At 58.2% G+C, this 115,343-nt stretch carries 95 protein-coding genes, 1 tRNA gene, 6 pseudogenes, 1 riboswitch and 1 other annotated feature (2 of these 104 only partly in view); of the genes and pseudogenes, 49 read left to right on the top strand and 53 right to left on the bottom strand.

Translation table 11 applies throughout. The annotated features are described in order from the left end of the window. The 5 genes from PATSB16_RS02095 to PATSB16_RS02115 all read left to right on the top strand — a co-directional run. Positions 1 to 154: the 3' portion of a hypothetical protein gene (locus tag PATSB16_RS02095; protein WP_047212413.1), read on the top strand. The gene continues 44 nt to the left of window position 1, outside the view; 154 of the gene's 198 nt are visible here — the last part of the coding sequence; the start codon falls outside the window, past its left edge; its stop codon occupies positions 152 to 154. A gap of 152 nt (positions 155 to 306) precedes the next feature. Continuing rightward, positions 307 to 846 carry an iron transporter gene (locus tag PATSB16_RS02100; protein WP_047212414.1) on the top strand — a complete coding sequence of 180 codons (540 nt, stop codon included), beginning with the start codon at positions 307 to 309 and terminating at the stop codon, positions 844 to 846. A gap of 69 nt (positions 847 to 915) precedes the next feature. Further along, the gene (locus PATSB16_RS02105) at positions 916 to 1,266 is read left to right on the top strand and encodes a cupredoxin domain-containing protein (RefSeq protein WP_047212415.1); all 351 of its coding nucleotides are present in this window, start codon (positions 916 to 918) and stop codon (positions 1,264 to 1,266) included. A 36-nt stretch (positions 1,267 to 1,302) separates the two neighbouring features. Continuing rightward, on the top strand, positions 1,303 to 2,139 hold the full coding sequence (locus tag PATSB16_RS02110; RefSeq protein WP_047212416.1) for an FTR1 family iron permease: 837 nt from the start codon (positions 1,303 to 1,305) through the stop codon (positions 2,137 to 2,139). After that, positions 2,136 to 3,530, top strand: a complete 1,395-nt coding sequence (locus PATSB16_RS02115; RefSeq protein ID WP_047212417.1) for a 4Fe-4S binding protein — start codon at positions 2,136 to 2,138, stop codon at positions 3,528 to 3,530. The genes PATSB16_RS02110 and PATSB16_RS02115 overlap by 4 nt, the downstream gene beginning before the upstream one ends. A gap of 311 nt (positions 3,531 to 3,841) precedes the next feature. Here PATSB16_RS02115 and hemP read toward each other — a convergent pair whose 3' ends face one another. From hemP to PATSB16_RS02170, 11 genes are all read right to left on the bottom strand, one after another. Beyond that, positions 3,842 to 4,087, bottom strand: coding sequence for a hemin uptake protein HemP (gene hemP, locus PATSB16_RS02120; protein WP_047216193.1), 246 nt, complete (start codon positions 4,085 to 4,087; stop codon positions 3,842 to 3,844). A 118-nt stretch (positions 4,088 to 4,205) separates the two neighbouring features. Then, positions 4,206 to 4,676, bottom strand: a complete 471-nt coding sequence (locus PATSB16_RS02125) for an SRPBCC family protein (protein WP_047212418.1) — start codon at positions 4,674 to 4,676, stop codon at positions 4,206 to 4,208. A gap of 27 nt (positions 4,677 to 4,703) precedes the next feature. Next, positions 4,704 to 5,108 (bottom strand): OsmC family protein, encoded by a 405-nt coding sequence (locus PATSB16_RS02130; RefSeq protein ID WP_047212419.1) that lies wholly within the window; start codon positions 5,106 to 5,108, stop codon positions 4,704 to 4,706. A 171-nt stretch (positions 5,109 to 5,279) separates the two neighbouring features. Continuing rightward, positions 5,280 to 6,158, bottom strand: a complete 879-nt coding sequence (locus PATSB16_RS02135) for a pirin family protein (protein ID WP_047212420.1) — start codon at positions 6,156 to 6,158, stop codon at positions 5,280 to 5,282. 234 nt (positions 6,159 to 6,392) lie between these two features. Beyond that, entirely contained in the window at positions 6,393 to 6,812 is a 420-nt protein-coding gene (locus PATSB16_RS02140) for an ExbD/TolR family protein (protein WP_047212421.1), read from the bottom strand. A gap of 27 nt (positions 6,813 to 6,839) precedes the next feature. Next, entirely contained in the window at positions 6,840 to 7,580 is a 741-nt protein-coding gene (locus PATSB16_RS02145) for a MotA/TolQ/ExbB proton channel family protein (RefSeq protein ID WP_047212422.1), read from the bottom strand. A 31-nt stretch (positions 7,581 to 7,611) separates the two neighbouring features. Continuing rightward, positions 7,612 to 8,355, bottom strand: coding sequence for an energy transducer TonB (locus tag PATSB16_RS02150; RefSeq protein WP_083566643.1), 744 nt, complete (start codon positions 8,353 to 8,355; stop codon positions 7,612 to 7,614). Positions 8,356 to 8,736: 381 nt separating this feature from the next. Beyond that, the gene (locus PATSB16_RS02155) at positions 8,737 to 8,982 is read right to left on the bottom strand and encodes a (2Fe-2S)-binding protein (protein WP_047212424.1); all 246 of its coding nucleotides are present in this window, start codon (positions 8,980 to 8,982) and stop codon (positions 8,737 to 8,739) included. A gap of 96 nt (positions 8,983 to 9,078) precedes the next feature. Beyond that, complete coding sequence (murI, locus tag PATSB16_RS02160) at positions 9,079 to 9,894, bottom strand: glutamate racemase (protein WP_047212425.1); 816 nt, start codon at positions 9,892 to 9,894, stop codon at positions 9,079 to 9,081. 91 nt (positions 9,895 to 9,985) lie between these two features. After that, complete coding sequence (gene bfr / locus PATSB16_RS02165; protein ID WP_047212426.1) at positions 9,986 to 10,465, bottom strand: bacterioferritin; 480 nt, start codon at positions 10,463 to 10,465, stop codon at positions 9,986 to 9,988. Between the two features lie 199 nt (positions 10,466 to 10,664). Then, on the bottom strand, positions 10,665 to 12,185 hold the full coding sequence (locus PATSB16_RS02170) for a fumarate hydratase (protein ID WP_047212427.1): 1,521 nt from the start codon (positions 12,183 to 12,185) through the stop codon (positions 10,665 to 10,667). 370 nt (positions 12,186 to 12,555) lie between these two features. Between PATSB16_RS02170 and acs the strand changes: the two genes are divergently transcribed. From acs to PATSB16_RS02190, 4 genes are all read left to right on the top strand, one after another. Further along, positions 12,556 to 14,538, top strand: coding sequence for an acetate--CoA ligase (gene acs, locus PATSB16_RS02175; protein ID WP_047212428.1), 1,983 nt, complete (start codon positions 12,556 to 12,558; stop codon positions 14,536 to 14,538). A 70-nt stretch (positions 14,539 to 14,608) separates the two neighbouring features. Continuing rightward, on the top strand, positions 14,609 to 14,965 hold the full coding sequence (locus PATSB16_RS02180; RefSeq protein ID WP_047212429.1) for a DUF4212 domain-containing protein: 357 nt from the start codon (positions 14,609 to 14,611) through the stop codon (positions 14,963 to 14,965). Further along, positions 14,962 to 16,980, top strand: coding sequence for a sodium:solute symporter family protein (locus PATSB16_RS02185; protein ID WP_047212430.1), 2,019 nt, complete (start codon positions 14,962 to 14,964; stop codon positions 16,978 to 16,980). The genes PATSB16_RS02180 and PATSB16_RS02185 overlap by 4 nt, the downstream gene beginning before the upstream one ends. A gap of 58 nt (positions 16,981 to 17,038) precedes the next feature. Then, positions 17,039 to 17,129, top strand: a tRNA-Ser gene (locus PATSB16_RS02190). 74 nt (positions 17,130 to 17,203) lie between these two features. On the opposite strand, the gene PATSB16_RS02195 is transcribed toward PATSB16_RS02190, so the two are convergent. The 6 genes from PATSB16_RS02195 to PATSB16_RS20745 all read right to left on the bottom strand — a co-directional run bounded on the left by PATSB16_RS02195 (position 17,204) and on the right by PATSB16_RS20745 (position 22,764). Beyond that, entirely contained in the window at positions 17,204 to 18,256 is a 1,053-nt protein-coding gene (locus PATSB16_RS02195; protein ID WP_083566644.1) for a tyrosine-type recombinase/integrase, read from the bottom strand. Next, positions 18,256 to 18,591, bottom strand: coding sequence for a DUF4224 domain-containing protein (locus PATSB16_RS21255; protein ID WP_335645846.1), 336 nt, complete (start codon positions 18,589 to 18,591; stop codon positions 18,256 to 18,258). The genes PATSB16_RS02195 and PATSB16_RS21255 overlap by 1 nt, the downstream gene beginning before the upstream one ends. Before the next feature lie 952 nt (positions 18,592 to 19,543). Continuing rightward, a complete protein-coding gene (locus PATSB16_RS20740; protein WP_156884552.1) occupies positions 19,544 to 19,744 on the bottom strand; it encodes a hypothetical protein in 201 nt (66 codons plus the stop codon). Between the two features lie 1,069 nt (positions 19,745 to 20,813). Next, positions 20,814 to 21,386: a hypothetical protein gene (locus tag PATSB16_RS02205; protein WP_047212431.1), complete on the bottom strand. Its 573-nt coding sequence runs from the start codon at positions 21,384 to 21,386 to the stop codon at positions 20,814 to 20,816. Further along, positions 21,379 to 22,152, bottom strand: coding sequence for a hypothetical protein (locus tag PATSB16_RS02210; protein WP_156884554.1), 774 nt, complete (start codon positions 22,150 to 22,152; stop codon positions 21,379 to 21,381). Before PATSB16_RS02210 ends, PATSB16_RS02205 begins: the two co-directional genes overlap by 8 nt. Positions 22,153 to 22,155: 3 nt before the next feature. Next, the gene (locus PATSB16_RS20745) at positions 22,156 to 22,764 is read right to left on the bottom strand and encodes a hypothetical protein (RefSeq protein ID WP_156884556.1); all 609 of its coding nucleotides are present in this window, start codon (positions 22,762 to 22,764) and stop codon (positions 22,156 to 22,158) included. Positions 22,765 to 24,271: 1,507 nt separating this feature from the next. On the opposite strand from PATSB16_RS20745, the gene PATSB16_RS02215 reads away from it, so the two are divergent. From PATSB16_RS02215 to istB, 4 genes are all read left to right on the top strand, one after another. Next, positions 24,272 to 25,783, top strand: coding sequence for a tyrosine-type recombinase/integrase (locus PATSB16_RS02215; RefSeq protein ID WP_052892541.1), 1,512 nt, complete (start codon positions 24,272 to 24,274; stop codon positions 25,781 to 25,783). A 356-nt stretch (positions 25,784 to 26,139) separates the two neighbouring features. Next, on the top strand, positions 26,140 to 26,850 hold the full coding sequence (locus tag PATSB16_RS02225) for an NYN domain-containing protein (RefSeq protein WP_047212434.1): 711 nt from the start codon (positions 26,140 to 26,142) through the stop codon (positions 26,848 to 26,850). Positions 26,851 to 27,783: 933 nt separating this feature from the next. Beyond that, positions 27,784 to 28,812, top strand: coding sequence for an IS21 family transposase (gene istA, locus PATSB16_RS02230; protein WP_047216197.1), 1,029 nt, complete (start codon positions 27,784 to 27,786; stop codon positions 28,810 to 28,812). Continuing rightward, positions 28,809 to 29,609, top strand: a complete 801-nt coding sequence (gene istB, locus PATSB16_RS02235) for an IS21-like element helper ATPase IstB (RefSeq protein ID WP_047212435.1) — start codon at positions 28,809 to 28,811, stop codon at positions 29,607 to 29,609. The genes istA and istB overlap by 4 nt, the downstream gene beginning before the upstream one ends. Positions 29,610 to 29,617: 8 nt before the next feature. Here istB and PATSB16_RS20750 read toward each other — a convergent pair whose 3' ends face one another. The 6 genes and pseudogenes from PATSB16_RS20750 to PATSB16_RS02265 all read right to left on the bottom strand — a co-directional run bounded on the left by PATSB16_RS20750 (position 29,618) and on the right by PATSB16_RS02265 (position 36,359). After that, positions 29,618 to 30,133: a hypothetical protein gene (locus tag PATSB16_RS20750; RefSeq protein ID WP_156884558.1), complete on the bottom strand. Its 516-nt coding sequence runs from the start codon at positions 30,131 to 30,133 to the stop codon at positions 29,618 to 29,620. Positions 30,134 to 30,443: 310 nt separating this feature from the next. Further along, positions 30,444 to 31,451 (bottom strand): coiled-coil domain-containing protein, encoded by a 1,008-nt coding sequence (locus tag PATSB16_RS02245; RefSeq protein ID WP_047212437.1) that lies wholly within the window; start codon positions 31,449 to 31,451, stop codon positions 30,444 to 30,446. A gap of 22 nt (positions 31,452 to 31,473) precedes the next feature. Next, a complete protein-coding gene (locus PATSB16_RS02250; RefSeq protein WP_047212438.1) occupies positions 31,474 to 33,141 on the bottom strand; it encodes a hypothetical protein in 1,668 nt (555 codons plus the stop codon). Between the two features lie 15 nt (positions 33,142 to 33,156). After that, a complete protein-coding gene (locus tag PATSB16_RS02255; protein ID WP_047212439.1) occupies positions 33,157 to 33,666 on the bottom strand; it encodes an SMI1/KNR4 family protein in 510 nt (169 codons plus the stop codon). A gap of 419 nt (positions 33,667 to 34,085) precedes the next feature. Then, positions 34,086 to 35,223 (bottom strand): annotated as a pseudogene (locus PATSB16_RS02260) (IS3 family transposase). Beyond that, positions 34,830 to 34,945: a sequence feature (AL1L pseudoknot), on the bottom strand. (Overlaps the previous pseudogene by 116 nt.) A gap of 83 nt (positions 35,224 to 35,306) precedes the next feature. Further along, positions 35,307 to 36,359 (bottom strand): helix-turn-helix transcriptional regulator, encoded by a 1,053-nt coding sequence (locus PATSB16_RS02265; RefSeq protein WP_047212440.1) that lies wholly within the window; start codon positions 36,357 to 36,359, stop codon positions 35,307 to 35,309. On the opposite strand from PATSB16_RS02265, the gene PATSB16_RS02270 reads away from it, so the two are divergent. The 13 genes from PATSB16_RS02270 to PATSB16_RS02330 all read left to right on the top strand — a co-directional run bounded on the left by PATSB16_RS02270 (position 36,358) and on the right by PATSB16_RS02330 (position 49,211). Continuing rightward, positions 36,358 to 37,008, top strand: coding sequence for a glycine zipper 2TM domain-containing protein (locus PATSB16_RS02270; RefSeq protein ID WP_206093662.1), 651 nt, complete (start codon positions 36,358 to 36,360; stop codon positions 37,006 to 37,008). The genes PATSB16_RS02265 and PATSB16_RS02270 overlap by 2 nt on opposite strands. Before the next feature lie 14 nt (positions 37,009 to 37,022). Beyond that, on the top strand, positions 37,023 to 37,565 hold the full coding sequence (locus PATSB16_RS02275) for a DUF5384 family protein (protein ID WP_206093663.1): 543 nt from the start codon (positions 37,023 to 37,025) through the stop codon (positions 37,563 to 37,565). Positions 37,566 to 37,889: 324 nt separating this feature from the next. Beyond that, entirely contained in the window at positions 37,890 to 38,153 is a 264-nt protein-coding gene (locus PATSB16_RS02285; protein WP_156884560.1) for a hypothetical protein, read from the top strand. A 115-nt stretch (positions 38,154 to 38,268) separates the two neighbouring features. Next, complete coding sequence (locus PATSB16_RS20755) at positions 38,269 to 38,904, top strand: hypothetical protein (RefSeq protein ID WP_156884562.1); 636 nt, start codon at positions 38,269 to 38,271, stop codon at positions 38,902 to 38,904. Positions 38,905 to 38,961: 57 nt separating this feature from the next. Further along, on the top strand, positions 38,962 to 39,384 hold the full coding sequence (locus tag PATSB16_RS02290; protein WP_047212443.1) for a hypothetical protein: 423 nt from the start codon (positions 38,962 to 38,964) through the stop codon (positions 39,382 to 39,384). Between the two features lie 100 nt (positions 39,385 to 39,484). Continuing rightward, the gene (locus PATSB16_RS02295; protein ID WP_047212444.1) at positions 39,485 to 40,306 is read left to right on the top strand and encodes an SIR2 family NAD-dependent protein deacylase; all 822 of its coding nucleotides are present in this window, start codon (positions 39,485 to 39,487) and stop codon (positions 40,304 to 40,306) included. 167 nt (positions 40,307 to 40,473) lie between these two features. Next, the gene (gene tnpA, locus PATSB16_RS02300; RefSeq protein WP_047212445.1) at positions 40,474 to 40,818 is read left to right on the top strand and encodes an IS66-like element accessory protein TnpA; all 345 of its coding nucleotides are present in this window, start codon (positions 40,474 to 40,476) and stop codon (positions 40,816 to 40,818) included. After that, positions 40,785 to 41,150, top strand: a complete 366-nt coding sequence (gene tnpB / locus PATSB16_RS02305; RefSeq protein ID WP_156884564.1) for an IS66 family insertion sequence element accessory protein TnpB — start codon at positions 40,785 to 40,787, stop codon at positions 41,148 to 41,150. Before tnpA ends, tnpB begins: the two co-directional genes overlap by 34 nt. 68 nt (positions 41,151 to 41,218) lie before the next feature. Beyond that, positions 41,219 to 42,727, top strand: a complete 1,509-nt coding sequence (gene tnpC, locus PATSB16_RS02310) for an IS66 family transposase (protein WP_047212447.1) — start codon at positions 41,219 to 41,221, stop codon at positions 42,725 to 42,727. A gap of 141 nt (positions 42,728 to 42,868) precedes the next feature. Continuing rightward, positions 42,869 to 44,500: an ATP-binding domain-containing protein gene (locus tag PATSB16_RS02315; protein WP_047212448.1), complete on the top strand. Its 1,632-nt coding sequence runs from the start codon at positions 42,869 to 42,871 to the stop codon at positions 44,498 to 44,500. A gap of 108 nt (positions 44,501 to 44,608) precedes the next feature. Next, on the top strand, positions 44,609 to 46,705 hold the full coding sequence (locus PATSB16_RS02320; RefSeq protein ID WP_047212449.1) for an AAA family ATPase: 2,097 nt from the start codon (positions 44,609 to 44,611) through the stop codon (positions 46,703 to 46,705). Positions 46,706 to 46,743: 38 nt separating this feature from the next. Continuing rightward, entirely contained in the window at positions 46,744 to 48,255 is a 1,512-nt protein-coding gene (locus tag PATSB16_RS02325) for a DUF2779 domain-containing protein (RefSeq protein WP_047212450.1), read from the top strand. Next, a complete protein-coding gene (locus PATSB16_RS02330) occupies positions 48,252 to 49,211 on the top strand; it encodes a helix-turn-helix transcriptional regulator (RefSeq protein WP_047212451.1) in 960 nt (319 codons plus the stop codon). The genes PATSB16_RS02325 and PATSB16_RS02330 overlap by 4 nt, the downstream gene beginning before the upstream one ends. Positions 49,212 to 49,458: 247 nt before the next feature. Here PATSB16_RS02330 and PATSB16_RS02335 read toward each other — a convergent pair whose 3' ends face one another. Next, complete coding sequence (locus PATSB16_RS02335; RefSeq protein ID WP_047212452.1) at positions 49,459 to 49,716, bottom strand: helix-turn-helix domain-containing protein; 258 nt, start codon at positions 49,714 to 49,716, stop codon at positions 49,459 to 49,461. Between the two features lie 65 nt (positions 49,717 to 49,781). Between PATSB16_RS02335 and PATSB16_RS02340 the strand changes: the two genes are divergently transcribed. From PATSB16_RS02340 to galU, 5 genes are all read left to right on the top strand, one after another. Next, positions 49,782 to 50,126 carry a hypothetical protein gene (locus PATSB16_RS02340; RefSeq protein WP_047212453.1) on the top strand — a complete coding sequence of 115 codons (345 nt, stop codon included), beginning with the start codon at positions 49,782 to 49,784 and terminating at the stop codon, positions 50,124 to 50,126. 127 nt (positions 50,127 to 50,253) lie between these two features. Next, complete coding sequence (locus PATSB16_RS02345) at positions 50,254 to 51,294, top strand: KpsE/RkpR family capsule polysaccharide export protein (protein WP_047212454.1); 1,041 nt, start codon at positions 50,254 to 50,256, stop codon at positions 51,292 to 51,294. 32 nt (positions 51,295 to 51,326) lie between these two features. After that, positions 51,327 to 52,421 carry a polysaccharide biosynthesis/export family protein gene (locus tag PATSB16_RS02350; RefSeq protein ID WP_237170281.1) on the top strand — a complete coding sequence of 365 codons (1,095 nt, stop codon included), beginning with the start codon at positions 51,327 to 51,329 and terminating at the stop codon, positions 52,419 to 52,421. Between the two features lies 1 nt (position 52,422). After that, the gene (gene mdoH / locus PATSB16_RS02355; RefSeq protein WP_047212456.1) at positions 52,423 to 54,744 is read left to right on the top strand and encodes a glucans biosynthesis glucosyltransferase MdoH; all 2,322 of its coding nucleotides are present in this window, start codon (positions 52,423 to 52,425) and stop codon (positions 54,742 to 54,744) included. Positions 54,745 to 54,985: 241 nt separating this feature from the next. Then, the gene (gene galU, locus PATSB16_RS02360; RefSeq protein ID WP_047212457.1) at positions 54,986 to 55,867 is read left to right on the top strand and encodes a UTP--glucose-1-phosphate uridylyltransferase GalU; all 882 of its coding nucleotides are present in this window, start codon (positions 54,986 to 54,988) and stop codon (positions 55,865 to 55,867) included. Positions 55,868 to 56,051: 184 nt separating this feature from the next. Here the strand turns inward: galU and PATSB16_RS02365 are convergent, their stop codons facing one another. The 6 genes from PATSB16_RS02365 to PATSB16_RS02390 all read right to left on the bottom strand — a co-directional run bounded on the left by PATSB16_RS02365 (position 56,052) and on the right by PATSB16_RS02390 (position 63,209). Beyond that, a complete protein-coding gene (locus PATSB16_RS02365; protein ID WP_047212458.1) occupies positions 56,052 to 56,474 on the bottom strand; it encodes a hypothetical protein in 423 nt (140 codons plus the stop codon). A gap of 8 nt (positions 56,475 to 56,482) precedes the next feature. Further along, positions 56,483 to 57,487: an ADP-ribosylglycohydrolase family protein gene (locus tag PATSB16_RS02370; protein ID WP_083566646.1), complete on the bottom strand. Its 1,005-nt coding sequence runs from the start codon at positions 57,485 to 57,487 to the stop codon at positions 56,483 to 56,485. A 97-nt stretch (positions 57,488 to 57,584) separates the two neighbouring features. Beyond that, positions 57,585 to 58,727, bottom strand: coding sequence for a methionine adenosyltransferase (gene metK, locus PATSB16_RS02375; RefSeq protein ID WP_047216200.1), 1,143 nt, complete (start codon positions 58,725 to 58,727; stop codon positions 57,585 to 57,587). A gap of 124 nt (positions 58,728 to 58,851) precedes the next feature. After that, on the bottom strand, positions 58,852 to 59,199 hold the full coding sequence (locus PATSB16_RS02380; RefSeq protein WP_206093664.1) for a DUF3293 domain-containing protein: 348 nt from the start codon (positions 59,197 to 59,199) through the stop codon (positions 58,852 to 58,854). Between the two features lie 110 nt (positions 59,200 to 59,309). Continuing rightward, a riboswitch (SAM-I-IV-variant riboswitch) is annotated at positions 59,310 to 59,415 on the bottom strand. A gap of 51 nt (positions 59,416 to 59,466) precedes the next feature. Continuing rightward, entirely contained in the window at positions 59,467 to 62,097 is a 2,631-nt protein-coding gene (locus tag PATSB16_RS02385; protein WP_047212460.1) for an AAA family ATPase, read from the bottom strand. After that, entirely contained in the window at positions 62,094 to 63,209 is a 1,116-nt protein-coding gene (locus PATSB16_RS02390) for a metallophosphoesterase family protein (RefSeq protein ID WP_047212461.1), read from the bottom strand. The genes PATSB16_RS02385 and PATSB16_RS02390 overlap by 4 nt, the downstream gene beginning before the upstream one ends. A 323-nt stretch (positions 63,210 to 63,532) precedes the next feature. Here PATSB16_RS02390 and PATSB16_RS02395 point away from each other — a divergent pair, with 323 nt between their 5' ends. From PATSB16_RS02395 to PATSB16_RS02410, 4 genes and pseudogenes are all read left to right on the top strand, one after another. Beyond that, positions 63,533 to 63,847, top strand: a complete 315-nt coding sequence (locus tag PATSB16_RS02395; RefSeq protein ID WP_237170282.1) for a hypothetical protein — start codon at positions 63,533 to 63,535, stop codon at positions 63,845 to 63,847. A 226-nt stretch (positions 63,848 to 64,073) separates the two neighbouring features. Then, positions 64,074 to 65,051: a hypothetical protein gene (locus PATSB16_RS02400; RefSeq protein WP_156884568.1), complete on the top strand. Its 978-nt coding sequence runs from the start codon at positions 64,074 to 64,076 to the stop codon at positions 65,049 to 65,051. 111 nt (positions 65,052 to 65,162) lie between these two features. Beyond that, positions 65,163 to 65,399: a hypothetical protein gene (locus PATSB16_RS02405; protein WP_047212463.1), complete on the top strand. Its 237-nt coding sequence runs from the start codon at positions 65,163 to 65,165 to the stop codon at positions 65,397 to 65,399. 199 nt (positions 65,400 to 65,598) lie between these two features. Further along, positions 65,599 to 66,211, top strand: a pseudogene (locus PATSB16_RS02410) (transposase); the annotation flags it as partial. 234 nt (positions 66,212 to 66,445) lie between these two features. On the opposite strand, the gene PATSB16_RS20760 reads toward PATSB16_RS02410, so the two are convergent. Beyond that, positions 66,446 to 66,979: a hypothetical protein gene (locus PATSB16_RS20760; protein WP_156884570.1), complete on the bottom strand. Its 534-nt coding sequence runs from the start codon at positions 66,977 to 66,979 to the stop codon at positions 66,446 to 66,448. A 648-nt stretch (positions 66,980 to 67,627) separates the two neighbouring features. On the opposite strand from PATSB16_RS20760, the gene PATSB16_RS02415 reads away from it, so the two are divergent. Next, the gene (locus tag PATSB16_RS02415; RefSeq protein ID WP_047212464.1) at positions 67,628 to 69,826 is read left to right on the top strand and encodes a Z1 domain-containing protein; all 2,199 of its coding nucleotides are present in this window, start codon (positions 67,628 to 67,630) and stop codon (positions 69,824 to 69,826) included. Between the two features lie 90 nt (positions 69,827 to 69,916). On the opposite strand, the pseudogene PATSB16_RS02420 reads toward PATSB16_RS02415, so the two are convergent. From PATSB16_RS02420 to PATSB16_RS02460, 9 genes and pseudogenes are all read right to left on the bottom strand, one after another. Further along, positions 69,917 to 70,947: pseudogene (locus tag PATSB16_RS02420) on the bottom strand (IS256 family transposase); the annotation flags it as partial. Positions 70,948 to 71,139: 192 nt separating this feature from the next. Continuing rightward, positions 71,140 to 74,148 (bottom strand): RNA-directed DNA polymerase, encoded by a 3,009-nt coding sequence (locus PATSB16_RS02425; RefSeq protein ID WP_047212465.1) that lies wholly within the window; start codon positions 74,146 to 74,148, stop codon positions 71,140 to 71,142. A 162-nt stretch (positions 74,149 to 74,310) separates the two neighbouring features. Next, positions 74,311 to 77,373, bottom strand: a complete 3,063-nt coding sequence (locus tag PATSB16_RS02430) for a type III restriction-modification system endonuclease (RefSeq protein WP_047212466.1) — start codon at positions 77,371 to 77,373, stop codon at positions 74,311 to 74,313. Positions 77,374 to 77,383: 10 nt separating this feature from the next. After that, entirely contained in the window at positions 77,384 to 79,264 is a 1,881-nt protein-coding gene (locus PATSB16_RS02435; protein ID WP_047216201.1) for a site-specific DNA-methyltransferase, read from the bottom strand. Between the two features lie 37 nt (positions 79,265 to 79,301). Then, the gene (locus PATSB16_RS02440) at positions 79,302 to 79,976 is read right to left on the bottom strand and encodes a DUF4391 domain-containing protein (protein ID WP_047212467.1); all 675 of its coding nucleotides are present in this window, start codon (positions 79,974 to 79,976) and stop codon (positions 79,302 to 79,304) included. Continuing rightward, positions 79,973 to 83,248, bottom strand: a complete 3,276-nt coding sequence (locus tag PATSB16_RS02445; RefSeq protein ID WP_047212468.1) for a helicase-related protein — start codon at positions 83,246 to 83,248, stop codon at positions 79,973 to 79,975. Before PATSB16_RS02445 ends, PATSB16_RS02440 begins: the two co-directional genes overlap by 4 nt. A 30-nt stretch (positions 83,249 to 83,278) precedes the next feature. Next, the gene (locus PATSB16_RS02450) at positions 83,279 to 83,890 is read right to left on the bottom strand and encodes a recombinase family protein (RefSeq protein WP_047212469.1); all 612 of its coding nucleotides are present in this window, start codon (positions 83,888 to 83,890) and stop codon (positions 83,279 to 83,281) included. 452 nt (positions 83,891 to 84,342) lie between these two features. Next, positions 84,343 to 86,484 (bottom strand): AAA family ATPase, encoded by a 2,142-nt coding sequence (locus PATSB16_RS02455; protein WP_052892543.1) that lies wholly within the window; start codon positions 86,482 to 86,484, stop codon positions 84,343 to 84,345. Positions 86,485 to 86,620: 136 nt separating this feature from the next. Further along, on the bottom strand, positions 86,621 to 86,905 hold the full coding sequence (locus PATSB16_RS02460; protein ID WP_047212470.1) for a hypothetical protein: 285 nt from the start codon (positions 86,903 to 86,905) through the stop codon (positions 86,621 to 86,623). Between the two features lie 785 nt (positions 86,906 to 87,690). On the opposite strand from PATSB16_RS02460, the gene PATSB16_RS21070 reads away from it, so the two are divergent. Then, on the top strand, positions 87,691 to 88,107 hold the full coding sequence (locus tag PATSB16_RS21070; protein WP_047212471.1) for a hypothetical protein: 417 nt from the start codon (positions 87,691 to 87,693) through the stop codon (positions 88,105 to 88,107). Between the two features lie 229 nt (positions 88,108 to 88,336). Continuing rightward, entirely contained in the window at positions 88,337 to 89,167 is an 831-nt protein-coding gene (locus tag PATSB16_RS02470; protein WP_047212472.1) for an SIR2 family NAD-dependent protein deacylase, read from the top strand. A 288-nt stretch (positions 89,168 to 89,455) separates the two neighbouring features. On the opposite strand, the gene PATSB16_RS02475 is transcribed toward PATSB16_RS02470, so the two are convergent. The 6 genes and pseudogenes from PATSB16_RS02475 to PATSB16_RS02500 form a co-directional block, all read right to left on the bottom strand. Beyond that, positions 89,456 to 92,875 carry a helicase-related protein gene (locus PATSB16_RS02475; RefSeq protein WP_047212473.1) on the bottom strand — a complete coding sequence of 1,140 codons (3,420 nt, stop codon included), beginning with the start codon at positions 92,873 to 92,875 and terminating at the stop codon, positions 89,456 to 89,458. Further along, positions 92,872 to 94,749 carry a phospholipase D family protein gene (locus PATSB16_RS02480; protein WP_047212474.1) on the bottom strand — a complete coding sequence of 626 codons (1,878 nt, stop codon included), beginning with the start codon at positions 94,747 to 94,749 and terminating at the stop codon, positions 92,872 to 92,874. Before PATSB16_RS02480 ends, PATSB16_RS02475 begins: the two co-directional genes overlap by 4 nt. Next, a complete protein-coding gene (locus tag PATSB16_RS02485) occupies positions 94,743 to 96,008 on the bottom strand; it encodes a DUF6361 family protein (RefSeq protein ID WP_047212475.1) in 1,266 nt (421 codons plus the stop codon). Before PATSB16_RS02485 ends, PATSB16_RS02480 begins: the two co-directional genes overlap by 7 nt. Before the next feature lie 545 nt (positions 96,009 to 96,553). Further along, positions 96,554 to 97,024 (bottom strand): annotated as a pseudogene (locus tag PATSB16_RS02490) (IS256 family transposase); the annotation flags it as partial. A 181-nt stretch (positions 97,025 to 97,205) separates the two neighbouring features. Beyond that, complete coding sequence (locus tag PATSB16_RS02495; protein WP_047212476.1) at positions 97,206 to 97,592, bottom strand: hypothetical protein; 387 nt, start codon at positions 97,590 to 97,592, stop codon at positions 97,206 to 97,208. A gap of 272 nt (positions 97,593 to 97,864) precedes the next feature. Further along, positions 97,865 to 98,116: a hypothetical protein gene (locus PATSB16_RS02500; protein ID WP_047212477.1), complete on the bottom strand. Its 252-nt coding sequence runs from the start codon at positions 98,114 to 98,116 to the stop codon at positions 97,865 to 97,867. 185 nt (positions 98,117 to 98,301) lie between these two features. On the opposite strand from PATSB16_RS02500, the pseudogene PATSB16_RS20765 reads away from it, so the two are divergent. Further along, a pseudogene (locus tag PATSB16_RS20765) lies at positions 98,302 to 98,391 on the top strand (transposase); the annotation flags it as partial. Positions 98,392 to 98,710: 319 nt separating this feature from the next. Here the strand turns inward: PATSB16_RS20765 and PATSB16_RS02505 are convergent. From PATSB16_RS02505 to PATSB16_RS02525, 5 genes and pseudogenes are all read right to left on the bottom strand, one after another. Then, positions 98,711 to 99,420: pseudogene (locus PATSB16_RS02505) on the bottom strand (transposase); the annotation flags it as partial. Between the two features lie 37 nt (positions 99,421 to 99,457). Then, positions 99,458 to 100,219 (bottom strand): MBL fold metallo-hydrolase, encoded by a 762-nt coding sequence (locus tag PATSB16_RS02510; protein WP_047212479.1) that lies wholly within the window; start codon positions 100,217 to 100,219, stop codon positions 99,458 to 99,460. A 66-nt stretch (positions 100,220 to 100,285) separates the two neighbouring features. Then, complete coding sequence (locus tag PATSB16_RS02515; protein ID WP_047212480.1) at positions 100,286 to 101,098, bottom strand: alpha/beta fold hydrolase; 813 nt, start codon at positions 101,096 to 101,098, stop codon at positions 100,286 to 100,288. Positions 101,099 to 101,150: 52 nt separating this feature from the next. After that, entirely contained in the window at positions 101,151 to 101,828 is a 678-nt protein-coding gene (locus PATSB16_RS02520) for an alpha/beta fold hydrolase (protein ID WP_047212481.1), read from the bottom strand. Positions 101,829 to 101,871: 43 nt separating this feature from the next. Beyond that, positions 101,872 to 102,531 carry an HD domain-containing protein gene (locus PATSB16_RS02525; RefSeq protein ID WP_047212482.1) on the bottom strand — a complete coding sequence of 220 codons (660 nt, stop codon included), beginning with the start codon at positions 102,529 to 102,531 and terminating at the stop codon, positions 101,872 to 101,874. A 268-nt stretch (positions 102,532 to 102,799) separates the two neighbouring features. On the opposite strand from PATSB16_RS02525, the gene PATSB16_RS02530 reads away from it, so the two are divergent. Next, positions 102,800 to 103,765, top strand: coding sequence for a GlxA family transcriptional regulator (locus PATSB16_RS02530; RefSeq protein WP_047212483.1), 966 nt, complete (start codon positions 102,800 to 102,802; stop codon positions 103,763 to 103,765). 797 nt (positions 103,766 to 104,562) lie between these two features. Here the strand turns inward: PATSB16_RS02530 and PATSB16_RS02540 are convergent. Beyond that, entirely contained in the window at positions 104,563 to 105,495 is a 933-nt protein-coding gene (locus tag PATSB16_RS02540; RefSeq protein WP_072628594.1) for a LysR family transcriptional regulator, read from the bottom strand. 111 nt (positions 105,496 to 105,606) lie between these two features. Between PATSB16_RS02540 and PATSB16_RS02545 the strand changes: the two genes are divergently transcribed. From PATSB16_RS02545 to PATSB16_RS02570, 6 genes are all read left to right on the top strand, one after another. Next, positions 105,607 to 106,716, top strand: coding sequence for a 4-oxalomesaconate tautomerase (locus tag PATSB16_RS02545; protein ID WP_047212484.1), 1,110 nt, complete (start codon positions 105,607 to 105,609; stop codon positions 106,714 to 106,716). Beyond that, positions 106,713 to 107,750: an amidohydrolase family protein gene (locus PATSB16_RS02550; protein ID WP_047212485.1), complete on the top strand. Its 1,038-nt coding sequence runs from the start codon at positions 106,713 to 106,715 to the stop codon at positions 107,748 to 107,750. The genes PATSB16_RS02545 and PATSB16_RS02550 overlap by 4 nt, the downstream gene beginning before the upstream one ends. Next, positions 107,747 to 108,451: a 4-carboxy-4-hydroxy-2-oxoadipate aldolase/oxaloacetate decarboxylase gene (gene ligK, locus PATSB16_RS02555; RefSeq protein WP_047212486.1), complete on the top strand. Its 705-nt coding sequence runs from the start codon at positions 107,747 to 107,749 to the stop codon at positions 108,449 to 108,451. The genes PATSB16_RS02550 and ligK overlap by 4 nt, the downstream gene beginning before the upstream one ends. Before the next feature lie 70 nt (positions 108,452 to 108,521). Then, the gene (locus PATSB16_RS02560) at positions 108,522 to 109,430 is read left to right on the top strand and encodes an amidohydrolase family protein (RefSeq protein ID WP_047212487.1); all 909 of its coding nucleotides are present in this window, start codon (positions 108,522 to 108,524) and stop codon (positions 109,428 to 109,430) included. Beyond that, positions 109,430 to 109,837: a protocatechuate 3,4-dioxygenase gene (locus tag PATSB16_RS02565; protein WP_047212488.1), complete on the top strand. Its 408-nt coding sequence runs from the start codon at positions 109,430 to 109,432 to the stop codon at positions 109,835 to 109,837. The genes PATSB16_RS02560 and PATSB16_RS02565 overlap by 1 nt, the downstream gene beginning before the upstream one ends. After that, complete coding sequence (locus tag PATSB16_RS02570) at positions 109,830 to 110,672, top strand: class III extradiol dioxygenase subunit beta (protein WP_047212489.1); 843 nt, start codon at positions 109,830 to 109,832, stop codon at positions 110,670 to 110,672. The genes PATSB16_RS02565 and PATSB16_RS02570 overlap by 8 nt, the downstream gene beginning before the upstream one ends. A gap of 342 nt (positions 110,673 to 111,014) precedes the next feature. Here the strand turns inward: PATSB16_RS02570 and PATSB16_RS02575 are convergent, their stop codons facing one another. Continuing rightward, a complete protein-coding gene (locus PATSB16_RS02575; RefSeq protein ID WP_047212490.1) occupies positions 111,015 to 112,010 on the bottom strand; it encodes a LysR family transcriptional regulator in 996 nt (331 codons plus the stop codon). 198 nt (positions 112,011 to 112,208) lie between these two features. On the opposite strand from PATSB16_RS02575, the gene PATSB16_RS02580 reads away from it, so the two are divergent. The 3 genes from PATSB16_RS02580 to PATSB16_RS02590 all read left to right on the top strand — a co-directional run. Then, positions 112,209 to 113,528 carry a Rieske 2Fe-2S domain-containing protein gene (locus PATSB16_RS02580; protein ID WP_047212491.1) on the top strand — a complete coding sequence of 440 codons (1,320 nt, stop codon included), beginning with the start codon at positions 112,209 to 112,211 and terminating at the stop codon, positions 113,526 to 113,528. A gap of 63 nt (positions 113,529 to 113,591) precedes the next feature. Continuing rightward, complete coding sequence (locus PATSB16_RS02585; protein WP_047212492.1) at positions 113,592 to 114,557, top strand: PDR/VanB family oxidoreductase; 966 nt, start codon at positions 113,592 to 113,594, stop codon at positions 114,555 to 114,557. A 105-nt stretch (positions 114,558 to 114,662) separates the two neighbouring features. Continuing rightward, on the top strand, positions 114,663 to 115,343 hold the 5' portion of the coding sequence (locus PATSB16_RS02590; RefSeq protein WP_237170283.1) for an OmpP1/FadL family transporter. The gene runs 462 nt beyond the window's last position; the window shows 681 of its 1,143 coding nt (coding positions 1-681); it begins with the start codon at positions 114,663 to 114,665; the stop codon falls past the right edge of the window.

The following is a 115,343-nucleotide window of genomic DNA, read 5'->3' on the forward strand; positions in this document are numbered from 1 at the left end:
CTTTGTCGTGGTGTTCATTCTGCTGCTGATCGGCAGTCTGCTGTTCCTGGCGTTGCGCAGCAAGCGCGAGTACGACGCGCAAAGTGCCGGCTACGCGACAAGCGCCGCCGGTACCGGCCAGACTGCGCCTGGGACCGCCAGTCAGGCACAGTAATTTCGCCTGAGACCGTCGTACGGTGTGACGCGGGCGGCGGTCGATGTGCCAATCAGGACTCATCAGAGCAAGAGGTTTGTCTTCCATTTACCTTGGTGCTACACTTCCGAATTGAGAATAGTTACTATTAACATTTTCTTTTGGGAGTGCGTATGCGAATTGCTTCATGGGTTGTCTCCGCTTGCCTGATTGGCGCCATGGCCACGGTTCAGGCCGCCGAATATCCGATCGGCAAACCTCAGATTGCCGGAGGCATGGAAGTCGCGGCGGTTTATCTGCAGCCGGTAACGATGGATCCTCCGGGCATGATGCGCAAGGCGGAGGACTCGGACATCCACCTCGAAGCCGATATCCACGCGGTCAAGAACAATCCGAACGGTTTTGCCGAGGGCGACTGGATGCCGTACCTGGTGGTCAAGTTCGAATTGACCAAGCAGGGCAGCAAGCAGGTGCTCAAGGGTGACTTGATGCCGATGGTCGCGAGCGATGGGCCGCACTACGGCGACAACGTCAAGCTCATGGGCCCGGGCAAGTACAACCTCAAACTCACGGTGCTGCCGCCGTCGGCCAATGAGCATGCGCATTTCGGCCGCCACGTCGATAAGGAAACCGGTGTCGGTCCGTGGTTCAAGCCTTTCACCACCTCGTACGACTTTGTGTTCGCGGGCATAGGCAAAAAGGGCGGTTATTGACAGTTCGGCGCCGGGCGCGCCGCAGCCAACCGCGGCGCGCCCGGCGCCGCTTGCATGGGAGTGAGTTAAATGATTAAGCGTGTGGGCCGTCTGGCCGTCGCGAGCGGTGCACTGGTTTGCCTGCTGGCTGGCATGGCGCCGGCGGGCGCCGCCGATTTGCCGACGTTCCGGCTGGAGATGCAGGACGGCAAGCTCAATCCAGCCAGGATCGAGGTGCCGGCCGGCAAGCGGATCAAGATCGAGGTTCACAACACCGGCAAATCGGCGGTGGAGTTCGAGAGCATCCAGTTGCGCAAGGAGAAGGTGCTGGCTCCCGGCGCGCAATCGTTTGTCGTGATTGCGCCGCTGTCGCCCGGCGAATACAAGTTTTTCGACGATTTCCACATGCAGACGGCGCAAGGTGTGATTGTCGCCAAATAAGCGCCGGTGCGGTGCGAGTATCAATGAGAGGATGCGATGGGTCAGGTCATGTTCATCGTCTGGCGCGAGAGCGTCGAAGCGTTACTGGTGGTCGGGATCCTTTATGCCTGGCTGAGGAATGGCGGCGAGTCGGCACGCAAGGGCGTGCCATATCTGTGGGCCGGCGTGGCGCTGGGGATCGCGGCGGCCATCGGGCTGGGCGCGGCGTTGCTGGGATTCACTGAAATCCTGTCGGGCGATGCCCAGGATTATTTTCAGATCGCCATGGTGCTGGTTGCCGCGGTGTTGATCGTGCAGATGGTGTTGTGGATGAAGAAGCACGGACGCACCCTCAAGCGCGATATGGAGGCCTCGCTGCAAAAGAGCTCCGAGTCGTCCAATTGGTGGGGCGTACTGGTGCTGGTGGCGCTGGCGATTGCGCGCGAAGGCAGCGAGACTGTGATCTTCCTTTATGGCTTGGGTTTCGGCCAGGGCGGCGCGATTTCCGGGGCAATGGTGGCGGCGGTGCTGATCGGCCTGGGCCTGGCTTTGCTGACCTTTTACCTGCTTCAGCTGGGCGGGCGGATTTTTTCGTGGCGGCTGTTTTTCCGCGTTACCGAGGTGATGCTGCTGTTCCTGGCAGCGGGCCTGCTGATGACCGGCATCGACCGCCTGATTTCGCTCGGATTGGTGCCCACGCTCGGTGACCAGGTATGGAACAGCGCGGCGCTGCTCGACGACGCCAGCCCGGCCGGCAACCTGATTGCCACGCTGACCGGCTATCGCGCTCATCCGGCGGTAATGAACCTGCTCGTGTACGCCGCGTATTGGGCGGTGGTCTGGCTGTTCCTGCGTCGGGCGCAGCCCCAGGCCAGGCCGGTGCGCGCCGCATGAACACGCTGTCGGCGCGGCCGAGCCGGCTGGCTCGGCTGGGGTTGTGGATGCAGCGCAATGGCGCGCTGATTCGCGGCGTGCAATGGGTAGTCGTGGCCGTGTATGCGGTATTGATCCTGGTGCCGGCCTTCACGCCGCTGCCGGGCGAGACCGCACATATCTGGTCGAATCTGACGCTGTTCGCGCAGTTCGTATTCTGGGGCATCTGGTGGCCATTCGTGCTGGTGAGCATGGTGTTGCTCGGGCGCGTGTGGTGCGGTGTGCTGTGTCCCGAGGGCGCATTGTCGGAATGGGCCAGCCGGCATGGGCGAGGCCGCTCGATTCCGCACTGGATACGCTGGGGCGGCTGGCCGTTCGTGGCGTTTGCCGGGACTACGATCTATGGTCAGATGGTCAGCGTCTACCAGTATCCCAAGGCGGTGCTGCTGGTGTTGGGCGGCTCGACCGTGGGCGCGATCGTGATCGGCTATCTGTATGGTCGCGACAAGCGTGTGTGGTGCAAGTACCTGTGCCCGGTCAATGGCGTGTTCGCCCTGTTGTCGCGGCTTGCGCCGTTTCACTTCAAGGTCGATGAAGAGGCGTGGCGCGCGTCGTACAAGACCAACGGGCACAAGACGATCCCCATCAACTGCGCGCCGCTGGTGCCGATGCGCAACATGAAGGGCGCCGCGGCGTGTCACGCATGCGGGCGGTGCGCCGGGCACCGCGGCGCGATCGCCTTGACGCTGCGCACGCCCGACGAGGAAATCGTCAAATACGGGCAAAGCCACAACAACAGCCTGTGGGACAGCGCCTTGCTCCTGTATGGCTTGCTTGGCATTGCCATCGGTGCGTTTCACTGGACCGTCAATCCGTGGTTCGTGCAAATCAAGCAGGCAATAGCAACCTGGTTGATCGATCGCAATATCATGTGGCCATTCGATGCCACCGCGCCCTGGTGGGTCTTCACGAATTACCCGACGCAAAACGACGTTTTCAGCTGGCTCGACGGCTCTCTGGTGGTCAGCTATATCGTCGCCAGCGGGCTGCTCACGGGGACCTTGCTGGCACTGTTGTTCGCATTGGCCACTCGCGCGCTGGGGCCGTGGCGCACGGTGCGTTTCAACCACCTGGTGCAGGCAATGATTCCGATCGCCGGGTGCGGGGTGTTCATCGGCCTGTCGGCGACCACGGTCAACCTGCTGCGCGGCGAGCACTTGCCGGTGTACTGGGCCAACCCCGTGCGTGCCGCGCTGTTGACGGCCACGACGCTGTGGAGCCTGTGGCTCGGCTGGCGTGTGACCGGGCAGCACGGCGCATCGATGGTCAGGCGTCTGGCCAGCATGGCGGGCGTTATCGCCGCGCTCGCGCTGGTCAATGGTCTTTGGCTGCTGATGTTCTGGATCTGGTAGCGGCGGGAACCGCGGGTGGCGGGATAGTCGAGCCGACCCGGCGCGCCTGCTCGGTGCTGGCCAGCCCCATAAAAAATGCGGCGCACCGCAGTGCGCCGCAAAGTGCCTCAGGGGTCGGGCTCGGAGAAATCACGGTGGAGCAAAAAAACGGCTTGGCTGGCGTGCAATGCGGGTAGAGAAGGGGCTGCCGTAACTACATGGGACTGCATTGCATTCGCTGGCTACTGCCAAACACCTCGCGTAGAGGTGGTCCCCACAAAACTCGGTACGATGGCTTGCCCGGCCTGAAGACGGGGCCGGACAGGCCGGATTCATTTCGTCAAAATCAGTTTGCCGTAACGCGTGGCGCGCAACTGATAGGTCTGGCCGTTATGTGTAATGCCGACGCACGACGTACCGCGCAGCAGCTGATCGCTGCTGAGCAGGCTAGGCCCATCGACAGTGACGGCGGGCTCGGCCTTCTTCGCCGGCACCGACAGCGTGCGACGCGGCGTGATAGATGGGCTCGGTGTGTTGGCTCGTCGCGGGAGATTCTGGTAGAGCGTCACTTGAGTCATGGCGATGTCCATTGAGCTAACGTTGGATCAAATATAAATGAGAATCATTTCTATTTGAAATAGAAAATATCCATCCGCTCCCTTGGCTCATAGCGAGCGCCTAACGGCGCAGCGGTGTTCAGTCGAGCCGTCCGCTTTGCGCGTATTCGCGGATTCGGCGCACCGTGTCGATGTCGGCCTCGCGATAGGCGGATTTGACGAACTCGCTATACCGCAGCGCCTCCGCGTCGCTGTTTTCGGGCAACGTGGTGGCGTAGCTAAAACGCACGAAAAGGCGCGTCTGCGAGGGTTCTTCGATGGCCATCGTCAATGTGCCGCCGGCATGCTGGTCGGTCGCGGCGGTCTCATAGCGCACTTGCTGCAACGGTTCGAACAAGACACGGTCCTTCACTACCGCCTGTCCATAATGCAGTTCGCGCTCGAGCAGGGCATCGGTGCGGTGGTGAATCACGCATTCGTCGAGCCCCAGCACGAACAGCTCGGGTTGCTCGGCGCGCAGCACCAGGCCGCGCCAGAGCTGTTCGCGGCTCAGGAGGTCGATCAATGGGTTGAGCGGGTCGTTGACTTCGATCAAATGTTCGTACTGCAAGATAATCTCCTTCGGCGCGCCGGCCGCTTATGCTGCCAGTTCGCTGGCGATGTCGATGTGTCCCGACAGAATCTTGTGGACCGGGCAGGCATTGGCGATCTGCAGCAGGCGTTCGCGCTGCTCGCCGGACAGCGGGCCATGCAGCGCGATGCGGCGCGTGATCGCGTTACCGTCGGCCGGCTTGCCGGCAGGGTTCAGCGCGAGCGTGACATCGACGCCTTGCAGCGGCCAGGCCTTGCGCCTTGCATACATCGTCAGCGTAATCGAGGTGCAGGCGCCCAGGCTCGAGAGCAGCAGGCTGGTGGGTGTAGGCGCCAGGTCGCTGCCGCCGAGTTCCGCCGGCTCGTCGGCCTGCCATTGATGGATGCCGTCGCTCAGCGCGGTGGTAAAGCCGGTCTCGCCAAGCTGCGCGGTGACGGTAAGGTCGGTCATGTCTGTCGATCTCCGGGATAGGAATGTCGGTGTTGCGGCACTGCCGCCGCGCTATATGAGCGCGGCCGACGATGCCCGCATTGTCTCGCAAAAGCGCAGTCCGGGCAGCAGCAATTTGCGCCAGGCGGCTCGGCCCGGCCGGCCGCTGCCGGGGCTGCGCCAGCGGCCATATCAGGACTGCCCGCTGGCTGGATCCGTCAGGCGCCCGGCGTGGAAATCGGCGTAGGCGCGCTGCACTTCGCTCATGGTGTTCATGACGAACGGGCCATAAGCGGCCACCGGCTCATCGATCGGCACGCCGGCATAGACGATCACGCGCATCGATTCGTCGCCGGCGCGCAGCGTCAGCGTGTCGGTCGCATCGGCGCCGACGTCGACGTCGCCGGGTTCGAACCACGCCGCGTCGGTGGCGCTGACACGGGTTGGCTCGCCACCGGCCACGCCGCTGCCTTCGAGCACGTAGGCAAAGCCGCGAAAGCGCGCCGGCAGTGTTTGCTGCCATGCCGCGCCGGGGGCGAGCCGGATGTCGAGCAAATGCAACGGCCACAGGCTACTGTGGGCCTGATCCACGGCCTGTGCGCCGGTGCCGGCCTGCCCGGCGTAGACGCGAACTTCGACGCCCGGCGCACGCCACACCGGCGTGTCGGCCAAACGCTGGTCACGGTAGCGCGCGGGCGTCATCTTGCGTACGGCGGGCAGGTTCAGCCAAAGCTGCAGCGTATGCGCGAGCGCCTCGCCATGCGGCAGTTCGCTGTGCAGTACGCCGCCGCCGGCGGTCATCCATTGCACGTCGCCGGCATGCAGCACGCCATGGCTGCCGGTGTGGTCGCGATGTTCAATCGCGCCTTCCAGTACCAGCGTGACGGTCTCGAAGCCGCGGTGGGGGTGGGTCGCGAAGCCGCCGGGCGCGCGGAACCAGTCCTCCATCAGCAGCAGGAACGGGGATTGACCGGGGAAATCGCGCGGAGCGACCACCATGCGGTTTTGCTCGACCTGATCGGTGGCACCGCCTCGCGAAGCCCGATGCACGATGTGAATCATTTTTTCCATGGTGTCGCTCCACTGCGACGGGAGAGGCCGATGAAACGTTTCATCGGCAGGCGTGCAGCAACAACGATTGTATGGGCGAGGCGGTGGCTCTTTAAGGCCGCGATCCAGGAAAGATTGTTCTGTTAATGGAACGATCCGGTCGACGCGCGGGCATTATGCGTGCCGACGGCATCATCTGTTTGGCCGGGCTGGCATGCCTGGGTGCGATGGCCGCGTATTCGGGATCGAGCCTGGTTACCTGGGTTGCGGCTGTGTCACGAAGCCGAGCTGAGTCACGCCGTTGCTTTGCGCTTCCGACATGATCTGGGCGACTTGCTCGTAGCGCACGCCGCGATCGATGAACAGATGCAGTTGCGGCACCGGCCTGGCCTGTCCGGCGGCGGCGAGTTTGCTCAGCAGCGCGGTGTGATCGACCGCCGCGTTGTTCCAGAGCACCGTGCCATCGTCCCGCACGGTCAGATCGACCTTGCTCGGCTGGGTGTCCTCCGGCTGGCTGTTGGCTTGCGGCAGGTTGACCTTGACCGCCTGGTTGATGACTGGCAGCGTCACCAGGAAAATAATCAGCAGCACCAGCATGACGTCGACCAGCGGCGTCATGTTGATCTCGCTCATCAGCTCGCTTTCATCGTCGTCGCTGTACGATCCCATCGCCATGAGGATGCTCCTTGACCGGTGGTGCGGTTACTGGCTCGCACCGGCACCCGATCGGGGCACCGCGCCGAGTGCGGCACCGCTGGTGAATTGGGGCGCATGAAGGCTCGCGCCAGTGACGAAAAACGCGTGCAGGCCATGGGCGAAGCGATTCAATTTAGCCAACACGGCCCGATTGCCGCGGGTCAGGGCGTTGTAGCCGAGCACGGCGGGAATCGCCACGAACAGGCCGAGGGCGGTCATGATCAACGCTTCGCCGACCGGGCCGGCAACATGCCCGATGGACGTCTGGCCACTGGCGCCGATGGCCAGCAGCGCGTGATAAATGCCCCACACGGTGCCGAACAGTCCGATGAACGGTGCGGTGCTGCCGATCGAGGCCAGGATCGCCAGGCCGCCCTGCATGCGGGCGACGCTCTCGTCGACGGAGTTTTTCAGGCAGCGGGTGACCCAGTCGCTGATGTCCATGCGGTCATGCAGGCGCGGCTGGGCCTCGCGATGATGCTCGGCGGCGTCCTGGCCGGCCAGGGCCAGCGACAGGAATGGATTGTCACGTGCATTGCCCAGGCATTGCAGGCCGGAGGAGAAATCGCCGGCCTGCCAGAATGCCTGCTCGGCGTGTTGCGTCAGGCGTCTCATGCGCCACAGGTATCCGGTCTTGATGACTATCACGGTCCATGACAGCACCGACATCCCCAGCAGAAGGGCGATCGTCGCGTGGGTGACGAAGTCGCCCTGCTGCCAGACGTGGCTGAAACCGTACTCTTGCATTTCGCTATCCTCGAAAACGCCGAATTTCGACTCAATTATCCAGACTATCCAGACGGAACGTGTAGGGCTTGATGGCAGCTGCCTTGACCGGCTCACCGTTGCTGCGCGGCGGTTCGCAATGCATCGCCAGCGCGGCGTCCCGGGCGGCCTGATCCAGGCGCGCCGACCCGCTCGATGCGATCACCTTCGCTTGTTCTATCGTGCCGTCCTTGTCGATGATCAGACGCAGCCGGACGGTGCCTTCCTCCCCCAGGCTGGCCGCCTGTCGCGGATAAACCGGCGGGCTGCCCGCGCAGCTGACCTTCAGCCCCTCGACCGGCGCACTCGACGCGGGCGCCTCGATTGGCGCTGCCGGGCGGCTCGGTCCGGGCACCGCGGCGCCCGGCGCCGACACGGCTCCCTCGGCTTCAGTGGCCTGGCGCGGGGCCGGCGCGGCCTGGGGCGCCGGCGACGATGGCGCGGGCTTGGTCGCCGGTTCCGCGCGTTTGGTGCGCACCGCCTTGGGCGCCGGCTTGGGCCGTGCCGATGGCTTGGCGGGCGCCGGCGCGTTGGCCGAGGGGGAGGCTGGTGCGGGTCGCGGGGCCATCGGCAACAGCGTTGCCGTGATCACTTGCGGCGTGACTGTCGCCGGCGCGGGAGGCGGCAAATGGCGCAGCAATAGCAGCGCGCTGGCGTGCAGCAAGGCGACGATCACGAAAACCCGGATGGCGCGCGGCGATACCGTCCGCGTGCGGGACGTACGCCTGCGCCGGGGCGGCAGCGGCAGACTCGACATGTCAGCGCATTTTACGACCGCGCCGGCATTCGCCACGGTGGTCGTCGCCCAGGGCAGGTAAGGGTATCAGCGGCGGAACAGGAAAAAAGAAATGCATAGCGTCGCGACAAAACCAATGAGCAATTCCATCTCGGTCTCCCACAGGGTAAGCACAGAGTTACTGGCTGGCCGTGGGCGCGCGAGAGATATCGCTATGCCGAGTCTGGCTGGCTGTCCGGTCACACAGCATCGACAGCCGAAGCTGCGATGGACGGCCGCCGAGGTGCGCTGGCGGCACGAGAATCAAGGTGGGCCGTTATGCCGAACGGCCCATGATACACGCGGATGCGCGCCGCAGTCGATTTGGCCGAATGTGAGCGGACATTGGCGGTGCGCGCCCGCTCAGGCGACCAGCGTCGCTTCGCGCGACTCGGCGCGCTGCGTCGCGACCGCCTGACTCGCGGGGCAACCCGTGCAGGCGGTGCCGCAAGGGGCGCCGTCGAGCATTTCGCGCACGTAGTCCTCACATTTGCCGCAGCATAGCGCCACGCCCAGATCGACCTGGAGTTCTTCCAGCGACGTGGCGCCGGCGTCCACACAGGCTTTGATCTGGCGGTCCGAGACGGATTTGCAAACGCAGACAATCATGACAGACACATTGAATGAAATACTAATGAGAATAATTATTATTAATTTCTTCGCGCATTGCAAGTGCGCAATGCAGTAACTACGTTAGCCTTGTGGTTATTGATTCAGCGCAGGCAAGGGGATTTCGATGGCTTCGGCCGTTGCATCGAGCTGCAGCCATTGATGCGCCACGCGTTGCAGCAACGCGGCGTCGGCCGTGGTGCACAGCCGAACGGTGCCGGTTGTGCCGGCGGGCTGGCGCAGGTCGTGCTGGTCGAGCTGGCGCAGCAATTGGCGGGCAATCGCCTCGCCGGTGTCGATCAGCGTCAGGCCGTCGCCGGCAATGCGGCGAATGGCGGGTGCCAGGAAGGGGTAGTGCGTGCTGCCCAGCACCAGCGTGTCGGCGCCGGCGGCGAGCATGGGGTCGAGATATTGGTGCAGCAGCGCCTCGACTTCGGGGGAGTCCAGGTCGCCCATTTCGATTCGCTCCACCAGGCCGTGGCCGGCGCGGCAGACAAAACGGCAGCGATCGCTGAATTCGGTGAGCAGGCGCTGGAATTTGGCGCTGCGCAAGGTCGCTGCCGTGGCCAGCACGCCGACCACGCCGCTGCGTGAGGCGAGGGCGGCGGGCTTGACGCCCGGCTCGACCCCGATGGCCGGCAGCGTGAAGCGGGTGCGGAACGCGCTGATCGCATGGGCGGTTGCGGTATTGCATGCCACCACCAGCGCCTTGGCGTGCTGATCGCACAGCCATTGGCCGATTGCCTCGCTGCGCTCGGCAATGAAGGCGTCGCTGCGCTCGCCGTATGGCGCATAGCGGGAATCGGCGCAGTAGATCAGCGATTCCTGCGGGGCCAGCGCGCGGATGGCGCGCAACACGGATAAACCGCCGAGGCCGGAATCAAAGATGCCGATGACGTCGGAGCGAGACATGGCGATGAACGCAAATGGGCAGTGGGGGGCGATAAAAAAGCCGGTCGCGGCCGGCTTGTGGATTTTACCCGAAACGGATTCGGGCTGGCGCTCAGGATTCGGGCGAGCCCATGCCCGACTGCAGATAGTTCTGCAGGCCGACCTTGTCGACCAGTTCGATTTGCGTCTCCAGCCAGTCGATGTGTTCCTCGGTGTCGTGCAGGATCTGCGCGAACAGGTCACGCGAGACGTAGTCGCGCACGGATTCGCAATGGGCGATGCCTTCCTTGCAGGTCGATTGCGAGATGCGCTCGAGCTTCAGGTCGCACGCCAGGATTTCTTCGGTGTTCTCGCCAATGAGCAGCTTGTGCAGATCCTGCAGATTGGGCAGCGCATCGAGCATCAGGATGCGTTCGATCAGCTTGTCGGCGTGCTTCATCTCGCCGATCGATTCGTCGTATTCGTGCTTGCCGAGCTTGTCGAGGCCCCAGTGTCCGTACATGCGGGCATGCAGGAAATACTGGTTGATGGCGGTCAACTCGTTCTTGAGCTGGGCGTTCAGGTACTCGATGACTTTCTTGTCGCCTTGCATATCGTGTTCCAAAGATGAGGACAAAAATGAAGATCGGCGCTAAACGATAGCGCGCTTTACCTTGAAAGCCAAGCCGGGCGGGGTGTTTTGTGAACTGTGGCGATAATGGGAATGTAAGCCATTCGCAGGTGCGGCCCAATAAAAAACCCAGGCAGTGGAGCCTGGGTTTGCCGTATGACGCCAGGGGCGAGGACGGATTTTACGCGGCAGCAACCGGAATCTTGCCGATCTTGGCCTGCCATTCGCGCGGGCCGGTCTGATGTACCGAAACGCCGCTGGCGTCCACCGCGACGGTCACCGGCATGTCCCGCACGTCGAACTCGTAGATGGCTTCCATGCCGAGGTCTTCGAAGGCCACCACGCGCGAGCCGCGGATCGCTTTCGAGACCAGGTAGGCGGCGCCGCCGACGGCCATCAGGTAGGCGGCCTTGTGCTGCTTGATCGCCTCGATCGCCACCGGGCCGCGCTCGGCCTTGCCGACCATCGCGATCAGGCCGGTCTTGGACAGCATCATGTCGGTGAATTTGTCCATGCGGGTGGAGGTGGTCGGGCCGGCCGGGCCCACGACCTCGTCGCGCACCGGGTCGACCGGGCCGACGTAATAGATCACGCGGTTGGTGAAATCGACCGGCAGCGTCTCGCCCTTGGCCATCATGTCGGCGATGCGCTTGTGCGCCGCGTCGCGGCCGGTCAGCATCTTGCCCGAGAGCAGCAGCGTCTGGCCGGGTTTCCAGCTGGCGACTTCTTCCTTGGTCAGCGTGTTCAGGTCGACGCGTTTGCTGGTTTCGGTATTCGGCGTCCAATGCACCTTCGGCCAGGCGTCGAGCGGCGGCGCTTCGAGCGTCGCGACGCCGGAGCCGTCGAGCACGAAGTGCGCGTGGCGGGTGGCCGCGCAGTTCGGGATCATCGCCACCGGCTTGGAGGCGGCGTGCGTCGGATACGCCATGATCTTCACGTCGAGCACGGTCGCCAGCCCGCCCAGCCCTTGCGCACCGATGCCCAGCGCGTTGACCTTTTCATAAAGTTCGACGCGCATTTCCTCGATCCAGTCGCGCGGGCCGCGCGCGATCACTTCCTGGATGTCGATCGGGTCCATCAACGATTCCTTGGCCAGCACCATCGCCTTTTCGGCGGTGCCGCCGATGCCGATACCCAGCATGCCCGGCGGGCACCAGCCGGCGCCCATGGTCGGCACGGTCTTGAGCACCCAGTCGACGACCGAGTCGGAGGGGTTGAGCATGATGAACTTGGATTTGTTCTCCGAGCCGCCGCCCTTGGCGGCTACCGTCACGTCGACCTTGTCGCCCGGCACGATTTCGTAGTGGATGACCGCCGGCGTGTTGTCCTTGGTGTTCTTGCGCCCACCGTCGGGCGGATTGACGATCGAGGCGCGCAACACGTTGTCCGGATTCAGGTAGGCGCGGCGCACCCCTTCGTTGATCATGTCGGTCAGCCCCATTTTGGCGTCCCAGCGCACGTCCATGCCGACCTTGACGAAAATCGTCACGATCCCGGTATCCTGGCAGATCGGGCGGTGCCCTTCGGCGCACATCCGGCTGTTGGTCAGGATCTGCGCGATTGCATCCTTGGCCGCGGGGCTTTGCTCCAGCTCGTACGCCTTGCCCAGCGCGGTGATGTAGTCGAGCGGATGGTAATAGCTGATGTACTGAAGCGCATCGGCGACGCTTTGGATCAGGTCTTCCTGCTTGATGGTGGCCATGGCGAATGATGTTCGATTGGGGGAAAACGGGCTCGCGGCAAGCGCTGCCGGCAGCGGCGGTCTGCATGCCGCGTAATCCGGGCATTTTACAACGTCTGGCGTGGGCCATCACGGTCAGGCGGGCGCCGCGCCCCATGCCAAGTCGGAAAACAACCGTGAATTGCTGGCTTCGTACCGTAAATGGAGTTGATAAAGCAGTGTAAACCAGCGGAAACTTCTTTTTGCCGCTGCCAGCAGTTCGCTTGCCGGGGGAAATCAGTTACGATTGCAACAAAATGCCGCTTGCGCGATCTTGCCGCGTTGTAAGCCCACAGTAAGGCATTCACCTTAAGGTGGCGGAAAATATTTCAGCTTTCCATAGGAGACAATCATGGCATCCATCGAATCTGTAATGCATGAGCAACGCGTGTTTGCGCCGCCGCAGGCTCTGGTCGAGCAGGCCAACATCTCGGGCATGGCGGCGTACCAGGCGCTGTGCGCCGAGGCCGAGCGCGATCATGAAGGGTTCTGGGCGCGTCTGGCGCGCGAGAACGTCGCCTGGCACAAGCCGTTCACCAAGGTGCTGGACCAATCCAACGCGCCTTTCTACACGTGGTTCGAAGACGGCCAACTGAACGTCTCCTATAACTGCCTGGACCGCAATCTGCAGAATGGCAATGCCGAGAAGACAGCGATCATCTTCGAGGCGGACGACGGCACCAGCACGCCGGTGACCTATCGCGAGCTGCACCAGCGGGTCTGCCGCTTTGCCAATGCGCTCAAGTCGCGCGGCATCAAGAAGGGCGACCGGGTGGTGATCTACATGCCGATGTCGATCGAAGGCGTGGTGGCGATGCAGGCCTGCGCGCGCATCGGCGCGACCCATTCGGTGGTGTTTGCGGGTTTTTCGGCCAAGTCGCTCAACGAGCGCATCATCGACGCGGGGGCGGTGGCGGTGATCACGGCCGACGAACAGATGCGCGGGGGCCGCGCGCTGCCGCTCAAGAACGTGGTCGACGAGGCGCTCACGCTGGGCGGGTGCGACGCGCTGCACACGGTGGTGGTCTACCGGCGCACGGGCGGGCCAGCCACGATGCAGGCCGGGCGCGACGTGTGGATGCACGAGCTGAGCGCGGGCCAATCGGAACAGTGCGAGCCGGAATGGGTGGGCGCCGAGCACCCGCTGTTCATTCTGTACACGTCGGGCTCGACCGGCAAGCCCAAGGGCGTGCAGCACAGCTCGGGCGGCTATTTGCTGTGGGCCACGCTGACCATGCAGTGGACCTTCGACATCAAGCCCAGCGACGTGTTCTGGTGCACCGCCGACATCGGCTGGGTGACCGGGCATACGTATATCGCCTACGGGCCGCTGGCGGTGGGGGCCACGCAAATCGTATTCGAAGGGGTGCCGACCTACCCGAACGCGGGGCGCTTCTGGGACATGATCGCGCGCCACAAGGTATCGATCTTCTACACGGCGCCCACGGCGATCCGCTCGCTGATCAAGGCGGCGGAGTCGGACAAGAGCATCTACCCGACGCAGTACGACCTGTCGTCGCTGCGCATTCTGGGGTCGGTGGGCGAGCCGATCAATCCGGAAGCCTGGATGTGGTACTACAAGAACGTCGGCGGCGAGCGCTGCCCGATCGTCGACACGTGGTGGCAGACGGAGACCGGCGGGCACGTGATCGCGCCGCTGCCGGGGGTCACGCCGCAGGTGCCGGGCTCGTGCACGCTGCCGTTGCCGGGGGTGGCCGCGGCGATCGTCGACGAGACGGGGCAGGACGTACCGAACGGGCAGGGCGGGATGCTGGTGATCAAGCGGCCGTGGCCGGGGCTGCTGCGCACCATCTGGGGCGACCCGGAGCGCTTCAAGAACAGTTACTTCCCGGCGGAGCTGGGGGGCAAGATCTATCTGGCCGGCGACGGCGCGATTCGTGACCGGCAGACCGGCTACTTCACGATCATGGGTCGTATCGACGACGTGCTCAACGTCTCGGGGCACCGGCTGGGCACGATGGAGATCGAGTCGGCGCTGGTGGCCAATCCGCTGGTGGCCGAGGCGGCCGTGGTGGGGCGCCCGGACGACACGACGGGCGAGGCGGTGGTCGCGTTCGTGGTGCTCAAGCGTGCGCGTCCGGGCGGCGAGGAGGCCAAGCAGATCGCCACCGATCTGCGCAACTGGGTGGCCAAGGAGATCGGGCCGATCGCCAAGCCGCGCGACATCCGCTTCGGCGAGAACCTGCCGAAGACCCGTTCGGGCAAGATCATGCGGCGCCTGCTGCGCGTGATCGCCAAGGGCGAGGAGATTACCCAGGACACTTCCACCCTGGAGAACCCGGCCATCCTCGAGCAGCTCAAGCAGTCGCAATGAGTTGGCGCGACGCCTGAGCATTCTCACGTCACGGCCCCGCTTGCGGGGCCGATTTTTATTGCCATGATGCATGAACTCGAGCGCCACACCCGCTGATCCGGTTGCCCTGGCCGAGCGTCGGGCTCGGCTGGCGGCGGCCTATTGGCGTCGCAATCTCGCGCTGATCGCGGTGCTGATGTTCGTCGGATTCGCGGCGACTTTCGTGCCGGTGTACTGGGCACCCGAATTGTCCGGCCTGCATTGCTTCGGCTGGCCGCTGCCGTTTTACATGGGCGCGCAGGGCGCGATGCTGGTCTACCTGCTGCTGATCTGTTTTTATGCGATCGGCCAGCGCCGCAACGACATGCACTTCAGGCGCGACCTGGCCGCGCTGGAGGCCCGCGCGCGCAACGGCGCGGCAATCACCGAAGGGCGTGATACGCAATGAGCCTGATGCGCCGCCTGACGCGCTACTACCTCTATTACACGGCGGGTTTCGTTGCTTTTGTGGTCATGGTGGCGCTGCTCGAGCGGACCTATGGCGCCGGCGTCTGGGTCGGCTATGTTTTCCTGTTCGTGACGATCGCTATTTACGCGGTCATCGGGTTGGTGGCACGCACCTCCGATCCGGTCGAGTATTACGTTGCAGGCCGGCGCGTGCCGCCGGTCTTCAACGGCATGGCGTGCGCCGCTGACTGGATGAGCGCGGCATCCTTCATGGGATTGGCCGGCTCGCTCTATGTCTCGGGTTTCGACGGGCTGGCCTACGTGATGGGGTGGACCGGCGGCTACTGCCTGGTCGCGTTCCTGCTGGCGCCCTATCTACGCAAGCTCGGCCGCTATACGTTGCCGGACTTTCTCGGCACGCGCTATGACAGCAACATCGTGCGGGGCGTCGGCGTTTTTTCCACCATCCTGTGCTCGTTCGTCTACCTGGTGGCGCAAATACAGGGGGTCGGACTGATTGCCGCCCGCTTTATCGGCGTCGATTTCTCGATCGGCATCTTCTTCGGGCTGGCGGGCATTCTGGTGTGCTCGTTTCTCGGCGGCATGCGTGCGGTGACGTGGACGCAGGTGGCGCAGTACATCATCATGATCGTCGCCTTTCTGGTGACCACCGCGCTCGTCGGCCACCAGACCGGCACCGGCTGGCTGCCGCAACTGAGCTACGGCAAAGTGCTCGCGCGCGTCGAGCAAATCGAGCATACGCTCGATGCACAGGCCCCGGAGCAGGCCGTGCGCGATCATTACCGGCAACTGGCCATGCAGATGCAGCAGCGGCTCGATGGCTTGCCGCACAGCTACGCGCAAGGCAAGACCGAACTGCGCCAGCAGTTGCGCGCACTGCGGCAGCGCAACGCCGCGCTGCGCGAGGTCAAGGCGGTCGAGGACAAACTGCAGGCCTACCCGCGCAGCGTGCACGAGGCGCGCGACGCCTGGACGGCCAGGCGCAACGACTATCAGGCCCGCTCTCAGGTGCCGCAATCGATGACCGTGCCGTTCGCTGCGACGGACCCGGCCGCGCGCGAGTCCAAGCGCCTGAATTTCCTGCTGTTGATGCTTTGCCTGATGGTCGGCACGGCCAGCCTGCCGCACATTCTCACGCGCTACAACACGACCACCGGAGTCCAGGCGGCGCGCAGCTCGGTTGGCTGGACCTTGTTCTTCGTCGTCTTGCTCTATGTCAGCGCTCCTGTGCTGGCCGTCTTGCTCAAATACGACGTGCTCACGCATCTGGTCGGGCAGCGCTACGACAACTTGCCGGCATGGGTGTCGCAATGGCAAAAAGTCATGCCGGCGCAGCTCGAGATCAGCGACGTCTATCGCGACGGCGTAGTCCAGTGGGGCGAAATCTGGATGCACCCCGACATGCTCGTGCTGGCCGCGCCCGAGATTGCCGGCTTGCCATACGTGATCTCGGGCCTGATCGCCGCGGGCGCGCTGGCAGCCGTGCTCTCTACCGCCGACGGGCTGCTGCTGACCATCGCCAACGCGCTCTCGCACGACGTCTACTTCCACATGCTCGATCGCCAGGCGAGCGCGCAAAAGCGCGTTACCGCTTCAAAGCTGCTCGTGCTGTGCGTGGCGCTGTTCGCCGCCTATGTGACCTCTCTGCAACTCGGCAACATCCTGTTTCTCGTCGGCGCCGCTTTTTCGCTGGCCGCCTCCAGCCTGTTTCCCGTGCTGGTGCTCGGTGTCTTCTGGCGCCGCGTCACGCGCGCCGGCGCCATCGCCGGCATGCTCGCCGGGCTCGGGGTCTGCGTGTACTACGTCGTTGCGACGTACCCATTTTTCACGCGTCTGACCGGCTTCACCGGCGTCCGCTGGTTCGGCGTCGACCCGATCAGCGCGGGCACCTTCGGCATACCGGCGGGCTTCGCCGCGGCGATTCTGGTGAGCCTGTTGAGCCCGCGCCCGGATCAACGCACCCGTCAACTGGTGAGCTACCTGCGCGAGCCATGACGGTGTCCGCATAAAATCTACCGGCCGCCAACGAGTTTGGTATAATGCGCTCCCTTCAGGAGAGATGGATGAGCGGTTTAAGTCGCACGCCTGGAAAGCGTGTATAGGTTAATAGCCTATCGGGGGTTCGAATCCCCCTCTCTCCGCCACTTGCCCCATAAGGCTTTGCGGCCGATCGATTTTAGGCGCTGTGCCATAGGGTTGCTTTTGTGCCATTGAATGGCTAGCGTAACGGCTTTACCCGCTCGGGTTTGCGCCTGTAGAATTTCTCTGTGACCTTCTCGTCCGCGTGCGCCAAAAGCGCTCTTGCGTGTTGGAGCGTTTCTGCGTCGCTAGCGCACTTTGCGCGTAAATCGTGCTCGGTGAAGTGCTCCTTGACCTGTGTCTCCTCGAGGACTCGGTTCATAAAGTTTCGCCACATCGTATCCCAGCCACCGGCGCGCCCGTTTTTCTCATTGAAATAGCATTCGCCGCGCCGATTGCAAAACAACCATGGTGAGGTCCTCACAGGACGGAACGCTTTCGCTGTAGCGATCGAATGTCGAAGTTCGTCAGTCCATTCGATTATGATCCGCTTGCCAGTTGATCGCGCCGTTTTCGACGGAGTGACATGTATGCCATCGTCTTTAAGGTCCGCCATCGTCAGGCGGAGGAGATCGCCACGCCGCAGGCCTGTCAGTAATTTGATGCATATGTATACTTGTATCATCGATACGCTACCTGCCTTGCGGCGCGGCTCTAGCGACAAGCACTCGATTATCTCCCAGTCCTCCACATATCGTGTGCGTGGACGCTCTCCCTCAAGCCGCACCTCCCCGCTAAATGGATGGCGATTGATGAATCCCCACTCAACGGCTTTTCTATAAGCGTGTGATAGAACCTCGATTTCTCGTCTTGCAGATATTTTCGCGGCGCGTTTATCGAAATATTGATAAACGTGACGCGGCTGTAGTCCTAACAACGGAAGATTTCCAAGAACTGCTCTCAATCGCTTGATTGCAACTGCATTTTGGGCCTGGGTAGTGATTTGTTTGTTGGGCACTACTCTCTGGGAATACAGATCAAGCAATTCATTGATCGTCTTGGCGTCGTCTAGCGTTTCTAACCGATCTGCCCATACCTTGTAAGCCTCGGGTAGCGACTTACCAAGAAGAAATTGTGTCTTTCCGTCCCACTTGCTTTCAAGTCCACTTGGCACCCTATAGTAGTAGGCTCCGTGAAAATGCCTCCAACGTGAAGGTAGTCCGCGATTTTCGCAATTTCTTTTCTTCGGCATTAAGCAGCTCCCCAATTCGGAATCACTTCATCGGATTTTCCCTGACTAGCCCTCATCCCCAATACTTGCTCAACATGTTGGCGTAAAACAATGACACGGCCGTCTGGGCGCATCTTGTGCTCGATGCCCATGGCTCGGAGTGCCCGCGCTTGGCTATGGCGTTGGCGACGACCGGTTAATTGCTGTAATTCATCTTCCAAAAGAAACATCGAGGTCGTCGATCGGCTGTATCTAGTATCGAGTGGGAGTCGCTCGTTCACTGTGACTTCTCCGGGTCTTCTATTGTCAAATGCTGGAGATTCGGTTTGAGTGCAACCGGGATCTCCTTGGGACATTTCAAAAAATTGAGATAGTGTTCAATCAGGATGAGCTCGAAAAATGACGTGGATCCAGCGATTCCCCTAGCGCACGGATCAGCAGCCAATCGTCATATTTCTCGCGGCCGATAAGTAGGAAGCCAGATCGCATAACTCCCAGATGCCGAGAGCGATTGGCGCATGAGGGCGGTGTGATCAATGTCGTCGATGCGCAATTCATATTCGACCGCGAGCACTTCCACGATACGCCGGTATGTCGTGGCATCCGTTCTCGGGCTGGCACCGTTGTGTGATTTATCTTGAAACTATCTCTACGCGCTTCAAACGCAATACACTGCTTCTCAGCATGCATTGCTCGGCGAGCCCGATGGCGAGTCTTGGCAGAGCTAGCGCTACTCGATGCGCCTGAAAATGCTCTTGCCGATTTGCCCATTGCCCAGCGTCGACAGATTCGCGCAATCGAAATGAGCGAAAGGATTCGCATTGGGATATCTACTTCTGGGAAACAACACTTGGCCCGATCGCTCCGACCAAAGCCCCCGATAATTGGATATTTCATATCGCCCCACTAGCAATTAATTCATATGCATATCGCGCCTTGACCTGCCTGCGGCGTGAATCTAATCTTGCAAGCAAGATGCCCGAGGCACAGGCCGTGTCCTAATAGGCCCTGATGCTCGCCAAAGCCAGCAGTCAGGCAACAGGACGGAGGCTCAGGCGCGTACGATAAGCATGCAATGAAAAGTGTGGGGTGCAAGCCTCGAATGTTGGCCGAATTTGAGGGTTTTTCGAGAATGTGTTCGAGATGAATGGTAGTGACCAGGAGATTTCGAACAGGCCAATAGCTTGTTCGACTGTCAGTTTTGCCTGATGTGCAGCGGGTGATAGATAGCCCGGTGCCGAGTGCAAGCGCATGGGATTGTGGAAGCCCACGACGTACCGATTAATATCCCGCGCGGCTTCATCCTGATTAGCGTAGAGACGTTGCCACCGCCGCTTTATCTTCAAGTTCAGGAAAAATCGTTCCGTTAGGGAATTGACGCTCTTCTACTGTCGACAGATAGCCAGGCCTGTCGGGATGAGCCGGTACAACTCGCTTGTGATACAGCGCTTCAAGCTGCGATGAATTTCCTTTAGGCGACGCAACATCGCTGCGAACCTGTATTGTCATAGAGCTCTCGAAATTAAGAGCAGGGAAAAATCCTTTTGTGATGCATTCGCAAGTCACGAACGCAAATTGGGGGCGAAGCGATCAGGAGGCCGCCAAGCGAACAGATTCCGGCTGTCGGTGTAACGAAACCCGTCAGCTCGTCGGCCACACTCAGGGAGCGACGTCGGTCCAGTGGACGGCACCGGGCAGGGGATCTGGTTCAGAATTCGCCACCCGACCCGGGCAATTAGACCAGCCATATTGACAGAAGCTTGCTCGCCATTTTTTTCAGAGTGTTACTCGAAAGCCGTAGCGTAGCAATTTGAGAAATTTTACATTCCTTGTATTTCAATGACTTAGGGTGGAAATCCAATCTCCTTAGGAGACTGGCGGCGTCTCCACTGAATGCGGAGGAAGCCTCGGTTCGCATCCAGTTACTGCTGCTGGCGGCGGTCTATTGGCAGAGGCCATTATTTCGCGCCCGTTGCAGCGATAACTGCCAGTGTCGGATGGGGGATCTAATTCAGAAAATTCGCCGCCCAATCAGGCTCATTAGGCCAACCGTTTCGGCAGATGCCCGGTGCCACGTTTTTTTCAAAGTGTCACGCAAAAGCTATATCGTGACACTTTGAAAAATTTGGAACCTTTTATTTTCAATGACTTAAGCAAAATATCGAGTCTCCTTAGGAGACTGACGGCTTTTGTGCCGGATGGGAGGAAGCACCCCCTGATCGTAAGTGCGGCTGGCAGCGTTCCCGTCGCACAAGTCGTCCTCTGGCGTCAGGCACGGCGATGTCTTTAGGGTGAGGCTTCGCGAGCGAGCGTGGGCGAAGGCTTGAGCATCACGTGCGCGCGTCCCAGCTACCGGGACTTCCCGGCCGACGACCGTAATGCGTTGTTCAATGCCGCTGGGTGAGAGCGCTGGTGACCCAGCAACGAGATGATGCTGTTATTTCACCAGGGGCGGGGCAGACCGATACGAGGGCCGCGGCACCTGGTGAGGGTGGATATGGAGCGGTGCGCCGGACTCATCATCCGAAGCACACAGCTGGTTTTGCGGGTGGCGAATTCCGTCGATGCGATCGGCTCGTCAGCGACTGTACTGAAAATGGACAAGCACCGCCATCAGTAGGAAGATAAGGCCAACAAGAAGCGGTTGTGCTTCAAGAAGGAGCCGCTCTGCTCGAATAAGCACAAGCTCGGGATACGCCCTGAGCCTAGCGAAGAGAGGTGCATCTGCTGCCAGGATGGGGAGGGGGGGAATGCCCCGGGCTGCGTCCCGTAGCTCGTCGATCGCTCGCGCTATCTCCAATCCGCTTGTTTTCGCGATTTCCCTCTGCAACTTTGCAGACTCGAAGCGCTCCTCCGCGACGAACGCGGTCAGCTCTGCCCAGATGTCCGCCTTGAGGTGCTCGCCGATTGCCTCCTGCAACTCCTTACTCAAAGAGACATCGCGCATTTCGCTTATGAGTTTGGAGAACTCGTTTGAGCGTGCAGCTTCGGCATTCTTTATCTCCCGCATCTCTCCAACCTGATCCTGGAGGAGTTTGGCAAGAGATTCTAAGCGGGCCGAAAGTTCGCGCTGCTGTGCGGTAACCTGGAGCGTCGATTTAACGTGAATCCGGTAGAGCGCCTCTCCAATGCTCAGCGAGTCGTCAGTCATGAATTGGCTCCACATTGGGCAAACGCAGGGCGAGGAAGGCGTCATCCAGAATCGCCCGCACTGACTGTGCGGCGCGCTTCAAGCCGAGCATCTCCACGAGATGTCGGATCTCCGCGTCAGGTTTCTCCTGCGCCACGGCTTCGTCGACCAAGGTCGAATAGTCTTTGGGGTCGTCAAGTACGTCCTGAATCGACAGGCGATGGGCGGCAAGCTCGGGAAAAATTTCTGCCTCAACAACGCTTGCTGCCGGGTCAATGAGGTAGTCGGGTCGCACACCCCGATACCCGGCCAGGGTTGAAAAGTGGGCCGCCACTTCGGTAGCTCCGCGATGAAGACTGCGGCGGGGAGCTTTGTTAAAGAGGACGCGCAGCTGGTGCGGTTGCATGCCAACTGCGGCGAGCGTCTCGATAGTATCAACCGTATCCTGCTGGACTCGCTCGTTCGGATTTGCTACCACCAGGACCACGTCATAATCCGTGATGGAGCCGGGATAGTTGCTCAGTCCCTCCAAAAAATCGCCGAACTCCGACACGCCCACATCAACAATCACATGCGTCGTAGCGGTCTTCACCTTGCGCATAATCTCCGGAAAACGTGTCGCATATAGGACCTCCCTCGGAATGCCGTAGCGGGACGAGTCTTGCCCAAGCGATTCAACCGAGATGACCGTGGGTGCCGGGGTAAGTCGAGGATATAGCAGCGAGGCGACCATCGTACTTTTTCCGATTGTTCCGGCGGTGTGGGCGACGAGAATTTTGCAGGGCATGGATTAGTCCTCTTGATTTTCAGGCTGGTTGGAAGTAGCTGGGGATACCGAAGGTGGCCATTTGAATGCTTCACTCGGAGATTGACGCGCAGCGGCGCGCGCCGCCTGAAACTCCGGTGACTTAAAGTCGAATCGCACGATGCCGCCCTTTTTCCGCTGACCGCCGGAAGCTGTGACGGTCATCGCAGAACTTGGGGCAGGGTCCGTCCATTGAGCGGGCACGGCTGCAGGGAACGTGGGCGTCGCTGGAGCGATTTCCTGAGTGTGGTCGATGAATCGAACTGTGTCTGTCTCGAGCGAACTCTTTCGAGTTTGATCGATGTGCGATCTGGGCGGTGGATGTGTGGCCGCATCAAGCAGCTCGAATAACTCATTTAATTTCGCCGGCGATATAGAGTTCAGCTTGCCCGAAGATTCGATCCGTGCGAAGTACTGGGCAATTGACCAGGAGCGCACGACAACACCATATTGCTCATTGAGCCACGCCTGGATGGTAGGCCACGAGGCGCCTTGGAGGCGCAGTGCCACAATGAAGTGAGCGTATGGCGCGAGCTTGCGGCGCCGGCCATTGGATGGCAGGAAGTGAAATGAATAGGAAAGCGATACTGTCATCGCGGCCGGCGTTAGGATATTGGATTTAGCGAAATTACGACTGCTCGATTCGCTAGGACCCGCACGCAGGATTGTCCCGGCACAAGGTCACAGCGAATACCTGCACATTGTAGGGAGGGAGGAGGTACGAACTGCGCTCGAATATCGCATGAAGACGGGCGTCATTCGAGATGCCAGAGGCGTGTGCGTGCAAATGGCTGCTGAAACAGGGGGGTGTTGGACTTCTAACTCCAATACTGCTCGTAGGTGCTGTCGAACAGGGAGTCAGTTATCGCGGCCCTTTTTGTGCCTCGTTAGCAACTCGCCAACCGGCCTAGCACCTCTTTAAAAGCTCGCCATCTGGCGCGCCGGTTTAGCACCCGTTTAGCGTTTCGGTATCACCGCTCTAGCAACTCCTTAACGCGTCGCCAATTGACGCTCCGACAGCATTCCTAGATTTGCCCTCGGGTTGCCCGTTGGATCAGCGCTGCGCGGGTGGTTGGGGCCAACGAATCGAAGCGCGGCGATGCGCAGTAGTGGATGTCGATTTTGAACGTAGTCACGCTGGCGCGTTGCGCGGGACTGGCGTACGCCCTGCTTTTGCAAGGTTAGTTGGGAAGCCGGTTTAGCGACCGTTTAATGCCTCGCTAGCACCGGTCTTGCACCTCTCTTACGCCTGTTTAGGATGTTCCATCTGTTGGCGCGTATCGCCGTTTGGTTTTGGTTGGTGTGTGGCGCACCGGCTTACGCACAGCAATTTCTCCGCACTGCTCTTGTCAGAGGTCGATTGGTGTGCTTAACTTAAGGCCAGCAGCGCTTCGTAGCGCTCAGAGGTACCGACTCGCCACCGTAGTGGCATGAGCTGGCTCTCGACTCGCATCGAACCAGCACCCCCAGAATCAGCTTGGTGTGTATAGCTTTTCTCTGGTTTATGAAAGTGATTGCGCGTAGGCGCATTTTTTTCGTCCCATTGCTTTGGGACACCTGCGGGACACTGAGGAAAGGCGAAAGCCTTAGCCAGTGAGGCTTGCAGGGCGATTTGGAACTACTTCAAAAATACATCACGAAATTTCGAAGGAAATCGTGATCGTCGCAAAAGAGGCTTTTGCTGTCTTCTGACGGGCTGTGATTGTCGGTGCGTAGGTACCGGATCACAGAGGGCTCAGCCTGCACAGGCAGGAGTTAAAACTCATTTCAGGTAAATGCGCTACCTGTAACTTCCGGTCATCGTGACTGGAGGGCGCGCATCGTATGGTTCCGCGTGAGGGCCGGCGCCAACCTATAGGGCTAGGCAACCCACCAACCGTAAGGCGTGGGGCGTGGATTATCGAAGTATCAGTGGTGGAGAGGTCCGCGCAATCGCACGTTTTTAAGGTCGCCCAATCTCCTGGGCTTGAGCCACGCAGTTGAGTACCGAGTTGTCTGCTCGGCGCGCACCGAAGCGCGAAAGTCCATGGCGAGATGGGTAATGATACCAAGGGGTCGACATGCGATGGCATGCCGGCGGGACGTTGCGGCGCCGTGAAAGGTGCCGCTGCAGCTGAAGGGTCAAGCAATCATGGATAGAGCGAACCAACGGGATGTGGGAGTGGGAGCGGGGAAGCAGCGAGGTCTGAGTCAAAGCGGGCTGGAAGGTGACGGCTGGCGAAACCAGCTACAGGCCCTGATTGACGCGCATGCGGGTGTGCGGGTCAATGGGAAGGTGGCTTCATTTCGCACGCGGGATGTGGCGGCGACCGAGGTATTTGCGGCTTTCAACACGCTGCGGGAGAGTCTGGGGTTCAAGTTGCAGAGTCCGCGAAATCTAAGCGAAAAGCACATCCAAGCGTTGGTGAACCATTGGTATCGAAATGGGCGGGCTGTGAGCACGATTCGGCAGAATTTGTCGATCCTGCGCAAGTTTTCCGGCTGGATTGGCAAACGCGGCATGGTGAAGAGTTTGCCTGTGTATTTGCCGGGGGTGGATCCAAAGGATCTGCGCACGAGTGCGATCGCGGAGCGGTCTCGTTCATGGAGCGAGAATGGTGTCAACGTTGAGGCGAAAATTGCCGAGGCGGATGCCCTGGACGAAAAGCTGGGCCTGATGCTGCGGATGGCGGTGATCTTTGGTTTGCGTCGCAAGGAGCTCGTACTGTTGAAGCCGTGGAAGGCTGACCACGGCGACGCGTTGATGATCTACGCGAACGGCGGTCCCAAGGGCGGCCGGCCTCGCGCTATCCCAATCACCACCGAATTGCAGAGGGCGACACTCGACTTTGTGAAGGCGCGAACCCCGAAGACGCATCATCTGGGTTGGTACGTGACTCGGCTCGGGAAGCCCACCTCCCTCGAATATAACGTCAAGGAGTATCTGCGATGGTTGGAACAGCTCGGAATTACCCGGAAGGTCGCTGGGGTAACTGGCCACGGCTTGAGAGCCGAGTACGCTGAAAATGAGGCCTTGCTTCGAGGCTTGATTCCAGCAACGCTCGGTGGGAGCGCTGATCAAATGCTCAAAGAAGACATAGCCGTGGTGCAGGCGCAGGTGAGCGAAAACATGGGTCACTCGCGGCTGGCTGTAACGAACTCTTATTATGGGAGCTTTAAGAGGCTGCGCCGCGAAAAACTGACGTCATCAGCGACTATTCGCGCCAAGGATACCTCCCGGGCAGAAGCGGAGGAACAGGTCCACAATTTTGCGGACTCTGCAGATGGCAATGGCAGTGCCTGGTCGAATGGGGATCCCGTCCGAGTTGCGGCGAGTATTAAAAATGGCCCCCTCGGTCTGCTCGCCATTGATGGGGTTCAGGTCGACCAGAGTGCGCAGCTGGCCTCAAACAGCGATGAAGTTCAGTTTCCGCGGTTGCTCGCCGAAATAGCGGCAACTCAGGAAAGCCTTGACCTTTCAAAGCTCGCTCAGGCTATGGATCTCACAATTGACGAGGTCAATTCGCTTTTCGAGCGTGCCCGTGAAGCATGGGAGGCCAAAAAACAGGGTGCTGCTCGGACTGAGGCTGACCCAGAAAACTGGGCCGAGCAAAAGTGGAAAAATCCGGCATGATGCAACCGTGAAAAGGAAGAGGTCATGCCATGAAGAAGAGCAAGTTCACCGACGAGCAAATCGCATTCGCGTTGAAGCAGGCGGAGCTGAGTGCGCCCATTTGTCGGTTGCCGGCTCCGACGGAGCGAGTAGATCGGACGGCCGTTCCGCACCTTGAAACTGCCGCTCAGCCGGCACTTGCTCGAAGGGCGGCGCAGGGTCGCGTGCTGCCGACCGCAGCCTGGGGAGGTTGAAGATGCGTATGCAAATTGCATGAGTAAGTACCCGGCTACCTCCAGCCGTTCGACATAGATTCGTAAATCGTCGACAATCAATCATCCTCAGACAACAAGTTGTTCGAAGAGAGAGGCAGTGATATGGCGAAAGAGGATCTTCAGAGACTTGCCGTGCTGATCGACGCGGATAATGCGTCAGCAGCCGTTGTAAAAGAGCTTTTGGAAGAAGTCGCGAGGTATGGCACCGCAACGATTAAGCGGGCTTATGGAGACTGGACCACGCCAAATTTGGCGGGATGGAAAGACCAGTTACATCGTCACGCGATCCAGCCTATTCAACAGTTCGCGTACACGAACGGTAAGAATTCAACGGATTCCGCATTCATCATCGACGCAATGGATCTGCTATATGCAGGTCGCGTTGACGGATTCTGTATCGTTTCAAGTGACAGTGATTTCACGAGACTTGCGACTCGTCTTCGGGAAGCCGGCAAGGCGGTGTACGGACTCGGTGAACGAAAGACACCTGAGCCGTTCATTGCTGCTTGCGACAAGTTCATTTTCTTTGAAGTATTGGGGAAGCTCAGGGAACCCGCTAGGGCGGTGAATGTGCCCGATCTGCCAGAGCTAAAGGGCCTTTTGATTCACGCGATAAATGAAACTTCGCGCGACGGCGGATGGGCGCCGCTATCGGCCGTTGGCTCTTTTATAGGTAAGAACAACGCGTCTTTTGATCCTCGCAACTACGGATTTGCAAAACTCGGTGAGCTAGTGCGCAAGCAACATTACTTGGAATGCAAAGATACACCCGACGCATCTGGATTCGTGCATCTGCAAGTTAAAGTTAGATGATACGGTAGGCCAAAGGATCAATCGCATGGGATGAACGACCGTTTTCGGGAGTTTTGAAGGACAGCTCAGGGTCGCGAATGCGCGTTGACGACCGGCCGCTTTTCGGTGGTGGGTCGGAGAGCCGACTGCCATCCCATCAGGCGTGCTCACCATGGACGAAAGGCAACTCAGAAAGCAGCCTCCTAATTAGGGCGATTTTAGCCTGTTTTCCCTGATGGGAGTAGTCAATCTAAGGCGATTCAGTATTGTCTAACGGCCGGGAGCGCTGAGGTGTTTTCCCGGCCATTGCTGCGATAGCAATCCGTAGATTGTTGCCTAGTTGCACAAGTCGAGCGTGTACGACTTCCTGCGCCCCCTTTCGACTAACGACGTGGGCAGTGGCGGGCCATGAGGCCGTAACAAAGTCAGTAACAAGTGCAATTGAGCGTGCCGCTATCAACCGCCTTATCCCACTCTTAGCCTGGCCACAAGCCTCCGCAATCGCTTCTCCAGCTTCCAGTGGCATCACGTCTTGGCCGGCAGACCATTTTTTCAACCGACCATGTGAGAAGGTGGCACCGACTCCCCCTCGCAACTGCATGGCAGCAGCAAGCTCTGCCAATGAGTTGCAAGACATGGAGGCCTGGGCCTCCAAAAGCCAATTGCCAATCGGATGGTGCAGCGGATTGGCCAATGCATCCAAGCGGTCAAGAGACAACTCTGCTTGTTCTTTGAACGGTGCAATGAGGCGCTCGATTAGGCTCGCCCCAAGGACGGCGTTCAACAGGCGCTCAGCAAAATGGTACTCCGCTGGCCTCATCCCAGGGACTTGTTTTGACCACCGGGCCTCCACATCAGCCAGGATGTTACGCGCGGAGTAAAAATGAGCCACTTCGCGCGAAGTAAATCTGAGCCACTTTTTCGTAAAGTCGGATCTTTTTGCGCGAGATCCGAGTGCTACACAAGGAAGAGTGGATGGAAATTCATGTGCTCAAGGCCCAGGGCCTCTCGGAGCGACAGATAGCCCGCCAGCTGGGCATTTCGCGAAACACGGTTGCGCGGTACCTGGATGCACCGCAGGCACCGAAGTACAAGATGCGCGAGCCACGAGCGACCAAACTGGAGCCGTTCAAAGCCTATATCGAGAAGCGGATTGCGCAGGCCCGGCCGGATTGGATACCGGCACCGGCCATGCTGCGCGAGTTGCGTGCACAGGGCTACACCGGCCAGATCCGGCAATTACAGGATTTCATGCGAAGCCGCAAGCCGATTCCCAAGGACGATCCGGTGGTACGCTTTGAGACCGCACCCGGCCAGCAGATGCAGTGTGATTTCGTCGTGTTCCGGCGCGGACGTGCTCCTCTCTATGCGTTCACGGCCACCCTCGGCTACAGCCGCTGGCGCTGGGTATGCTTCACTAGCGACGAGACCGCCGCCACGCTGGTCGCCTGCCACCATGCTCTGTTCGAGGCCTTGGGGGGTGTGCCCAGGGAGGTCCTGTACGACAATGCCAAGAGCGTCGTGATCAAGCGCGACGGCTACGGCCAAGGCCAGCATCGCTGGAACGATGACTTCCTGGACATGGCCAAGCTGTATGGCTTCATGCCGCGCCTGTGCCGTCCGTATCGCGCTCGCACCAAGGGCAAGGTAGAGCGTTTCCACCGCTACTTGCGCGGCAACTTCTATGTCCCGCTGGACAGCCGGATGCGCGCCAGCGGACTGGTCGTCGATGTCGCCACCGCCAATGCCGAAGTCGGCAAATGGCTGCGTGATGTAGCCAACCGCCGCGTGCATCCGCAAACCGGTCATGCCCCGTGCACCCTGTATGAGAACGTCGAGAAGGCACAGCTGCAATCATTACCAAAGCACGTACCGAAGCTTCAGCCGAGCTGGCCGGCGACACGGCCGGTGCGTGAGCAGATCCACTCGCTTCAGCATCCGCTGTCGGTCTACCAACAGATCCTCACGGAGGTGGTGGCATGAATCTGCAAGCAGAGCGCATCGACGCCTACTGTCGGCAACTCAAGCTTGACGGCTTGGCCGAACGGTTCGAAGCTATCGCCGCTCAGGCCTCCGAGCAGGACTGGAGCTTCATGGAATTCCTGGAGCAGGCCTTGGCCCACGAACGGGATGCTCGGCAGGTGCGAAGTCGGCAGACGCTCGCCCGGATGGCCTCCTTCCCGGTGATCAAAACACTGGAGCAGTATGACTTCGAGTTCGCCACCGGCACGCCAAGGAACCTGATCGAAGAGTTGGCCACGCTGCGTTTCATCGAGCGCGGAGAGAATGCTGTCTTCCTCGGTCCTTCTGGCGTGGGCAAGAGCCATCTAGCTATCGCTCTGGGCTACCTAGCCACGCAGGCCAGCATAAAAACTCACTTCGTGAGTGCCGCCGATCTGATGCTGCAACTCGCGGCCGCACAGCGACAGGACCGCTACGACTCGGTCATGCGCCACCGGGTGCTCGGCCCACGATTGCTGATCATCGACGAAATCGGCTATTTACCCTTTACCGGAGATCAGGCCAGCCACTTCTTCCATATCGTCTCAAAGCGCTATGAGCGAGGCGGTTCGATGATCCTGACCAGCAATCTTCCGTTTGCACAATGGGGCGACACCTTTGGCGATAACCCGACGCTGACTGCGGCAATGCTCGACCGCATCTTGCATCACGCTCACATCGTGCAGATCAAGGGTGACAGTTACAGGCTAAGGAAGCAGAAGAAAGCAGGATTCCTGGGCAAACCAGGTAAGCCAGTGGCTCAGAATTCGGTCGCGTAAACCGCCGCCTAGTGGCTCAGATTTACTTTGCGTTTGACAAGGAGATTCTTGCCACAACGATGGCATGGGACTTCTCTGGCCAAAACGCCAGAAGTAACCCGCATGGGGAGCCCCTCAAGGATCTGAAACGCAGCAAGAATGTCTGGTATCAAGGGGCCATCCAGTGCACTGCCTGCGAGCTTTTCGAGGTAATCCATCGGAAAGCCCAGGCGACCAGCCAACACCTGCTTCGTCGTTCGACTGGGATTGTTCTTTCCTCGAATCAGGTTCTCCAGATTCTTGTAATCACTTCCTGCCTCATGCCGGATGTACGCTTGGTGACTCGCATGGTCGCTGACCAGTCGAACAAGGAATTCAGGGTCGGGGGCCATAGAAATGTTGGGCTCAAGGTGCAGCATTCGACCGTAAGGACCGAGTACACGCAGGATCTCAACCGGCTGAAACGGCGGGGTAAGAAATTCGGCAACAGTCATATCGGAAATGCGTTTTTGGGCTGCACTTGGAGTCGTAAGCAGGTTTTCCATGTTGCGGTACCGTCAGCCGAAAAAGCGGTGAGAGCATAGCGTACGTCCAACAGGACGCCCACGTAGACTCTTCACATGAAAGGAAGCCATCATGGCAAATCGTACCTTCTCCGACTCCAGCAACCCGAATTGGCCGAGCCGCACCGGAGAGCCTTCCGGCAAGGGTAGGGGGAACAACCCACCGGCCAACAGATAACAGTCGACCCAAGGCAAGCTCCGTCTGATAGATGGGCTTGCCATCCTCTACCTGATAGGCGCCCACCTCCTAAAGCGGGCGCCTGCTAACACGCACCGTACACTGCGCATCAACTTATGCAGCGGAAATGTGGTGCACTACCTGCCAACCCAGGGATAGAACCGCCACGCAGGCCAAGAAGGCAAGCGCAATCCGGTTCTGCCTAGCGGACTTTGCTTGCTGGGCTTGCAAGCTTGCAACGGTAGATTCCAGTCCCTTTTGTCTTGTCTCTACCTGACTTGCCAACAATGCTATTTGTGTAGCAGCCGCATCGTGAGCCGCCAATGCGGTCGACGTTGCCTGGGCGTGCATCTGCAACCGGGTAGTCAGGTCTGTACGCAAGGCCTCCGAGTTAGTCTCCAGCTCCCCGACGGCATCTTGGATGCAGGTGCTCCATGTATGTGTGGTTTCGTCTTGGCGTCGCTCAAAATCCTGCTGTGATGAACGAAGCTCGACGAGTGCCCCGCGAACTTGCTCATCGCATTTCGCCACAAGACTCTGCATCTCATTCTTGAGAGCAGAATGCAGTTCCTCGTTAGCGGCACCTATCTTGCGCTCTGCTTCCCGAACCAGGGTGATGCAATCAACCAGCCTCTCGGCCTGATTTTGCGTGTAATACGTTGCATCCAACAGCTTTTGGTTGGCTGCGTTCGACACCTCTTGCTGCTCGGTAAACTCGTGCTGTTGCTCAAAGATTCGTTCGTTTAACCGCTTCAGCTCAAGTGCTTGTTCTGCCAATAGCGCCTGTTGTTTCAGCAGAACTTCTTGCTGGCCACTCAAAACCTTTGAGATAGCCGTATTCACAATAAGAAGTTGTGACGACCTTTGGGTCAAACGACCCATGGCCTGGTTGAGGTCCAGCTGAGCGTCTTCAACCTTGTCATCCCGGTCATACCACCAATTAGTAGCAAAATTTCCGTCTTTTTTTTCCTGACGAAGCTGCTCAAGTCGATGGTTTTCACCTTGGACCGATTTGGTCTCGGCAATCATGTCGTCCATCAGTTCCCGGATGTTGCTATCCCGAACAATCTGCTCTGGAATGGTTAGTGCTGACAAAACTTGGACAACCTGCAGTTCGTTCACGCTTTTGTTCATGATTTTAAGGCTAGATAGTTTTGAAAAAGTCGTCGATTGAGGCCTGGCTCTCGTAGATGAACGTAAGCTTGTCTGCACTGTTGCGAACCTGTTCACGCGTCTCTGTAACAGAGTGCTCGAGACTAACAAGTGAGGCCGCTGCAGCCCTTCCTGCGGAGCCCAACGTGTCACCAATTTTTTGATAGACGCTTACCGACTTGGCAAACCTCTCGACATTGTTGAACGAGCTTTCCGCGAGCATAGTCAGTTCGCTGGCAAACATTTCTTGACGCTTCGCGTCCGCGATAATTTCATCGAGAAGTTTCTCGTCCAGAGAGTGCCGATACCGGTCGAACATGCAATCAATCTGATAAGCCAAGAAAGCTGTCAGCAAACCAGAGAGAGTCCCTATAAGTACGGGCGTCACGATGTCAGCGATAACCTTAAGAAACGGCACACTTGCCATGAACGTCGCGACCGACTCGGTCAGAATAATGCCGACAGAACTAATGACGACAGCGGTTAGAATCTTTAGACCCTCTTGCAGCGCTTCGTCCTTTGTCAGGTGCTCAGGAGGAAATAGAATCGTCTTGAAAGCGCGAAACAGGCCAATCAGTCCTTCACGGATGGCTGTAACGAAGCGCTTAGCCGTCGACAGGAAACTGTTGAGCACAAACGTCATCAAGTTGCTCATAAAGCCACTGATGCCGCCGTGGAACAGCTGTGCTGCAGCATCTGGGATTTTCTTTACCACCGCTTGAATCACTTTGAACAGTCGGCCACGAATCTCTTCGAGCAGCGATTTTCCCGCCTCTACGCCATGCTTGATGAGCGTTTTGATTTCATTGAACAGACCGTTGACCAGTTCAGTTAGGAGTAACCCCATAGCCTGCCGAAGACCCATTTGCAACGCCTGACTTCCTCCGGTGTGCAGAAGCTCGGTAGCCTGTTTTTTTCGGAGCGCGCGGCCTACGGTGTCGTTCAGATGCTTTTGGGCCGTCTGAGACTTTTCGGCCATCAACTTTTTGTCAATCTCAAATTTCTCGGCATTGGTCGTGCCGTCGGGTCTTTCACGTGCGGCCCACTCTTCGAAGTCATGGTCACTTTTGGAGCCATTCAGTGGCTGATTTGTCAGTGCCAGGTTCTTGTCGTCATTGACCGCCGCCCTCATGCGACCAGGGTCTACTTTCAATGCACCAGTTTGCTCGTCTCGCTTCACATCACCGAGACCGAGATGTGCCTTTTTATTACTGTGAAATTCGCGGATGGGACCCACGTGGTCCAGCTCGGCGCGAACGACCCGGCCATCCCTCTGTTCAAAGGTTCCATCAGTAGACACCGTGCGACCGGTGTACTCATCCTTTCCGCGTGCGATACTTTCGGTGCGCTTGTCCTCCCACGTTTTTCCGCCTGTGGCTTTTGCAGCTTCCTTGGTCTTGATTTCATATTCAGACCGAACATCCACGCTGTACTCTCTGCGTGAGTTTGCGTGAAGCTTCTTGTCCGACTCGGTCGCAACAAAATCGTCGTCAACCCGCTCGAAATTGTGCAGCGTCGTGACATTACCGCCGTTCCGGTCCTCGAACATCGCCATCGACAGGCCAAATGGCCCAATAATCTGGGAGAGAACCTCACGCTGGCAGTCGGCGAAGAGCTTTTGCAGACGCTGTTCACGAAGTTCGAAGATGCTTTGTTCCATGGGGTGCTCCTCGTCTCAACCTAACTTGCTACCAACAAAATTTGAGAACCAACTGTTGAAATCGGGTGCAACCAGCTTCCGGGCAGGGAAGTCATGGAAGATTTCGATGACTTGACCAGAGCGGCCTCCTGAAGCCGGGGTCATGTCGAGGCACAGAAAATCCCCTCCGCCATTAGAGGCAAAAGGAATCCACCCTCTCGACCACCAGACCGCCTGGATTCCCTTATCCGACTGGGCCGTGGAGCCTTCCAGGTCGCCATCTTCTAGTAAATCGTTCCACGTCGCCCAACTGAGTATTACGTTTTGGAGCGATAGGAACTCATTGCCATCAAACAACCATTTCGCCTTGCCTTGTTGCCCCGCATGTATTTTGAGGCACTCAATGTAGCCAGAGGGCAAAGAGCAGCCAAGCCTTCGTTCAAGGTCTTGTATAGCGGTAGTCGTGGCAGGCGAATTGAGGTCTGCCAATGTCTTTGCTTCGTTCAACCGCAACCAGGCCTCAAGGCGCTCCCAATCTTGCTTCATCAGATTACTTCCCCCGAAGATTGATATTGAACATCGAAATTCCACGCACTACCTGCAGCTCATCATTAGTCAAGCAGCCAGCGATGCAGTTGGATTATCTTTCGGACCATGCAGCGAGTAATGGGCGGCATGAGTCTTATTCATCGTGAGAGTGGGCCAGAAACCGCATTGATGGCAGACAGCTGCTATGGCGAAGTCTATGCGCTGTCAAACGCAAAGTAAATCTGAGCCACCGGGCGGCGGCTTACGCGACTGAATTCCCAGCCATTGGGTTACGTGATTTGCCCAGGAATCCTGCTTTCTTCTGCTTCCTTAGCCTGTAACCGTCACCCTTGATCTATGGATCGCCCCGGAATTCGTGGAGGCCGGTTGGATTAAGTTGAGACCTCAAGGCCGGTCTCGTTGGCCTGTTGCTTCCATTAGTTTGCCTCGGCTGCGGCTGGAGGAATTTGCCCGATCGGCTCCAGCAGTCGACAATGGTTGAACCGATGCACCTATTGCAGCGTCGCCAGCTCGACAGATTCCCTGTTCTTCCAGGGAGCGCGGCGGTGGATCAATTCGGCCTTGTACAGCCCGTTGATCGTCTCGGCCAAAGCGTTATCGTAGCTGTCGCCTCGGCTGCCGACCGAAGGCTATATGCCTGCCTCGGCGAGCCGCTCAGTGTATCGAATGGAGACGTATTGCGATCCTCTGTCCGAATGATGAACCAAGCTGTCCGAGCTCCTTGGCTGGCGATCGTACAGCGCCTGCTCCAGCCCATCGAGTACGAAGCCGGTGCGCATCTTGCTGCTGACACGCCAGCCGACGATGCGTCGGGCATACACGTCAATCACAAACGCCACGTACAGCCAACCCTGCCAGGTCGAAACGTAGGTGAACTCAGACACCCACAGCTGGTTCGGACGATCAGCCTTGAATTGCCGATTCACCCGGTCGAGCGGACAAGGTGCCGAACGATCCGGCACTGTAGTTCGCACCACCTTGCCCCGCGCCACTGCAGCCCCTTCCCGGTTCATCTGCCTCCAAACCTTGTCGGCACCGAAGGCATGCATATTGGTATGCCAGACACGCTGAATCTCTGGGATCAGCTCGTCATCACGTTGGGCGCGTGCGCAACGCACAGCGGGATTCCGGGTGTGTGCCGCATGACACCAGCATCCCGACGGGGCTATCCGCAGGACCTTGCAGATCGGCTCGACCCCATACACCTCCCGGTACTGGTCGACATATGCCTTCAGGACTTGAGCCGGCGGTCGAGCTCCGCCTGGGCAAAAACGCACTGTCCGTCTTGAGGTTCTCATTGGCTCGGCGCGGCTCCTTGACTTCGCGTTCCAGGGTCTTGAGCCGCTCACGCTCGGTGGTGCTCAAGTCGTCGCGTAAGCCCGTATCGACCTCCTCGCGCTTGACCCATTCCAGCAAGGTTTGGGGCACGCAGCCAATCTTGGGAGCAATCGCTTCAACAGCAGCCCGTAGAGACGGATACCCGCCTCGATGCTCCTGCACGATGCGAACCGCGCGATCGCGTACCTCGGGTGAAAATTTGGTTGTTTTGTTCATGGCTCCATCTGCTCAGAAGTCGGAGCCTCCTCAAACCCCCGGGTGATTCAGTTGATCACCCTTGAATCCATGCCATTGATACGTTAGGCAACGGCCGAATCATATAGCTGGTATGCGAGCTTTGCTTCCTCGGCGAATTCCGCTCGGAGCGCCTGCGGTTCGATGACCTCGACGTATGGGCCATAGGCCCGTAGCCACCACTTGAACCGCTGGCTCAAAACGATGTGCCCCGTGACAGTCATTGACCCATCGCTGTGATTTTCAATTGTTTGATCCCGGGAGAGTGGCGTTTCCAGCAACGCGTGTTGTGTGCCGTCCAGAAAGCGGAGGACAACCTTAGCTTCTTCGGCAGGGAAATAGTCGAATCGGCGCTCCTTTTCAACATACGACCACAGCTCAAAATCACTGGGGTAGCTGAACGGGTCGGGAAGCACCTTCGCGGCATGCATCCGATCAAGTCGATACATCGCTTGGTTGGGTTTGGCTTCGCCGTTTATCACCGACCGGGCCACCAGGTACACCAGATTTCCACCGACTTCGACCAAACCCAGCGGCATGACGGTTTGAGGCTTGACGATTTTTCCCGGGGCGGATCGCGAGTGATACTCGATCTCGAGCAGTTGCTCCAGAAACAGACTTCGGGACACGGCAGGGAAAATGTCGTCAGGAATGGTTGGGGACTGCAACTGGAATGCGCCGTCGACGGCAGTCACCTTGCGCTGCCATGAGGCATAACGCATCCCCTCGGGCACTGTGCTCTTCTCAAGGCGTGCCTGGGCAACGCCAAACAGGCCGTCCAAAACCTCGGTGACCAGCGTTGGGATTTGCCGAGAGGCGAATCTCTTCAAGATCTGGAGCGCCAGCGCCTCATCGAATGTCATCAGCCCTGCAGCCTTGGCGGCAAACCCGTTGGCTCCCTCTTTCCTTTGCCATAACAGCGCCTTTCCGCGCTCTTGGCAGTCGACGACGCCGATGCTGGCTAGATTTTCGAGTCTTCGCTGGACCGTCTTTACATGACGGACCTCACACCCCTGATCGTTCAACTTGCGGGTTATGTCTGGCGTACTGATCCAGGGTTCGGGGGATTTAGGCGTTGGCAGGCAGGCAAGAATGCCTGAGTCCTCTAGTTTGGTCATGTTCGATTTCTTTTTTTTAAGAGACGCAAAATGTCTCATAAGCGATCAATACTTGCAAGACAGGATGGACCGGCGAAAGCAAAAAACACCGGAATCCGATCTTGGTGCCTATGAATTATCGGGGGATGAAATGAAAAAAGCCGGCGCTCTTCTTTGCGGTGCGATCGCTGTCACAGTGCTGTTCTCTGGGTGTCAAGCCACCGGTGAACAATATGCGGCAAATGTTTACCAAGCCAATCAGGTCAACGCGCGCCAAGCTGCGCGTACGGTCAGGATTCTCGCGGTCATGCCTGCCAAGGTTCAGGTCGATAATCGGCAAGCCAAGCAGGCCGCTCAAATTTTCGCCGGCATTCTTGGCGCGGTCGCTGGCGGGGCGATTGGACACAGCATTGGCAATCGCGATGCCAGCAATACGACACTGGGAGCGGTGACCGGAGGCGTCGCGGGGGCGGCAGCCGGCTCAATGGTTGGTAGTCAGACGCTCGTCGATGGTGTGTCGATTACATATGTGCAAGACGGTCAGACATATAACTCGGCGCAGGTCGGTGCGCTGTGTCAGTTTGCACCCGGCGAAGCCGTAATGATATCGACTGGTCCGAATGAGACAAGAATTCAGCCGAACGCCATTTGCCCCATCGCAAAAAAATAACGGAGGATCCTCTCGTGAAGAAAGCACTCATTGTTGGGGCGGCGATGGCGATTTTTGCGAATGCGTATGGCGCACCCTCGCTAGCGGATCAAATTGCAGCGGTGCATTCGGCGGAAATGCAAAAGAGGGCCGCCGACGAGGCTGCGCAGAAGGCTGCCGAGGCGGCGAGACGGGAACAGGCGCGACAGGAAGCGCTGCGCCAGGATCAGCTCCAGCGCAAGCATGACGCCGCTTTGGCCGCTGCCCAAGCGGCGCGCAAAGCTGAGCGAGACCGGCAATTGGCGGCTGCCGAGGCCGACAAGAAGCGAGCGCAGGCGTATCAGGATCAGTTGCGCAGCTTGCAAATCGAGAGGGAGCAACTGCAACTTCAGGCGATGAAAGCACGAGTGGCGCGAGCAAATGACTTCATCGACCAGGAGCTGCGGCAGGATGCTGCCCAAACAGATGTCGTCCAATCGCGCGCTGATGCCAATCGAGCCCTCTCCCAAGGCACAAAATCCCTGCTCGAGGACACGGGCAAGGCACGCGTCAAGAATGCGTCCGGGTGGTTCAAATAGGTGTTTTCGTCCGCGTGACACGGGGTTGTCGTTGACATGGATGTTGATCGACTTAAAAAAATGATGCGAGAGTCAAAGTCGGCCGGGGAGCTCGTGGATTTAGTCAACGCATCCTTAGTCGCGGAGTGTCCGAATGACTGCAAATGTCGTATCGTGGACGTTCTCCCAAGAGGCAGCGTGGAGACCTCGGAGTGCAACTGGAGCGTCCTTATTTTCCTGGGGCCTACCAAGTGCCAGGCGCTGGTGGAGCGGGTCGTGTCATGCGTTCAGGAAAAATTCAACTTGGCTCGATGAGAAAAATGAAAGAGTGCGATGGGGCACGCAATGGACGCTGACGAAAATATCCGAGTGACGCTTCTCGACGTGCCTGAGGGAAATGTCCGCGGCTTTGTGTCCGCATATGACATGGCAGAGGGTGACGGCACGCGACTCGCACATGCGACGCTGTTTATTGACGGCCCGCCGAAGATCACATTCACTGCGCCGCTCGAATCGTGGAAGGAAAACTTATCGCGGCAATGGCAGATTATGGAATTGTTCGCGAAAACGATCAATGAACTGGACAGCGCTCGCAACAAGAGGAGGTAGCATGCTGTTCAACAGATGGATCTGCATGGATTCCGATATACTCGGCGTTGCATCAGGGCGCAATGATGATCTTCTGCATGAAAGTTATTGATGCGGACGCAGGCATCAGCTTGGGATGCTGAATAAAAAATTTAAATCGGGGAATCGCATGCCCATACATCAGGCTTTCAATAACTGCTTAAATCATCTCGGCACTTGCCTGACTGCTCTGCCGACAAATTGTCTTTTGAACAATGGAAATGTCGAAAGGGAGCTAAAGTTTTTGACAGCGTGTCATTTGGAATTGGAAACCCCGCCAGGAGATTTTTCTTATGTGATGGAAAAGACCTTGCCGGGAGTGCGCCCGCCAATTGATCTTATCGCCTTTGAAAATCTCGCGGCAGTTTTCGCGGCGGAATTCAAATGCACATTCTCAAATGACACTCCGCTGATAAAAAAAACAATAAAGCAGGCATGCAATCAAGCGACAGCGATTCGTGGGAAGGGATTCCCCGATCCGAGCGGTGTAACCGGGGGACCTGTGCCCGTTTACATCGTACATTTTCTGAACCATTCGGATCCTGCGAATCTCACGGGGTCATATCCACAGTGGATAAGGAAAAAATATCCGACTGGTCTGGCTCGAATCAATCTTGGGATGCTGCAAATGAAGTACGATAAAGCACTCAACGATCTGGGAATAATTGGGGCAGCGTATCATCCTTTTGTGCACAATCCTAGTCTGCACTCTTTGGTAATTGAACTCCCTTAACCGACCACCGCGTCGACGCTGCGTTCCATACAGTTTGTTTCCGCAGCACGTAAAGAAATGCCACAACTCATTGAACATATCGACGCTATCAGCCGAGCGAAGGCACGCGATGTCGTTTTTGTCTGGTTCCCAGAGTGCAAGCTCACCTTCGATCCTGACCGGCCGCGATGTGATTGGGAAACGCATCCCGCTCGCGTGAATATCATCGAGTGGCTCGATGCCAACCTTATTGCGTGGCAGTGTTGTGCCCATTTTGCGTCGGAGGACGCTCTGCGGAGTTACGACGGGAGAATCTATATTGATGTGCCTTTCGATCTTGCTGACCCGATCTATCAGAAAGTTGCCGCCTATCTTGAAAACCCCGATGGCACCACGCGGATCCCGGGAGCGAGGTTCGAGTGTTTGCCGTTGAGTCGGGCATTGCGCAATAAGCATCATGATGTCCCGGGCTTCTGGGAGAAATGGGCGGAGGATTTGTAGGGCTTTTCGGCGCGAGCGTCCCATGCCTGTGAGCGGCCACCGTCGAAAGCACGCGCGGGCATTGCCGAGACAGTGCCTAGGGAGAGCATTGAGCGTGGGATTGTCTGACAAAGAAAAGATCGCCTTGGCGGTAAGCTGGCTGACCAGCGCCGATGGCCTGCTCGTTACTGCGGGTGCGGGAATGGGCGTGGATTCCGGATTACCCGATTTCCGGAGCAAGCGAGGCTTCTGGCGGGCCTATCCCGCCTTTGAAGATACCGGTATGGCATTCCACCAGATCGCCTCTCCTGCCGCGATGCGCGCGCTACCAACTCTCGGGTGGGGCTTTTATGGCCACCGCCTCGAACTGTATCGACGGACTACACCACATCCGGGATTCTATATTCTGCGGGAGTGGGCGGCTCGGATGCCTCGCGGCCTGTTTGTCTATACGAGTAATGTGGATGGGCAGTTTCAGAAAGCCGGGTACCCCGACGAACGAATCGTTGAATGCCATGGCTCAATCCATTATCTGCAATGCACCGATTTGTGCAGTCGCGCGATATGGTCCGCCGATGAGCTGCAGGTTTTCGTCGACTCTCATACGTGCCGGCTGTTGAGTGAATTGCCGACCTGCCCGCGGTGTGGGGCAATGACGCGTCCGAACATTTTGATGTTCGACGACTATGAATGGATCGACGAGAGAACAGAGCGACAGTATGCGCAGTTCGAGCGTTGGCGCGAGTGCGTTTCGAAGCTGGTTGTTATTGAAATCGGCGCAGGCAAGGTGGTTTCGACTGTGCGTCGCTTTAGCGAGAAGCATGGACCACGCGTTATTCGTATCAATACCAATGATTATGCGATCGCACCTCATGTCGGCATCGGAATTGCAGGTTCTGCGCTCGAAACACTTCGCGCGATCAAGGCGCTTGAAACTGATTAAGTTGTTGACGCGGCATGTCAGGAGGGGATGAGGAACTTGCGTTAGACTTTTGCCGAAGGGAATAAAACTCAATATGTAGCGTCATGCGTAAGCGCCCGGCAATGTCATCTTGAGAAGCGCCGTAAGCGTAAGGATCATGGTGCCCACCTAAAAACAGGTGGACACCTATGACCGATACGAAGATCCAACGGCGCCGTTACGGCGCAACGCTCAAGGCGCAAATTCTTGCAGAATGCGAGCAACCCGGCATGTCGGTGGCGCGCGTGGCCATGGCCCACGGCATCAACGCCAACATCGTGCACAAGTGGCGTCGCCAATCCCTGGCACGCTGCACCCCGGTGACGATGTCGGCGATGGATGGCTTTATTCCAGTGCCAATCGCGCCCGCCGCGTCAAGCGGTGCGGCCGACATTCGGCTTGAACTGCGGCGAGGCCCGGTCAGTGTGGCCGTGTCCTGGCCGATGGCGGCCACTACCGAATGCGCACACTGGCTGCGCGAGGTCTTGCGGTGATCCGCATCGACGCCATCTGGCTGGCCACCGAGCCGCTGGACATGCGCGCCGGTGCCGATACCACCCTGGCACGGGTGGTCAAGGTGTTCGGCGCCGCACGGCCCCACCATGCCTACCTGTTCGCCAACAAGCGCGCCACGCGCATGAAGGTGCTGGTCTACGACGGCTTCGGTATTTGGCTGGCGGCGCGACGTCTGAACAAGGGGCGCTTTGCCTGGACGGATGGCACCGCCGCCATGACCGTTGCGCTCAATGTCGAGCAGCTTGGGGCACTGGTAACAGGCCTGCCCTGGCAGACCCTGGCGCAAGACCATGCCATCACCGTGGTGTGACGGATTCCCCACAGGGATGTAAACAGTTTCGATTCACCCGGCGCCCCGGTTCTGGCAAACTGCGGCGCATGAACTCACCGGCAGACCTCGATCGGCTCAGCGAAGAAGAAGTGCGGAAACTGGCTGCGCGCCTGATGGTCGAGGTCCGCACCAAGCAAACGCTGATCGACAAGCTCACCCACGAGAATGCCACGCTCAAGCGTCTCAAGTTCGCTGCCACCAGCGAAATTTATACTGGGGAACAGCAACGGCTGTTGTTCGAGACGCTCGACATGGACATGGAAGCGGTGTCACTCGAGATCAAGAAACTGGCGCCACCGGCAGCCGGCACCCGAGATAAACAGCAACCCAAACGTACCCCCTTGCCGCCCACTCTGCCGCGCAAGGACATCCATCATGAGCCGGCATCGACCGTCTGCCGCTGTGGCTGCCAGTTGCAGCGCATCGGCGAGGATATTGCCGAGAAGCTCGATTACCAACCAGGCGTCTTCACGGTGGAGCGCCATGTGCGCGGCAAATGGGCGTGCCGCCAATGCGAGACGCTGGTGCAGGCGCCGGTGGCGCCGCACATCATCGACAAGGGGATTCCGACCGCCGGCTTGCTGGCGCATGTGCTGGTGGCCAAGTACGCCGACCACCTCCCTTTGTACCGGCAGTCCGACATCTTCGAGCGTGCCGGGTTAGGCATTGCGGATTCCACACTGGCGCAATGGGTTGGCCAATGCGGCGTGCAATTGCAGCCGCTGGTGGAAGCCTTGCGCGAAGCGCTGCTAAAGCAGACGGTACTGCATGCCGACGAGACGCCGGTGCAAATGCTTAAGCCCGGCAACGGCAAGACGCATCGGGCCTACTTGTGGAGTTACTGCAGTACGGCATTTGATCCGATGAAAGCAGTGGTGTTCGACTTTGCCGAGAGTCGCGGCGGCCGGCATGCCGATGCGTTTCTAGGTGCTTGGCGCGGCACGCTGGTGTGCGACGATTACAGTGGCTACAAGGCGCTGTTCAGGCAAGGTGTGACGGAAGCCGGCTGCATGGCGCATGCGCGTCGCAAATTCCATGAATTGTGGGCCAACCACAGCAGCCAGATTGCCGAGGAGGCGCTCAAGCTGTTCGGCGTGCTGTACGAGGTCGAACGGGCAGCACAAGACCGTGATGCTGACCAACGGTACGAGATGCGGCAGCAACAGGCCAGGCCGGTGGCCGATACCTTGCATGCCTGGCTGCTGGCACAGCGGCAACGGGTGCCGGATGGCGGCGCCACCGCCAGGGCGATCGATTACAGCCTGGGACGCTGGGGCGCGCTGACGCGCTACCTGGACGATGGCGCGCTGCCCATCGATAATAACTGGGTGGAGAACCAGATCCGGCCGATTGCGACCGGACGCAAGAACTGGCTATTTGCCGGCAGTTTGCGCGCCGGCCAGCGCGCTGCTGCCGTGATGAGCCTGATCCATTCGGCCCGGCTCAACGGGCACGATGTTTATGCGTATATGAAGGATATTCTGGAGCGGCTGCCAACCCAGCCGGCCAGCCGTATCGGTGAACTGCTGCCGCACTGCTGGGAACCGCTCGATTAAGTCCCGTTCTGAAAGCGTCGTCAAGATGGGTTCGCCGGGCGCTTACCGTCATGCCATCGGACGGGGATCAATGAAAGCTTATCGACAGCCTCAGCGCTGGAGTCGGCGTTATCTGGACATCAAGCCGAGTAGGTGCGAATAATGGCCCGCATACTGCCCGACGGATGGCAATCCCTTCACTTGGCCGGTGGCCTGCAACGCGAAGTCGAAACACTCCACGAGCTCGAGACTGCGCTTTCCGATGCGTACACTGTCTACCACTCTGTCCATTGGACTCGTCTCAAGAACGACTCTTCGGTATTCGGAGAACTGGATTTCGTCGTGGTGGCTCCTTCGGGCCGGGTACTTGTCATCGAGCAGAAATCCGGTGTGCTTCAAGAAACAGCGGAAGGTTTGGCCAAAGTGTATGCCGGTGGCACAAAGAGCGTCTCGATCCAGCTTGCCCGCTCGGTGTCGGCGCTGCAACATCGGCTCGCCATGGTATTCGGTCCCCACGGGTACCGCGTCGAGGAACTGCTGTATTGCCCCGATTACAACGTCAGCCGTCCGGACATCGCCGGCGTGAACGCGTCTCGCATCGTCGATGCATCCCGTCGGGACACCCTGGCCGAGACGATCACCCGAATCCTGCCGCTCGAAGAGGATAAGTTTCCTTGCCATGACAGAATCCATGATTTTCTGGCCGATACTTTGTCCTTGGCGCCCGATGCAGGGGCGATAGCGGGAACCGCATCAAAGCTGGTGACGAGAGTCTCGGGCGGGCTGGCGACCTGGGCGCGCAGTATCCATTTCCATCCTTTTCGTCTCCGAGTAGTCGGCACCGCCGGCTCAGGGAAAACGCAGCTGGCTATCAGTGTGCTGCGAGATGCATCGGAGGCGGGTCGGCGGGCCCTTTACGTCTGTTTCAATCGACCGCTAGCCGACCATGTTCGCGCGATCGCTCCCGACGATGTATCGGCCGTGACTTTCCACCAATTATGCGCGGCTGTGTTGTCAAACGGCGGCGTCGAGGTGGATTTTCGGCAGCATGACGCGTTCGAGAGGCTTGAGCACGCGTTTTCTGACGGACAGATCCCCGAGTCATTTCGCTTCGACGTGATTGTGGTAGATGAAGGTCAAGACTTCCTACCGGAGTGGTTTGACTCACTTGAGCGCCTGCTTTTGCCTGACGGCGCGTGGTGGTGGCTTGAAGATCCGATGCAGAATCTGTATCAACGCCCTCATGTTGATCGGTCAGGCTGGGTCGAGCTACGGGCGATGTCGAACTATCGCAGTCCTCGAGACATCGTCCGCTTCGTTCAGCGTTTGGCTGATGCAGCGTTGCCCGTCGAAGCGGCTGGGCTATTTGACGGAACCGAGGTTGGTTTGCTGTCCTACCCAGAGGGGGGCGTCGGCGCGGCGACCAGGCAGGCCCTGGCGGATGCCGCGGCGCTTGGTTTTCGGCAGTCTGATATTGCGCTACTAACATATCAGGGGAGAGACAAATCCTGGTTGACAAACCTTGATCGCTTGGGACCCTATCGACTGCGCAGTTTCACGGGGCAATATGACCTGGCCGGTGCGCCGATTTACCGCGAAGGCAATCTGCTGGTCGACTCAGTATTTCGGTTCAAGGGGCAATGTGCCCCATGCGTCATCTTGACCGAGGTGGATTTTGCCGAATTCGACGAAAATGTATTTCGGCGAATATTCGTGGGTGCGACGCGGGCCACGATGAAACTCATTATCGTGGCCTCCGAGCGGTCGGCGGCGAAGCTGCTGATGCGGCTCTGATGAGACGTTCGATGTGTGGTCCGGTCAAGGACTTCGTTAGCACCGGATGCGACACATTTTGACGCAACAGTGAGGACAATCATCTCCATAGATCGAGGAGATGATCGCATGAGAAAACGCCGTGCTCGAGTTGAGCATCCGAACGCACCGGACGCTGTATCCCCAATGATGAAAATTTGGTTGCTGCGCATGTTGGTTCCGTTGGGAGCGCAGAGCCGCGTGATCAGAGGAGAGTGCCTGCGCGTTGGTGGGTTGGTCGAAATTTTCGGACTGAACCATAAACACGATGATGATCCGTTCGCTTTGGACGAGCGAGTTGTCACAGCGCAATTGAGTAAGCTATATCGCGAGATGGATACCCAATCCGCGGGGTTCGAGCCGAACACTTGCCTGTCCCGGAACGTGGCGCGATTGTCCGAACTTGTCGGTCTGACGAAAACCGATTGCCGGATCCTTGAGTTCGGAGTAATGCTCAAGACAGAACCGGTGATGGACGATACCGCCGATCTGCTTGGCCAGTTAACGACGATTCGGTTGTTCCGCACGTTATCGATCATTCTCGATATCGCCGAGGCGGAGGTTCGTCGCGCGCTGGATCCGCATGGTTCATTGGCGCAGTCTGGGTTGATGGCGATATCTTCGTGCGGTGCGGCAACGCTCGGCTCAAAGATTGACCTATTGTCCGAGACATTCGCGGATCGTATCGTGTCAACTGACAGTGATCCAGTGCACCTATTGCGTGACGCAGTCGTGCCAGCCGCATCAGCGCAGTTGTCTTTGGAGGATTACGCACATGTCGAGGATTGGCTGCAGATTCTTTGTCCATATTTGAGTCAGTCAGTCGCCGTCAGCAAGCGCGGCGTCAATATTTTCATTTACGGTGCCCCCGGCACGGGCAAGAGCGAGTTGGCCAGAACTCTGGCAGCTCACTTGAAGTGCGAGTTGTTCGAGATTGCGAGTGAGGACGCTGATGGCGATCCAGTTGACGGAGCTCAGCGGTTGCGCGCCTTTCGCGCGGCACAAAGCTTCATTTCGCAGCGTCGGGCATTGATCGTCTTCGACGAAGTCGAGGATGTGTTCGATGACGCGGATGATCCATGGGGACGCAAGAGCACGGCTCAGGTACACAAGGCGTGGATCAACCGAATGCTTGAGAACAACCGAGTGCCTGCGCTGTGGCTGTCGAACTCCGTGCGTTGTCTCGATAATGCATTCATTCGTCGATTTGACATGGTCATCGAGCTGCCCGTGCCGCCAAGGAAACAGCGGACCAAGATCATCGGGGCAACAGCCGGTGGTGTCCTGGATGAACCGACTATCCAACGTTTTTCCGAGTCCGATAGTTTATCGCCTGCGTTGGTGACCCAGGCGGCCTCAGTCGTTCTATCTTTTCAGGGGCGACCCGACGCATGCGATCCCGCTGCAGCTTTGGAGCGTATTGTCAACAGTACCTTGCTAGCCCAGGGGTACAAGCCGATTCCGGAGCGCGGACGTGAGGCACTGTCGCCAAGCTATGACCCCTCCGTGGTGTGCGCCAATAGCGACTTGAATGCGGTCGCCAGCGGTCTGAAGGTGACGCGCGCGGGGCGTCTGTGCCTGTATGGCCCGCCTGGAACAGGCAAGACGGCATTTGGCCATTGGCTCGCGCGGCAACTCGGCATGCCGCTGATCGTCAAGAGGGCGTCGGATTTGCTTTCAATGTGGGTGGGCGGGAGCGAGAAAAATCTTGCAATGGCATTTCGCCAAGCGCACGAGGATAGCGCTTTACTGCTCATCGACGAGGTGGATGGCTTTCTGCAGGATCGACGAGGCGCGAGCCGGGGTTGGGAGATTACAGCGGTCAACGAGATGTTGACGCAGATGGAAAATTTTCCGGGGATATTTGTCGCCTCGACCAATCTGATTGATGGCTTTGATCCGGCCGCCCTGAGACGCTTTGATCTGAAAATTGAATTTGATTATCTATTGCCGGAGCAGGCGTGGGCGCTGCTTTGTCGGCAAATCGAGGTACTTGGGCTTGAGGCGCCGACGCCAGAATTAAAATTTCGCATTAGCCGACTTGGCATGTTGGCGCCGGGGGATTATGCGGCAGTTGCAAGGCGTCACCGATTTTATCCGTTCGAGAGAGCAGATGACTTCGTCAGAGCGCTGGAAGAGGAATGCGCGCTCAAGGGCCACCGCCGACAGGCAATTGGTTTCATTTAACAGAGGGCGAGGCAGGTCTTCTTCGATCGAGGGAACATATGCGATCTTTTTCCAAGTCGCGGTTGATAGCCTATCGTCAGTGCGAAAAGCGCCTTTGGCTTGAGTTTCATCGTCCAGATTTGCGTGAGCACTCGGTTGATACCCAGGCGAAACTTAGGACGGGGCACCGTGTTGGAGAGATTGCGCAGCGCCTCTATGACCCACGCGGACGGGGGGTATTCATCGATCTCGCTCGCGACGGATACGGGGCGGCATTTGCGCAGACGGCGGAGCTTTTGGAGCTGGCCAGGCCGGTATTTGAAGCTGGTTTCTCGGCCGGCGGAGCATATGCGTTTGCAGACGTCATGCTGCCGACGCGATCGAGAGGGCAGAAGGCTTGGCGTATGGTCGAGGTTAAGTCGTCAACCACCGTCAAGGAGTATCACCGCGACGACGTTGCGGTACAGGCGTTCGCGGCCCGCCGGGCAGGCGTCCCGCTGGTGGCAGTAGCGCTTGCTTACATTGACAGCGCGTGGGTCTATCCTGGAGGGGAGGACTACCGCGGACTATTGATCGAGCAGGACATGACCAGCGACGCTTTTTCGCGTGAAAGCGAGGTCAGGCAATGGATCCGCGCGGCCAGGGAGATTGTCGCAAAGGTAGAAGAACCGGGGATCAGGATGGGAAATCATTGCAACAATCCTTACCCCTGTGGATTCACCGCCTATTGCAAGAGTCTGGGGCCACAAACTGAGTATCCCGTGAGTTGGTTACCTGGCAGAAGGAAGGCCGCCCTAGATCAACTTACCGCAGACGAAAGCGTAATCGACATGCGTGAGATACCGGATGAGCTTTTGACTCAACGCCAATGCCGGGTTAAGCAACATACTTTGTCGGGAGAGATATTTTTCGACTCGGCTGGTGCGGCCCAGGCGCTTTCAGGTCATAAACTGCCGGCGTACTTTCTCGACTTCGAAACAATCCAGTTCGCCGTGCCCATCTGGAAAGGCACCAGGCCGTATCAGCAGATACCGTTTCAGTTCAGCGTGCATCGCCTAGGGCGATCAGGGAAGCTTGAGCGTCGGGGATTTCTCGACGTGTCGGGCAATGATCCGTCCAAGGCTTTTGCTGAGCATTTGATTGTGGCGTGCGGGGAGCGAGGGCCGGTTTTCGTCTATAACGCTGCCTTCGAAAATTCTCGTATTCAAGAGTTGGCAGAGCGATATCCGAGGCTCAGGCCACGCCTGCTCGCTATCAAGGCGCGGGTAGTCGATTTGTTGCCCGTGGCCCAGACCCATTTCTATCATCCGCAGCAACAAGGCAGCTGGAGCATCAAAAAAGTACTGCCGGCCGTCGCGCCCGAGTTGCGATACGACGCTTTGGGCGGCGTGCAGGATGGTGGCATGGCGATGGAAGCATATCTTGAAGCCATTGCCAGCGGAACCGCCATCGCTCGCAAAAAGCAGATCCAGGAACAGCTCACCGATTATTGCGGACTCGATACTTACGCAATGGTCAGGCTATGGCAGTTTTTCGTTGGTCGGCATGAGTTAAAGCTCTCAGGAAAATGAAAAAGCGCCCAGATACATTAGAGACGGTCCAGCTCGCTCTTGAATTGTTGCGTCGCATTCCCAGGAATCGGAAAGTTTCTGCAGCGGAGTTGCACGAGCAATTGATCAGCGCCGGGTTTGACCGGGAATTGCGAACCATTCAGCGGCAATTGGAGATGCTTAGCGAGCATTTCGATATTGAACGGGACGACACCAGCAAGCCGTTCGGCTATCGATGGAAGGCGTGCTCGCAGGGGCTTACCTTACCCGGCTTGAGTGAGCAGGAATCGCTTTTGCTGACACTGGCGGAGCAACATCTGCGCAATCTCCTGCCGGCCAATCTGATGAAATCGATGGATGGATTTTTTCGACAGGCGCGAACCAACCTTGGTCCACTCGCCAATGGCCGGAGAGACAGGGAGTGGCTATCGAAGGTACGGGTCGTTAGCATGACGCAACCGCTTTTGCCACCGAAAATCCGGCCGGGCGTATTCGAGGCCGTCAGTAACGCCTTGTATGCGGATAGCTGGCTTGAACTGGAATATGAAAACGCGGCGGATTGGCGCACCAAGGCACGAGTCATGCCACTCGGGCTTGCTCAGCAGGAGTCAAGAATTTATCTGGTGTGTCGGTACGATGGTTATGACAATGAGCGCAACCTGGCGCTTCACCGGATAGTTTCGGCACGGGCCACAAACCTGCAGTTTGAGAGACCCAAGGATTTCGATCTCCGAAAATACGACGCCGATGGCAAGTTTGGCTTCGGGGAGGGCAAGCGCATCCGATTAAGCTTCCGCATTCAGAAGGAGGCTGGCCGGCACTTACTGGAGTCGCGCCTCTCTGAGGACCAGCAGGTAGTGGTTTGCGATGGTGAATTTGAGATAGTCGCGACGGTTGTTGATACGGCACAGCTGGAATGGTGGATCCGTGGGTTTGGTGAAGCCGTCCATTCAGTCAAGAAAGAACCAGTTGATTGACGGACTCCGCATGAAGCGGAGCGCAAGACGATCTGCCTTGGTTAAGTGAGTGGCGACAAATACTTGCAGTCGCTTTGGGGATGGATTCGATCGAGACGAAAAATGTCTCTGTCGTAGTGCATGATGCATGCACTGTGAGCGTGGGCAAGAAAGCAAATGGCGGCGTTCAGAAATTTGTCGTACGGGCACTACCAGCAAAGCGTGGGGAATTGCAGCCGCGCTTCGGCTCAATGGCGCCTGATGGCATTTAGCCGAGCGGGGGCAGTTTTGATAACGACAGGATTTGATCCATGAAGTCCTTGGGGTTGACGTCGAGCATGCGCAGGTAGTCCGTCAGTTCGATCAGATCGAGACGCCGAACCCCACTCTCGACTTTTGACACGAACGCCTGCGGCCGGCCAAGCCGATCGGCAAGGTCTTGCTGAAGAAGGCCGCGCTGCTTGCGCAGATCGGCGAGCAGCGCGGCAATTCGTTGGTAACGAGGATCATGGATGGGATGGGGCATGGAGACATTCTAAATCGGTATACCGAATATACTAAATGCGTATATGGTATTATCGGGGGCTCTGAATGAAGGACGAAGTAATTTGGGTAATTGCCGCCGTGGGCGTGGCCTCAGGCATCTTGGTTGACATGAGCAGGCTGAAGATCCATCGGATCGTCGTACCTCAACTGTGCTGGGTATTAGCCAGTTTCTGTGTCGGCCCGGCAGCGGCTGCCATCTACATGCTTGCACGCAGGCGCATGCGCCGCAGACTCATTGACTTGGTGCGCGAGTTGATCGGAGACGAAGCCCAACCGACGCATGTGCGCCGAGCGCGTTTGGTCGAATTGCATCGCAACGGTCTGGTGGGCGACCCGATATTTCTTGCGTGCCTACGCGAGATTGAATCTGGAGGGCCGCCAGACGGCTAAGAGCGTACGTGCATCAGCAAACTGCTCTGAGATCGCTGATTCCGCTCCTGCGGCGGGCGGCGTGCCATTCACACACGAGGCAGGCTCGCGGTAGCCGGCAACAGAATAACTTGACGCTTCGGGGAACATGAAAACATTTCATCGCCCGCTCTTTTGGGCCGTCGTTGGGGTTCCCAACATAATTTCCGCCCTGTATTTCTGCTTTATTGCGTCTGCGGTATACGTATCGACGGCATCGCTCATTGTTTATAAGCCTGGCCAGTCTGCGCAGAGTTTGTCGTCGATGCTCTCGGGTGCCGGTGGCGGAAACTCGGCCGAGGGCGCATACATCGTCAAAGATTATATTGGCTCATGGGACGAATACCGAAATGTAGCCAGAGCCATTAACTTGCCGTTGCAGTACGGGCAAGGTGATGTTGTCAGTCGTTTTGGCGGGTTGAAAACATTTTTTAGAAAAAGCGACATCACTCTATGGCATTACTACCAAAGCCATGTGAACGTCGCGATAGACCAAAATAGCGGAATCATCTCGTTATCGGTGGAAGGCTACTCGCCCACCATTGCGACAGCCATCGCCGAGCAGGTCTTGCAGGATTCCATTCGCCATATCGACAGCATGAATCGGCAGCAGGAAGCCGATTACATGAAGAATGCGCTTGAGCGGCGCACGTCGGTAGAGGAAAAGCTGAAGTTCGATGAGGCTGCACTCGCTGCCTACCGTATTGCCACTGGTATTCATGACCCATCGAAGCTTTACGCCTCGAATCTGGTGCTTCTGAATGCGCTTAGCGAACAAAAGACGCGCGACGCCGCGCAGCTCGATGCGATTGCTCGTGCCACACCCAATAACCCGGTTGTACAAAATTTGCGCGCTGCGATTGGCGCGGTACAAGCGAAGATAAAAAGCACCGAATTTGCCGGGAGGGCACTCTCCAGGGGGGCCGCGAGGTATGAAGAACTGACGGTTGCGCGGGACAACGATATCGCCTTGCTGCATGAAGTTGAGGCGGCTGTCGAACAAGCCCAATTGAATGCAACCAAGAACAAATACTATCTGAACATCATCAGTGCACCGTCTCGTCCTCATGCTCCCGAGTTACCTCGACGTCTTGAATGGATGATGGGTGTGCTGTTAGGCACTCTGGTACTTTGGGGGCTCCTCCGATGAGAATATTTTCTCGAGTTGTCCACATCGGACTCATGATCGCAATTCCGGCGCTGTCTGCTTGCGGCATGCTCCCCTCTGCCGGACCGTCAGGCTCGTCAGTGCGCTCGGCGCATGACGTCGACGTCATGGATGTAACGCCCCGGCTCGCACGGGAAAGAGCAGATTTAGAGGCCCATGTTCAACGAGATGCATTACTGCGGGCGCTTGCAAAGCTGACCCGTCAATCCGGACAGAGCGCATTTACTTTTCATCCAGGAGACACGCTAAAGCTAGCGGTGTGGACCATCTCGCCGTGGCCGGGCACAGGCTCCCGGCAAGGCGCGTCAACTGTTCCGTCCCCGATCGAATTCGGCGACTACACGGTATCCGAAAAAGGACGAATCAACCTGCCTTATGCGGGGGCGACGCAGATAAGCGGGATGACGCTTGCTGAGGCGCAGGTGACTATAGCCCGCCGTTTCTCTTCGCTCGGCATACTGCAAAGTCCCTCTGCAAAAATAACAGTGACATCGTCACCGCATAACGGCGTTCTTGTTACCGGAGCCATCGGTGCACCGCAAATCGTCCCATGGACGCCGGCTGGGTTGACACTCGCCTCCGCGCTAACGCAGTCTCTTGGCAATGGTGCAAATCTCGTCAGCTCGACGATAGGACACGACACCACCAGCTTGGCGACACAGGTATCGGTGCTTCGCGACGACACGTCCGTTACGTTGCCGCTTGACGTGGCGCTGGCCCGCCGAATCGCGTTGGTGCCGGGAGACCGAATCCTGGTTAAGCGTGCTCCGATCGTTCGTGTGACGGTGGTGGGCGGGGGAATTCGAAAGAACGGGCAGTTTGATTTTGCGCACGTGCCGACGTTAGCCGAAGTTTTGGCGTCAGCGTCTGGGCTGAGCGCAAATCTGGCCGACGACCACGCAGTGTTTGTGCTTGAAGCGAGGCCGGCGGGGCGGCGCCCGGTACTGTACAGCTTCGCCTGGAACAACCTCCAGGGACTGGCGGCATCACATGACTTCCCCATCAAAGACGGCGACATGATTTATGTGGCGGAGGCGCCGATCGTGCCTGTTGAGCGGGCTGTGAGTATTCTGTTCCAGCTTGCGGTGCCAGTTCAGGCAGCCAAATGACATGACGTTCAATGCTTACATTGACGGTCTGGGCCTATCTGCCGAGGATGCCGATCACCTCCGAGCGTCATTCCAAACGTGGGATGACCTTCACGCGTGGCTTGAGGAAAACCAGCACTCAGCGATCCAGCCAAAGCCCGAGCGTATCTCGGTGGCGACGCCCAGCCTGAACATTTCTTGGAAAGACAACATATGGCGCCGCTTTCGCCGCTCGCATGAACCCAGTAGATCAATTCGGCAACCGGCAGGCTGGGAAAAAATAGTCGAATATCGGCGCAAGGTAACCCTGGCCCTGACGCTCGTTACGACAGTTGCGATTTTATTGCTGTCGGATTATTCGCTGCGTGCGCAACAAATGCCAGAGATAACGATCAAAATTTATCTCGCGATATATGGGGTTATGACATGGTTTCTGGCTGCCAATTTCTTCAAATTGATTCTTGGCACATGGCATACGCTTCGCGGGCCACGAAACAACCCATGGCATCCGTCGAAAACGGCACGTGAGCCTCGTCCTGAAACGAAAGTGGCCATTATCTTTCCCGTCTACCACGAGGATGTCGCGCGAGTTGCTGCTGGTATGGCCGCAACGTGGGAATCCATCGAAACCGGCTTCTCCGAGTATTGTCATCACTTCGACACTTTTCTTTTATCGGACAGCCGCAAACTCGAATACAACATTGCCGAACAGAGCGCGGTACACAGACTGAGAGAGCAATTTCCGAAAGGGCGGTTTTTCTTTCGTCGCCGCCCCGTCAACTTGAACGCCAAACTCGGCAACGTGACTGACTTCTGTCGCCGGTGGGGAAGGAAGTACGAGTACATGCTCGTTATGGATGCAGACAGCATCATGGACGGACATACGATCGTGGAATTGCTCCGCATGATGGAAGGAAATGAGCGACTGGGCATCTTGCAGACCAACCCCAAGCCTGTGCTGCGCCGTAGCCTTTTTGGCCGAATGCAGCAATTTGCCGCGCGACTTTACGGCGCCGTTTTTTCATACAGTTTGCAAGCCATGTTCATGGGGAACGCGTCATACATCGGCCACAACGCGATGATACGGATGCAGCCGTTCATCAAGCATTGCATCCTCCCGGAGTTGCCTGGGAAAGCCCCCTGGGGCGGCAAACCGCTGAGCCATGACATCGTCGAGTCCGCCATGATGGCTCGCGCCGGTTACGAAGTCTGGTTTCTTCCAGAGCTGGAAGGTAGCTACGAAGAAATCCCCGCCAATCTCTTGGGGTTTCTCATCCGAGAGCGGCGTTGGATGCAGGGCAACATGCAACACCTACGGTTTCTTTTTCTCGACGGTTTGCGCTCTGTTCATCGAGAAACCTTTCTTAATGGCTCGATGGGATATCTGGCTGCCCCGTTATGGGCGATGTTTCTGATCGTGTCCGCATACGGCATGGTTCATTTCTTGAGCAAAGGGGCCCTTTTCATCGGGTCGATCAGGATTCTTGAAATGCCGATGGCGATGCTCCTCGTTTCATCGCTTGTGTTCCTGTTCATGCCCAGAATTCTGGCATTCGCTGTGCATGTCAGCGGCGATCGTGCCAGAGAATTCGGAGGGAAAGATAAGCTCGCGTTGTCGTTGCTTCTCGAAACGATTTTTTCCTTCTTCTTTTCGCCGATCATGATGATCTACGTCACCCGCTTCGTATGGCTTTGGCTCAAACGGCGTGGCATCTCCTGGGGAACCCAACAGCGGGATGACGAACCGCTACCATGGTCTGAGTGCTTCCGTCACTTTGGCTGGATCAGTGTGGCCGGGGTCGCTTGTTGGGCATTGCTGGTGTACGCAGTACATGGCATATCGACGGGCAGGGCTTTGGTCATTGAGGCGCTGTCGAACAAATGGGTTTCTCCCGACGATATCTTGTACTGGTTCTTTCCCATATTGGCCGGCTTCACAGGAAGCGTCTTGATTGCGCGCTTGACCAGTCTCTCCGTCGGGCTGGACTGGTCACTCAGACTGTTCTGCATCCCTGAAGAAATATGCGTACCTCAGGTCATCGACTGCACGATGCAGTGGGAGACGAAACTCCGTAGAACTCTACCAAACGTGGAGAATCCGGAGGCGGTCATCGACTACGCGGTCAAAGACATCGGCTTTTACGTCAAACATCGCCCAGAAACACGAGTGCGACCTCATATAGCCAGTCGTCTTCTGCCCATGATTAACAGCGGTATGCAGTTGAGCGGAAGAAACATGCTTCTTGCTTTGAGCGAACGCACCTGCTTCGATGCTCTTCACATACGCGCCGTTCATGGCGACGCCCTGGCGAGAAAGAGCAACCCACAAGAAGTAATGTCGTGACATTTCAAAGTGTGCGGCGTTCATTTTTGTCGTTGCTCTCACAAGACCAAACGATATGGCGATATTTCGCTCGCAGCGTTGTCATCAGAGTCCTGCGATTGCTGCCCAGTGGAAAGCCATCTTGCCACCAGCATCTGAGGTATTCCATGAGGAACTGCCAGCGGCTTCCTGGTCATGTGCTGCAGGCTGTACCTCGCAACGATCGAATAAGCGCCATGTTGATCTCCATCAGGAAAATATCATGCTTAAAGTAACTAAAGCTGTCTTCCCCGTGGCCGGACTGGGGACTCGATTTTTGCCGGCAACGAAAGCGAGTCCGAAAGAAATGTTACCCGTCGTTGATAAGCCACTTATTCAGTACGCGGTCGAGGAGGCTGTCGCCGCCGGAATAACAGAGATGATTTTTGTAACCGGCCGCAGCAAGCGCGCGATTGAAGATCATTTCGACAAGTCTTATGAAATTGAAACTGAGCTGGAAGCGCGGGGTAAGGAAAAGCTTTTGGATTTGGTCAGGAGCATCAAGCCGCGAAACGTCGACTGCTTTTACGTGCGACAGCCCGAGGCGCTTGGTCTGGGACATGCCGTGTTATGCGCGGAGAAGCTCATCGGCGATCATCCGTTTGCGGTCATTCTCGCGGACGACTTGTTGGACGGAGATCAGCCTGTTATGAAGCAACTAATAGAGGTGTTTAACCATTACCACAGCTCTGTCATCGGCGTGGAGGAGATCCCGCTGTCGGAATCCAAATCATACGGTGTCGTTGCGGGACGCGAATGGGGGGAGTCGATCGTAAAAATGTCGGCCATTATCGAAAAGCCGTCGCCTGAATTTGCGCCATCAAATCTTGGAGTCGTAGGGCGCTACGTGCTAAAGCCACGTATATTCAAACACCTTCGCGAGCTCACGCCCGGGGCGGCTGGTGAGCTGCAGCTGACTGATGGGATTCAATCTTTGCTTTCCGAGGAGCAGGTTTTGGCATACAGGTATGCGGGAACCAGATACGATTGTGGCAGTAAGCTCGGTTACTTGAAAGCGACGATTGAGTTTGCGCTCCGACACCCCGAGGTTCGGGAGGATTTTGCTCAGTATCTTGTCGGGCGCATGCCCCTCGCGATTGAATAGTTGACGAAGATCGCCGTCGTTGCGCCGACCTCGTCTTCCGCTGGCTCTCGCTTACAACATTGATGTTGGCACGTGTAAGCTGAGCTGTTCCCGCGTAACAGTGTTTGCGTGCGACGTGGCGGGAGTTGCGATGTTCCGCGGTGACGCGAGCCGCCGTTCTGCCAAGGTCCGGGTTAATGCCTTGTCAGGCCGGCTTGTCTGGATCCGGCTCAACCTGCATGTGAAGTCTGGCCTGTGCGATATCCATGGGCATGCCGAGCTTGATCAAACTGGCATCACCCTTGTACGAGTCAAACCGCCCCGTTGTTTGGTCGAAGAGATCGAGCGGTCTGCCTGGGAGCTTGCGAAATACTGCGCCGTCGACGACATAGTAAATCAAAGCTGTACGCCAAGAGTCGGCTTCCATCTCTTCAGCAATCTCGGCAAATGGCTTTCCATGCATTTGCTCGATGGTTCGTTTTACCGGGTCCGGCGTGACGGCAATCAAATATTGCGCCGAAGTCGGGCTGTATGACTGTCCGTCGTAATCGTCATACAGGTCGGGGCGTTCGTTAGGCGGTGGCATCAGCATGGTGTCATCCTCTTCATCGCGAATCAACGGATGCAACTGGCCTGCTACGTCAAGCGCCGCTCTTCGTCACCAGGGATGCCCAATATAGGTTCAATCAATGACGCTACAAGCTCAAATCCACGAAGGGCTCCGAGCCATCGCTCTGGAATGTCAGCAAGACCGAACCGAATGCCGGCGAGGCCACCGGCGACTGCCGCTGTCGTATCGGTGTCATGGCCGAGTAGTATAGCGTTACGAATGACTTCCTCGAAGGAGGGTGCTTCGAGAGCCATCTTGGCCGACCAGATCGTATCGAGAACATACCCGGTGCCTCGGGGTCGATCTGTTTGAGGAAAACGTCGCAGCACATCGAGTTCAGCGAGGAATTGCCGGCCATTGCCGTGGTCAGGCAGTGCTTCGTATATCGCTTGCAGTCTTTGGTCGGCCCATGCCCAAGGGTCAGTGACCCGCTTCAAATAGCCTCGCGCAACGAGACAATAAAATGCGCATGCGACCAGCGAGCGGGGGTGGCCGTGGGTAGGTTTCGATTGCTGGTGGGCGTCGCGAACCAAATTTTCGTCGCTCTCTGTATGCCACAAGGCGAGCGGAAGCACGCGCATCAGTGACCCATTACCGTTATCCATCTCGGACTTACCGCCAGATTCATGCGGCTGTGCGCCGTCATTGAGATTTTGTAGTGCGTCCTCCGTTTGAATACCGACGTCAAATACCTGGCCATCGACGGCCATATATCCGTCGTTCAGCCACGACTGCAGCTTGCTGGCAAAATCCATCAACGAGAATCTACCCCGTTCGGTCAGGCTAGCCAGCAGGCACAACGCCTGTGCGCCGTCGTCAGACCATGTGCCGGTCGGCACTCCCGCATGCGCTCGACGAAACCCGACCGGCGGCGTCATATCTATCTTCTTGCGCGCAGGAAGGTGCTCGGGCTCATGAAATTCGTAACAGACGCCGACGGCGTCCCCGATCAGCAATCCGACCAAGCCGCCCAGGGCTGCATGATGTTTATGGGTTCTTGCCAGTTCGATAAAGTCCTTCGCTCTTGTCAAATTGATTCTCCTTGTTGGTTTTCCGATTCGAGCGTGATCACGCCATTACCCCGATCGCTGGCCGAGACGCTCGGCCAGACCTGGACGTAGGATCCGCTTAGACAGCCGACTCCCATGGCAGCTTCAGATCACTGCGCCCAAAATGTCCATATGCCGCCGTCGGGTAGTAGATCGGACGCTGTAGATTCAGTGTCTCGATAATCCCCTGGGGGCGCAGATCGAACTCGCGAGCGAGTTGCGCGGTAATGTTTCGACCGCTTTCGCTCTCCGTTCCATACGTCTCCACAACAAAGCTGACGGGCTCGGCAACGCCGATCGCATAAGCAAGTTGGACCAGTGCGCGTTTGGCCCAGCCCCGTGCCACGATCTGCCGGGCCAGGAAACGTGCCATGTACGCCGCAGAGCGGTCGACTTTTGAGGGATCTTTCCCGGAAAACGCGCCGCCGCCATGCGGTGCCGAGCCGCCGTAGGTGTCCACAATGATTTTGCGGCCCGTCAGTCCTGCGTCGCCTTTTGGCCCGCCTGTCACGAACCGCCCAGTCGGATTGATCAGCGTGCGCAGCGATTCCGCGCGCAGTTCTTCGGGAATGACCGGCTCAATGACGTGCGTTTGTACCGCGTCGCGCAATTCATCAAGACCGATGCCGTCGTCGTGCTGAGTTGATAAGACGACGACCTCGATGCACGTCGGACGTCCGTCGACATAACGGAACGTGACCTGAGATTTTGCGTCTGGCTGTAGCCATGGCAGCAGCCCACTTTTTCGGAGCTCGGACTGACGGCGAACGAGCCGATGTGCGAACACGATGGGCGCGGGCATGAGCTCAGGCGTCTCATCGGTGGCGTAACCGAACATCAGCCCCTGATCGCCTGCGCCCAGCACGCCGTCAGCACGATCGACGCCCTGGCTGATGTCTTGCGACTGTCCGTTGAAGCGGATCTGAATTTCACACTGCTCAGGCGAGATGCCGGTTTGCGCGTCGCGGTACCCTGTGTCGCGCAGTACGCTGCGTACAAGAGAGTCCGCCGATTCGCGCACCGCATGAAAATCCTCGATTCGCCTCGTCTTGAACTCGCCGGCGACGATCACGCACTGATCGGCCAATAGCGTTTCGCATGCGACCCTCGCTTGAGGGTCCTTGGCGAGAAAAGCATCCAGAATACGATCGGAAATTCGGTCGGCCAATTTGTCGGGATGGCCTTCGGAGACCGATTCTGAAGAAAAAAGTCCATTTTGAATTGTCACTATTTACTCCTGTTTAGCCACATTCGACGAGCTGTCGGGGGCGGCAAGCTGGCTCAAATTCCCCCGGTCGTTTCCCCATGGGCGGTAGACCAACCGCATAGCAGGTGTTGCGTATGGATCAGCGCAAAAGGATCAGCTGCGGCACGGCATCGACCTCACAGAAAATGATCGCGTTCTGCTCATGCTCCTCCCCTAACGCTTTCGCCTCGTCGAGCGTGATACCGAGCACGAGAAAACTCGCCTCGGCGGGCCAACCATTGGATGGATGTTTGCCACTGCCTTCGATGACACTGAAATTGCGTTCATCGAGCTCCCGCCTCAACGCTTGCATACGTGCGGCGTTGCTCTCATCGCCAAGATTCTGGCTGAATGGATTGCAGGCGGTGATGAATGCACTGCTCGAAACCTGAGAGGCTTTGTGCAGGTCTGAAAGCGTCGGGTTGCGTTGACCAACTTGCAGTGTCATCGGCCTGTCGCCATACACCAAGTAATGCGTCTCCCGGTATGCCCGGCTGACTTCGTCTGGAATATTTGAATTTGAAAACAAAAAACCCTCCGTTCAAGGAGGGCCGACGCGCTTGCCCGCTTGTTTGCTCCTACAGGAGCCACATCCGCTTTCGCGATCCACCTTGCCCGGGTAGGCAGGTTGGCTTGGGCGCCGGCCCAATTCAAAATGTGCTGCTATTTAAGCATGTCGATTTAATTTATGTCAAATAATATTCGACAGCGAACTTCATTGGACAGATGCGGCCTTTATATCGTCCAGGTGTCGCTGCTTCACGCCCAAGTCGTTCCATGCTGACGGATGACATGTAAAGACAAGAATCTGGTGGCGCGACGCTGCGTCAATCAGAGCGCGCTTGACGGCGTCTCGTCGATTGTCGTCGGTATGCACCAGGGCATCGTCAAATAGCAGTAGAGTCGGCCGTCCAGCATCTCTCAGCAGATCGGCATACGCCAGCCGCGCGAGCATCCCCAGTTGCTCCTGCGTTCCGTAGCTGAGTGACTCCAGGTCCTCGGATTGCAGGTCTCGCTGCAACGCTGCTGGCGTCAGGTTTTCATCTACCGATAACTCAGCCGCGGGGAAGAGCCGCTTCAGGTAATGGCCAATGCGGTTGGTCAGTGGCGCGCGTAGCGCCGCGACCGTCCGGTCTCGCTCGTCAACGAGAATGGATTCCAGCAGACTCAGTGCTTGCACGCGTCGGCGCAATTCGGAGTCTCGCCGCTTCGCCTGTTCAATGGCTGCGACGGTCTGTGCCAACCTCTCGCCGATGCCGGTCCCACCGAGCGTTTCAAGGTGAACTCTCAAATGATTGATCTTTTTGTCGCGCTCGTGCTGCTCTTCCTGTAGCAGCAATGCCGAGCGGGAGAAACGCTCTGCCTCATCGCGCGGTGTGTCCAGTTTCGCTAATTCGAGTTGCTGTGAAAGCGTTTCCAGTTTTTTAGCGAATTCTTGCATTTGCGCAGCCTTCTCGACCAAGCTGCTCCGACGCTGGGAGCGCTGAGCGATGAAGTCAGGAGCTGACAGGCGCGCCTCGTTGGCAGCCAGCCGCTCACGGACATTGCGTGCGTTTGCGGCTGTCCCCGCCTGGTCTGCTGACGCAACCAACAGCGCGGCCTGCGCTGCTTCCAGACGCAAGTGCGCTTCATCAAAGTCGCGCTTGGCTTTGGCCGGCGGGAGTGCATCGGTGATGTCCGGCAGCCCTGCCATGCGTGCTCGCGCTGAGGTGAGACTCCCCTGAGCCTGCCCGTGTTCATTGCGCAGAGCGTCCAACCCATGGGGTGCATGCATCTCCAGAATTTTTGCGTGGGTGTCTCTCTCGGCTATCAGTTCCTTCCATCGCGCCAACCGTGCAGTAGCCTCGGCCAGAGTGGGTACCCCGAGCTCAAGCAACAATTTGCCATGCTCGACCTCCAGAGCTCGTAACTCCGCGACGATTGCCGAAACGTCCGTAATGCCCGGGACAATAGTCAACTCGCCAAGATCTGGAAGGCTGATGGTCTTTTGGCCATCGAGCAGAATAGCGCCGCTGCCACTGACCGGCGCTCCGTCTACAGAAATTTCATCGGTCAGCCGATATTCGATACGTGTGAGCGCCGCATCCCGTTTGGCTTGCAGAGGGACGATTTTCTCGGCGATTGTCTGCAGACGTTTGAACTTCTTCGAATCAATTTCAATGAGGGCGGCTTGTCGTGTCAGTTCTTGCGTATCTTCGCTGGCCTTGGCCGCACTCTTGAGTGCCTGATCGAGCCGGGTGATATTTTTTTGGTAGTTATCAATTTGCTCCCTGAGTTCGGCCGCAGCGATGGCGGCGTTCGCGGTCTCCAGGGCTCGTCCTGCGGCGTCGCTGGCTGCTCGAGCGCTCGCTGCTGCCACGCCGGCGGCCTGTAGTGTCTCGGTTGCGCGTGTGGCGGCCAAATCAGCTGCCGATAGGGCTGCGCGATCCTTTTCAATGGCATTTTCCAGATCAGCGGCATGCCTCTCTTGTTGCAGCAATCCATCGTGTTCGGCGGCGGCCAATGCATGCTTTTGTTGCGTCGTCTGATATTCCCGATCGAGCTCGTCAAGTGCATCAGCCCGTTTGACGGCAGCAGCTGCCTTGGCCTGCAGTTCTTCCCAGGGACGCGTTTTCTGTATTGCATTGAACTCTGCCTGCAAGCGACTCAGACGATTAATGTCCTCGTCAAATTGATGTTGCTGTGCTTCAAGGTCACCGAGCGCCTTGGTCAGCTCACTCAGCTCCAACTCTATGTCTGCCAGGGCACCTGTAGGCCGTCGCGTTTTCTCTGTGACGAGCTTGAATAATTCATGCTGCACGGCATGGATTAAAACGTCCTCATCGCCCGAGACTGCGCTGCCTGCGAGCTTCGCAAGTGCATCACGTATATAGCTGGCTGCGTGACTCCCTGTGTCGCGCACATCGCCCGTATGTCCTTGTCGAACCCAAAGCAGCCCCGGAATGCCGGCCAGCTCCGGTCGGCTTGCGCCTCGTTCGGCGCGCGAAAAGCCCAGCAGCTCGGCCAGTTTCTCTTCAGCCTGGTCTTCGCCAAAGACTTGGGTACCGACGCGTAATTCGCATCGCTGCTTACGGACGAACTGCTTCTTGAGCGTGTGTGTGACACCGTCGATGGCGAAACTGACTTCTACGGTTGGTTGTGCGTCAGGCACTGACAGCGGAACAATATGGCCTAGGCCGGACACTTTGTAGCGTTCGAGAAAGACTGTGCGCACGGCCTCGGCGATCGTACTTTTGCCAGCTTCATTAGGGCCGCAGATGAGATTCAGTCCGGGTTCCAGCTTGTCGATGATGAGCGGATCCACGAGTTTGCGGAAATTCCGTATAGCGATACGCTCGAGAATCATGCTTGCCCCGTTTCACGTTGGAGTTGTGCGAGCAATAACAGCGCTTCAGACGCCGCAGCCGCTTGAGAGTCATCGTCCTGTAGGTCGCGCAAGCGCTTCACTACGTTGGCGAGATAGCCGCTACGGGCACCCAGTGCAGCAAGGTCATCCTCAGTGGGGAGTACCTTGATGGCAGTGGTGTCTGCGCGCAACGCTCGGACACGGGCACGTGTTTCTTCGATAAGCGTGCCTATGGCTTCTGCATCGGCAAGTGTCGCGGCGCCGCGTATGATGATGCGCAGCACATCGCGATCGCCAAAAGCCTGCAGCGTGGATCGCAGTGTATCGACGTCGCTCGACACGGTGATCTCTTCATCCACCGAATGCCAGCGATACTTGCCAACATAGTGTGCATTGACTGACGGCAATGCCCCCGGATGTGTCACGTCGACATCAAGGATATAACCAGGGGCATTGCCCCGAAATCGGTCCTGCTCTGGCGTACCGGAATACCGGATTCGCTCGTTGACCTGGTATTCACCATGCCAGTCACCCAGCGCCAGATAGTCAAGCCGCGCGGTCTCGGCGCGTGTTTGTGCGATGGGATTTGCCGAATCGATACCTTCCTGAAGTAGGCCGGAGACACTGCCGTGCGCCACGCCGATTCTCAGATATCCGTCCGGCGTTTGCACGTGATCGAAAAATTCCGTCGTATCCTCATACGTATTACGCTGGGTGAGCGGCGCACACAGCAGCGCGGCCCTCAGTTCGTCGAGCAGCACGACCCCGGGCTGAAGCAGCAACCGCACGTTTTGGGGCACGCAGCCAATTCGCTGCGCGCGTGTCCAGATACTCTCCGCAAGCGCCGCATCGTGATTCCCCGGTAGTAGAAACCAAAGTCCTGCATAGCTGGCGAGCGCGGCAAACAGTCGCCGTATAACCGTGTCGGACACGGTTTGTTGATCAAACACGTCGCCAGCGACAAGAACTGCGTCAACATCACGCTCATTTGCCAAATTTGCGATGTTGCGCACCGTTTCCAGTCGCGCTTCTGTAAGATGCGCAGCCTCTTCGGCCGTGAACTGACCGAATTGGGTGCCAATTTGCCAGTCCGCCGTGTGAATAAACCTCATAGTTCCTGTTCTCACCTCTGGGTGATTCTCATATCCGGGTCACTGCAATGGATTTTCGGTGATTTCCCGGGTAAGCACCGCAAGCCGGGCAATTGTGTAACTGCTGAGCACGCTCCGCGTTCGGTCTGCCGGGTGCTGCCGAAATTGTGGGCAGAATGCCACGTTTTTTGGGCTATCGCGTACAAGCAGCAACCACCAGAAAAACCATAGAGCATCTTGAGGGCATTTTATGTCTCAAAAATGTTGTCGAACGTAATTCCTTCGCTGGCCGTAATGAGACGTGAAATGTCTCAATAAGGCGGGAGAATTATTGCGACTGCGGAATGAGCGTGCTGCTGGCGAAGTCTTCGTCGGTAGCTGCGTCCTTCCGTCCGACCGCGGCGAATGCGATTTTATGCTTTGCAGTCTCATCCCATCATCAAGGAGAAAAAATGGCTATCGGCAATGCAGTGCAACGGGGTAGTTACGTCTATGTGTATGACGAAAAAGGTCGCCAGCTCTACGGCAAGCCGGCGGGATCCGGTCCAGATGATGGGCTGAAGGGGTATACCTCAGGGACGGTCAATATCCGTCGTGGCTCTTACATCTATACCTACGACGAAAAGGGTGTGCAAAGAGGCAGCACGCCTGCGCGGTAGGTGGGCGTTGCCCGTATATGCGGATTGCGGCGTTCAAATGGCATCGATTGCGAAGGCTCGTTGGGTACCAAGCTTTTAACCGCCTTGCCCACAAAAAAGCAGGACAGGCCCGATCGCGACGCTAATTCCCAAAAACCTCAATTCATAGCAAAATGCTTGCCGAACTCCGAAACGCCTTTCGATACCTAGATCTGGCCAGCCGAAAATGGGGGAACACGTTCCGACAATGAATACACGAACTTACCTGGCATCGCTCGATGCGCATCGGTCCAACGGGAACTCCCTACGACTTACAAATCAGACGCCCCCCGAACCCGTCAGAGAGAGACATAAGACGGTCCGTTTATATTTCAGCGTCTCGGTTTTGTGCCTGATCCCGCCAAACCCGCATGGAGGGCGTCACGGCGTTCCAGACGCAGAGTGGGAAGGCGGCTGCGTCGAACGGGTTGAGGCTGACCTGAAAGCGAGGCTCTCGATGGCTGGGTTCGATGTCGCTTACCGGGAACACGTGCCCATCGATGAGGGGCGGCGGCTGTACGTCGCGCGCTTTGCCGTAACTGCGCTGTGTTCGTTTTCTGCAGACCAGGTATTCGCTGTCAGGAACGCTTTCTCGCGGTTCCGGATCAAGAAAAAGCCTTTGCTGAAAGAAAAGGGTGTCCAGGAAACAAAGATCTGGAACGCGTTGAAGAGTGATTACGTTGTGAACGCCATCTCTTACGAATACGCCGCTTCCCGAAATTTCGTTTATCAGGTGTCTATGGCGGGCACCGTCGAGCTCAAGTACGATATATCGCCCAGCCAAATAAGCGCAGCGGGAGGCCGCGTAAGGGATGCAATCGAATATTTCAACGGCGAGATCGCCGACACCCTAGAGCCAAGCGGCTTCAGTGTCATGCCGCAGACAACCGCAAGGCGGCCGAAGAACAACATCTACAAGTTCGATCTCAATCTTCAGAGATATTTCGCATTTTCCGAGGAGGACGTATCAGGAGACCTGGCCCTCTTGGACAAAGGCATGCCTCTTTCTGAAGTCGCAAGCCTCGGGATCGACTGCGACGGCGACGTCCTGCGAGAACATGTCTCATCGACCCGAATCGAGCTCGAATGCTGCGACTTCCCTCAGGGTAGTGACGTAATTCGAATTACGCTCGATCTCGTGGACTCCGATGAGGAGTTATGCGATTATTCAAATGATCTCGTCTAAATGATCTCATGCGGCGAAACGTAACACCATAGTTCGCCAAGATCTAGCCGTTCCATATCAATTACGGCCAGTTTTCGCAACGGCCCATCGAAAAAAAAGGAGTGCAAGATAATGGCCCACGAGGTAAGTGCAAAATTGCATACCAAGGCTCTTTCCAACAAAGACCTGGAAATTGATATCAAGACGGTTGATGGTGACAAAGCCTCGAGGCTTGGCACGTTGCTTATCAGCAAGGGCAATATCGAGTGGCTTCCAAAAGGAAACTCGGTCAACAAAAAGCGCCTCACGTGGGTTCAGTTTGCCGCGCTCATTGAGGATCAAGGCAAGAGTGTCAAGGTCAGGAAGTAGTGTCGTAGACTAACCAATCATCTGAGAAGGAACTCGCAAAAAGGGCTTGCGAGTTCTCTCAATTCAAGCGCTGGACGTCTGTTCCTGGAAATACACCGAATCTGCATCTGCCGATGATCCGGCATTGAAGTGTTTGCTGGGCACGGCGGCTGTAGCCTTCACTCCTGTCGCTTTTTCTGGCGATTTCATCGATCAATCAATGGCACAAGCGACTCGTCGTGCCACGGCCAGGAAAAAATTGAAGGCTATCGCAGACCGAGGGTATTACAGCGGTACGCAGATTAAGGCTTGCGATGACGCCGACATTGCTGTCATCCTCCCCAAAGTTACAACTCCAGCGCGAAGGCTCATGGCCGTTTTGATAGAGCAGAGTTTATCTATATTGCTCGAGATGACGGGTATCTGTGCCCAGTCGGGCAACGTGTGATCTACCACTTTACTGGTCTGGAGCATGGCATGTATCTGCGTCGCTACTGGAGTAGCGCGTGTATTGGCTGTGCCGTGAAACCGCGATGCACGCCGAGCGATTACAGGCGGATCACGCGCTGGGAGCACGAATCACTGCTTGAAGCCGCGCAGCGAAGATTAGACCGAGTGCCGGAAGCGATGACAGTGCGAAGGCGAACCGTCGAACATGTATTCGGGGCCCTCAAACACTGGATGGGCTATACACCACACATTTCCTGACTCGTCGGTTTGTCAATGTAAGCATCGAAATGAGCTTGCATGTGCTGGCATACAATCTCAAACGCGTCATAGCAATACTCGGGGTCGCGAGAACCATGAAGGCTATGCGACTGGTGCGGGCGTGAAACGCCCGGAGACCGTTCTGATACGGCGCCGAGCTGTCAAAATTTGACTGATATCCCTCAGTTACCAAGTGGCTGGGAAAATGCCAGCACGGAATCTCCGTTTGCCGACACCGCGTTTCGTGTTTCCGTACAGCCTCGACCCAATGTGATCGGTCGAGAGGGTGGAAAGCGGACGTTCGCAGTCGCTTAACGCTTCGTTAGCCGGCGCGCAGCATGAGCCGCGAAGCGGCGGCTTTATTGCTGCATGTCTGTATTGAATATCATGTCAGGGCTATTCGTTGCTGGGGCGAACGTGACTAATTTTTTGGGGGCGGAGTGCCCAACGGTCTGTCCCCCTTCCCAGCGAGAGACGGATGCTTCTGGGTATAAGCTCTTCCGTTTTCCCCAATTCATAACGCGAACATCTTCGCCTTTGTGACCAATGCTATTTAGGTTCGATGTGTTAAATCCAGGGCTATGCGAAAAGAGCAAAATGGCTTCAGCAAGAGCTAGTTGTTGGCGCGCCGCAGTGGATTCGATTGGCTCTTCTGAGCAGAGACGACCCACATAAATCTGGACCGGTGCAGACGTCCATACGTGCCAATTATGTTGAGCTAAACGCTTACCAAATGGCTGCTTAATTGCGCTTCCGAGATACAGTAAAACATTTTGACCATAAATTGGGTGGTCACCGTAGTACTGATAGAGACCGTAATCAACTTCCGTATGAAGTTGTAGCGCTTCTTCAAGAGTAAAAGGTCCTTGCCAATCGATATTTATGTCTTTCATCTTTAGTGACACCCGTATGGATGACCTGATCTGCTGGCTTTTTCAAACATTTGATGAGCCGCAATACCTGCATTTTGTGGCCATTTTTAAACCTCTTAGAAGCCTATCATAATATTTCATGGGCTATTTGTATCACGCTGTTAATGCGCTCCTACGGGGAGGTATGTGATGCATATTTTTCGAACTTGCGCTCTGCGCACTTCTTGCGGCTGTGTCTAACGCCGCATTAGCCAGCACGCCACAGACGTCGCGATGCGGCAAGCTGGGGGTGTCATTCGCGACCCTGAGCCGACTTTCGCATTTCAATCGGGGCAGAGGCAACTTACGGAGTGCTGCGGACAATCAGAGCGTTTGCTGGGCGCGAACTCCTCGGCTAAAGCTGCCGTTTAGCTGTCGTTCTGTCTGTGGCTGATTTAGGTCGCGCAACAGACGTTCAGAACTGTCCACGGAAGTCGGGGCGATTCTGGCGCACGCCCTCCATGACCCGCATTCCGGCCCCACAGAAAAGCCCACCAGTATCGGCGACCACATTGACGCTGCGCATAGCCCAATAGCATGTACCCCCCTGTATAATTAGCCACCTGGGATTGCATTTTCACCATTCAGCAACCGGACTAAGTCGCAACCGATGACAAGAGGGCTCTGCTCATGAAGATCGATGGGGTGTTTTACCAGTCATTCCTTTCCCAAATGGATCGTTACTCGGAAGAGGATAAACGCTGCATTGAGTCTGTCGTGAAGCGCCTATCGAAGAAAGACAGCACCTGCGAAGAGCGGCCGGGAATGCTTCTCGGAAAAATTCAGTCCGGAAAAACAAAGACGTTCATGGCAATCATCGGCCTGGCGTTTGACAACCAGTTTGACATCACCGTCATTCTGACTAAGGGCACCAAGGCGCTTGCGAAGCAGACTTATGCGCGGGTGAAGCAAGAATTCTCCAGCCACGTCAAAGAAGACCGCTTGCAGGTGTTCGACATCATGACCGTGCCGAGCGGCCTAACCAAGTACGAGCTGAATCAGAAACTCATTTTTATTGCCAAGAAACAGGTCGACAACATTGACCGATTGATCGCCCTGCTGGGAGAAAAGTATCCGGAGCTGAAGGATAAGGGGATTCTGGTTGTCGATGATGAGGCCGACTATGCCAGTGTTGGTTTCAAGAAGAGTGAAGGCGAGGTCTTGAGCAACAGGACGACTGAGCAATTGGAGCAATTGCGCACCTTGGCTGAGCACGCTGCATTCTTACAGGTTACCGCCACGCCTTACGCGCTGTATCTGCAACCAGCAGACATTGAAATCCAGGGGAAGGCCTTCAAGCCGATTCGTCCGGCGTTCACCGAATTAGTCCCGGTTCATGCTGACTACGTTGGGGGCGACTATTACTTCGATGAAAGCCAAGAGGAAAGCGCCTTGGCATCCTTTCTTTACTACCCGCTCACGGCTGAAGAACTGACAGTTCTGAAAAAGCAGGATGGACGCAAAGTAAAATTGGACAATGTCCTGAACGCCAAAGCGATCACCGGACTTCGGTCAGCAGTCTGCAACTTTCTGGTCGGTGCATGTATTCGCCGTTTGCAAGACGAAGACTATGGGAAGGCGCCTAAAAAATTCAGCTTCTTGTTTCACACAGAAGCGGGCAAAGAGGCACATGCCTGGCAAGAAAAAATCGTCGATACCCTTGTGTCAAGCCTGGCGAAGGCCGGAGCTGAATCGCCAACTCTGATCGAGCCCCTCCTCCAAGAAGCCTATGAGGAAATGAAGCCGTCGGTGACGACGCTGCAACAGCATTTACCCACCTACGCGAAGGTCCGTTCAGCAGCCTTGCAGATGTTAGCTGACGGGTCCGTGATGATCACCAAGGTCAACTCGGAAAAGCAGATTGAAGAGCTACTGGATGACGATGGTCAGCTCAAGCTTCGCACACCGCTGAATATCTTCATCGGCGGGCAGATTCTTGACCGTGGCATCACCATTGCGAACCTGATTGGCTTCTATTACGGCCGCAAGCCCAACGTGTACCAACAAGACACGGTACTCCAACACTCACGCATGTTTGGCTTCCGCCCCAAGGCAGACTTAGCTGTCACCCGGTTCTATACCGAGCCCACCATCTATGCAGCGATGAAGCGCATGCATGAGTGTGACGTTGCGCTTCGAGCCGAAATCGCGAAGAACCCTGAGCAGGCCGTCGTATTTATCCAGAAGGACAAGTCGGGCAAAGTGATTCCGTGTAGCCCCAACAAGATCATGTTGTCGAACACGACCACATTGAAACCGTTCAAACGGATGCTACCTGTCGGTTTCCAGACCTTGTCGAAGACGAAACTTACGCCGATCACAGACAAGATCGACAAGCGGCTGGACAGCCTCAATCCCAACGAGGGCTTTGAAGCCCCTTTTCTGATTGAACTTGATGTTGCCTTGGCTTTGCTCGATCAAGTACAGCCTTCGTTAGAAATGTTTGAAGACGAGGGCTACACCTTCGATTGGGATGCGGCAAAGGCAGCGCTGACTTACCTGGCCGGTCTCTCGAAGAAATCTGAAAATCGCAACAAGGTTTGGTGTCTGGTGCGCAAGAATCGTAACCTCAAACGCACAGTTTCGGTCGGTAGTCACGCGCAATACGCGGATGCTCCGGACTCGACCAAGACAGAAGGTCGGCTCCGCCAGCAATACTCAATCGACCACCCCATGCTTATCCTGATCCGCCAGAATGGATCAGAAGAAGATGAATGGCGAGGCGCCCCGTTTTACTGGCCAATCATCTCAGCTCAAGAAAATGCTCAGACGACCATTTTTTCGCATGAGACGCAGAAGAATGCCGACGTACAAGAGAATGACCAATAAGTAATCCCGCCAATTCGAGTGAGACAGCGATGCGCCATAAGACGAAAGAAATGCTCCGCAACGCCTTGTTGGCGCAATTGGGGGGAGGTCAGTGTATATAACCTTGCGAATATCCGGCGGAAACGCGAAGAACGGAATCACACGATCCCAGACATTCCGCCAAGCAGCACTGACCGTTGGCCCCACGGCCCTTCGGCAAACGCATCGAGTTCCGCCTGTGCGGCTTCAGCACTCGGTGCCGTGTAAATCGGGCGAATCGCGGCGGCCAATGCCTTGCGGTCCTTCCAACTGGCGTAAGCGAGACTGTTGCGGATCAGATGGATGATGCAGGTTTGCAGGGTGGTCGCCGGGAATACTGCGCTCAGCGCCTCCGGCATGCCCTTGAGGCCGTCGGTCACTGTGATCAGAATGTCGTTGACGCCGCGCGTCTTGAGATCGTTGAAAACATTCATCCAGAACTTGGCGCCTTCGGTGTTCTCGATCCACAGCCCCAGAATCTCGCGCGTGCCGTCGGGCAGAACGCCCAGCGCCAGATGGACCGCCTTGTTGCGTACGACCGCATCCTCACGGATCTTCACTCGCAGTGCGTCGAAGTACACGACCGGATACATCTGCTCAAGCGGCCTGGCTTGCCAGTCGGTGACTTCGGCCATGACCTCGTCGGTAACCGAACTGATGAAATCGGGCGAGACCTCGGTGCCGTATTGCTCCTGCAGGAAGCCCTGAATCTCGCGCACGGTCATGCCCCGAGCGTACATGGCGACGATCTTGTCATCGAAGCCCGTGAAGCGCCGTTCGTGCTTTGGAATCAGCAACGGCTCGAAGCTGCCGTCACGGTCACGAGGTACCTCGATACGAATCGGACCATCCTCGGTCAGCACCGTCTTGGCGCCTTTGCCGTTGCGTTGATTGGTCGCGTTGGCTGGCTTGGCCGCCCCGGCGGGATAGCCGAGATGGTGGTTCATCTCGCCGCCCAAGGCCCGCTCGGTCAGCGCCTTCTTGAGCGCCAGCGTCGCGGCGTTAATGGCTTCGGTCGTCATCAGGGCATTGCCGAACTGCTCAAGCAGCTCGGCGGGGATCGTCGGCAGCTCTGCCAGCGGGGCTTTCGGTTTGCGAGGCATACGTTCTCCTTGGGAGCATGTTATGCCTTAAACACGAAATCTCCGACAGTCCCGCCACCACCGCGCTAAATCATTCCCACTCTAACATCAACAACAAGAAAAACTCATTTTTTGACAATGACTTGCAAAACGAAGATGGCATGATGCCATGAAAAATACCATGAAATAACGAGACCTTTAGTTCTCAGGCACCTATTTCCTGTAGCGCGACATCGCGTATCCAATCGGCAGGGGCTTGAATTGCCGTTTCTTTCCCTTTCGGCGTTGTTCGGCCCGAAGCTGCCGGTAGTCGATCTCGCCCATCACGTAGTAGTCGCTCACGCCGCCCTTCACTTGCACCACATCCCGGGCATAGTCTTGGGCCGCAGGCGCCCTGATCCGACTGTCGCCAAATTTGCGATTGTTTGCCTGTACGACGAAGGCATGCAGATCGCTAGCAGTTGACTCAACAAGGGCGGAAAAGGTCTTTGTGTCCGGGTTCCACTCCAGGGCGAACAATGCGTCTATCTCTCCTCGCAGCGAATTGCGATGCAAAATGTTTGTAAGGTCGCTGCAAATCAGCAGCGAAAAGTAGAAGTCGCGATGCCCGTAAAGTGTCGGCTTGGCTTTTGCGCCAGTTGGCTTGTAGAGAACCCCAGCCTTTCCCAGTAACTTCCTGAGCTCCTGTCTCTCGCCGTGTGCGGGCTCGAACTTGGGCTGAAGGACTACAACGCTGCTTGCATACCCGGGCCAGTAGGTTGTCAATGAAACGAGGCTATCGTTCCTCAGCTTCCTGGTCGTTCGATCACGGTGGTACTCTACACCTGCCAGCAACGATACACCGTTGGCAGCAAGCTTGCGCGCGGCACGAAGTGCCCATCGCAGTGGAATACTGAGTTCCGGCATCACGATGTAATCAGGTCGCTTTTGCTCCTTCAGTATTCGATTGATCAATCCATTGAAGGCAACATATCGGTTTGCGGACCTGTCCTGCTTCCCGCTCGCAGCTGCAGCCCATTGAGCATCCGACGTCTCCAGACTTGTTACCGCAACTCGAATACGCTCCCTCGGCCGCCCAGGGGCAATGAAGTGAACAGTTGGAGAGTCTTCATCATGTGGCGAAAACCCAATTGGTCCCGCAGTGACCACCTCTGCGCCACGAAGGAAACGGATGACACTCCTGAAGAGCGCTGGGTCAGACAGTACAGCTGGCGCCACGAGCCCGATTTCGTCGATGCGAAGCGGCCGGGTAGGAAATGCCAGGGCAGGCCAATGCGGAACTTTGAGATCGGTAGCTTTGAGCCGGAACCGTCGTATTGCACCAAGTCGCAGTTGCCGTCGCACCTCCAATTCGCGAGGGACCTTCGGCCCCTCCTCATCAACTTGCTGATGCTGGAACCAGTGTTCTTTGTATGGTCGGCGGCCCCAGTCCGAAAGCAGCACTTGGTTCACCAGAGAGTCGAGTGACCGAACGGTAGCTGGAACCCTGATACTAGAGCTCAGTAATTTGAGCTTCCGAAGTACGCCTAAGTACCCAGGACTCAACTTGGCAGAACTTAGGGTGCCTGCCTGTAGCCCCGCCTGCATCAAGGCAAATGCGTACTGCTGCATGCAGAGTTCGAATCCGGCTTTCTGATCCGCTTGGCCGAGAGAAGTTGTCGATTGAAGGAGAGTGGAAATCGCGGCAAGATCAAGAATTAACTTTTTGGCTTGCTGGTTATCACCGCAGCTCAACATCAAGCCAAAAACACGCGGGATATAGCCGAAGTAGTCAAAGAACCCAACGGGCGTTACCACGTGTCGACTTACGAGGCCATAGAACTCCTCACGTAGCGATTGCCATGAAATCGGTGCCAAGTCTGCTGCGTACGTTTCAATGTCACTGAGGAGAAGTGAAAAACCAAGTCGCCGCACTGAGACCACATCGGCCTTCCTTAAGGCATCAGCTTGCAATGCGGCATTTGGAGTTGCGAGTAAGGCCCGAGAGGCCATCGCAATTCCTGAATCAGGCACCGATGGCAACAACCTATATTCGCTTGACTGCTGCCGGATTTGGTCTCTGATGTGATGGACGAGGTCCGAGCCATGGGCGGACGAGAGCGCAAAAATCTTCTGTTTCGGACCTGCGAAAACAAGATCGGAGTCCTTCGCATATGGAAACTTTAGGGAAAGCGAATCAGGGCACCCAGCGCCCTTCTTCACCGACACGAGTGGGGAAAGTGCTTCTGCAATGCGCGCGGTTACCCGTTGAGCGCTGTGATCTTCACCTATCGAGTCCAACACCAAAAAAATGTCATCAACATATCGCCCGTAGTAGAGGGGCTTGAGGTTGGCCACAACTGCGCGATCAAAATCAGCCAACAGGATATTCGCGATGATTTTCGAAGCGGAAAGCCCAACCGGGATTGCGCCAGCTGGCCGATGGACATAGTCCGGTGTACTCTGATACCAAGTACTGATGGCCTCAAGCAGTCGCTCAGTGAATCGCTTCTCCGCTGACGTCAGTGCGATTCCTACTGATTCCAAGAAGGCTTTTCTCAGCAGGAATTTTGGCGAAACGCGGTGATAGAACTTTTCCACATCCATCGTAATGGCCAGAATGCTCTTTCCGACCTCAAGGGCACTGCCCATGGAAGACAGCCCACGCTCACGCCAATCTCGATACGCAGAGAAGTACGGAACAAATAATCCAGGGGTGGAGAGGTTTACTCCGTTAGCACTGATTCTTTCGTCGGGAAGCCCGCTGCTTGATCTCCTGAGCCGATTGCCGAAGGAGGTCTTTCGATCCAATGCAGCGTCAAACAGATGTCCTACGAAAATAATCCATAGAGCTGACACGATTTGAAAATCAACCGTCGGTCTAATTACGAGCCGAAGCGCGGCGCGAGCTCTCTCCCCTGACTCATTGAAGCGGTGTAGCCAGTCCTGCTTGGGATCAAGCGCCCGGAAGTGGCCATCATTGCTCGCGTCCCATGCACCGCAATCTACGGACTTCGGCAAGTAGGCGTGATCACCGATGAAATCAAGGTCTTTCGGCCATGTGCCGGGGCGTTCCAGAAGGCGCGATCGGAGCCGGCGGAGATTGGCATCTAGATTCTGTTCGTACCTTGTGAAAGCCAGCGCATGAAAGTGAGTGTTCTCATAAAATGCCTCTGCCTTCGCTTTCCGATAGGCGACATACAAATTTCCCAGACTAAACATCTCTGACTGCGACGCTGGCATATGCCTTCCTCCCTGAGGTTCACAAGCCATTCAGTAATGACTAAACCTCGGTCTAATTCTTTTCGCCTCTGTGGCGCACTGCAGGTTACTCAAATGCGAACCACGCCCGAACGGCGTGCTTTGCCAAGCACTGGGACACGCGACAAAACAGCTCTAGCCTCGTCATTTCACAAGCTCCATCAGCTTGCCGAAGCTATCCACCACGTCGTACTTGACCTGCTCCGGGGCGAATTTCTTGTTGATGTCGTCGAAGAACCTGCGGGCGCACTTGATCTTGGTTTTCTCAATCTCGCGCAACTCCATGCTGGACATGGAGCCCTTGGTCTCGGCCACGAAGTAGATGTGTTTGACCGCACCTTCCTTGAATGAAATGGCCCAGTCGGGGTTGTAGTCGCCCACTGGCGTGGGGATCAGGAACCCGCGTGGCAGCTTGGCGTAGACCACGACATCGCCGCTGGTGTCCAGTTCCTTCACGAACTGGCGTTCGATGTTGGAGTCGGTCAGCACGTAGTCGTAGATGTGCCGTTGCAGCTTGTCGCCGGCCTTGCTGAAGTCCTGCTTGGTCAGGCCAGCCGTGAAGATGTCGAGGTCGAACTTGTCTTCCACCGGGTCATAGGCCAAGTGCTCGATGATGACCGTGGCCTTCTGCTCGTTAATCAAGCGGATAGCCTCGGCGATGAAGCTCTCGGGGTTGGTCTTGAACTGCGCGAAGACCGCGACGTTCATGCCCTTAAGGATTTCAGCAATCGTGCGGCGGGTGAGCTGCGTGCCTTCGGCCAGCTTGCCGATCAGGTCGTACCTGACGGCCGAATGCACCGACAAGCGGTTGACTTCGGTTTCCGTGGCCTTGAGCTTGAACGCTTCGCCGGACTTGATGCCGTCATAGGTAACGGCCTCGGCCTGCTCGCCGCGCTGGATCGTGTACTGCAACGGGGTGACACGAAGGCCCGCGTCTTTGTCGTTGAGCACGGCCACGGCCTTCTGGACCAGCTCGGTCTCTGCGAAGCTGACGCTGTAGGCCGCCTTGCGGTTGATGCGGCTCCACAGGGCTTTGAACTCTTGCTTGTCGAAGTTGGCGTTGAGCGGGTTCTTCTTGGGGCGGCGGTCGTCGCCGATCTCTGGCAGTTGGCTGGCACTGAACACGCTGTCGATCAGCTGATAGACCTGGGTTGCATAAGGCTTCAGTTCTGGCGGCAGTTCGGCCAACACCTCCGCCTTCTTTGCGTCGTGATACGTGCCGGTGATGCGGTCGGCATCGTCGGTGTAGTCGTTCTTGAGAAGGTACTTGTAGATCTGCTTGGCCAGTTGCGGGGTGACTTCCACGTCGCCGGTGGCCGTCTTCAACACCTTGCCAGTGAAGAAGGCTTCATCGGCCACCTTCGGACGGGCAGACAGCGAGTCGCTGATGTCCTTCTGCAGCGCCGCAACGAAGTCCTTATAGCTCTCGCTGGCCACCACGGTGAGCACGTTCACGTCATGGACGATGGCTGGATGGTCCATGCGGTCGCCGTGCTGGTTGACGGACAGGCGCAGGCCCCGGCCGACTTCCTGACGGCGCGAGATGGTGTTGTCGCTGTGCTTGAGCGCGCAGATGACGAACACGTTCGGGTTGTCCCAGCCTTCGCGCAGTGCCGAGTGCGAGAAGATGAAGCGCACCGGCTCGTCCAGTGACAGCAGGCGCTCCTTGTTCTTCAGGATGAGGTCATAGGCCTCCACGTCGTTGGACAGGCCCGCGTTCTCGCCCCGCTTCTCGATGTCAGGATCAACGTCGCGCTTAGTCTTCTTGTCGATGGAGAAGTAGCCGCTGTGGGTCTTCTCGGCGGTGATGCCCTTCAGGTACTTGACGTAGGGCGTCTCGTCCAGGTCCAGCATCTCGTTGAGGTAGAGGTTGTATTCCTCTTCGAAGATGCGGGCGTATTCCCCTTTCTCGTCGGGCTGCGAGTAGTCGCGGTACTTGGCCACCTCGTCGATGAAGTACAGCGTCAGCACCTTCACGCCTTGCTGGAACAAGGCCTGCTCCTTGTCGAAGTGGGCCTTGATCGCCTCACGAAGCTGGATGCGGCGCAGTGCCGCCTCGGTCACGTCGCCGGTGGCATCACCCACCGTCAACTGCAGCCCGTTGGTGAAGCTCAAGGTGTCGGTGTTGGCATTGATGTCCGACACCACGAAGCCGTCGCGGTACTGATCCAGCCCGTTAGAAAAGCCGTCTGAAAAGAGGTTGTCGCCCTTGGACAGCTTCTTGACCACACGCTTGATGTTGCCGCCCGCCAGCTTCTGCTCAAACTCGACACGGGCCTCGGGCGGCTTCTTGCTCGAAATCTCGATGGATTGCAGGTACAGGTAGCCCGCAGTGCCCGCCAGGCCCTTCACCGCAATGCCGCGCACGGCGATCTTTTTCACCAGCTTCTGGTTGTAAGCGTCCAGCGCGTCCAGTCGGTGAATCTTGTTGTGCGTGGTCTTGTGCGTGGCGGAGTAGCGCAGCACCATCAAGGCCTTGAACTCCTCCAAGGACTTCAAGGTCTGTGCGCCTTCCATCTTCTGCGGCTCGTCCAGGATCAGGATGGGCCGGTTCGCGCTGATGACATCAATCGGGCGGCGCGACTGGAAGTCGTCCAGAACATCGTAGATGCGCAGGTTGTCTTTGCCTTTGGCATTGAACGCCTGCACGTTGATGACCATGACGTTGATGCCCGCATCCGACGAAAAGCTCTCCAGGTGGTGCAGCTGCTTGGAGTTGTAGATGAAGAAGCGCGCCTTCTTCTGGTAGGTCTCCAGGAAGTGCTCGGCGGTGATCTCCAGCGACTTGGCCACGCCTTCACGGATGGCGATGGTGGGCACGACGATGATGAACTTGCTCCAGCCATAGCGGCGGTTCAGCTCGAAGATCGTCTTGATGTAGCAGTAGGTCTTGCCCGTGCCGGTTTCCATCTCCACGTCGAGGTTGACGCGGGCGACCTTGTTCTTCACCAGAGTCTCGGACAAGGGCAGGTTCTGGCCGCGCTGCACCTGGTGGATGTTGTCCAGCAAAGCAAGGTCAGTCAGCGCCAGGTCTGCGTTCTTGAAGCCGGAGTCAGAAAACAAGTCTTCCGTGCCCGTCTTGGCTTGGCCGGGGTCGATGCGATAGGTGATGGCCTCCGCAGATGCGGGCGGCTGGCCCTTGAAGCAGTCCACCACGGCTTGCACCGCCGCAGTCTGGTACGCCTGGGTTTTGAACTTGAGTTTCATCGCCGGCCCTTCAAATGCACTTCACTTCAGTAGCAGGCGACAGCAGCTTGAAGATTTGCTCTACGTTGATCTTGACCGAGCTGTCTTTGAAACCTGCGTCGCGGAACACCACGCGCAGCGGCTGCACCTTGGCCAGCTCTTTCACGAAGTCTTCATCGACACCGCCGTGACCGTCGAAGCAGGCGGCCAGCGCATTGCTGTCCACGAAGTAAACGTCCTTTCCTTGGATGGTCTGCTTGGCGATAGGCAGAGCAAGGTCGACGCCCCAATCGAGCATCACTTGGAACAGCAGGTCTTCCGGCGTGCGGTCGGGTTTGATGTTGTCAGTTAGACCCATGAGCGTGCCTTGGTTCAAGGCATCGGGAGAATAGAAGACATCCGCCATGTTGGATGTGTCGATTTGGAGCAGCCGGAAGCCGACATCGCGCTTCCAATCATCGTGTCCACTGGAACTCAAGACCTCTTTGCCGCACCTGCGTAGTCGTTCAAGCGTGATTGCCGAGATAGTGGGGAAGCCTTTTCGGTGAGCTTCTGAGTCCTCACTACAGGATTCGGCGACTTGTACAGCGATGAACCGCCTGTTGATGCCGTCCTCCGCGTTGGCTGCCATTAGGGCATGCGCGGAAGTCCCTGAGCCAGCGAAAAAGTCAAGGAAGATGTCCCCGTCTTGCGCCGCAACCAAGTTGAGGATGCGTCGGATAAGTTTGGTGGGTTTAGGTGCATCGAAAGGGTTCTCGTCGTCGAACAAATCCTTGAGCTCTTTCGTCGCCTCACGGTTCTCTCCGGCGTAATCAAAAGGCCACCAAGTCCATGGCACCATGCCGTCTTCTCGCTCAGCCCAGAACTTTTTGCGCTGGGCCATGCCGTTTCCATCTTTGCCGAAGTAGATGCGGTTGTCCGCGACAAGCTCCTTAAACTTTTCCTGGGTCGTCGACCAACACCGACCAGCTGGCGGCATCAAGACCCGTCCACCCGGTGTAGTGATCGGATAGGTCAAGTTCGGCCGGATATTTGGTGCGTGGAAGGGGATGGGCAGCCAATCACCACGGGGGTCATTGTCACGGTTGGCGTAAGTTGCTCGCTGCTTCTCGTCGGCCTCGACGCGCTCGATCTTGGCCTTGCCGATATCCCGCGCGTAGACAAGCACGTATTCATGAGCGGAAGAGAACAGTCGTGCGTCATTCCTTCTGGTCAGTGTCTTCTGCCAAACAATGCAGGCTACAAAGTTTTCGCTACCGAATACCTCATCGCAGATGCTGCGCATTCGGGCCACTTCGTTGTCATCGATGGAAATGAAGATTAGCCCGTCGTCCTTAAGCAGATTGCGAGCGAGTTTGAGCCTGGGAAAAATCATGGACATCCAGTCCGAGTGAAAGCGCCCGTTGGCTTCTGAGTTGAGAACCAGACGATTGCGCTCCTCATCCACTTGACTGGACTTTGAGAAGTACTCAGCGGCACTACTCGCGAAGTCATCCTCGTAAACGAAGTCTCGTCCCGTGTTGTATGGCGGGTCGATGTAGATCAGCTTTACCTTTCCTAGGTAGGTCTCTTGCAGCAGTTTGAGAGCCTCCAAGTTGTCGCCCTCGATGAATAGGTTCTTCGTGGTGTCGAAATCCACACTTTCTCTGCGACAGGGGCGAAGAGTTTTTGCAATTGGTGCGTTGGCAGTCAACAAGGCCTCACGCTTGCCCGGCCAGTTGAGGTGATAGCGTTCCTGCGGGCCTTCAACAACCACATCAGAAAGCTCCTGCCGTAGTTGATCAAAATCGATTGCCAGCGTGGCGTTGCCATCCTCTCCCCTTGCCTCGGTCACGCAGCCTGGGAAAAGCTCGCGAAGGCGAGCAATGTTTTCCTGCGCGAGATTGAGCGAATGCATTTTGAGTTTGTCCATGTTTTTTCTCTGGTCACTGTGCTGCCGGTGCAAGGCGTCAGCGGCTCAATTGTTCAAGTTCGGTTTTGAGTTGTCGCAGCGTGGCGTTGATTTCCACTTTGCGATTGAATTGCTTCTCTTTGGCAAGGCGTGCCTCGGCCTTTGCAACTTCATTGGCCTTTGTCATCACTGCCTCTGTACGTGCAACTAAGTCGCGCAAAGGCTCTTGAGTTCTTGGAGCAATCGGCACCAATTGGTGCAGCAACTGCTCATAAAGCCCACCTAGGTCAAGGGCAAGCGGCAGTGGTGCGCGCTCAGAAGTAGCGGGCATCCATCCTGACTCGAAGTAGGCAGAAGAGACCCAGCTTGCCGCATCGGCTTCGCTGGGCCGCTTGTATGCAGCGACCACTTGTGTCTTTGCCTCGGCTCCTTGGCCCTGAGTCAATTCGAAGATGATCGGGAACTGCACCGCGCCGTCGATGCAACGGAGCACGTCATGGTGTAGCTCGGGGGTCTTCAGTTGGATTGCGAAGACTTGAATCTCTGGCACGCCTGGCTTTGCGGCCAGGTTGATCGTCTCTGGTGCCAGTTTGTAGCGCCAGACGATCTGCTCCACCTGTTCCACGAACAAGTCTTTCTGGCGAGCGTTCGCGCCGCTGTGCTCGTAGATCTTGTTCTTGGGCAGTACGCGACCAAACTCCGCTTGCTTGGGGTAGGCGAACAAGGCGCTCATCCCGCCTCCTGGATCACCAGGAAGGTGATGAGTTCGAAGTCGTCCAAGCCCGAGATGGTGTTGGTTAGCGCCGTGGTCTTGCCGCCGGTGAACAGGCTGTCCAGGTCCTTCTCTTCCTTCACCTCGATCATGGAGCGAATGGCCTTGCCCAGTAGGTCGGAGTACACCTGCATCTGTCGGCCCTCAGCCGTCTCTTCATTGAAGAGCTGGGTCGCTTGCGCGATGGGCTTGTCTTGGCCCTTGCAGCAGGTACGAGCCAAGTCCAGCAGGCGCTTCACCTCGGTGTGGTCGTGCACCACATGGCCAGCTCGGTCGATATAGACGAAGTAGTAAGGGTGCAGCCGGTTGTGCTGGTTGACGTTGACGCCCGTGTTGAGGTTTCGCAGCGTGAAGATGACGCCGGGGTGCAGGCCCATGGCGGGCTTGGCGGGTACCACGGCATGCATGCCGTTGGGCACGTTGCTCAGTTCGCCATGCTCCTTGACGTAGTTGAGCAAGTCCATGCGGAAGTCGTTGAGGCCGAGGTCGGTGATGGACACGCCGGTCTTCAGGTCTTCCAGCTCGATGACTTCCTCTTGCAGGCGGCGCAGCTGTTCCTTGCGGTATGACACGTCGTTGGCCTGGGTCGATAGCACGTTGTCGTCGCCGGTGGCCGTCACGTCCGCAATCATCATGCGGCTCTCCACCCTGTCTTTGAGGTTGATGTACTCGTCGAGGGTGATGTCGGGCCAGTAATTGACTAGCTGGATGCTGGTGTTGGGAGAACCGATGCGGTCCACGCGGCCAAACCGCTGGATGATGCGGACGGGGTTCCAGTGGATGTCGTAGTTGATGAGGTAGTCGCAGTCCTGAAGGTTTTGGCCCTCCGAGATGCAGTCCGTACCGATCAGCAAATCGACCTCCGCGGGCTCTCCAGGCAGCACCACAGCCTTCTCCTTGGAGCGCGGGGAGAACAGCGTCAGCAGCTCTTGGAAGTCGTAGCCTTTTTTCAGCGTGGACTTTGGCGCGCCCTTACCGGTCACTTTGGCAGTGTGCAAGCCATGGGCTTCTTGCAGCACGGGGGCGAGGTTGGCATAGAGGTAGTCGGCCGTGTCCGCAAAGGCGGTGAAGATCAGCACTTTTTTGTTGCCGGGGTTGATCGGGTTGGCGATCTTTTCCAGCAGGTGCGCTTTGAGGTGTTGGAGCTTGGCGTCGTCTTTTGGCGTGATCTTGTTCATCGAGGCCAACAGGGTGTCGATGAGTTCGAGGTCGCCCTTCAGGTCGCGCTCCCACGAAGGCAGGTCCATGTCGCCAAGGCTGATCTTGACCTTGCCCCCGATCTCTCCGGTTTCGTCATCGAGGATCGGCAGTTCGTCGTCGTCGCCTTCAAGGTTTGCCAAGACTTCGGTCAGATCACCCACGCTGGCCGACACGCCCGACTGGTTGAAGGCGGCGATCTTCGCCAGGGTGCCTTGGTGATTGCGGCGCAAGGCGTTCAAAGTCAGCCGGAATGATTCGACAGAGCTTTCCAGCCGCTTGAGCAAGTTCACCGTCATCAGGGCCTGGAGGCTCTTCTCGCGGTCGGCTTGCTTGAGGGTGCCTTTGCCGCCGACCTTGGTGTCGTAAGCCTCTTCGTACTTCTTGAGTCGGCTGGGCAGGATGTAGCTGACCGGTGCGTACACCGCCAGCTTCAGCAAGGACAGCTGGGCAAAGATGTCATTGAAGCCCATCACGTCCGTGCGTGCGGTCAGCGGGCTGTGATACGACAAGGGTTTGCGGCGCTCGGGGAATTGGCCGATGTCCTTGGTGTCGTAGAAGGTCTGGATGTGTTTGCGCGAGCGTGCAATGGTCACGCTGTCCAGCAGCTCGAAGAAGTCGAAGTCCAGCGAGTCGAGGATGGCGCGTGCAGTGCGCTCCTCGGGGGGCAGCTTGGCCCAGTTGTTGAACGCGGTCTGCGCGCCGCGAAAGATTTCTTCGACGCTCTTGGCCGCCTTGAGCTTCTTGCTGAGGATTTCAGAATCGCCTTCGTAGGCCAGCGCCAGCTGATTGCGCAGGTCGGCAAAGCGGTTGTTGACCGGGGTGGCTGACAGCATCAGCACCTTGGTCTTCACGCCCTCCTTGATGACCTTATTCATCAGCTTCTGGTAGCGCGTCTCCTTGTCCTTGTAGGCGTCGTTGTTGCGGAAGTTGTGGGACTCGTCGATGACCACGAGGTCATAGTTGCCCCAGTTGATCCGGTTCAGCGGGGTGCCGAAGGATTCGCCGCTGGTGCGGCTGAGGTCGGTGTGGCAAAGGACGTCGTAGTTGAAACGGTCCTTGGCGAAGATATTGGTCTTGAGGTTGCGGTTGTAGTTGAGCCAGTTGTCGGCCAACTTCTTGGGGCATAACACCAGGACGGACTTGTTCCGCAGCTCGTAGTACTTGACCACGGCCAGCGCCGTGAAGGTCTTGCCCAGGCCCACGCTGTCGGCCAGGATGCAGCCGCTGTAGGTTTCCAGCTTGTTGATGATGCCGGTGGCTGCGTCTCGCTGGTAGTTGAAGAGCTTCTTCCAGATCAGCGTGTCCTGATAGCCGGTGCGGTCGTTGGGGAGCACGTCCTCGTCGATCTCGTCCAGGAACTCGTTGAAGATGTTGTAGAGCATCAAAAAGTAGATGCTCTCGGGCGAGTTCTCCTGGTACACCGAAGCGATGTGCTCGCAAATCTGCGCAGTCACGTCCTCCAGCTTCTCGGGGGCGTTCCAAATCTGGTCGAACAAGCTGAGGTAGGTGGCGGCGAAGGCAGGCTCGTCCATCTTGTTGACGAGGTTGGATACGGCATTGCCTTGCTGGTAGCCGAGGTCCACAGCCGTGAAGCCATGGAGCGGCATGTAGGCGGTGTCCGCGCCGCTGGCCTGGACCACTGCGAAAGACTGCATGGGTGCCTTGGTGCGGTTGCTCTTGAACCGCGCCTTGCGGCGCATCCAGTCGGCGCATTCCTTGGCGATGGCACGCTGGGTCAGCTTGTTGCGCAGCTGAATCTCGAATTCGCTGCCGTACAGGCTGCGCTCGCGGTCGAGCTTGGGGATGTGGAATTCCTTGCGCTCTTTGCGAATCTTGTCGGTGACCTCGCTGGCCGTGAAAGTGGGAGAGGTGAAGATGAAGCTGAGTTCGTCGACCTTCTCCAGCTCGGCCTTCAAGGACTCGAAGGCGTATATCGAGAAGCACGAAGCGGCAATCTTCAGCCGTGACTTGGGCGCTAGCGTCGCCTTGAGGTCGTCACCCAGCAACCGGGTGATGTTGTCAATCAGTTCCACAGAAGGCCTGCCGTTTCAGTTGCCAGAAAATTACTTCTTTTTGTTATCATTTTTTCCGCCAGACACCGTTGAGACAGTCGCTTCTTGCTCTCGAGGAGCGACCTTATAAATGGTTGTCCGAGAGACCTTGTAGCGCTCCGCGATTTGGCCGACCGGAATGGTTGGGTCAGACATCAGGCGCTTGATCTCCCTAATTTGTCGTGCATCCAGCTTCGGCTTGCGTCCTCCAGAGCGGCCACGCGCCCGTGCAGCAAGCAAGCCTGCCTGTGTTCGCTCCCGAATCAGGTTGCGCTCGAACTCTGCCAATGCCGCGAACACATGGAAGACCAGCTTCCCGGCCGCGCTAGTGGTCTCGATCTTCTCGGTGATGCTCTCGAAGCCAATTCCTTTTTCCTCCAAGCCCGCGACGATCTGCACCAGGTCAGGCAGGCTACGCCCGAGCCTATCCAGTCTCCACACGACGAGGGTGTCCCCCGCTCGCAGCGCTTTCAGACAATGGTCAAGCTCCTGTCGAACAGCAGTCTTGCCACTCGCCGCCTCTTCGTAGATGGAACCAACCCCTGCCAGGCGCAGCGCGTCGCGCTGCAGGTCCAGGTTCTGGTCGTCTGTCGAAACGCGGGCATAGCCGATCCGTTGATTCATTGACAGTTGCCGGACGTTGAAAAATTGATGGGAATTTTAACAGATTTAGGGCTTACAGGCGGACAGTTAGTATGCAATTTGCTCGAGTCCGGAAAACCACCGTTTCATGGTCAAACTCGACCCGTCGTCGTCCTGCAGCTTAATGACAATTTGGCCCATGAGTGGAACGAAAGCTGAACACGCGGTGGCAGGCAGCATTCCGGCCGCGTCTCTGCACGGCTCCGCTCGCGTGATGTGTGGCAGGCCTTAACGTGGCACACAACCACGTGCTGCCATGGCCGCCGAATGACTATGTTGAACCCATGAGCGGTCATGCCAAGGCAGTTTGCTTCATTAACCGCGATGGGTCGAGAAGACGCATTCAAACATTCGTAGCTCGGCGAGCGGCTAATGTTCAGCAGCCCGTTTCGTGAACGACTTTCACAAAAGCCAAGCCACGCCCGCCCACGCAGCTACTCGACCACAACAGCCCGCACCCCAGCTTCGACATCGGCGACTCGAATATCGGTCGTCCGATCCCGCATCCGCCGCAGCGCAGCGGCGGCCAGCGTCTTTTCGATCACGGCGTCCGCATCCGCAATCGAGCGTCCCGTCACCCGCTCGGTGAGCAGGCTCACCACCTCAGACGAGACCTGCCAGCGATCTCCCAGCTTCTTGTCGAGCGCGGTGTAGACGTAGTCCGCCATCGCCTCGGGCCCCGGCACGTCGAAGACCACTTTCTCCTCGAACCGCCCGCCGCGCAGCGCCGCCGAGTCGATGCGCTCGTAGTAATTGGTGGCAGCGATGAACATCACATCCCGCATACGTCCGCCCGCACCGTCCATCGTGGTCAGGATCTTCTCGGTCAACATCCCGTAATTCGTCGCCCGCCGATCCTGCAGGATGCCATCGGCCTCATCGATGAAGACAATCGCCGGCCGAATGTCGCACGCTTCCCGGTACAGCTTGTCCCAGGCACCGGGGTCGGCAATGATCTGCGCCCCGGTGAGCTTCAGAAACGCCCAGCCGCTTGCCTTGGCCAGCGCCATCGCGGCTTGCGTCTTGCCCGTTCCCGGCGGGCCGGTAAAGATCAGCCCCCGCGGCAAGCTCGCGCCGAGCTGCTCCAGATCCTCGAGTTGCTCCATCTTGAAGGCCAGATCACATAGCAGATCCCGTGAAGCGTCGGGCAGGATGATCTCCTCGATCGCCTTGACGTTCTCCGGCAACTGACCCCGCCGGCCCTGCAACAAACGCATCGCCCGCATGCCGACCTCGAACGTGACGGGCCCCGCGAACAGGCCATCGCGTCGCATCTCGCGCAACTGGCCCCCCAGGGCGGACAGGCGCGCCGCGCTGAACCCCTCCCAGCGGCCCGCCAGCGCCTGGAGGGCCGACCGGTCGATGGCCTCCACCCCCAGCTCATCGCCAATGGCCCGGTACAGGAGCGCCAGACGTGCTTTGAGGTCCGGCGCCGGAATCTCGATCTTGAAGTCGAACCGTCCGTCACGCTTGCCGGCCGCATCGAGCGCGTCCAGCCAATTGGTGGCCGCCACCAGGATGACCCGGGAGCCACGTAGCGCGACGATCTCGGTGAGCATCACATTGGTCAGATCCCGGTCCATGGCGTGGGTCATATCGCCCCGGCTCTTGATGAACGAGTCGATCTCATCGATGAAGAGCACGCAGGTGCCGATCTTGCGCGCCGCAGCAAACACGGCCTTGACCTTCTGGGGTGTTTCGTTGATCCACTTCGAGGCAGCGTCGCCATAAGCGATCGACAGGAAGGGAATGCCCAACTGACCCGCCAGCGCTTCGGCAAAGAGCGTCTTGCCGTTGCCCGGCTCCCCGAAGAGCAGGATCCCGTTACGGGGCTTGCCCTGCGCCTCGATGATGTCCTGGGCCGCACCCCATAGGCGCTTCTTGGTCGAGCGCATGCCGACGACATCTGCAAAGGTATAGCGGCCCTGGCTCACGTTGTCACTGAAGTCATAGACGGGGGAGGCGGGTTGCGCGACTGGCTGGGCAACTGGCGGAGCGACGGGTTTCGCGGGTGGGGCCACAGGAGGTGCCGCAGGTGCTGGGCGCGGCACTGGGCCGGTGGGCGCCGCCGGCGTCACGGGTGTCTTGGGGGTGACGGGCTCAGGACGCTCCACGGGGGCCGAATGCTCAACCGGATTGGCCGGTGCGTAGAGAGCAGAAGCATCGGCAGCGCCGGCCATCGGCACCGACGGGCGAATCTTCATGACCACCGGAATCCAGACCTGGGTGCCGACGATCTCGATACGGGGCACGGCCGCGCTGCGGTGCAGGCGCCACAGTCGCCGGCTGGCATCGGCCAGGAGGAGTGCGGCCGGGATGCTGAAGAAGGATCGCTCCCAGACCAGGGGACCCAACCCCAGCCACAGCACCAGGAAGGCCGTCCAGGTCCAGCCGCGCACTCGCGGGTTCGGCAGCCAGATGAGGGCGGCTGCGGCAACGGTCGAGCCCAGCAGCGTAGCTTGCTGGAGCGCGCCGGCGTGAGCCACACCGGGCAGTTGAGTGAAGAGACTTGTCAGGCTGGCCAGTATGGCGAGAAGACGGATGCCCTGCAGGGGGCGAGCGTAACGTGGTTTCATGATGACCTCGGCTTTGTAGTTGTCGACGGAGGCGGAGCCTTGACGGCGTGGGCGCCTCCTGAGGTTCAGTGTCCAACCCGATGCGGCCAACGCAAGTTGGCCTCGGGCGTGGCACAACGCATCAAAATCAGCAGCGTTAGCGCACGACCTGACGCGCGCGCCGAACCGGCACACCAACGAGTCGGTGCGTACGGATCCGACGACGGTGGGTGCGCACCGGCTCGAAGCGACGGCGCTGGTCCTGCCGCCGCAGGCGGCGTTGGCGAGCCAGGGGCCGGGCCAGATCGGCACGCAGTCGACGGTGCCAGGCGGCGAGTGCCGCGACGGGAATCGCCGCATCGAGCGCGAGGGTGGTGTGGTCCTGAGTCAGTTGAACGACACGGCGGCCGTTGGGGCCGAAAACAAAGTGTTTGATGCGCATAGGGGCTCCAGTGAAAAGAGGAATCGGCAAGGGATCAGGCCAAGGCCTACTTGCGGCGTCGCAGCCACTGGAGCGCGGTGAGCAGGGGGCGGAAAAATTCGCGCAGGATCTGCCAGAGCTCGTCGAGCAGGGCCTGCCACCATTGGGGTTGTGGGTTCATCGCAAAGCGCTCCTGAAGTGAGAGGCAAGCTCGCCTGTGACGGCGGTCATGCCCCGAGATTGCGGAACCCAGTGGCTTCAGACGGAGGCAGGCAGGGGAGCGGCGACTTGGCGTCGTACTGTGAGACAACGTACAGACCGATCCACACCTGCCTGGGCATCGAAGCCACAGGGAAAATTCAGGATCTCATTGAGTTTTGCGAATGCAAGTCGAGCTGGCGGTGGCCTTAGATGGGGGCCCCAAGGGGATACGGCACCGGTCGCGAATTTATGGAAAAGGGCAGGGGGTTAATGGTCGATTTCCCCAACCGTCTGCTAATGCAAGCCTCAATGCTTCTCTGTGCTACCCCGACTCGGATGACCCTGTGACACCGAGACGTCGGAGCGCATCAGCAGCGCCAGGCGTTGCAGGTGTCTGCTGCGGCGAGCGCCAGTCAGCGGCGCTGCCAGGATTTCCAAGTCAAGTTTGCTAATTGATGGGCCTGAGCTGAAATTGAGACGTGAAATGTCCCGAGGCAGGAATATCCTTGAAGCGAAAGCTACGGAAGTCCCGCGCGCCGGCTGGTTTGTTAACGTTGTGTTGGGGAGTGTCGAGTCGCTCAGTTCCTCGACAGATGGAGAAACGAATGCCAATGCTTATCCACCACATTGACGCCATTGCCCGCCAGAAAGGACGAGATGTTGTGTTCGTGACATTTCCCGAATGCGACAGTTGGCTTGAGGAATCGCCTATCGACTATGCGCAATGTGCCGCCCGGGATGTCGTAATCACCTGGCTGGACGGCAATCGAATCGGTTGGTTGCCATGCGCCAAGTTTGCTGATGAGAATTTCATCGGGGCCTATACCGGGGACGTATACGTGGACGTGCCGTTTGACCCGGGCAACGAAGCATACAGACAGGTGAAAGAATTTTTGGAATACCCCGACGGGACTTCAAAAATCGAAGGCGCGAGGTTCTCGTATTTGCCTCTTGCGATCGCAATGACGAACAGTCACCACGACAAGCCCGGTTTCTGGGAAGAATGGGCAAAAGCCCGGTGAGAAGTCGACAACCGGCGGCCTTCCATTGTGGGCGTGGCAAACGATTTACCGCATCTCGGATTCGGTATCGCTGGTTGTGCACTGCGTGTTTCGTGTGTCGCACATCTAGCCTAGCAAAAGCAAGTTAGCCGGTGCGGGCGATATGAACGAAGGTTGAGCGCGGAACCATAAGCGGAGCTAATCAGCCTCGGCGAGATGCAGGGTGCATTGGCGAAGATGGGAGGAAAACATGGCGCTTTCAGTGCACGAAAAACTGAATCTGGCCGCAGACTGGTTACGCGCAGCGGACGGCCTGTTGGTGACGGCGGGCGCTGGCATGGGAGTTGATTCCGGCTTGCCGGACTTCCGGGGAAGGGCCGGCTTTTGGCGTGCATATCCAGTGCTTAAACCCGTCGGCATAAATTTCGAGGACATTGCATCGCCTGATGCCATGCGGCGGATGCCTACCCTTGCATGGGGGTTTTATGGGCATATGCTGGGGCTATACCGCAAGACAGAGCCGCACGACGGCTTCAATATCCTGCGGCATTGGGGCGAACGCATGGAGCACGGACTTTTCGTATTCACGAGCAACGTGGACGGGCACTTCCAGAAGGCCGGATACCCGGACGACAGAATTGTCGAATGTCATGGGTCTATCCACTTCCTGCAGTGTTTCAAGACCTGTAGCCGGAATATCTGGTCGGCGAACATGGTAGATCCCCAGGTAGACGCTAACTCATGCAGATTGCAAAGCGATATTCCGACCTGTCCCAAATGCGGAGCGATGGCGCGTCCAAATGTTTTAATGTTTGACGACTATGACTGGATCGATGACCGCACGGAACTTCAACAGGAGCGCATGGAGCGCTGGCTGTCAAGGGTTTCCAGACTGGTTGTCGTCGAGCTCGGTGCAGGCAAGGCCATTCCAACGGTTCGAATGCTGAGTGAGAAGAATGGGCCACGAATAATTCGCATAAATCCTCGAGACTTCGCTATTGCCTCATATCGGGGCGTCGGAATCCCCGGCAGGGCATTGGAAGTGCTTGGGATGTTGAATGCGTTGCTGGTGGCCGGATAGCCTCATTGAAAGTTGCAATTACTTAGATGTATTCACGCAGGGTAATATTCATACGGGCTACTGATGCCGCTGACGTGACGACCGGCGGTACTGGCCTTGATAGCCATGGCTATCGTTGTCGCCTGGGAGCCCGATACCTATATGGTGGTAGAGAGAACAGCCAGATGGAATGTCACTCTGCGCGGGGCGGATGTTTTAGAACAATGATTGCGTCTCTGTTGAGCGCCACGGTTCGCTGAGAACGTGGCCGCGTGCGCCAACTGCGTCTCGACCAAGGCGCATCGAGCATTATTTCTCCGCACCAGGCAACTGATCGTCATGCGAAGTGAATGGATTGATCTCAAAGGGCGCGTTCTGGTTGTTCTCTTGCACGGAGAACGGCTTGATCAGGAGGATTGTGGTGTCGTCAGCTGGATTCTCGATCGAACCGGAGGCCGCATGCAGGTAGTTCATCGGTGCGAGGTCGATCATCAGCTTGCGTTTGATCTCGGCAATTTCCGCGGCGTCGAATTCGCGGCACAACAGATTTTCGAGCAGCTCCTGTTGACGCGGCTGGCCGAACGCGAGCCGGTACAGCGAGAGGATTTTCAGCAGTTCGTCGAGACGCGTGGCTTCGCGGCTCATCGGCAAGTACGGCACGAAACGCTCGATGCGGGCCTGCCCGACCGGCATGTGCCAATACGGTACTAGGTCGCTTGAACGCGGGTTTGCCGCGAGACCGCGCGCGGACTTCGCGTGCTCGAACCATGCCGCCCACACATCGCCGCCATCCGCGGCAACCGGCGTATTGGCGACGTATTCGGCGACACGGCGACGTACCACCAGCGACTTGTAGCGGTTCACGCGTCCTTCGCGCTGCTCCAGGTCGATTGGATTTGATGGCAGATTCCAGTGGACGACGCGCGAGCAATACAAGTGAAAATCCAGCCCCTCCTGGCCAATCGACGTGGAGTTCAGCATGAACGGCCAGAACGGCGAGTTGAATGCATCGCGCACATTGCTTATCCGCTCAACAGCCTGCTGGTCGGTGCTGCGCTGATTACTGATCGAAACCGCGTAGTGGCAGCGGAACCGGACTGCAACGCCATTGATGCGCTGCACCTGTGCCGTCACACCGCCCGCGCGCAAACGCGTTGTTTCGTTGAGCCGGGCCATTGCATCCGCCGCGTCGAGACCACTCGAGTGGAGCAGATGCAGATATTCGTCGAACATCGCCTGAAGATTGCCGCTTATGCAGTAATCCAACGCGGCCATCCAGAACGGAATTTTCCGGTCGCGCCGACTCTTCTTCAGGATGCGCCGTCCTTCCGGGTTGTTAAACACCTGAACGAAGTCGATTGCGCCGACGCCAGCGCGCCGCGCCAACTCGCGGTCGCCCTTGCCCCATATGCGCTCGAGGCTGGTTAGCACACTCACGGCAGGTCCGGCGATTGCCAGTTTCGCGAGAAAGCTGGGCAGATCGTCGGGCATCGGGCCGAGATCGAGTGCGGGCTCGTCGAGCCGCTCACGCAAGATGTCGATTACGTCGCGTCGGCCGGATGCGTCCGCCGACTGACCCGCATTACATCGAAAGTCATCGAGCCACTGCTCGCACGCGGCGCGTCGCGACAGTACGTTGCGGCCGGCATCTGCGCCGGTGGAGTCGGTCCAGTCGAGCAAGAGCGGCGCCAGCGCGTACCACAGATCGGGATGACGCGGCGCGGGCCCGGCGAAGCGTTGCAGCCGTTGCAAACCGTTCGCCAGTCGACTTTTCATTTCGTTGACGAGCGCTTCGGAACTCTTGCCTAACGCCTCGTCGCGCACCGGCGCGAGATCGCAGAGCGTCCTCGACGGATAGATGAAGCCCCAGGGCGCGAGCGTCTTCGTGTTGTCGAAGCGGATGATGTCGCCGGTCGGTCGATCCTCGAAATACTTGGCGTTGTCTCCCGCAGCGCGCAGCAAACGACGTTCGGCTTCATAGGAAATGAGACCGCTCAGCGCTCGCGGTGCGAGTAACAAGCTTGAGAACAGCAGCGTTTTCGTGAACTGTGCATTGACGGCGAATGGTCCTTCGTGCTTGTAGTAAGGTCGGCTCGGAGGAATCCACAGCAGCATTTCAGCGCCGTTTCCGAACACCGCTTTCGTCACTTCGCGCAACCTGGCGTGCGGCGCGTCTCTATCCAGCTTGACTGCATAGGCGTCCAGCTTGTCGCGCGGGATCCATGCCGCTTTGGCCCGGTTCAGCGCAGCTTTCACTTCGGGAACGTTCTTATGCGACTCGATGTGCGCTCGCAGCTTGTATTCGCCAAGAAACGAGAGCGGCCACGGAGCCGATTTATAGAACTCCATCAACGGCAAGTGATGGATGGTCGGCTGCACGTCGTGCAGAACCTGACCAACTCTGTCGAACGCGACGAATGCGTCGATCTCGGTGCGAGTGAACGTCGAACCGCACGGCAGATGGTTCGCGTGCGTAACGTTTTCGACACCGTTACCGATCGATGCGCGTTCGGTCCGGCATATGTAAGGACGCAGCGCGGACTCGACAGCATTCTTCGGCTGCCCGTCCAGGTCTGAGGGCCGTACCGACGGGTCGCGTAGGAGCAGTATCTCCTTGAGCAGTGCTTCGCGCGCCTTCGTGTACCTTTCCCATGGCGCGGCTTCGCCGCGCCCGATGAAGCGCAGCAGGTGCTGGAGCTGCTCGGCGTGCGCATCTTCCTCGTCGTCGATATGTGTGAGCGCCTTATACGGCGTGGCAGACAGGAGCAGGATCTTGCTAGCGCCATCGCGAGTCTCCTCGAACACCTTGTGGGCGATGATGCCGTCCTCACTGTCGTCGTTGCGGCCGAGCAGTTCCTTGAAACGCTGAAACTCGTCGAGGATGAACAGATCGGCTTCGAGATTGCCCGCGCACGCGTGCATGAACCGCAGACGCAACTCGGTGAGGATGCCGTTGAATGCCTTTGGACAAGCCGCTTTGTCGCGCGCATACAGCGTCGCGCAGCCGCGCAGCAGTTCGAACCAGTCGCCGTATTGTACGTTCGCCTTGTTGAGCTCGGCGAGGTCGTCGCGCGCTAGTGGTGCTATGTCGTTCAACGACGCATGAAACGCGTCGCGCACGCTGCGCACGATGCCGCCCTCGCGCGGCCAGCCGTCGTCATTGGGCCTCCACGAATCACACACTTCCTGCCGAAAGAAGTGCTCCAGCGCAACGAGGTCCGAGCCGCAGAGCTGCGGATGCTCGGCCAGCGCGCGGAAAATGATGTAGCGTTCCTTGGCATTGCCCTTGCCTCGGCGCTTCACTCCAAACGACGTCGCCGGCGTTAGCGTACACACCTCGATCAGCTTGCCGCGATCATCGTGATCGCGCGCGACGCCGAGTTCCGCGAGTCGCCAGAACGTCGGCGCCTGTACGTAGGTGGCCGCGTCCTTGTCCGAGAAGATAGCGAGTTTCCGGCGGTTTTCGTTGGCAAGCGTTTGATTCGAGCAGATGTAAGTCACGCGCAGCGGCCTCGCGGGTTCGTCGCCGTGCATCCTCAGATGGCGCAGCAGCATCCTGGCGATCACACCGCGCGCAACCACCGTCTTGCCGAGCCCGACCTCGTCGGCCACCAACAAGCGGGTCTGCTGTGCTTCGTCGAAGCGTTGCATCACCGCATCGACCGTCGCCCGCTGGAAATCGGTGAGCTTGGCGAAAGAGGCTGAGATCAATTCCCGTTTGCTGCTCATCGACGATTCCTTGCGAGAGGCGCGAAGTGGAGCCACAAATCGAAAAAGACTTTCGGCACAACCATCTTCAGCTTGTCCAACCGCTTGACGAGCTGGCCGACGCGTTCCAGATGCTCGGGATTGCGCGCCGCCGCCCGCATCAACTGTTCGAACAGCGCGTCGCTGCCGTCGAAGCCGAACAAGTCGGAGACTTCGTTGGCATGACGGTCGGCGTGCAACACCCGGCGTTTGTCGGGAGACGGATCCAGCAGCATGCGCACGTAGTTGAGGAACTTCTCAGGCGTGTCAACGAGTTCGCGCACCACGGCGTCCTCGCGATTGACGCCAGCCGGCAGGACTAGACGCGCCTGGATGACCAGCGATGCCTTGACGTCGCTGTCTTGCCCGCAGATTTGTAGCGGCACGAGCGCGCTCAACTGCGTCAGCGCGAGATCGTTCCATTCGACGCCGCTCAGCAGCGGCTTCCAGACGCCCAACCGGCTCAGCAGGCCAACATTCACGTGCAAGCCGTCCGGAACGTTAGACAGCGCGAAGTTCGTCGCCAGCACGAGACGATAGCGGCTGGTCTGGTCCCCGCGCGCTTCGAGCTTCCAGTCGGAGGCGATCAAGCGGTGCGCAAGCATGCGCAGCTTTTGGCGGTCCGACTCCTGTTCGCGGACGTCGAGCGGCGTGAACGTGTGCGGTACCACGAAATGGTTGCCTTCATCGCCGGTCCATTGCCGCAACAACACGTCAATGCCGACCTTCGCGTCGGCGCCGCTCAGTCGCAACATGAATTCGGTGTTGCGTGGTGTGTCCGCAAGCGATCCACCCAGTGCGGCAATCGTCGCGTTCGCCGAGCCGAGGTGCCAGTGCGCGGTCTGTCCGCTACGGCTCACGATCAGCTTCGCATGAAGATTCTGGCTGCGTGCGTGTTCCTCCTCGCGATGCTCCTCGCCATCGACAATGCGATCGTTCAGCGTGTAGCAGTCCCAGTCCGAGAGTGCCTGCTGCCCGAGCGCATCCAGCGAGTCGCTACGGCTCAGCAGCATGCGCCTACCTTTCACATCGCTGCCAAGCCAGTCGAGTGCCTTCTTCTCCGATGCATCGAGAAACGGCGACACTACAAGCAGATCGTCCTTCGCATCGCCGAAGTTCAGCGGAGTGCCAAAGCGATCGTCAGGTTCTGCGATGTGCGCACCGCCGCCAGGCAGCATGCGAGGGTCGCGGAACGGTTGCGGTGGCTGCCATTGCATGCGCCGCAGATCGCGGATCATCGATTTCAGCGGCTCGAAGCCTGATGCATATGGTTCCAGCGATTCGACGAACAACGCAAGCGCGTCGTCGCTGCGCGCCGACTCGCCCGATGGTTGGCCGTCGAGGCTTGCCGTCAAATCCCAACTGCGGTCGAACGTCAAGTTGCGGCTCATGACGAGCAGCCGGTATCTGCGCTCCGGGTCGGGTGTGGTTGATCTGCGCCAGTCTTTTCGCACGTAGCGTAGCAGCCATAGCTTCGGATGAAACGACGAAAATGCCGCGCTGCGCTCGCTGTCCTGCACGGTCGGCACGATTGGAGCGAGCATTGGCTCCAGCAGACCGAAGAGCCGGTTGAACTCCAGTGGCACGTGGATGTTGCCGTTCTGATAGAACACCTTCAGCTTGCCGCCCAGTTGGCTGATCGCGTCGAGCAGCGCGATTTTCTCACCGGCGAGCTCACCTTCGAGCGTGTTGCCGAGCACCAGCGACACGGGCAGCACCAGCAGTGCGTTGAGATCGATCGAATAGGTAGTTGCAATTGCAGCGTCGAGCTCATACGCGACGCCGCCGGTCTCGTCAGGCGGGGGAGGCCGCAGCAGGTGACCGTAGTCGCAGCGACTGGATGCGGGATTCAGCATGCGAGCCCCTCCCGAATGTCCGTGAGGATCTGCCTTGCCTGCGGCCAGCGATATTGCAGCGTAGAGATGCCGACCCACCCGGTGTCCGCGGGTAGCGAGCGTTGCAAGAGCGAACGGTTGCCCTTGTTGGCGTCCGCTTGTTCGCGCACCAGTGCATCGAGCCGTTCTGTGGGCGTGTTATCGGCGCTCATGGATTCGTGCCAACGCCGAATGAAGCGGCGTGTGTTGGTACTGACGCCAACCTGCAACGCGATGGACGGCGATAACCATTCGTCGACGGTCTTGGCATTAAAGAGATCGTCGTCTATCGCTTCGGCGCGCCAGTCGTCGAATTCCTGACTCAGCTCTTCGGCACGCTCAATCTGTTCGAGCTTCATCGCTATCAGATAGTTGAATCGCAGATGTGCGCCGAGAAATGCCTTGCTGAATCGGGCGGCATTGCGCGCGGTCGTACGGCAGATCTCGGACACTTGCGGTAACGCTTGAAGAGCGTGGCTGAGCGCTTCGAAATCTTCGGCGCCGAGTATTGTGCCGTCGCGAAACAGATCCGTGTTGATCAGTTGAGCTGGGACGCTGTGCTTTAGCGCTTCAACGTAACGGAGTTTGCTGTAGAGCAGTTCGGCTTCCGGGCGCGTCAGCCCGATCCGAATGTCTTCGTGCCAGTCGCGGCTGCGGCGCGGCACGGTGGCAACCAGGTGCCGGCGCTTCATCACATCGTCGTCTTCGCCGCTGTCGAACTCCGCGCTGTCGCACAGCAGACGGTCGGCCGTTTGCTGTTCGCTTGCGCTGCGGCAGAATTCGGCGATCGACAGCTCGGTATCGACGAGGCCGAACTTGCGCAGGCCGGTCCAGTATGCCGACGACGGCCGCCGCGAAGCTCCGCCCTTGCCGACCCGCTCTTTGCCGATGATGCCAACCGGAAACGGTTCGCCTCGTTCCGTCTGATCCGTCTCGTGATTGTGTACTAGCCGTTCGGCCAGATGGTCTTCCGATTCCTTCAGATACGACTCCAGAGAGCGGCGGCGCCGCTCCTTCGGCGTCAGCGCCCAATAGTCGGCGAAAATCTGCGGCACGGTGACAAAATATTTCGCCCGCGTCTGAATTGTCGAGAAGCCTGGGAAAAGACTATCGGAGAACGCGTCGCGCAACTGACCAATACCGAGTTCGTCGAGCGTGCCGGCTTCACTCAACAGCGCAAGGACGCCGTTCACCCTTTCGCGGTCGGTCGAAGAGAAATCAATCCATCCAACGCTGCTCAATACGCCTCCCGTGACAGATCGTTATTCAAGTTAAGACAGCTCGCTGGCCGATCCACTTATGGTCAATGCGGCGACGTAGCTGCATCGACGAAGAGGATCATGTCGTGGGTACTGACGCGCGTAACAAAGCACAAACCGGCCCAGACGATTACTCTTCCCAGCTACCGCAAATTTCTATGACCACTCGCTTTTATTGAATTCAATTTTCTTGCCCTGTAGCATTATCTCTGCTCTCAACCACCGTTACGTTGCGAAAGCATAGCCGTCGATGTTTGCGGTGGGAAATTGTAACTCTAGTTGTTGGGTATTGGGGACGGCCTATCGCGCTGTGCGGTGAAATCTCTGTAAATCTCGGGACAAGACGTGTGTACGGCGTTGATGCTGGATGCGGTCGGAACACCCGCACCAAGGTCTGGCTATTGCGCCGCCTACCGTAGTGTTCGTAGGCCGTCTTGGAGCTAGAGTGACCACATAGAGCTGCTATGAGCACCAGATCCTTGAGCGTGGGTGTGTCAGAAATTCCGTGTTCAAGGCAGGTTGAGTAATCACACGGAAGGCCGAACAAATCGATCCTGATAGAGGATAGCGAATTGGTTCATGGCAGCTTTCCAATCCTTGGTGGCGCGCCCCCAGTCGGCGGTGATATTTCGCAATGCCAGCCAGATGAGCTTCGTCGCGGCATCATCGGTCGGGAAATGCCCTCGCGTCTTGATGATCTTGCGCAGTTGCGAGTTGATATTCTCGATGGCGTTCGTAGTGTATATAACCTTGCGAATATCCGGCGGAAACGCGAAGAACGGAATCACACGATCCCGGACATTCCGCCAAGCAGCACTGACCGTTTGGAACCGTTGGCCCCACGGCCCTTCGGCAAACGCATCGAGCTCCGCCTGTGCGGCTTCGGCACTCGGTGCCGTGTAAATCGGGCGAATCGCGGCGGCCAATGCCTTGCGGTCCTTCCAACTGGCGTAAGCGAGACTGTTGCGGATCAGATGGACGATGCAGGTTTGCAGGGTGTCAAACGCAACGGCGGGGAGTGCGCGCAAGGCAGCTCGCGGGTACTGATGGTCGCCGTCGTCTTCGCCGGCGGAACCGTTGGGGCCGAGCCACTGCCGGACTTTGCCCTGTTGTCCACATTATCTTGACGATCGATGACGGCGCCGTCGAAGACACCACCCGGTTTCGCGTTGGTGTTTGTCAACTCATGTGCGATCTTGCTTCGACGTAACGCCCCATAAAATACGCGCTTGCCCAGGCGCAACCCAGCAGCACCAACGATATGGCGTTGAGCCAGTCGCTAGTCCACAGAAATGCCGCGATCCCGCCGAAGGCAATGGTAGGCAACAGGATGAGCGCGAGGATAAGTCCCAATATCCCCCATATTTCGCATATCGTGATGAAGTTGATGATCAGGTAACTGCCGGCGAAGACCAGCGTGATTACCAAGTACGCGATGGCCGCCATGCGGGTTGTTCGCCGAATGAATGCAAAGGGCGCGATGAGGATCGACGCCGCGAACGCGAGCGCGGAAAGCATCCACAAGCTGTTGACAATCCACAGCCCGATCAGAGCGAGCATATTCATGTGCGTTCTCCCGGCGCGCTCGAATCATCTTACCCATGCGAGTTCTAACTAAGCGGTGCCTGGCGCAGGATACCTTTACAGATGCTTTGATCTCTTCAGCGCCGGACATGTGAGAAATATTGCGGCAGCACCGGGCGCCGCTCCTGCAGGCAATACGCTTATGCGATCGGCGTGGCTCGTTGCCCACGAGCCCGCGTCGATTGAAAACACAGTCAATTTCGAATGCCAGTCGTTACAGCTAGCCGATCAGTCGGCTGCACCCCTTTCCCGTGTCACTGAAAGTCGGCCTTTTGCCCTTGGGCTTTCAGAATTGCATCGATCTTGGCCTCAAGGCGTAGGTTTGTGCACCCGATGAGATACGCGAGACAATAGATATTCACGAATGGGACGATGCAGAGGATGGTCCAACGAAATACAGGTCGACCTTTATCTTTCGCCAAATAGTGACCAACGATGCCGAATACCAAGGACATCAGCAGCAATGGAACGAATGACATAAGAGTAGCTTCCGGCGTCGTTTCCATACGATCTCCACTAACGATTTTCGTTTAGTTAAATGCGCCCGCCTTCAGATCATTTGATCTGCCCCGTTCACTAGTACCAGCCGGGTTCTAGCAAAGTCCAATTATGAGACTAACCCAAAAAACTGGGCCAAGCAAAAGTAGAAAAGTCCGGCATGATTCAACCGTGAAGCGGAAGAGGTCATGCCATGAAGAAGAGCAAGTTCACCGACGAGCAAATCGCATGCGCGTTGAAGCAGGCGGAGCTGGGTACGCCCGTAGCGGAGGTCTGCCGCAAGAGTACAGACTTACCGTGCGTAGCCTGAAAACACTGGTGACCGCGTTTTCGGACGTGGGCGACCACCTTAAAATCTGTGCCATAGTCAAAATAAAAAATAAACTAAATCAAAGGCTTAGTATTTTTTTGGCGAAGCTGCTATGGCACAGCGTTGCACACACAAACCTATGATTCGCTTACATTTTCAATCTTCATATGTATAGATTAATAGCCTATCGGGGGTTCGAATCCCCCTCTCTCCGCCACTTTCCCCATAAGGCTTTGCGGCCGATCGATTTTAGGCGCTGTGCCATAGGTCGTTCATCGCAACGGCTTTACCCGCTCGGGTTTGCGTCTTTAGAACTTTTCTGTGCACGCGGTGTGGGACGACTGCCGCAGCACGATGCCACAAAGCCCGCCATGTCGTAGTTCTTGTCAGCCCAAAGGTGATGAGCTTGTCGGCAACAAACGCCGCATCGGCGTGCATGTCGGTGCCGGCGGCGAGCTAGGCCATGCCGGCTATCGGTCAGCACATGCCCCTAATAGCAAAGCACTTCGCCGATGCCGCGACTCTTGCGAAACAAGCGGGCTTCGCTGTCCGTGCTCGATTCATGTGGCTCGTTGCTGCGTTTCTCGCCGTGCCAACTCTCGCGCTGGCGAGTGGTGCCCTCTGGCGATGTGTCGTCGTCCGACTGGTCTTTGCGCACGAAGCGCCTCTGTCACGCCCAAGCCGGAATCAGCGTGTCGTCCGTGCTGAAATGCTCGCCAGAGAGCAGACCGCGCGCGTGGTCTCAACCGTTTCGCTAAACAAACTGACGATGAGGTCATGAACCAGTAAACGGTCGAGGTTCTTGCTGAAGGTCGAGTGGTCCCACGTGCCATCGTCCATCGCCAAGCCGACGAACCAGCGGAACGGCATGTTGCAGGAGATTTGCTCCACCAGCATGCGTTCGCTGCGAATCGAATACATCACTTGCAGCAACACCGCATGAATCAGCTTCTCCGGTGCGATGCTTGGCCGCCCGCCTTTCGCTCCGCTCTCGTGCGTGCGCCTGGATGATGCGTGCGGGAGGTATTTCAACGGCCTGCTAGTGGTGCTGATGTCCGCACTTGCCTGAGGTGCATGGATCACCCGCCAGTTTTGCCAAAGCGTGGGCATGGCGCAGCACCTCGCGAACGTCCAGTGGTCCACCATGGCCCATATGAAAACGCTTGCCGCCACCGTCCACCATCCGAATCAGTTCACGCGATACAGTGGCGGGATCATCTTCGAACGGCGGGCGAATTGCCCGCCCCTTTCGGATCACACCACCGATAAGGATGCCTGAGGCGATCAGGTCGCCGACCATCATGTCCTGGGACGACAACTCCACGGCAATCGAGCCGGGCGTATGGCCGCCAGTGTGCCGCACGATGCCGTCAACCCCGAAGTCGAGCAGGTTCACCGTGTGGCCGTTGGTCATCATGATGTCCGGGACAAAGCCGTCGTATGGTTCATGCGGAACTGGCGTCTTGAGAAACAGCTTGCCGACCCAACTCGTCGTGCAATAAGTCATCGGCTCCTTGCGGCTGTAGAAATCCGCGTCGTCCCGATGCGCCAGAATGGGCGCGCCCGACAATGCGCGCACGCGTGCCGCGCTGCCGGCGTGATCGGTATGAGCATGGGTGACAACGATCAGCTTGATGTCGCGAAACGTCAGGCCGTGTTCGGCAAGAGCCTTGCCGATCTTGGCCTCCGATCCGGGAATGCCGGTGTCGATGAGTACGCAGCCTGCCTCGCTGCGGATCAGATGGGCGTTGACCATGCCGAAAGGCAAGATCGGAATGGCAATGATCTGGGTCTGAAACATGGGGATATCCTTAGAGATGCAGATGCCCGCCCGCCACATGCGGGTTATCGGGTAATGGGATCCTTGTCATTGCTGCCATGCCTCGCGTTCTCCGCTGCCAGCGATCAACGGCGTGGCAAAGTCCCGGATCAACGCTGACAGCTCGCCTGGCGCTTCCAGGGGCGAGAGATGGCCAATGCCCGGCAGAACGTGCAAAGTGGCGTGCGGTATGCGCGTCATCAACTCCTGCTGTAGCACCGTAGCTGGATCGACCCGGTCTTTTTCGCCTGAAATGACGAGGGTCGGAACGCGGATCAGTGTGGCTTGCGCGCTGATGTCTTCCTGGCTGGCGGCTAGCGGCCATGCCGCTTTGGCAGCGGGCGCTCCTTGCAGACTGTCCTGCACGACTGTTTCCAGATCGTCCGGCTGAAGAGGGCTGGCCGTCAGCATCTGCTGGACCGTGGCCAGGACGCTTTCCCGGCTGTCATAGGCCTTGACCATGCTTTGCCTGATTTCAAGCGGCAGGTTCATCGGCGATGGCGGTGACGGCGCCACCAGAACCAGTCCTGCCAGTCCGGCCGGGTGGCGCGACGCCAGTAGTTGTGCGACCTTGCCGCCCATCGAATGCCCCACCAGGATGTAACGGCCGAGGTCCAGGCCGTCGATCAGCCTTTGGGCATCATCGGCCAGCGTGTCCAGTGTATAAGCGCCAGATGGTTTGTCCGAGCGGCCCCAGCCACGATGATCGATCGCGATGCTGCGAAAAGCGGGCGTCAGGGCCTGCATCACATGGTGCCACGTGCGCGACGAACCACCCCAGTAGTGCAGGAATACGAGGGGCGGTGCGTTTGTCCCGAGATCCTCGACATGTAGTTTGACAGCGTTCGATAAGGTGTTCATTAAATTGCTCCTGGTGCCGACTGGCAGCACGGACGTCGCGGATGCGGTGATGTCAGGCGGCAGCCTGAAGGATGAAGTCGGTGACGACGGCGGGATGCGACAGCATCGGCACATGACTGGACGCAACACGCCTGATCGTCGCATTCATGCGCGCGGCCATGCGTTCCTGCTCCACACGCAGGATGGCCTGATCTTCCTCGCCAATCAGGTAGAAAGTTGGACGGCTGCGCCATGCGGCCTGTGTCAGTGTGCCGCCGAGCGCCGCGCCATTGATCGGGCCTTGCGTGGCATGGACCACCGTCTGCTCGACGGGATCGAGATCTTGTGCGAACAGGGTGGCGACGCCCTTGGGCGTGAGCGACAGGAAGCCTTGCGCGTCGGGCCTGATCTCGTCATTGAGCGGGGCTGCCTCGAACTGGGCGAAGAGCGATCCGGCGGACTCCCCCGCATCTGGCGCGAAGGCATCGATGTAGACCAGTCGTTTGACCTTGGCGGCGTTGCCGGCCTGGCCGATCACGGCACCGGCATAGCTGTGCCCCACCAGAACCACATCTCCCTGCACCAGCGCGATGGCACGTCCTACCGCCGCGACATCGGCCTCGAAGCTGGTGAGGGGGAGCTGAACGGCAGTGACACTCATACCCTTTGCGGCCAGCAGCGGAATGATCTTGGCCCAGCTGGAGCCATCGGCCCAGGCGCCATGTACGAGGATGACGTTAGAGATAGTCATAGTATTTCTCCTTGAAAATAGTGTGCGGTGAGGGAAAAGGTAGTTAGCCGTGCCAGCGCGAGCAACGGATGATGGAGCAGAAATTACCGCGGTGGAAATGCGGTTCCTTATCGGCGATCACATCTGCCTTGACGTTGCCGAATGTGGTATCGGGCTTATGCTTGGTGCCGTCGTAGAAGGCCTGGATGATGTCTTCCTTGAAGGCGGATGTACGTGGAAAGGCGGCGACCACGGCCTCGCGAATGTCGTCGGGATAGCGGTTATAGGTCAGGCCCAGCACGTCCATCTCGACGCCCGCAGTGGTCAGGGCGATTACCGGATGCATGAATTCCGGTACGCCCGGCGTGGTGTGCAGCGCGATGCCGGTCCATACCTTTTCAATGTCGGCAGGATCAAGCTTGTAGCTTTGCAGGAAGTCGCGGGCGGCATTCGCGCCATCGACTTCGAAACGCAGGTTGGCGCTGCTATGCGACGGCATCAGGCCAACATCGTGGAACATCGTTGCGGCGTAAAGCAGCTCCGGATTGAAGCTCAGCCCGCGTTGCTGTCCGGCGAGGGCGCCGAAAAAGTAGACTCGGCTCGAGTGGTTGAAGAGCAACTCGGTCTCGGTGTCGCGTACAAACTCGGTGATGGCGCGTGCCAATGAGCTGTCGGGGATGACGATGCCATTGATGGCCGGCGCTGCATGATGATGGTTGGTCAAAATATCTCTCCGCGCATGACTGACACGACCAGCAACCCTGCAAACGGGTTGTGCTGGCGGTCATTGCCGTTGGTTGAATGGTTGGTTGGGCTGGTTCTCGAAGAGGACCTTGTAGCCGGTCCAATCATCATCGCGGCTAACTGGTCTGGCAGCAATCTCATTGCACCGCCGAAAACTGCCAAGCGTGCGTGTTAAACTGCCAGTGGGGTTTCAGGCAGTTTGGCGTTCGGGCATCCGGATCATTTTTGGCACAAGGACATGCGCACTGATGGCAAACAGAGAGGTTGCAGTCGTCATTTTCGAGGGCGTTCAGGCGCTTGACGTAGCCGGTCCGCTTGATGTCTTCATGACGGCCAATGGCTTCTTGCCGGAAGAAGACCATTACCACTGCGTTCTGGTCGCGGGCAGCACACAGCGCTTGCGCAGTGCCAATGGAATGTGGATGGTCGCTGATCTGAGCTTCGCTCAGGCAGAGCGTGCTTTTCACACGGTTCTGGTGGCAGGAGGCCAGTGCCTTCCCGCAAGTGCACCCGATGATGCCATGTCGGCGTGGCTGAGACGATGGGGTGTTGCGGCCCAGCGTTATGGGTCGATTTGCACTGGCGCTTTTGCGCTGGGACATGCGGGGCTTCTCGACAACCGAACCGTCACGACTCATTGGCTTTGTTCGGAGCAGCTTGCAACGCAGTTCCCCGCAGCGCGGGTAGAGCATGACCGGATCTATGCGCGTGACGATCGTCTGGTGACGTCCGCCGGCGTGACGGCTGGTATTGACCTCAGCCTTGCTTTGGTTGGAGAAGATCACGGACCTGCGCTATCGCTTGCATGCGCCAAGGCACTCGTGGTCGTTGCGCAACGCCAGGGAGGCCAATCCCAATTCAGCCCGTTGCTAATCTCCGTCCGCGACCCGGAAACGCCGCTGGGAAAAGTGCAGACCTATGTCATGGAGCATGTCCGCGAGGCCTTTCCGGTTGAACGGCTCGCTGATATTGGCGGCGTAAGTCCGCGCAGTATTGCGCGTCTTTTCGTGAGTGAACTCGGTGTAACGCCGCATGAATATGTGGAAGGGGTACGCCTAGATCAGGCTCGCAACCTGCTGGAGTCCACGGAGGCCGCCCTGAAGACCGTCGCTTTCGACTGCGGTTTTACCAGTCCCGATCAAATGCGGAGCGCCTTTCAGCGGCGACTCAACGTCACACCGCAGCAATATCGAGGGAGTTTCAGAACCGCGTAAGTGAGGGTGTTGTTTTGCGCCGGAAACGCTTGCGCAACGAGGATCACATCCGTAGCTTCTGTGGCATGTTCCCGACCAGACGTTCATCGGGGGGCATAGAGAACCCAGATAGAGACTGACAAAGAGCGGTAGCGATCGCGTCAAGCAAGCGCTGGGCACCGCCGCAGACGTCGCAAGCGAGTTCGACCCAGGTCTTTCACGCCGTGTGCTGGCGTCTTATGGTGAACGAGGGGGCATCACCACAAGCAAGCCATACATATGCGCAGTTGACCTGCCCGCTTCGGTAGGGCCAACCGGCTTCTAGCAAAGTCCTTTCACTTACTCTCAAAGCCGCTTGGTACCCGGTAAGGTACGCTCCGTGCAAGTACCTCCAGGATTTGGGGAACTCGCGATTTTCGCTATTTCTGGTCTTCGGCACTATGCGATCCTCCGCCAAATCCGGCATCACTTCATCGAATTTTCCGTGGCTAGCTTCCACCCCCGATGCTTGCTCGACATGTTGGCGTAATACGATGATATGTTCGTCAGAACACATCCCGTGCTCAATGCCCACGGCTGGCGTTGCTTGCGCTTGACATGTCCCCGGCGGCGACCGGTTAGTTGCCGCAATTCATCTTCTAAAAGAAACATCGAGGTCGTCGATCGTTTGAATTTCGTATCGAATGGGAATCCTTTCAGCGTGGCTTCGCAGCTACGGCCCGGAGAGTGGAAAGATGGACGTCGAGACGATGTGCCTTGCCGGCACGTCACCTCAGCGCGATGCTTATTGGGGTGTCATCTGGTCCGGTCGGTGGGCTTTACAGCACCGCGCCCGCAGTTACCGGATCCCGCCACGTATCGATCAACGTCTGCCGAAGCATCGGTATGGCCTGATCGAGCAGCGGACTTCTCGGCCGCTGAGCCGAGGTGGCCGTCCACAAAGTTGTCTGTAGCGGAGGCGTTCCGATTGGCCGCGCGTCGAATATGTCGTACTGTCCCATCGACGCGAGCGCCTTCAGGGAGAGCACGGCGTACAGACCCTCGTCGCGGACCAGATTTAGGATCGCGGGAATGCTCTCGATTTCCAGCGCGACGTTGGGCTTGAGCGAAACCTGAGCCATGACGTTTTCCACCAGCACGCGGATTGCATGTGGGCGGCTCGGCATGACCAACTGACATTCCGCCAGCGTCGTCAATTCCACAGGTTCCGGTGTGCCTACCATGCCGTCACGCATCGAGCGCCGGGATATCAGATAGAGCGCTTCGCTCAGAATGGGCAGCAGGTCAATGGCTGGCGATGTCGCGGCAGTATAGAGCACGGCGCAGTCTGCGCGGCCCGTCGCAAGCCATTCTTGGCCATAGGCGGACAGCCCCTCCAGGATGCAGAGTCTGGCTTTCGGAAACTGTCGGTGAAATTGGCGTACGAGCGGCGTGGTCAGCGCCGAGCTCACGCTTGGCGGCAACGCGACGACAAGTCGTCCGCTAGGCTCGTCGCGTCCATCTTCCATGTCGGACTGAATGCGCTCGGCCTGGGCAAGAAGACTCCGGCCGTGATCGAGCAGCCGTTTGCCTGGCTCGGTCAGCGTCACGCCCCGTCCGTTGCGTTCAAGTAAAGCCTGACGGAATTCCAGTTCAAGCGCGCGCACTTGGCGGCTCAGCACTGGCTGAGCGATCGACAGGAAGCTTGCCGCCCGCGTGAAACTGCCTAGTTCGGCGACATGCACGAAGTATTCGATTTGGCGCAAATCCATACACACCTCTGAAATGCAATTAATGCATATCTAATATGTCTGAATTGACATTGTGTACTATCTGAATTTGGAAAACAATGGGAAATACCAAGCCGAATTAGGGGGACATACATGCAACACCCGATTCCCTGCCTGTTTATGAGGGGTGGGACCTCGCGCGGTCCATTCTTCAAGGCGGATGATTTACCCGCCGACACGGCGGTGCGCGACCGGATATTGCTCGAAGTCGTCGGTTCGCCCGATCCGCGGCAAATCGACGGTCTGGGCGGCGCCCATCCTCTGACCAGCAAGGCCGGTATCGTGAGCCGCAGTGCGAAGCCAGGCATCGACCTCGAATTCCTGTTCGCGCAATTGCAGCCGACCTCGGACAAGGTCGATACGACGCCGAACTGCGGCAACATGCTGGCCGCCGTGGTGCCGTTTGCGCTGGAGACTGGTTTAATCGCGGCGCAGGGCTCCTCGACCACGGCTCGCGTGCTGACGCTGAACACTGGAATGGCCTGTGACGTGACCGTCGATACGCCGCATGGATACCCGGAGTATGAGGGCACCGCGCGGATCGATGGAGTGCCGGGTACGGCATCGCCCGTGCGCATCAATTTTCTCGACACGGCGGGGTCGGTCTGCTCCTCGCTGTTGCCGACTAGCCGGGTGCGAGATCGCGTCGAGATGGGCGAGGGGCAGGTATTGGAGGTGACCTGTATCGACAACGGCATGCCGATGGTGCTTGTCCATGCACAGGCCTTGGGGCGTTCGGGCGACGAAGCGGTCGATGAGCTAAACCGGGATGCCGAACTCAAAGCGGTACTCGAAGCGCTCCGGCTGCGGTGCGGTGAACTGATGGGGCTGGGTGACGTCACTGCGAAAAATTACCCGAAGATGTGTCTAGTCTCGCGGCCGCGGGCTGGCGGCGCCATCTCGACGCGCTGTTTCATTCCGCACATGTGTCACAACGCGATCGGTGTACTTGCCGCGGTCACCGTGGCGACCGCTTGCGTGCTCGCAGGCAGTGTCGCACACGAGGTCGCCCAGGAGAGTGAAGGCAAAGTCAAGTCGATATCGATTGAGCATCCTTCCGGTGAGTTCAATGTCGAGTTGGAAATAGATCCAGGCGATCCGCAGATTGTGCGTCGTGCAGCGCTGCTCAGAACCGCGCGATTGATCATGCGCGGTGAAGTGATGGTGAGGACGCGGGACTTCGATAACTGGAGAAAGCGATGATTATCGATTGCCATGGACACTACACGACGGCCCCGGCCGCGCTGGATGCATGGAGAAAGCAGCAAATCGCCGGTCTTACCGATCCGGGCCGCGCGCCGCGGGCGAGCGATCTGCGGATTAGCGACGACGAACTGCGGGCATCGATCTCCGGAAACCAATTGAAGCAGATGCTCGAACGCGGCATCGACCTGACCATCTTTTCGCCGCGCGCGAGTTTCATGGCCCATCACATCGGCGATCTGGAGACGAGCCGGACGTGGGCAGCCATCTGCAACGAGCTGTGCTGCCGGGTCGCCGAGCTGTTTCCTGAGCACTTCATCGGCGCGGCCATGCTGCCGCAGTCACTCGGCGCCGACCCGAAGACCTGCGTCCCTGAACTCGAGCGCTGCGTCAACGAATATGGTTTCGTCGCCGTCAATCTGAACCCCGATCCGTCGGGAGGCCACTGGAAGTCGCCGCCGCTGTCGGATCGGCACTGGTATCCGCTCTACGAGAAGATGGTCGAGTACGACATCCCGGCAATGGTGCACGTCTCGACGAGCTGCAACGCATGCTTCCATACGACGGGAGCTCATTATCTGAACGCCGACACCACTGCGTTCATGCAGTGCCTTACGTCAGATCTGTTCCGCGATTTTCCGACGCTGCGCTTTGTGATTCCGCACGGCGGTGGTGCGGTGCCATATCACTGGGGCCGCTTCCGCGGTCTTGCGCAGGCGCTCGATCGTCCGCCACTCGAAACGCATCTGCTGAAGAACGTGTTCTTCGATACTTGCGTCTATCACCAGGCGGGCGTCGATTTGCTGACCAAGGTTATCCCGGTCGACAACATTCTGTTCGCCAGCGAGATGATTGGCGCAGTGCGCGGCATCGATCCGCAGACCGGCTTTCATTTCGACGATACGCGCCGCTACATCGATGCGGCCGCGAGCCTCAAGAAAGAAGATCGACAAAAGATCTACGAAACCAACGCGAGACGCGTCTATCCGCGCCTTGATGCCGCACTAAGGGCGAGAACGGAGATACTGGCATGAACGGGAGCGACGTGACGACAGGGCAAATTGGCGTGGTAAAGCGCGGTATCGTGCGCGCCAATGCGGGAGCGGTGGAGCGGCTAGGCCCGCAGGGCGTAGCGACGGTACACGAGGCGATGGGTCGCACTGGCCTGATGAAGCCCTACATGCGGCCGGTTTATGCAGGCGCACGGTTGTGCGGGCCGGCGGTGACGGTACTCCTGCACCCCGGCGACAACTGGATGCTGCATGTCGCAGCGGAACAAATTCGTCCGGGCGATGTCGTGGTAGCCGCAGTTACGGCGGATTGCACCGATGGCTTTTTCGGCGAACTGCTAGCGACGAGCTTCCGGGCTCGCGGCGCGGCGGGACTCGTAATCGACGGCGGCTGCCGGGACGTGGCGGAATTGCAGGCAATGGACTTTCCTGTGTTTTCCCGGGCGATCAGCGCGAAAGGAACGATCAAAGCAACCGCCGGATCGGTCAATGTGCCGGTGATTTGCGCGGGCGCACTCGTGCATCCGGGGGACGTGATCATTGCCGATGCCGACGGCGTGGCGGTGGTTCCGGCCGCACACGCAATGTGCGTGGCAGAAGCGTCGGCTGTGCGAACGGCGAACGAGGAGGAAAAGCGTCGCAAGCTCGCTGCCGGCCAGCTTGGTCTCGACATGTACGGCATGCGAGACGCGCTTGAGCGCGCGGGCCTGAAATACGTCGACTGAGATATGTTGGTCGAGCCGGCGGCGGGCAAGCGGTCCGGCGTAGTGAATCGCATTGTTGGAGCACAAAGAAATGGAATTCCAGAAGAGTCCAGGCTGGCTAGACTGGTGCGCGAACCCTTCGCGCCCAGTTTTCCAGCTGCCACGGGGCGCCGTCGATTCGCATTGCCATGTGTTCGGGCCGGGCGGAGTCTTTCCTTATGCGCCTGAGCGCAAGTACACGCCTTGCGATGCCAGCTCGGCGCAACTTTTCGCGTTGCGCGATCATCTTGGCGTCGAGCGCAACGTCATTGTCCAGGCCACCTGTCACGGTGCAGACAACCGCGCACTTGTCGACGCATGTTTGCGTTCGGAGGGCCGTGCACGCGGCGTCGCGTCTGTGCGGCGCGACATCACGGACCAGGCGTTGGGCGAGCTGCACGATGCGGGAATTCGCGGCGTACGTTTCAACTTCGTGCGCCGGTTAGTCGATTTCACGCCGAAGGACGAACTGGACGAGATCGCCCGCCGTGTGGCCGAGCTGGGCTGGCATGTCGTCGTGTACTTCGAGGCCGCCGATCTGCCGGAGCTGTGGCCATTTTTCAGCAATCTTCCAACCATCGTCGTCGTCGATCACATGGGTAGGCCGGACGTATCGAAGCCGGTCGACGGTGCGGAGTTCGACCTGTTCATAAAATTCATGCGCGAGCATGACAACGTATGGTCGAAAGTCAGTTGTCCGGAGCGCCTGAGTTTAACGGGTCCTAGGGCGCAGTTCGGTGAGGCAAGTCCTTATCGCGACGTCGTACCGTATGCATGGCGCATCGTCGAGACATTTCCGGATCGCGTACTGTGGGGGACGGACTGGCCGCACCCGAATCTCAAGGATCACATGCCTGACGATGGTGGGCTCGTCGATTTCATTCCGCATATTGCCCCCACTGTCGATCTGCAGCAGCGTCTTCTCGTCGACAATCCGATGCGTCTTTATTGGGAGGATTGATGTCGGCAAATCGCACTCGCGACTACGACGATATTCCGGGCACGTATGTCTTTGACGGGGCACGTTGCCGCGAAGGCTACGCGCTTAACATGTTCTGTAAGTCGCTCGATGTCGCCTCTAACCGGGATGCTTTTCGCAGCGACCCAGATGGTTATCCGCGGCGTTTCGGCTTGACCCCGGCGCAGTACGAGGCTATTGCCGCTCGCGACTGGCTGGGTATGTTGCGACTTGGTGGCAATATCTACTACACCTTCAAGCTCGCTATCTTCGATGGATTGAGCATGCAACACGTAGGTGCCGCCATGTCGGCCGAAGCGCTCGACGTCGAGGGATTCCGCGCGATGATGGCCGCAGGTGGACGTCCGATCGTCGGCAATCGCAGCATAGTGGAGCAACGTCATGGCTAGAATCGTTGCAGGGATAGGAACGTCGCACGTTCCGGCGATCGGAGCTGCGATCGATCACGGCAAGACAGCCGACCCATATTGGCGTCCGCTCTTCGAGGGTGTTGCGCCAGCACGGGAGTGGCTCGCTGCGATCGCCCCCGACATTGCTATCGTGATTTACAACGATCATGCATCGAGGTTCGCACTTGACGTCACACCGACGTTCGCGCTCGGCATGGCCGAAACGTTTGCACCGCACGACGAAGGTTACGGCCCGCGGGCCGTCCCGGTCTGCGAGGGGAATCCTGAGTTTGCCTGGCATCTCGCGGAATCCCTCATCCTGAAGGATGGCTTTGATCTGGCGATGGTCAGCGAGATGACGGTCGACCACGGCTTGACTGTACCGCTCTCGCTGCTGTTCGGACAGCCGACACGCTGGCCTTGCCAAGTGATTCCGCTCTGCGTGAACGTCATCCAATATCCTCAACCAACGGCGCAGCGATGCCATCAACTCGGTCAGGCGTTGCGGCGGGCGATCGATTCCTACGCGCCGGACGCAAAGGTCGCGGTATTCGGCACCGGAGGCATGTCGCATCAACTGCAGGGCGAGCGGGCGGGGCTGATCAATCCAGATTACGACCGGATGTGGCTGGATCGGATGGAAACTGATCCTGGCTCGCTTGCCGTAATCGGTCATGCTGAGTTGCTACGCGAAGCCGGCTCGGAAGGGCTGGAGATCATCATGTGGCTGATCATGCGCGGCGCGCTCGACGAGGCCGTGCGGCGCGTTCATCGCTTTTATCATGTACCGGCCTCGAACACGGCCTACGGGTTGCTTGCGCTGGAAAACGCATGACGAAGATCCTGAGCGTGGCACAGGTCGATGCGGGTAGGATCGGCGAGCGGAATCATCTCGAAGCACTTTTTGGTGACTGACGGGGCCCGCACGCTCGCCACCCGCGATGGGGCGCGCGCAGTTGTATTCCCTTGCGACGCATCATGTCATCCAGGTGGTGTGCCGGGAAGTGACTCGACAGAACACTGGAAGCGGCCATGGAGAGACTGCCGCCATGTTCTCGGCTGGCGGACGAACGCGAACGTGGGCTCGCGGCGCCTGATGTGGATGCTGCTCAATGACAGGCGCGGGAGCCTCGCCCCCTCAAGATGCGGTGGGCAGCCTCATGGAGCCTGCAGTGACCTATGTGCCGCGTGCCTTGGTCCGCTTACGCGTGCCTGAACCGGGGTCTTCCGACCGCTGCCCGATGGCCGTTTCGACTTCCCTTTCGTAGCGCTTCAACTCTTCGAGCACGACTTCTCGCACGACGGCCGTGCTTTGCGCGATCAACGCGTCATGGCCTGTGCGCGCAGGCGTAACGATTGCCAGATCGCACTCGATACCGGAGTCCGCGATGCGGTGCAGACGCAGTTCCGAATCGCCGATGCATGGCTGCACGCCGCTGAGTGGAACGACAGAGTAGCCGTAGCCGTGGCGGATCATGTCGAGGATCGCGGTTAAATTTTCGATCTCATGCACGACCTGCGCGCTCAGTCGGCGCTCCGCCAGCGCGGCGGCGAGTACCCCGTGGACGACGTTTGTTTTTCCGGCGATGACGAGCGGCAGCGCGGGCAGCGCATCGAGCGGGATCTCGCGCGGCGGTACCTGTCCTTCGCGTATGGCCAGGGGACCCGAGACGAGATAGAAGCGCTCGTTCGTGAGCGGCTGGATATCTACGGCGCCGCTCGTGGCTGGGTGGTAGACGACGGCGGCGTCGAGTTTGCCACTGCCGACGAGTTCCGCGAGATTGGCCGACGTGCCGTCGACTGTGCGCAGAACCACTTCGGGCAGTCTTGCGCGAAATGCCTGGATCAACGGCACCACGACCGTGCGCGCCAGCGAGGGCGCAAGCCCGAGGACGAAGCCTCCTTGAACCGGACCGTCCTCCCCTTTCGCGGCCCGCTCGGCTATGGCGACTTGCCGGAGCACCCTCGGGACCTCGTCGAGCAGGCGCCGGCCCGCTTCGGTCAGCACGAGCCCGCGACCGTTTCGCCTGAAGAGTTCTGTGCCAAGTTCTGCCTCGAGTTGCGCGACCTGTCTGCTCAGTGCCGCCTGGGTTACGCCTAGGATGCTGGCCGCTCGGGTGAGGTTGCCCACCTCGGCGATACGGGTGAAGTGCTGCAGCTGTTTAATTTCCATGAAGTATTAGTTGCTTAATTAACATATCAGATATGCATAATTAACGATTTATTGTTATCGGATATTAGCATAAAGTAATTCTCAAAGGGCGGCAAACGATCCTTCGAAGCCTGTCTTCATGCGTGCCGTGGCTGCCACGTCTGCGTTTATACGCTTTTTGCGGGCCTCTGAGGCCCTAAATCAATTACAGGAGACTACATGAACGCTCCCGCGCACCCCGTGACGTTCAAGGCGACCCCGCGCGGCGCCGATCGCTACCAATATCTTACCCAGACCGATGCCGGCACGCCGGCAGGCGAATTGATGCGTCGTTACTGGCAGCCGGTTGCGCTAATCGATTCGCTGCCGCAAGGGGCTGCCCCGCAGCCGGTGCGGATTCTCGGCGAAGACCTGATCCTGTTTCGCGACGACGACGGCCGAGTCGGTCTGATCGACCGCAAGTGCGCGCACCGCTGTACCGATCTCGCGCTGGGCCGCATCGAGGACGGTGGCATCCGGTGTCCTTATCACGGCTGGCTGTTCGACGTCGAAGGCCGCTGCCTGAGCCAGCCTGCCGAAGCGTCGGCGACGGCAAAGGACAGAATTCGCATGAAGTCGTATCCGCTGCATGAAGCAGCGGGCGCCTTCTGGGCCTACATGGGACCGGGCGAGCCGCCGCTTTTTCCAAACTACCCGGCACTGGTCGGCGGGTCCGAGCACTGCTATACGACGCGCTGGTTCGGCGACTGCAACTGGCTGCAAGCGAGCGAGGGCAACATCGATCCAGTGCATACGTCCTATCTTCACCAGTTGGAACTATCTTCGGACGATATGAAAGCGCGCTGGGGAGTGTTCTCGAATCAGGCGCGTCCGGAACTGGCGATCGAGGACACGCGTTTCGGCGTGCGACTCTACACGCAACGCAAGATCGATGACGAGCGTTCGTCGCTGCGCGTTACGAACTTCGTAATGCCGAATGCGTGCGCGGTCGGCGGGTTCGAGGGCTATCTTGGCGAGGGTGGACTGACAATGCTGTGGGATGTGCCCATCGACGATCGTCACCACTGGCGCTGGGAATTTATCTTTCATCGCAGCGGCGAGCTCGACAAGGCCGCGCTGGAAAAACAATACCAGTCGGAGAAGCAGGAAGGCGACCGCATGTGGCGCACGTGGGAGAACCTCTATTCCCAGGATCGCGAATCGATGAAGGGCAAGGCGTATCTCGGTCTCGGCGAGTGCTTCTCCGTGCACGACATCGCCATCACCCAGTCGCAAGGAACGATTCACGAACAGACGAACGAGCATTTGTCGTCGTCGGATATCGCGATTGTGCGCGCACGTCGGATGTTGGATGAAGCGGCACAAGCGGTCGCACAGGGCAGCGATCCTCGCGGCGTGGTGCGCAGCGAAAAGGACAACAACTTCCGGGATATGGTTGTCGCGACTGGCGAGATCCGCTGCAGCGAATCCAAGGAGGTCTGGTGTGCGGCTTACGCGGCCAGCGACGACCTGTTCAGACCGCAACGGTCTGCAACCTGAAACGATGCCACGCGTCCGACGTCAAGACGCTGGCTGTCACTTTCTGTCTGAGTTGATCTGTTCATGAGTGCCATTTCTGTACGAGTTGTTGCCGCCGAAGCTATCGCCGAAGGCATTCGCCGCTTGCGCCTAGTACCCTGCGACGCTGCTGCCCTGCCCACGTGGGAGCCCGGTTCACACATCGACCTGCATCTGGGTGAGGACATGATCCGCCAGTACTCCCTGTGCGGATCGCTCGCCGACACGTCGGCTTATGAAGTTGCCGTGAAGCTCGAGCCCGAGTCGCGTGGCGGCTCAAAGTTCGTTCATTCGTCGTTGAGCGAAGGCTGCGAACTCACCATCTCAGCGCCGCGCAATCATTTCCGGGTGGAATACGGAGCGACTCGCAGCGTGCTGATGGCTGGTGGGATCGGGATCACGCCGATCATCAGCATGGCGCGGCTGCTCTACCAGCGCGAGCAGCGATTTGACCTGCTGTACTTCTGCCGCTCGGAAGCGCATGCGGCGTTTCGCGATGAATTGACGGCCGGCGTCCTCGGCGAGCGCTGCCGGATGCTGTTCGGTCTGGACAGAGGCGCTGTCGAGGCGACGTTGGGACAGGCGCTTCGCGATTGGGTGCCAGGGTGCCATCTGTATCTTTGCGGACCGCAGCCGTTCATGGACACAGTGCGCGCCGTAGCCAAAAGCCTCGGCTGGCCTGAAGAGGCTGTGCACCTCGAATACTTTGCGGGGACGGCCACACCGCCGGCCGCTGAGTCGACGACATCGTTTGAGCTGACCCTCGCGCGCAGTGGCCGCACATTGGCCATTCCAGCAGAGAAAACGATTGTTGACGTGTTGCGCGAGGAGGGCATTGAGATTGATACCTCTTGCGAGCAGGGCGTGTGCGGAACCTGCGTGGTGCAAGTGCTGGAAGGGCAGCCCGATCATCAGGATTGCTTTCTGACTGCGCAGGAGAAGGCACGGGGTGATTGCATGGCGGTCTGTGTCTCGCGATCTCGTTCGAAGTCGTTGGTAGTAGATCTATAGAAGCACTCTAGAGACGCCCACAGGCGGCGCCCTTATTCAAAAAATTAAATCAGGAGACAAAATATGTCGAAGCGACTCGGCACGATTCGTTGTGCGTGCATTTTGATGGTAAGCGCGCTGGCGACTCTGCATGCGCAGGAAGCGCTGGCCGTCGACGGCATCGCGCTGACCGGTACCGGGGTCATGGCCGCCGGAATGGGCGGAACGTCGATCGCGTTCCCGCAGGACAGCACAGCGGCCGCAGACAATCCCGCTGGCATGGGGTTGATCGGCTCGCGAACCGACTTCGGCATCCAGTTGCTGGAACCGCTGACTGACTTTGACTACGGCAGTCCTTCCAACCATTTACATACCGGCAAGGTTTATCCGGTCCCCAACGGCGGCGCGAACTGGCAGATTTCGCCGCGGCTGACGCTTGGTGTATCGCTGTTCGGCGTAGGAGTGGGAACGAGCTACGGTCGTCCTGCGCTTCCGATCGCCGGCGCGGGCGTCGCCCAGTCGAGTCTGCAAACGGTGATCGCCGCGCCGACCATAACGTGGCGCCTGACCCCGCACAACATTATCGGTGCGAGTCTAGCGCTCGCATATGAGCGGTTTTCCGCGAATGGCGCGATTGTGCCGACCGACAGCGGAGGCTTGCAGCCGCTACCGTCACACGGAATATCTAACGCGTTCGGTTACGGCGTGCGGCTCGGCTACATCTGGCAGCCGACCTCGGCGTTCACATTCGGTGCGAGCTACGCGAGTCGTATCCGCATGAGCCGGCTCTCGGGCTACGACGACGAC

This window comes from Pandoraea thiooxydans, assembly GCF_001931675.1.
Classification (GTDB): Bacteria; Pseudomonadota; Gammaproteobacteria; order Burkholderiales; family Burkholderiaceae; genus Pandoraea; species Pandoraea thiooxydans.

What these genes read in the sequence shown, in the direction of transcription:
- hemP (WP_047216193.1), bottom strand. Translation starts at nt 4,087, where the DNA reads ATGACTCAAGTGACGCTCTACCAGAATCTCCCGCGACGAGCCAACACA.
- PATSB16_RS02325 (WP_047212450.1), top strand. Translation starts at nt 46,744, where the DNA reads ATGCGATCTTTTTCCAAGTCGCGGTTGATAGCCTATCGTCAGTGCGAA.
- PATSB16_RS02470 (WP_047212472.1), top strand. Translation starts at nt 88,337, where the DNA reads ATGGCGCTTTCAGTGCACGAAAAACTGAATCTGGCCGCAGACTGGTTA.
- PATSB16_RS02545 (WP_047212484.1), top strand. Translation starts at nt 105,607, where the DNA reads ATGCAACACCCGATTCCCTGCCTGTTTATGAGGGGTGGGACCTCGCGC.
- PATSB16_RS02565 (WP_047212488.1), top strand. Translation starts at nt 109,430, where the DNA reads ATGTCGGCAAATCGCACTCGCGACTACGACGATATTCCGGGCACGTAT.
- tnpC (WP_047212447.1), top strand. Translation starts at nt 41,219, where the DNA reads ATGAACTCACCGGCAGACCTCGATCGGCTCAGCGAAGAAGAAGTGCGG.
- PATSB16_RS02350 (WP_237170281.1), top strand. Translation starts at nt 51,327, where the DNA reads ATGATCGCAATTCCGGCGCTGTCTGCTTGCGGCATGCTCCCCTCTGCC.
- acs (WP_047212428.1), top strand. Translation starts at nt 12,556, where the DNA reads ATGGCATCCATCGAATCTGTAATGCATGAGCAACGCGTGTTTGCGCCG.
- mdoH (WP_047212456.1), top strand. Translation starts at nt 52,423, where the DNA reads ATGACGTTCAATGCTTACATTGACGGTCTGGGCCTATCTGCCGAGGAT.
- murI (WP_047212425.1), bottom strand. Translation starts at nt 9,894, where the DNA reads ATGTCTCGCTCCGACGTCATCGGCATCTTTGATTCCGGCCTCGGCGGT.
- PATSB16_RS02570 (WP_047212489.1), top strand. Translation starts at nt 109,830, where the DNA reads ATGGCTAGAATCGTTGCAGGGATAGGAACGTCGCACGTTCCGGCGATC.
- PATSB16_RS02345 (WP_047212454.1), top strand. Translation starts at nt 50,254, where the DNA reads ATGAAAACATTTCATCGCCCGCTCTTTTGGGCCGTCGTTGGGGTTCCC.
- PATSB16_RS02560 (WP_047212487.1), top strand. Translation starts at nt 108,522, where the DNA reads ATGGAATTCCAGAAGAGTCCAGGCTGGCTAGACTGGTGCGCGAACCCT.
- PATSB16_RS02440 (WP_047212467.1), bottom strand. Translation starts at nt 79,976, where the DNA reads ATGAGCGCCTTGTTCGCCTACCCCAAGCAAGCGGAGTTTGGTCGCGTA.
- PATSB16_RS02455 (WP_052892543.1), bottom strand. Translation starts at nt 86,484, where the DNA reads ATGAAACCACGTTACGCTCGCCCCCTGCAGGGCATCCGTCTTCTCGCC.
- PATSB16_RS02390 (WP_047212461.1), bottom strand. Translation starts at nt 63,209, where the DNA reads ATGAGGTTTATTCACACGGCGGACTGGCAAATTGGCACCCAATTCGGT.
- PATSB16_RS02450 (WP_047212469.1), bottom strand. Translation starts at nt 83,890, where the DNA reads ATGAATCAACGGATCGGCTATGCCCGCGTTTCGACAGACGACCAGAAC.
- PATSB16_RS02265 (WP_047212440.1), bottom strand. Translation starts at nt 36,359, where the DNA reads ATGACCAAACTAGAGGACTCAGGCATTCTTGCCTGCCTGCCAACGCCT.
- PATSB16_RS02330 (WP_047212451.1), top strand. Translation starts at nt 48,252, where the DNA reads ATGAAAAAGCGCCCAGATACATTAGAGACGGTCCAGCTCGCTCTTGAA.
- PATSB16_RS02290 (WP_047212443.1), top strand. Translation starts at nt 38,962, where the DNA reads ATGCCACAACTCATTGAACATATCGACGCTATCAGCCGAGCGAAGGCA.
- PATSB16_RS02140 (WP_047212421.1), bottom strand. Translation starts at nt 6,812, where the DNA reads ATGGCGATGGGATCGTACAGCGACGACGATGAAAGCGAGCTGATGAGC.
- PATSB16_RS02585 (WP_047212492.1), top strand. Translation starts at nt 113,592, where the DNA reads ATGAGTGCCATTTCTGTACGAGTTGTTGCCGCCGAAGCTATCGCCGAA.
- PATSB16_RS02480 (WP_047212474.1), bottom strand. Translation starts at nt 94,749, where the DNA reads ATGCTGAATCCCGCATCCAGTCGCTGCGACTACGGTCACCTGCTGCGG.
- PATSB16_RS02510 (WP_047212479.1), bottom strand. Translation starts at nt 100,219, where the DNA reads ATGTTTCAGACCCAGATCATTGCCATTCCGATCTTGCCTTTCGGCATG.
- PATSB16_RS02315 (WP_047212448.1), top strand. Translation starts at nt 42,869, where the DNA reads ATGGCCCGCATACTGCCCGACGGATGGCAATCCCTTCACTTGGCCGGT.
- PATSB16_RS20745 (WP_156884556.1), bottom strand. Translation starts at nt 22,764, where the DNA reads ATGACAGTATCGCTTTCCTATTCATTTCACTTCCTGCCATCCAATGGC.
- PATSB16_RS02105 (WP_047212415.1), top strand. Translation starts at nt 916, where the DNA reads ATGATTAAGCGTGTGGGCCGTCTGGCCGTCGCGAGCGGTGCACTGGTT.
- PATSB16_RS02385 (WP_047212460.1), bottom strand. Translation starts at nt 62,097, where the DNA reads ATGATTCTCGAGCGTATCGCTATACGGAATTTCCGCAAACTCGTGGAT.
- PATSB16_RS02380 (WP_206093664.1), bottom strand. Translation starts at nt 59,199, where the DNA reads ATGACACTGCAAGTTGGTCAACGCAACCCGACGCTTTCAGACCTGCAC.
- PATSB16_RS02340 (WP_047212453.1), top strand. Translation starts at nt 49,782, where the DNA reads ATGAAGGACGAAGTAATTTGGGTAATTGCCGCCGTGGGCGTGGCCTCA.
- PATSB16_RS02425 (WP_047212465.1), bottom strand. Translation starts at nt 74,148, where the DNA reads ATGCCAGCGTCGCAGTCAGAGATGTTTAGTCTGGGAAATTTGTATGTC.
- PATSB16_RS02395 (WP_237170282.1), top strand. Translation starts at nt 63,533, where the DNA reads ATGAGCGTGCTGCTGGCGAAGTCTTCGTCGGTAGCTGCGTCCTTCCGT.
- PATSB16_RS20760 (WP_156884570.1), bottom strand. Translation starts at nt 66,979, where the DNA reads ATGAAAGACATAAATATCGATTGGCAAGGACCTTTTACTCTTGAAGAA.
- PATSB16_RS02475 (WP_047212473.1), bottom strand. Translation starts at nt 92,875, where the DNA reads ATGAGCAGCAAACGGGAATTGATCTCAGCCTCTTTCGCCAAGCTCACC.
- PATSB16_RS02255 (WP_047212439.1), bottom strand. Translation starts at nt 33,666, where the DNA reads ATGAAGCAAGATTGGGAGCGCCTTGAGGCCTGGTTGCGGTTGAACGAA.
- PATSB16_RS02515 (WP_047212480.1), bottom strand. Translation starts at nt 101,098, where the DNA reads ATGAACACCTTATCGAACGCTGTCAAACTACATGTCGAGGATCTCGGG.
- PATSB16_RS02100 (WP_047212414.1), top strand. Translation starts at nt 307, where the DNA reads ATGCGAATTGCTTCATGGGTTGTCTCCGCTTGCCTGATTGGCGCCATG.
- PATSB16_RS02205 (WP_047212431.1), bottom strand. Translation starts at nt 21,386, where the DNA reads ATGACTGACGACTCGCTGAGCATTGGAGAGGCGCTCTACCGGATTCAC.
- PATSB16_RS02460 (WP_047212470.1), bottom strand. Translation starts at nt 86,905, where the DNA reads ATGCGCATCAAACACTTTGTTTTCGGCCCCAACGGCCGCCGTGTCGTT.
- ligK (WP_047212486.1), top strand. Translation starts at nt 107,747, where the DNA reads ATGAACGGGAGCGACGTGACGACAGGGCAAATTGGCGTGGTAAAGCGC.
- PATSB16_RS02225 (WP_047212434.1), top strand. Translation starts at nt 26,140, where the DNA reads ATGGCGAAAGAGGATCTTCAGAGACTTGCCGTGCTGATCGACGCGGAT.
- tnpA (WP_047212445.1), top strand. Translation starts at nt 40,474, where the DNA reads ATGACCGATACGAAGATCCAACGGCGCCGTTACGGCGCAACGCTCAAG.
- PATSB16_RS02435 (WP_047216201.1), bottom strand. Translation starts at nt 79,264, where the DNA reads ATGGACAAACTCAAAATGCATTCGCTCAATCTCGCGCAGGAAAACATT.
- PATSB16_RS02415 (WP_047212464.1), top strand. Translation starts at nt 67,628, where the DNA reads ATGAAGATCGATGGGGTGTTTTACCAGTCATTCCTTTCCCAAATGGAT.
- PATSB16_RS02130 (WP_047212419.1), bottom strand. Translation starts at nt 5,108, where the DNA reads ATGACCGACCTTACCGTCACCGCGCAGCTTGGCGAGACCGGCTTTACC.
- PATSB16_RS02285 (WP_156884560.1), top strand. Translation starts at nt 37,890, where the DNA reads ATGGACGCTGACGAAAATATCCGAGTGACGCTTCTCGACGTGCCTGAG.
- PATSB16_RS02150 (WP_083566643.1), bottom strand. Translation starts at nt 8,355, where the DNA reads ATGTCGAGTCTGCCGCTGCCGCCCCGGCGCAGGCGTACGTCCCGCACG.
- PATSB16_RS20755 (WP_156884562.1), top strand. Translation starts at nt 38,269, where the DNA reads ATGCTGAATAAAAAATTTAAATCGGGGAATCGCATGCCCATACATCAG.
- PATSB16_RS02400 (WP_156884568.1), top strand. Translation starts at nt 64,074, where the DNA reads ATGAATACACGAACTTACCTGGCATCGCTCGATGCGCATCGGTCCAAC.
- istB (WP_047212435.1), top strand. Translation starts at nt 28,809, where the DNA reads ATGAATCTGCAAGCAGAGCGCATCGACGCCTACTGTCGGCAACTCAAG.
- PATSB16_RS02210 (WP_156884554.1), bottom strand. Translation starts at nt 22,152, where the DNA reads ATGCCCTGCAAAATTCTCGTCGCCCACACCGCCGGAACAATCGGAAAA.
- PATSB16_RS02580 (WP_047212491.1), top strand. Translation starts at nt 112,209, where the DNA reads ATGAACGCTCCCGCGCACCCCGTGACGTTCAAGGCGACCCCGCGCGGC.
- PATSB16_RS02500 (WP_047212477.1), bottom strand. Translation starts at nt 98,116, where the DNA reads ATGGAAACGACGCCGGAAGCTACTCTTATGTCATTCGTTCCATTGCTG.
- PATSB16_RS02430 (WP_047212466.1), bottom strand. Translation starts at nt 77,373, where the DNA reads ATGAAACTCAAGTTCAAAACCCAGGCGTACCAGACTGCGGCGGTGCAA.
- PATSB16_RS02550 (WP_047212485.1), top strand. Translation starts at nt 106,713, where the DNA reads ATGATTATCGATTGCCATGGACACTACACGACGGCCCCGGCCGCGCTG.
- PATSB16_RS21255 (WP_335645846.1), bottom strand. Translation starts at nt 18,591, where the DNA reads ATGTCCCAAGGAGATCCCGGTTGCACTCAAACCGAATCTCCAGCATTT.
- PATSB16_RS02250 (WP_047212438.1), bottom strand. Translation starts at nt 33,141, where the DNA reads ATGGAACAAAGCATCTTCGAACTTCGTGAACAGCGTCTGCAAAAGCTC.
- PATSB16_RS02135 (WP_047212420.1), bottom strand. Translation starts at nt 6,158, where the DNA reads ATGGAAAAAATGATTCACATCGTGCATCGGGCTTCGCGAGGCGGTGCC.
- PATSB16_RS02405 (WP_047212463.1), top strand. Translation starts at nt 65,163, where the DNA reads ATGGCCCACGAGGTAAGTGCAAAATTGCATACCAAGGCTCTTTCCAAC.
- PATSB16_RS02520 (WP_047212481.1), bottom strand. Translation starts at nt 101,828, where the DNA reads ATGACTATCTCTAACGTCATCCTCGTACATGGCGCCTGGGCCGATGGC.
- PATSB16_RS02540 (WP_072628594.1), bottom strand. Translation starts at nt 105,495, where the DNA reads ATGGATTTGCGCCAAATCGAATACTTCGTGCATGTCGCCGAACTAGGC.
- PATSB16_RS02530 (WP_047212483.1), top strand. Translation starts at nt 102,800, where the DNA reads ATGGCAAACAGAGAGGTTGCAGTCGTCATTTTCGAGGGCGTTCAGGCG.
- PATSB16_RS21070 (WP_047212471.1), top strand. Translation starts at nt 87,691, where the DNA reads ATGCCAATGCTTATCCACCACATTGACGCCATTGCCCGCCAGAAAGGA.
- bfr (WP_047212426.1), bottom strand. Translation starts at nt 10,465, where the DNA reads ATGCAAGGCGACAAGAAAGTCATCGAGTACCTGAACGCCCAGCTCAAG.
- PATSB16_RS02155 (WP_047212424.1), bottom strand. Translation starts at nt 8,982, where the DNA reads ATGATTGTCTGCGTTTGCAAATCCGTCTCGGACCGCCAGATCAAAGCC.
- PATSB16_RS02115 (WP_047212417.1), top strand. Translation starts at nt 2,136, where the DNA reads ATGAACACGCTGTCGGCGCGGCCGAGCCGGCTGGCTCGGCTGGGGTTG.
- PATSB16_RS02170 (WP_047212427.1), bottom strand. Translation starts at nt 12,185, where the DNA reads ATGGCCACCATCAAGCAGGAAGACCTGATCCAAAGCGTCGCCGATGCG.
- PATSB16_RS02180 (WP_047212429.1), top strand. Translation starts at nt 14,609, where the DNA reads ATGAACTCGAGCGCCACACCCGCTGATCCGGTTGCCCTGGCCGAGCGT.
- PATSB16_RS02320 (WP_047212449.1), top strand. Translation starts at nt 44,609, where the DNA reads ATGAGAAAACGCCGTGCTCGAGTTGAGCATCCGAACGCACCGGACGCT.
- PATSB16_RS02195 (WP_083566644.1), bottom strand. Translation starts at nt 18,256, where the DNA reads ATGCCGAAGAAAAGAAATTGCGAAAATCGCGGACTACCTTCACGTTGG.
- PATSB16_RS02495 (WP_047212476.1), bottom strand. Translation starts at nt 97,592, where the DNA reads ATGAATATGCTCGCTCTGATCGGGCTGTGGATTGTCAACAGCTTGTGG.
- PATSB16_RS02575 (WP_047212490.1), bottom strand. Translation starts at nt 112,010, where the DNA reads ATGGAAATTAAACAGCTGCAGCACTTCACCCGTATCGCCGAGGTGGGC.
- PATSB16_RS02110 (WP_047212416.1), top strand. Translation starts at nt 1,303, where the DNA reads ATGGGTCAGGTCATGTTCATCGTCTGGCGCGAGAGCGTCGAAGCGTTA.
- PATSB16_RS20740 (WP_156884552.1), bottom strand. Translation starts at nt 19,744, where the DNA reads ATGACAATACAGGTTCGCAGCGATGTTGCGTCGCCTAAAGGAAATTCA.
- galU (WP_047212457.1), top strand. Translation starts at nt 54,986, where the DNA reads ATGCTTAAAGTAACTAAAGCTGTCTTCCCCGTGGCCGGACTGGGGACT.
- PATSB16_RS20750 (WP_156884558.1), bottom strand. Translation starts at nt 30,133, where the DNA reads ATGGAAAACCTGCTTACGACTCCAAGTGCAGCCCAAAAACGCATTTCC.
- tnpB (WP_156884564.1), top strand. Translation starts at nt 40,785, where the DNA reads ATGCGCACACTGGCTGCGCGAGGTCTTGCGGTGATCCGCATCGACGCC.
- PATSB16_RS02145 (WP_047212422.1), bottom strand. Translation starts at nt 7,580, where the DNA reads ATGCAAGAGTACGGTTTCAGCCACGTCTGGCAGCAGGGCGACTTCGTC.
- PATSB16_RS02270 (WP_206093662.1), top strand. Translation starts at nt 36,358, where the DNA reads ATGTTCGATTTCTTTTTTTTAAGAGACGCAAAATGTCTCATAAGCGAT.
- PATSB16_RS02185 (WP_047212430.1), top strand. Translation starts at nt 14,962, where the DNA reads ATGAGCCTGATGCGCCGCCTGACGCGCTACTACCTCTATTACACGGCG.
- PATSB16_RS02335 (WP_047212452.1), bottom strand. Translation starts at nt 49,716, where the DNA reads ATGCCCCATCCCATCCATGATCCTCGTTACCAACGAATTGCCGCGCTG.